This is a genomic window from Pseudomonas serbica (assembly GCF_028823535.1).
GTDB lineage: Bacteria > Pseudomonadota > Gammaproteobacteria > Pseudomonadales > Pseudomonadaceae > Aquipseudomonas > Aquipseudomonas serbica.
Genome location: NZ_JAQIYM010000021.1, coordinates 1 through 88,975, shown reverse-complemented (window position 1 = coordinate 88,975; position 88,975 = coordinate 1). Strand labels below are relative to the sequence as shown.

The window sequence follows — 88,975 nt, the reverse complement described above, 5'->3', positions numbered from 1 at the left end:
AAACCCCTATCTGCGCATGCAGGTAGGGGTTTTGTGTTTGTGGCCCCAGCAAACCATCGCAACACCCTCGCCAGCTGCGTGTGCATCAAGACTTTTTCGCAGCCAAAACGCTCAATTCAACTCCCCTCGCTTCAAGAGAACGCTACTGCTGGCCGATAACCCATAGGGTCGCAGCGATGCTCATCACGGTTTCAAGAGAAATCCCTTGCTGGCTGATGGCTAACCGCTATCATCTGCGCGCCGTAAAGGGCAGTGAAGCTGATCTTGTCCGTGCGTTCGCCTTTAGGTTCTTCTTCTTAAATTGCCTGGAAATCTTCGATGCTGTCGTATCACCAAAAGAGTTTTCTGATCGTCGATGATTTCTCGGATTTCCGCAGTTCGGTCAGGTCCATGCTGCGGGAGTTGGGAGTCAAGGATGTGGACACGGCCGACACTGGCGAACAGGCACTGAAGATGTGTTCGCAGAAATCCTACGATTTCATCCTGCAGGACTTTCACCTGGGCGATGGCAAGAAGAACGGTCAGCAGGTGCTTGAAGACCTGATGATCGACAAGCTGATCAGTCATGAAAGTGTATTCGTGATGGTCACTGCTGAAACCAGCCAGGCCATGGTGCTCAGCGCCCTGGAACACGAACCTGATGCTTACCTGACCAAACCCTTCAACCGCTCCGGCCTGGCCCAACGCCTGGAGCGACTGGTGCAGCGCAAGACGTTGCTCAAGCCGATACTGCAGGCCCTCGACCGTGGCAAGCCGGTTGAAGTGCTCAATGCCTGCATCGCCTTGTGCAAACAGGACATCCGCTATTCGCCATTGTGCTTGCGCTACCGCGCCGACGCCCTGCGCGACCTCAATCAGAATGAGGTCCTGGAGCGTCTTTACGACGGCATCATTGCTGACCGACCCTTGCCGTGGGCGTTTGCCGGGCTGGGCAAGTTGCTGTTCAAGCGCGGCCAGGTCAACCAGGCAAAAGCCCTCTACGAAAAAGCGCTGAAGGTGTTCCCGATGATGCCGGCGCTCTACGATGGCATGGCGCAGGTGCTGGTTGCTGAAGGGGATACCAGGGCCGCCCAACGCGTCCTGGAAGAGGCGATTCGCTTGTCGCCACTGGCTGTGCGCAGACAAGCACAGCTGGGCAAACTGGCCATGGTCAATGAAGATTTTGACACCGCATCCAAAGCTTACCGCCAGGCGGTTGCCCAGGGTGCCCAGTCACGTTTCAAGGATGCGGAAAGCAACCTCGGACTGGCTCACGCCTTGATCAGCAAGGGCAGTGAAAAAGGCCTGGATACCCGCACTCGTCTTGAAATCAACACGACCCTGAGTGCGGTGGCCAAGGACAACCCCTCTGATCCCGGTCTGCAAATCAGGGCGCGATTGATGAAGGCGACCAGCCTGTTGATCAACGATGCCGAAACCGCGGAAAAACTGACCGAGCAAGCGATCTTGCGGCTAGATGGCATGGAGCAGTTCATGAGCGCCGAAGCGGCGCTGTTGGTCGCCAAGCAATTGCAGATGCTGGGTCAGGCCAATGCGGGCGCTTCGATGTTGAAAAACTGTGCGGAAATCTACGGCGACGATCCCGCCGTGATGAAGGGCATCGCCAAGTTGACCGACGATCCGAACATCCTCAACTCCGGTAACGTGGCGGCCGATCTCAATCGCCAGGGCGTGCGCGTGTACAAGACCGGTGACCTGGTGCAGGCCCGGGGAATATTTCGCAAAGCCCTGGCACTGCAGCCCAAGAACATCAGCATCGCGCTGAACCTTGCACAAGCGTTGTTGCATGGCACCGACACCAATGTTCCTTCCGCGGAAATGGTGGAATGTCGGGCCTGCCTGAAAATGGTCGGCTTGATGCCGGACACTGACTCGCGTTTTGCGCGTTATAAAAAGCTCAAGAACAAGGCATTTGGCGAATGAATGACCACCAACAGGCACTGGATTTCTCGACGGTGATTGCTTCCACCGTACACGACATGAAGAACTCGCTGGCCATGCTGATGCAAGCCCATAGTCAGTGCCTGGCGAGCTTGCCGGCGTCAGCGCGCCTTACCCCCGAGCAAGGTGTGATCGAGTTCGAGTTCGCACACCTCAACGGCATGCTGGTGCAGTTGCTCGGCCTGTACAAACTGGGGGTTAACCAGATGCCCCTGCAGCCGGCCTACCACGAACTGGATGACTTCATAGAAGCGCAACTGGCTTGCCATCAGGACGTGTTTGCCAGCCGCGGTATTGCCGCCACGTTTGAAGTCGATCCCCTGAGTCCTCTGGGTTTCTTCGACCGCGAGCTGATCGCTTCGGTACTGGCCAACAGCATCAACAACGCAATTCGTCATGCCCGGCAGGCGGTGTTGATCAGCGCCAGCGACGAAGCCGGGCAACTGGTCCTGACCATCAACGACGATGGTGACGGTTATCCCCCACAGATGATCGAGCGCCAGGCGGAGTACGTGCAGGGTATCAACCACAGCACTGGCAGCACCGGCCTGGGTCTGTACTTTGCCGACCGGATTGCCGCGCTGCATCAACGTAACGGCGTAGGCGGACGTACGGAAATCAGCAATGGCGGCCCTCTCGGCGGCGGTGTCTTCAGGCTCTATCTTCCTTGATCCAGGTGCCTGCTACATTTTTGAGCATCGTGCTTGATATTCCGAACACGCGGAGCCTATTTTGTACGAGTTGCCGCTCGCGGCTCGTATAAACAAGGATTGCGTCATGACAACCGATGACCTGGGCTCACTCGCGCAGCGATTGACCGGCATTGATGAGATCGAATGCGTCACGCCGGACTTGAATGGCGTACCACGGGGCAAAGTAATGACGGCCGAGGGCTTCCTGGAAGGACGTCGTCTGCAGTTGGCACGGGGTGTGATGCTGCAATGCATCATGGGCGGATATCCGCCGGCGCGTTTTTACGGTAGCGATGACGGCGACCTCGCGCTGGTGCCTGATCCTGCGCAGATCCACCGCCTGCCCTGGAGCAATCACCCTCGGGCATTGGCCATCTGTGATGCGTACGAGTTGACGGGCGAAAGCTCCAATCTGTCGACCCGAGGCCAGCTCAAGGCAGTCATCGCGCGTTACGCAGCCATTGGCCTGGCACCGGTGGTGGCCACCGAGCTTGAGTTTTTTGTCTTCGCTCCCAATACCGATTCGACCCAGCCCTTCCAGCCCCCGACGGGCCTGGACGGTCGTCGCGAGGAGGGGCATTCGGCATTCAGTGTCAGTTCCAACAATGGTCTGCGGCCGTTCTTCCGCGAGGTCTATGAATGCATGGTGGCGCTAGGCCTGCCTCGCGACACCTTCATGCACGAGATGGGCGTCAGTCAGTTCGAAATCAACCTGCTGCACGGCGATCCCTTGCTGCTGGCCGACCAGACATTGCTGTTCAAGCATATGCTCAAGGAAGTCGCACTCAAGCACGGCCTGATCGTGGTTTGCATGGCCAAGCCATTGGCGCACACGCCAGGCAGTTCGATGCATATTCACCAGAGCATCGTCGAGATTGATACGGGGCGGAATGTCTTCAGCGACGAAACCGGTCAGCCGAGCGCGACGTTCCGTCATTTTATCGGTGGTCAGCAAGCGGCCATGGCGGATTTCACCGCGCTGTTTGCGCCGAACGTGAATTCGTATCAGCGCTTGTGCCATCCCTTTGCATCGCCGAATAATGCCTGCTGGTCCCATGACAACCGGTCGGCCGGCTTGCGCATTCCCGCCAGTTCGCCGGTTGCTCGTCGGGTCGAGAACCGCCTGCCGGGGGCTGACGCCAATCCGTATCTGGCGATTGCGGCGAGTCTGGCGTCCGGGTTGTATGGCATCGAACACCAACTGCAACCCGATGAGCCGATCCAGGGTGAGTTCCAGGTGCCGGATAAACTTTCATTACCCTGTACCTTGCATGCAGCACTGGAGCGTCTGAAACGTAGCCAGTTGGCAATGGAACTGTTCGGCAAGGAGTTCATCGAAGGCTACATCGCTTCGAAGACCATGGAATTGACCAGTTTCCAAGATGAAATCACTCCCTGGGAGCGGCGCGTCCTGGCTGCCCAGGCCTGACGAAATGTCGACACCGGGCTATCGTTTGAATAGCCCGTCACTCACTGCAAGGAGCCGCTCGTTGCGCCAAATCTGGAAGTCCTTTCGAGCGCTTTATTTCGCTTCGCTGATGATGTTGATCGGCTCGGGCCTGTTGAGTACTTACCTGGCGTTGCGCCTGGCTGCCGATCATGTCGACAGCCTGTGGGTCGGTGCGTTGATGGCGGCCAACTATTTCGGCCTGGTACTGGGTGGCAAGATCGGCCATCGGTTGATTGCCCGGGTCGGACATATACGAGCGTACTCGGCCTGTGCCGGGATCGTCGGCGCGGCGGTACTGGGCCATGGCCTGGTGAACTGGTTGCCTGCCTGGTTGTTCCTGCGGGTGATCGTCGGTCTTGGCATGATGTGCCAGTACATGGTCATCGAGAGTTGGCTCAACGAGCAGGCCGAAGCCAAGCAGCGCGGGCTGGTGTTCAGCGGCTACATGATCGCCTCCTACTTGGGGTTGGTGCTGGGCCAGTTGATCCTGGTCATGCACCCGGGCCTGGGCCTGGAACTGCTGATGCTGGTGGCGCTCTGTTTCACCCTGTGCCTGGTGCCGGTGGCCCTGACCCGACGGATTCACCCGGCGCCTTTGCATCCCGCGCCCATGGAGCCGCGGTTCTTTTTGAAACGCGTGCCGCAGTCATTGAGTACCGTCCTGGGGGCTGGGTTGATTGTCGGTTCCTTCTACGGCCTGGCGCCGCTGTACGCCTCTCAGCAAGGATTGTCCACGGAGCAGGTCGGCCTGTTCATGGGTAGCTGCATTTTTGCCGGGCTGCTGGTGCAGTGGCCATTGGGATGGTTATCCGATCGCTATGACCGGGCGCTGTTGATCCGCTGCTTTGCATTCAGCCTGGCGTTGGCCGCCTTGCCCCTGGCGATCATGGAGCAGGTGCCGCTGGAGGTTCTTTTCGTCGCCGGGTTCCTTTGCTCGTTGGTCCAGTTCTGCCTGTATCCGTTGGCAGTGGCTTTCTCCAATGACCATGTCGAGGGCGATCGGCGGGTATCGTTGACGGCAATGTTGCTGGTGACCTACGGCGTGGGTGCCAGCATCGGGCCGCTGGTGGCGGGTGTGTTGATGAAGTTGTTCGGCAGCCAGATGCTCTATGCATTCTTCAGTTTCTTTGCGTTGGTGCTGGTGTGGCGAATTCGTCCGAAAGCGGTGACCAACCTGCACCAGGTGGACGACGCTCCGCTGCATCACGTCGCCATGCCGGACAGTATGTCGAGTTCGCCTCTGGTGGCGGCCCTCGATCCGCGGGTGGATGAGCAGGTGGTACAGGACCAGATGCAGAATCCGGTTTCTCCCGAGCCGAGTGCGCAACCGGAGTCTGAGCCGGAAACGGATCAACCGCCTCAGGAACCGGATTCAGGCAGGGAGCAGAGTTTTACCGAAGCCAGGCCATAATAATTCAGGTAAAAAAAACGGGCAGTCACCACAAGGAGCTGCCCGTTTTTTTTTTGCTGGAGACGTTGTCTCAGAAGTCGTCTTTATCGAAGCGCCGCGCTTCGCGTTGCAGCTGGTAGACGAACCGCTCGACCTGACGCTGCACCAGCCCGCTCATGTTGTGGAAGCGCACGCCGGCGAAAGTGGTGGAGATCTTTTCTTCGAAGTGCAGGTAGCGCAGTTCGACCGGCGCCGTCATTTTGCCGAAGGGCAAGTCGGCGTTGAAACGGTCGTAGACCTGACCCAACTGCAGGCTGCCGGTGATGTCGCCCTCGAAGCGCAACTTGCAGCCGGTGGCGGAAATGTCCAGCAGCTTGCCGCTGATCGATGCCTTGAGCTTTTCACCGTCCAGATTAACGTTGACCAGTTGCGCCAGTTTCAAGGCAGCACGGAATGCATTGCGCCGCTGGTGATAGACGACCTCATCGGGCAGGGTGCCACGGTAGCAACGGCTGCCATTGGATTCGTCGATGCTCAGCTGGCCATTGCTTTCCCACGCGATGCGCACACCTTCATGAAAACCTTCGACCTTATAGGGTTCGCCGGCCAGCAGGAAACGTTCGCCATCGCGGGGAATCATTTCGTCCAGGGCAATCATGTTGCGTTCACGATCCAGGTCCACCAGATAACTCTGGAAGCGCTGGCTGCGCTCGTGGAACGTGATGATCAGCGGGTCATGGCTGTCTAGGAGCTGGCGCAAATTGCCGGAGATTTCCAGGGGGGTGCTGAGCACCTTGGGTGGCTGCGGCGCATCTTCCGCGTTTAAGGCATTGGACACGGTTAATCAATCTCCAGACAAATTTTGACTACGGCTAGCGGCATTTTGCCAGCATGTTTCGCGTCTTGATAGAGTGTGCTTATCGCCAGGCTCAAGCCTGACTGAGCGGGCGTGGTTTCACAAGCCTGGAGAATGATCCGCTGGCGTCATAGAGCGCGGGGTGTTCACCGCCGTTAAGGATTCTCAGCTGGGTGGCCGTGGCGGCCTGCTGTACCAGGATCGATTGTCCATTTTTGGCGTTGGCGGCGTGGCATTGGGCCAGAAGGTCGGTCAGCACATCGCTTTGCGCCAGCAATGCATCGCCGACGCTCGATTGACTGGCCAGCTGCTCCAGCCCGCTGCGGTTGGCTGGCAGGTTCAGGCGGGTGAGAATCTCGGTGCGCTTACGGCCATGCTGCTCGAGCTCGATGATCATTGCCTGCTTCTGCGCCAGAATCTCTTCCAGCAACTGCATGTCACGGCCATGCAAGGCGAGGGATTCGGTGCGCAGTAACTCCAGCAAACGTTGCGCTGGAGCAAGGTCGTCGGTGATCAGTTGCAGTAAATTAGTATCGTGCATGGCTGGCCTTGGGTTTAAGCGTCCAAAAGCCAGCGCGGGCCGAGGCCTAGCGCTGGGCTTCGAAGTTGAGCAGTTTGCTGGCTACACGGTTGCTGTCGACTTTATAGCTGCCATCGGCGATGGCTGCTTTCAACTCGGCCACTCGGGACTTGTCGACGACAGGCTGATCGCGCAGCGTATCGGTGATCTTCTGCAACTGTTGCGCCTCATTGCTCAGGTGTACCGACTCTCCGCTTTTGACGGTACTGGCCTGTTCGGCCGGGATAGCAGGCTCGGCAGGCTTGCCGGTTTCGGCAGTTTCCCTGGCGGCGCTGGTACGTGTACTGCCCGTGAGCGACGGGGAGCTGTTCAATCGGCTGAAATCGATGACCATGGTAAAAACCTCTGGGGAATTTGGACGCTTGCCATGTTTTCGGCCATTCCCTGAAAAACTTTAGGCTCATTTATCAAATGAGCGTGCGCGCGCCAGCGCTTGCCTTGCCTGGCTCACAGTTTAGGGAACCGCCGAGGTCGGCGCCACTTCTTCACTCCCGTTGAGCCCTACATGGACACTTCCACCTGGCCCGGCGCAATGACCTGAGCCTTGATGACCCGTTTGGAATTGAGGTTCTTGACTCGAATCTGTTCGCTCAGGCCACCCCCTGCCAATGCCTCGCCGGGCATTCGCACGCTGAGCGTACCACTGCGGGCGGTAATCACCACCTGGTCGCCCTTGCGTATGACTTCCGCCTGTTCGATGTGCACCAGGCTGATGACCTGATCATTGACCATTGGTCGGGTAAGTCGCTGGCCCACGGCCTGGTCCACGGATGTCAGGTAACCCTGGTTGAGCAGGCTGATATCGCGCTCACGCAGCATGACGTCTTGCGGTTCGACAATGCCGGCGCGACGCAGGGGCCGGGTGGTGGTGACAACCTCGCGAAACAGGCGTACTTGAGCGGGCACGAAGACGGTCCAGGGGGATGTTCCCTCGCAGCGAACCTTGACCGTTACGCGGCCCAAAGGCTTGGCCGGACTCTCCAGGGTGGCTGTCAATTCCTTGTCACACATCGGCATGCGCAGGCGCGGATCGAGTGGATTCACCTGGATCTCGTAGCGACCTGAGGTTTGACTGGTCGCCAGATAGTCCTCTACGGTGAATTCAAGAAAGCCCTGGGTGACGCCGATAAGCATGTCAGGCAAGGTAACCGCGTCAGCAAGGGCAGGGCTGCCAGCGTTGAACAGGCAAACGGCCGACAGCACCCCGAGCCATTGGCGGCATGGGGTGGTCAGACGGCGGAAAAATGTCGGTTCTGTGTTCATGACAAGATAAAAAGCAAGCGCCGTGCCGTTTAGTGATGGAGGCGCGTCGCAACAACACTTAGCGTTGGCGTAGGAGTCAGGCATGGCTGGTGTAATGGATTCGGTAAACCAGCGCACGCAACTGGTGGGGCAGAATCGCCTTGAGTTGCTGTTGTTCCGTCTCGACGGCCAGCAGCTGTATGGGATCAACGTGTTCAAGGTGCGAGAGGTGTTGCAATGCCCCAAGCTGACGTTGATGCCCAAGTCCAGTCCTGTCGTGTGTGGCGTGGCGAATATTCGGGGGGCAACGATTCCGATCCTTGACCTGGCGATGGCGACCGGTTCCGGTGGCTTGAAGGACAAGGGCAATCCCTTCGTGATCATCACGGAATACAACACCAAGACCCAGGGATTCCTGGTGCGCTCGGTGGAACGCATCGTCAACATGAACTGGGAGGAGATTCATCCGCCACCCAAGGGCACGGGGCGCGATCACTACCTGACGGCGGTGACTCGGGTTGATAACCAACTGGTCGAGATCATCGACGTCGAGAAGGTGCTGGCGGAAGTGGCGCCGACGCCGGAAGCGATTTCCGCCGGTGTGATCGATGTCGAGACCCAGCACAAGGCGCTTTCCTTGCGTGTGCTGACGGTCGATGACTCGTCGGTGGCGCGCAAGCAGGTGACCCGTTGCCTGCAAACGGTCGGTGTCGAGGTGGTGGCGTTGAACGACGGCCGGCAAGCGCTGGATTACCTGCGCAAACTGGTCGACGAGGGCAAGCGGCCGGAGGAGGAGTTCCTGATGATGATTTCCGACATCGAGATGCCGGAAATGGACGGATATACCCTGACGGCTGAGATCCGCAACGACCCGCGCATGCAAAAGCTTCATATCATCCTGCATACTTCGTTGTCAGGTGTGTTCAATCAGGCGATGGTCAGGAAAGTCGGTGCCGATGACTTCCTGGCCAAATTCCGCCCTGATGACCTGGCATCCCGGGTAGTCGACCGGATCAAGGCAGCAGACATCAGCTAGGGGCGTTCGGCCCCCGGCAGTCAACACGATTTTAGAGGCGGCAGCATTGTCTACGGGTAATTTGGATTTCGAACAGTTCCGGGTGTTCCTGGAAAAAGCCTGTGGCATTTTGCTCGGTGAAAACAAGCAGTACCTGGTCTCCAGCCGTCTCAACAAACTGATGGAGCAGCAGGGCATCAAGTCCCTGGGTGAGCTGGTCCAGCGCATTCAGACCCAACCGCGCAGCGGGTTGCGCGAAATGGTCGTGGATGCGATGACGACCAACGAAACCCTGTGGTTTCGTGATACCTATCCGTTTGAAGTCTTGAAGAACAAGGTGCTGCCCGAAGCGATCAAGGCCAGTCCCGGCCAGCGTCTGCGGATCTGGTCGGCGGCATGCTCGTCGGGTCAGGAACCGTATTCGCTGTCGATGTCCATCGATGAGTTCGAGCGGTTCAATCCCGGGCAGTTGAGAATGGGCGTGCAGATTGTGGCCACCGACCTGTCGGGCACCATGCTGAACAATTGCAAGACAGGCGAGTACGACAGCCTGGCCATCGGTCGCGGCCTGTCACCGGAGCGGCTGCAGCGTTATTTCGATCCCAAGGGGCCGGGACGCTGGGCTATCAAGGCGCCGATCAAGAGCCGCGTAGAGTTTCGTTCCTTCAACCTGCTGGACAGCTACGCGAGCCTTGGCAAGTTCGACATCGTGTTCTGTCGCAACGTGCTGATCTACTTCTCCGCCGAGGTGAAGAAGGACATCCTGTTGCGCATTCACAGCACTTTGAAGCCGGGCGGTTATCTGTTCCTCGGTGCTTCCGAAGCGTTGAACGGATTGCCGGATCATTACCAGATGGTCCAGTGCAGCCCGGGGATTATTTACCAGGCGAAATGATTTTATTGGTGTATGGAAAACGGGAGTCCTCAGGGGCTCCCGTTTTTTATGCCTGATGATTTCTGCCGGTAGCGCTTGCCCCTTGTGGGAGCTGGCTTGCCCGCGAAGACGTGGTGTCAGCCGACATCTAAATTGCTGACACACCGCTTTCGCTGGCAAGCCTGCTCCTACAGGGGCGGCAGTGTCCTTTCGACCGTGCCAAGCGGCAGAAAAGCGGCAGCCAGCGGAAACCGGTTGCCGCTTTTCTGTCGTTGCCGCAGGGGCCGGTGCCCGCAAAGCCCCGGTTTACGGGGTTTTCTTAATTGGCATGACGCTTGCTATGTCCATCCTACGAAAAATCAGGCACCCGAAGGTTTCCCGACATGAGCATCAGCTTCGATAAAGCGCTCGGTATTCACGAAAAGGCATTGGGCTTCCGCGCCCAGCGTGCCGAAGTCCTGGCCAACAACATTGCCAACGCCGACACCCCGAACTACAAGGCGCGGGACCTGGAGTTCTCGAAAGTGCTCGAGGCGCAGAACGACAAAGCCAAGAACAGCACCTTCGCCTTGAACATGACCAACAGCCGTCATATCGAAGCCCAGGGCCTGGGCAATGGCGACGAGTCGCTGATGTACCGCACGCCGATGCAACCGTCGATCGACCAGAACACCGTGGACGCTCAGTTGGAACAGTCGAACTACGCGGAAAACTCGGTCAATTTCCAGGCCAGCTTCACCCTGCTCAACAGCAAATTCAAAGGGCTGGTGTCAGCCCTGCGCGGAGAGTAATTCATGTCCCTGTCCAGTGTTTTCAACATTGCCGGTAGCGGCATGAGTGCCCAGACCACGCGCTTGAACACCGTGGCCTCGAACATCGCCAACGCCGAGACTGTCTCGTCGAGCATCGACCAGACTTACCGTGCACGTCATCCGGTGTTCGCCACCATGTTCCAGGGAGGCCAGGCCGGTGGCAGCGATTCGCTGTTCCAGAATCAGGACGCGGCCGGTCAAGGCGTACAGGTGCTGGGCGTGGTCGAGGACCAAAGCAACCTTGAGGCACGCTACGAGCCGAACCATCCGGCTGCCGACGCCAAGGGCTATGTGTACTACCCGAACGTCAACGTGGTGGAAGAAATGGCGGACATGATTTCTGCGAGCCGTTCATTCCAGACCAACGCCGAAATGATGAATACCGCCAAGACCATGATGCAGAAGGTCCTGACCCTCGGTCAGTGATAAGGGGCGACTCAGATGAGTGTTACCGATACCACCAGTGGCTTGAGCCTCAACGACATCCTGGCGAATTCGTCGATCAAGACCAATACCAATGCCGATAGCCTGGCATCGGCGGCGGGTAGTGCCACGGGCAAAAAGGCCTTGGGCAAGGACGCGTTCCTGCAGTTGCTGGTCACCCAACTGAAAAACCAGAACCCGCTGGAGCCTCAGGGCAACGGCGAGTTCGTGGCGCAGCTGGCGCAGTTCAGCAGCCTGGAAGGCATCACCACGCTCAACGATACCGTGTCCGGCATCGCCGGCAACTACAACTCGTCTCAGGCGTTGCAGGCTTCGTCACTGGTCGGGCGCTCAGTCATTGCGCCGGGCGACAAGTCCGTGGTCGATACCACGAAGGGTATGACCGGTTCGGTTGTGATACCGCAGTCGGTGGCTGAAGTGGCGGTGAAAATCACCGACAAGGATGGCAAGACTGTCCGCACCATCAAGCTGGATGATCAGCCAGCCGGCACCAGCAGCTTTACCTGGGATGGCAAGGACGATGCCGGTACGGTCGTCGAATCGGGGACGTATACCTTCGCGGCGAACACCACCATCGATGACAAGGGCGTGGCACTGGTCACCAACCTGCCGGCAACGGTCAACAGCGTGACCATCAGCCAGACCGGCGGTGAGTTGATGCTCAATCTGGCCGGGCTCGGCAGTGTCGCCCTGTCCAAAGTGCAAACCATTGGTATATAGAGCCGGCTAACGCGGCACAAAGGAGTGGATCATGTCTTTTAACATCGGCCTTAGCGGTCTCTATGCCGCCAACAAGCAACTGGACGTCACCGGCAACAACATCGCCAACGTTGCGACCACCGGCTTCAAATCGTCCCGCGCAGAATTCGAAGACGTGTACTCGGCGTCCAAGCTGGGCACGGGCAGCAAGGTTACGGGTAGCGGCGTGCGCCTGGCTAACGTTTCGCAACAATTTACCCAGGGCGATATCAGCGCCACCGGTAACGTGCTGGACATGGGCATCAATGGCTCGGGCTTCTTCGTATTGAACAACAGCGGCTCGCTGTCCTACACCCGTGCCGGTACGTTCAAGGTCGACAAGGAAGGCTACGTTACCAACAGCGACGGTACTGCGCGGCTGCAAGGCTACGGTGTGGATGCCAATGGCAAGATCGTCAATGGCGTATTGACCGACCTGCGCATCGACACGTCTAACCTGGCGCCGAAATCCACCACCACGGTATCGTCGACGATCAACCTGAACTCCACGGCTGCGGTGATCGATCAGACAGTGGCGGTCAACAAGTTCGACCCGAGCAAGGCGGAAACTTACACCAAGAAGTTCACCACGCCGGTTTTTGACACCCAAGGCAACCAGCACACCATGGATCAGTACATGGTCAAGACCGGGCCGAACACCTGGGATACCTACACCCTGATCGATGATCGCAACCCGGACGGTAGCGATCCGACGGACGTTGCAACACCGCCAATTGCTTCGACCATGACCTTCGACACATCGGGCAAGTTGGTATCGGTCAGCACGCCGGTGCCACCCACAGTGCCGCCGACCGTTCCAACGCCTGCGCCAGTGATCGGTAATGAGCTGAAAATTACCAACTGGACCCCGGGTACAGTCAAGGATGGTGTCTGGACATCCAATGGTGCAGCCGCAGATCCGGACGGCCTGACCATTGCCATGGGCAACACGACTCAGTTCAACGCCGACACCGCACGCTCCATTCCCGCGCAGAACGGTTACGCCACAGGTCAGATCACCAACCTGACCATCGACGGCAGCGGTGTGCTGTTGGCCAACTTCAGCAACTACCAGACCAAGCCTATTGGCCAGCTGGCATTGGCCAGCTTTACCAACGAACAAGGTCTGCAGCCTGTCGGCGGTACCAGCTGGAAAGAAACCTACGCCTCGGGCATCCCGGGTTACGACGCGCCGGAAACCGGCTCTCTGGGGACGATCCGTTCCAACTCCCTGGAAGAGTCCAACGTCAACGTGACCAATGAACTGGTTGACCTGATCAAGGCGCAGAGCAACTACCAGGCGAACGCCAAGACCATCTCTACCCAGAGCACCATCATGCAGACCATCATTCAGATGGCCTGATGCGGGCTGGTTGAAAGCGCTGTACAAGGAGCCCCTCGCCAGAGGGGCTTTTTTTTAGATCAAAAGAAAACCCCCGACAAGCCAGGGGCCTGTCGGGGGTTTGCTGTTAGCGGCTCAGCTTATTGGCAAGCTTCGCAATCCGGCTCGTCGATGGCGCAAGCCTTCGGCACTGGAGCAGGACCTGCCGGAGCGGCCAGGACCGAATCGTCACCGTGGTTGCCGCCGCTGGAAACAGCGTTCAGCTTACCGGTGTTGATGGTCGACTTCTCGGTGCTGGTCGCAGCCAGGGCACGGAGGTAGTAAGTGGTTTTCAGACCACGGTACCAGGCCATGCGGTAGGTCACGTCCAGCTTCTTGCCCGAAGCGCCGGCGATGTACAGGTTCAGCGACTGGGCCTGGTCGATCCACTTCTGACGACGGCTGGCCGCGTCGACGATCCACTTGGTGTCCACTTCGAACGCGGTCGCATAGAGCTCCTTGAGTTCTTGCGGGATGCGCTCGATCTGCTGCACCGAACCGTCGTAGTACTTCAGGTCGTTGATCATGACCGAGTCCCACAGGCCGCGAGCCTTGAGGTCGCGAACCAGGTACGGGTTGATCACGGTGAATTCGCCCGACAGGTTCGATTTCACATACAGGTTCTGGTAGGTCGGTTCGATCGACTGCGAAACGCCAGTGATGTTGGCGATGGTCGCGGTCGGTGCGATGGCCATGATGTTCGAGTTACGGATACCTTTCTGTACACGGGCGCGAACCGGTGCCCAGTCCAGGGATTCCTTCAGGTCGACATCGATGTACTTCTGGCCACGCTGCTCGATCAGGATCTGTTGCGAATCCAGCGGCAGGATGCCCTTGGACCACAGCGAGCCCTGGAACGTCTCGTAGGCGCCACGCTCGTCTGCCAGGTCGCAGGAGGCCTGGATCGCGTAGTAGCTGACCGCTTCCATCGACTTGTCGGCGAACTCGACGGCAGCGTCGGAACCGTAAGGGATGTGCTGCAGGTACAGCGCGTCCTGGAAGCCCATGATGCCCAAACCGACCGGACGGTGCTTGAAGTTGGAGTTCTTCGCTTGCGGCACCGAGTAGTAGTTGATGTCGATCACGTTATCGAGCATGCGCACGGCGGTGTTCACGGTGCGTTGCAGCTTGGCGGTGTCGAGCTTGCCGCCCACGATGTGGTTCGGCAGGTTGATCGAGCCCAGGTTGCAAACGGCGATCTCGTCCTTGTTGGTGTTCAAGGTGATCTCGGTGCACAGGTTCGAGCTGTGGACCACGCCGACGTGCTGCTGCGGGCTGCGCAGGTTGCACGGGTCCTTGAAGGTCAGCCATGGGTGGCCGGTTTCAAACAGCATGGACAGCATCTTGCGCCACAGGTCTTTGGCCTGGATGGTCTTGAACAGCTTGACCTTGCCCGGGTACTCGGTCAGGGCTTCGTAGTACTCGTAACGCTCTTCGAAGGCCTTGCCGGTCAGGTCGTGCAGGTCCGGTACTTCGGACGGCGAGAACAGGGTCCACTTGCCGTCATCGAAGACACGCTTCATGAACAGGTCAGGGATCCAGTTGGCAGTGTTCATGTCGTGGGTACGACGACGGTCATCACCGGTGTTCTTGCGCAGCTCGATGAACTCTTCGATGTCCATGTGCCAGGTTTCCAGGTAGGCACACACGGCGCCTTTGCGCTTGCCACCCTGGTTAACGGCAACGGCAGTGTCGTTCACGACTTTCAGGAACGGTACGACGCCCTGGGACTTGCCGTTGGTGCCCTTGATGTACGAACCCAGCGCACGAACCGGGGTCCAGTCGTTGCCCAGGCCGCCAGCGAATTTCGACAGCATGGCGTTGTCGTGGATCGCGTGGTAGATGCCCGACAGGTCATCCGGCACGGTGGTCAGGTAGCAGCTCGACAGCTGTGGACGCAGGGTACCGGCGTTGAACAGGGTCGGGGTCGAGGACATGTAGTCGAAGGACGACAACAGGTTGTAGAACTCGATCGCACGGTCTTCTTTCTGTTTTTCTTCGATCGCCAGGCCCATGGCCACGCGCATGAAGAAAATTTGTGGCAGTTCGAAGCGGATACCATCCTTGTGGATGAAGTAACGGTCGTACAGGGTTTGCAGACCCAGGTAGGTGAACTGCTGGTCACGCTCGTGGTTGATCGCCTTGCCGAGTTTTTCCAGGTCGAAGTCGGCCAGGACCGGGTTCAGCAATTCGAATTCGATACCCTTGGCGATGTAGGCAGGCAGGGCCTTGGCGTACAGGTCGACCATCTCGTGGTGGGTCGCGCTCTCGGCGACACCAAGGAAGCCCAGGCCTTCGGCACGCAGGGTGTCCATCAGCAGGCGGGCGGTCACGAAGGAGTAGTTCGGCTCACGCTCGACCAAGGTACGGGCAGTCATCACCAGGGCGGTGTTGACGTCGGTCAGGGCCACGCCGTCGTACAGGTTCTTCAGGGTTTCGCGCTGGATCAGGTCGCCGTCGACTTCTTCCAGGCCTTCGCACGCTTCGGTGACGATGGTGTTCAGGCGGCCCATGTCCAGCGGCGCGAGGCTGCCGTCGGCGCGGGTGATGCGGATCGACGGGTGAGCGTCGACCGCTTGCTCGGCCGGAGCGTGGGCAGCGCGTTCTTTCGAACGACCGTCACGGTAGATCACGTAGTCGCGGGCCACTTTCTGCTCGCCGGCACGCATCAGGGCCAGTTCGACCTGGTCCTGGATTTCTTCGATGTGGATAGTGCCGCCCGATGGCATGCGACGCTTGAAGGTGGCAGTGACCTGTTCGGTCAGGCGCGCCACGGTGTCGTGGATGCGCGACGAAGCGGCAGCAGTGCCGCCCTCAACTGCGAGAAACGCTTTGGTGATGGCGACGGTGATCTTGTCATCGGTATAAGGAACGACAGTGCCGTTACGCTTGATCACGCGCAGCTGACCAGGCGCGGTGGCGGACAGATCCGAATTCGAATCAGCAGCCTGCGGCAAGGTGCCCTGCGGGTTCTCGCGAGTTGTGTCGGTTTGCATGGGGGGTCTCCACATTCTCTATGTTTGTTTGGGCACCATCACGGTGCCCACCGTTCTGTCCTGAAGCACTACAACCGACGTGGGTGTCGGGCATAACAACTTCGGGACAGTAGGAAAAAGGCTGATGAGGCCGTCCGTGCCGAAGTTTGGGTGCGAGCTTTTGCTCGATACCGCATTCCTTTTCAGGTGTCAGTAATGACTGCAACACCCGTACCGTTTTCCCCCACTTTGGGTCGAAATACAGTAGCCATCCGCACGCGCGGTTTGGTCTTCGAAAAATACGTTTGGTTCAACCGGAAAGACGTATGAAAAGCGCTTGAAATTGCTGTCCGGTTTGTGTTTGGTTTTTAGCGTAAAACCCTACATGTAGGGATTTTTGAATGCGCGGGCTACAAGATAATGCGTTTTGGGGGGCGAATGCAACGTGCTGCCTGTGGATAAACTGTGCGTAAATTGTGTGTGAAAGAGGGAACCGGCGTGTAGGCCGCGACCTAGCTGGATTGAAGCTTTTTTCAGTGATTTTTAACGGCAGAAAATGACTGATCAGAATTTTAAGGGCGCGAACCCTATCACAAAAAACGCTGTTCTCCGAACGCATTTACCGGCTTGTGTTCTGCGTGGGCGACGTTTATACAATCGGCCAGCATGTATGCAATTTATCCTCCCCTATCATTACAAAAAGACGGGCGGATCCTTCCTTATGAGCGTTTCTGGCAAGTAGAGGTCACCGGTGGAGCAAGAAGCCTGGCAGGTATTGATTGTTGAGGACGATCAGCGTCTGGCCGAACTGACGCGCGATTACCTGCAAGCCAATGGCCTGCGTGTCTCGATCGAAGGCAATGGTGCCCTGGCCGCAGCCCGCATCATCAAGGAACAACCGGACCTGGTGATTCTCGACCTGATGCTGCCGGGCGAAGACGGCTTGAGCATTTGCCGCAAGGTTCGCGACCGTTATGACGGCCCGATCCTGATGCTCACCGCGCGCACCGACGACACCGACCAGATCCTCGGCCTGGACCTGGGGGCCGACGACTACGTGTGCAAGCCGGTGCGCCCGCGCTTGCTGCTGGCGCGCATCCAGGCCTTGCTGCGACGCAGTGACGCGCCGGAAGCCATCCCGGAAAAACAACGGCGCCTGCAGTTCGGCCCGCTGGTGGTGGACAACGCCTTGCGCGAAGCCTGGCTGCATGACAACGGCATCGAACTGACCAGCGCCGAGTTCGACTTGCTCTGGCTGCTGGTTGCCAACGCCGGGCGTATCCTCTCCCGGGAAGAGATCTTCACCGCGTTGCGCGGCATCGGCTATGACGGCCAGGACCGCTCCATCGACGTTCGCATCTCGCGCATCCGCCCCAAGATCGGCGATGACCCGGACCACCCGCGACTGATCAAGACCGTGCGCAGCAAAGGCTACCTGTTTGTCCCCGAGGCCTGCGTAGACCCGACCCTGTGAACTCGATCTTCCTGCGTATCTACGGCGGCATGTGTGCCGCGCTGATACTGGTGGCGGTACTCGGTGTGCTGGCCTTGCACCTGCTCAATCAGGTGCGCGGCGAGCAGTACCGCGAACGACTGGCCCACGGCACGTTTTCGCTGATGGCCGACAACCTGCAACCGATGAACCCGACCGAGCGCCGCCGGGCCCTGTTGGTGTGGGAGCGGCTGCTGGGGATTCCGCTGGCGCTGAAAACCTTTGCCCAGACCGACCTCGACCTGACCCAGCGCACCCGCGTATTGCGCGGCCAGGCCCTGGTGGAGCAGACCGGCCCGCATGCGGCCAGGGTTTATCGACTGGTCAGCGACAAAGAGCAGCTTGTTCTCACGGGTGAGGTCCAGCAGATCAGCGAACAACTCGCCCGGGCGACTATCTATCTGTTGGCGGACGAACTGGTGCGCTACCCGGTGGGCGAGCAACCGGTGCGCCTGGCGCAATTGAAGCAGGACAAGGGGTTTGGATTCGATTTGCGCCTCGTCACGGTCCAGGACGCCGACATGGACGAAGACCAGAGCCGTCGAGTGTCAGAGGGCGACACCGTGATGGCGCTGGGCAAGGAGGGCGATTCGATCCGGGTGTTCGCCGGCATGGTCGGCACGCCGTGGGTGCTGGAAATCGGCCCGCTGTACCAGATGAATCCTTATCCGCCTGAATGGCTGGTGCTGATTGCCGCCCTGGGGCTGAGCCTGATCGGCTTGATCGTGTATCTGCTGGTGCGGCAACTGGAACGCCGCTTGCGCGGGCTGGAAGCGGCAGCCACGCGGATCGCCAAGGGCAGCCTGGAAACCCGTGTGCCGGCGCGTGGTGCGGACTCGGTGGGGCGACTGGCGTCGGCGTTCAACGGCATGGCCGAGCACCTGCAACAGTTGCTGGCCATTCAGCGCGAGCTGGTACGTGCCGTGTCCCACGAATTGCGTACGCCGGTGGCACGTCTGCGGTTTGGCCTGGAAATGATCGGCTCGGCCAAGACCCCGCAAGACCTGGAAAAATACTGCGAAGGCATGGACCACGATATCGAGGACCTCGACCGTCTGGTCGACGAGATGCTGACTTACGCGCGACTGGAACAAGGCTCGCCCGCCCTGAACTTTCAGCGTATCGATCTGGATGCCTTGGTCAATCAAGTGATCGAAGAGCTGGCGCCCTTGCGCGCCGACGTCACGGTGCAGCGAGGATTGTGCCTGTCGGCCGCCGACTGCGACGACGCCTGGGTCGAGGCCGAGCCGCGCTACCTGCATCGGGCCCTGCAGAATCTGGTGAGCAATGCCATGCGCCACGCACAATCGCGGGTCACCATCAGTTATCAGGTGGGGCAGCAGCGTTGTCGGGTGGATGTCGAAGATGACGGGCCGGGGGTGCCGGAAATGGCCTGGGAGAAAATTTTCACGCCGTTCCTGCGCCTCGACGACAGCCGGACCCGAGCCTCGGGCGGCCATGGCTTGGGATTGTCGATCGTGCGGCGGATCATCCATTGGCACGACGGCCGGGCGTTGATCGGCAAGAGCAAGAGCCTGGGCGGCGCGTGTTTCAGCTTGAGCTGGCCGAGAAACCAGGAAAAGCGCTGAGCTCCCGGTCACCCGCAACGTCACAAATCCCTTGTAGGCGCTGGCTTGTCGGGTCGCCGCATCGCAGCGATGAGGTCCTGACAGACAGCAATAAACGTCAGGCCTTTATACTGACCAGACTCAACAACTGCCCATCCTTGACCCCGAACTGCGCATCCAGCTCGGTGCCGTTACGCCATTCACCCGACAGGTCAGTCAATAGCCGCAACCGCACCTCACCTGAATCGGTCCACTCCAGCACCTCGGCGTGTTCAAAGTAGAAACGTTGGCGCACGATCGGGTAGAGCGCCTTGAACAGGCTTTCTTTCACTGAAAAAGTCAGGGTGACCAGCAACGCCAGCTGATCGCGACGCCCGGCGGCCATGCGCTGCAGTTCCGGCGGGGTAAGGATTTCCCCAGCCAGGCGTTCGGCGCGCTCGACATTGAGCAGGTTTTCCATGTCCATTCCCAGCCCGCGCCAATGGGTTTTCTTCGCGACGATCGCCGCGGCCCGACCGGTGCTGTGGGTGATGGAGCCAGTGATGTGCGCAGGCCAGACAGGCGCCCGGTCATCGCCGATGGCCGGGCTGAAGTTCAGGCCTTCCAATTGTTGCAATGCGGCGCGGGCGCAGATCCGCCCGGCGAGAAATTCTGCCTGGCGCTTGGCGACCGAGCGCTGGATGCTCGCGGGTGCCTCAATGGCGCTACGCTGGAAATCATCGCTGAGCAGTCGCGACGTATCGAAGTGGGTACTCAACAGCACCGCATCGGGCAGCACCACCGGCAGTGGCCAATGGGCATCGAGGGGCGTGCAGCAGACGGGCAGGGCGGGGACGGGATTCATGTCGGGCATTTTGCCGGGTTGCCTTGATGCTGGGTAGTCCTGATGCCAGGCATCGCGGGCGATGTGTCTCGCCCGCGATGGCCGTGCGGCGGTCGATCGTTTAGCCAAAGATCTTTTTGAAGAACGCCTGCATATCCGCCCACGAGCGTTCGTCCGCAGCCTTGTCGTAGCCGATATCCGGCCCACCGTGATCGCCATGGCTTAAGCGATCGGCGTCGGGATTGCTGAAACCGTGCTTGGCGCCGTCGAGGCTGACGAACCGGTAGTCGGCGCCGGCCTTGTCCATCTCGGCCTTGAAGGCAGCGACGTTTTCCGGGGTTACCAGACTGTCCTGGGCGCCGTGTTCGACGAGGATTTTCGCCTTGACGCTACCCGGAGTCGCTGGGGTATTGGTGACCAGCGCGCCATGGAAACTCACGACCCCGGCCAGGGGCACACCCTGACGCGCCGCGTTGAGCACCACGCCACCGCCGAAGCAGTAGCCGATGGCGGCCAGCTTGTGCGGATCGGTTTGCGCCTGTTGTTTGAGCAAGTCGAGTCCCGCCTGGAAGCGCGCGCTGGCGATCGCGTTGTCCTTGAGCACGGCTTGCATGAAGGCCATCGCATCCTTGGGGTGCTCGGTGTTCTTGCCATCGCCATACATATCGATGGCCAGAGCGCTGTAACCCAGGCCGGCGAGGTCGCGGGCGCGCCGCTTGGCGTAGTCGTTCAAGCCCCAGAACTCATGCACCACCACGACGCCAGGGCGCGGGCCTTTTATCGCGTCATCGTAAGCGTAATAGCCAATCATCCGGGTGCCGTCGCTACTTTGATAAGGGATTTCCTGAGTCTTGATGGTGGCCTGGGCCAGCCCGCTGGCGGCGAGCAAGAAGAGGGCGAAGAGCATGCGCATGGTCGGATCTCCTACAAGAAAATCATCAAACAGCTCGGTGGATATGGTTCAGCTCAGGTTAAGTGCGTGTTCAGGGTGAGTTCAGGGCGGCGTGAGTACTCTTGCCTCGTAGCCAAAACAACACGAACTCACGCACGAACTCACGAGGAGTTTCACTCATGACTGGATTCAAAAAATTGCTGCTGGCATTCACCGTTTTCGGCGCGAGTACCGCAGCGTTCGCTTCCACCGACAATTTCGCCAGCCTTACTTATGGGCAGACCAGCGACAAGATCAAAAAATCACATGCCTTGAACGATAACCTCGACCGTCCGAACGCCGACGGCGTAATTGGCAAGGACAACACCTGGGGCTTGCGTCTGGGCCAGCAAAATAACCAAGGCCGTTACTACGCCACGTACGACAACGTGTCGGGATCGCACAATGGCATTAAACTGCGTCAGGAAAACCTGCTGGGCAGCTACGATCTGTTCCATCCGTTGGCTGCCAGCACCAAGCTGTTCGGCGGTGTCTCGGCCGGGTTGACCAAAATGACCCAGGAATCACCCGGCTTCAGTCGCGACAGCGACATCGGTTACGCCATAGGTGCACAGGCAGGCATTCTGCAACAGGTTTCGCAAAACACTTCGGTTGAACTGGGGTACCGTTACCTGCGCAGCAACGCCGGCACCGAAATGAGCGAGCGAAGTGGTAGCAAACAGGGTTCGCTGAGCTTGACCAGCAGCGCGCAGACCTACCTCTCAGCCAACTACGCTTTCTAAAACCGTGTGTGACAGGCTGCAGCGGATAAATCCAAGAGATTGATCCGCTGCAGCCTGTCAGTCATCGAGGTGCGTCGATCGTGCCTCTGGAGTATTTGATTTGCCTGGGAGAGCGAAATGAAACTGCTGGTCGTCGAGGATGAAGCGCTGTTGCGTCATCACCTGCAAACCCGCCTGACGGATAGCGGCCATGTGGTCGAGTCCGTGGGCAACGCCGTCGATGCGCTGTATCAGACAGAACAGTTCAACCACGACCTGGCGGTGATTGATCTTGGGTTGCCAGGCATGGGTGGACTGGATCTGATTCGTCAGTTGCGCTCGCAGGGCAAGACCTTTCCTATCCTGATCCTCACAGCACGCGGTAACTGGCAGGACAAGGTTGAAGGCCTTGCTGCCGGTGCCGACGATTATGTGGTCAAGCCCTTCCAGTTTGAAGAACTGGAGGCCCGGCTGAATGCCTTGTTGCGTCGCTCCAGCGGATTTACCCAGTCAACGATCGTCGCCGGGCCGTTGCTGCTGGACCTTAATCGCAAACAGGCGTCCCTTGATGAGCAACCACTGGCATTGACCGCCTATGAATACCGGATTCTCGAGTATCTGATGCGCCATCATCAGCAAGTGGTGCCCAAGGACCGCTTGATGGAGCAGCTCTACCCGGACGATGACGAACGCGATCCGAACGTGATCGAGGTGCTGGTCGGCCGTCTGCGCCGAAAACTCGAAGGTACGACCGGTTTCAAGCCAATCGATACGGTGCGTGGCCTGGGCTATCTGTTCACTGAGCGCTGCACTTGATCGGTTCTCTTCGCGTTCGCCTGATGCTCGCCGCCACGATCCTGGCGGTTTTGTTCATGCTGGCGTTGCTGCCGGCTATGCAGGGAGCGTTCAGCCTGGCGCTGCAGGACGCCATCGAGCAGCGACTGGCGTCGGACGTCACCACGTTGATCTCTGCCGCGCGGGTCGAGAACAACCGCTTGCAGATGCCGGACCAGTTGCCCGATGAGCGCTTCAACCTGGCTGATGGCAACTTGCTCGGTTACATCTACAGCCGCGAAGGCCAATTGGTGTGGCGCTCGAAAGACACCCTTGAGGAGAACATCAATTACAAGCCGCGTTACGACGGACGCGGTAATGAATTTGCCAGGATTCGCCAGGACAATGGCCAGGAATTCTTCGTCTATGACGTCGAGGTCAAATTGCTGGGCGGCAAAAGCGCGGCGTTCAGCTTCGTCGCGTTGCAGCCAGCGCGAGAATACGATGCCACGCTCGACGGCCTGCGGGACAACCTTTACCTGGGGTTCGGTGCAGCCTTGCTGGTGCTACTGGCATTGCTATGGGCCGGCCTGTCGTGGGGGTTGCAGGCATTGCGCCGGCTGAGCCAGGAACTGGATGAGATCGAAAGCGGCACCCGCGAAAGCCTGAGTGAACAACACCCACGGGAATTGCTGCGCCTGACCGGCTCTCTCAACCGCTTGCTGCACAGCGAGCGCGAACAGCGTAGCCGTTATCGCGATTCCCTCGACGATCTGGCTCACAGCCTGAAAACCCCCTTGGCGGTGTTGCAGGGGGTCAGCGAAGACATGGCACAACGCCCTGAGGACCGGGATCAGGCCTGGGTGTTGCAGACCCAGATCGAGCGCATGAGCCAGCAGATCAGTTACCAGTTGCAACGCGCAAGCCTGCGCAAAAGCGGCCTGGTGCGCCATCAGGTACGCCTGCAGCCCGTGTTGCAGAGCCTTTGCGATACGCTCGACAAGGTCTATCGCGACAAACGGGTACAGGTGACCTTCGATTTGCCGGAGCAGTGCCTGGCCCCTATCGAACAGGGTGCCTTGCTGGAGATGCTGGGCAATCTGCTGGAAAACGCGTATCGGCTGTGCCTGAGCGAAGTGCGCATCAGCGTGCGTACCCTCAATGGCGTCGAGATATGGGTAGAAGACGATGGCCCAGGTGTCCCGCTCGATCAGCGCACGCGGATCCTTCAGCGCGGTGAGCGTCTGGACCGCCAGCATCCGGGGCAGGGAATTGGCCTGGCGGTGGTCAAGGACATCATCGAAAGCTATGGCGCAAAACTGACCCTGGGCGACTCACCCCTTGGGGGGGCGGCTTTCCGTATTCATTTCCCGCCGGTGTGATCGGCGATAGTTGCCAGTTGAACTCAGTTTTCCCGAGCCCGATAAGCCCCGGGCGTCAGCCCGGTCCACTTCTTGAACGCCCGATGAAACGCCGATGGCTCGGAAAAGCCCAGTTGCTCGGCGATCTGTTGCAAGGGCAGGTCGTTGCGGCCCAGGTGATAAATGGCAATATCCCTGCGCAGTTGGTCCTTCAACTCCTGAAAACTGGTGTTTTCTTCTCGTAGATGCCGACGTAGCGTTTGCGGGCTGATATGCAGGTGCGCAGCCACGGCCTCCAGATCCGGCCAGGGTGAGCGGTCGCTGCTGAGCAAGCGTCGCAACTGGCTGCTCAGGCTGTGGCCGTCATCCGGGCGGGATAACAGGTCGGCAGGCGAGCGCTCAAGGAACTGCTTGAGCGTGCGTTCGTCTTGCAGCAGTGGCATGTCCAGGTAGCGGGCATGAAACAGCAGGCTGCTCTGTTGTGCCGAAAACTCGAGCGGGCACGAGAACAGCAACTCGTATTCGGCGCCATGGTCCGGTCGCGGGTAACTGAACGTGGCGTGTTCCAGTCGAATACGCTGGCCGATCAACCAACTGGGGAAGCGATGCCAGATCACCAATAGACTTTCGGTGAGGAAATGTTCCGGGTCCCAGAGCTGCGAATCGTCCAGGCTCAGTCGAATCATTTCGTCTTCGCGCGTCAGCGTCAGGCGCGGAGCGTCCGGGAATAAGCTATAAAACAATAGTCCGCGATGCAGTGCCTTATCCAGATTGCGGCAATGGATAACGGCATGACACATCATTGCGAAGCTGCCGGGCTTGCTGATACCACGGCCGAAACCCAGGTACTCGTCGTCCAGTGCCAGCCACAACGCCTGGACCAGCCGGGTGAATTGTTCTGGGGGGATGCGCGCCCGAGGCTCGTCGAGCAACTCGGGACTGATCCCCAACTGCTGCAACAGTTTCGAATAATCGTAGCCACGCCGTTGCGCGCCACCGAGGGCGGCACGGGCGAAATGACTGGCGATGGTGCGTTCGCGCATAGCAGGCAAGTCCGTCCATTGAGCGACGGATGGTAGCCGTGGTTGTTACGCAAGAACAAGGCGGATATCCGCCAGATTACCCGGCTTGATCCGATGAGTGGGCGGAAATCCGCCATTGCGCGAATGCGTTGCGATGAGTTGTAAAAACCTGCAGGCCTTGCTGGCAAAAGGCTTACAGGCTTTTCGCACAAGGTGGCACGGGCTTTGCGATAAGACCAGCAGATGCCTGCCGTCGAGCAGCTCGAAAAAACAAATCCCTCCAGTGCAGGAGGGTTCGCAATTGAGGTGAGGTAGGCAACAGTTGGATGTTGTCGCCGCGCACTCTTGAGGAACTTTGCAATGACGACTCGTCAGCCACTGTATAAATCCCTGTATTTCCAGGTGATCGTTGCAATTGTCATCGGTATCTTGCTCGGTCACTTCTATCCACAGCTCGGTGTGGCAGTAAAACCACTGGGTGACGGGTTCATCAAGCTGATCAAGATGATCATCGCCCCGATCATCTTCTGCACTGTCGTCAGCGGTATCGCCGGCATGCAGGACATGAAGTCGGTCGGCAAGACCGGCGGTTACGCATTGCTGTACTTCGAGATCGTTTCGACGATCGCGCTGCTGGTCGGCCTGGTGGTGGTCAACATCGTCCAGCCGGGTGACGGCATGCACATCGACGTGACCACCCTGGATGCCTCCAAGGTGGCACAGTATGTCGCTGCTGGCGCGGACCAAAGCGTTATCGGCTTCCTGCTCAACGTGATCCCGTCCACCATCGTCGGCGCATTCGCCACGGGCGACATCCTGCAAGTGCTGATGTTCTCGGTGATCTTCGGTTTCGCCCTGCATCGCCTGGGCGCCTACGGCAGGCCGTTGCTGGACCTCATCGATCGTTTCGCTCACGTCATGTTCAACATCATCAACATGATCATGAAGCTCGCACCGATCGGTGCCTTCGGTGCCATGGCCTTCACCATCGGTGCCTACGGTGTCGGCTCGCTGGTGCAACTGGGCCAGTTGATGGCCTGCTTCTACATTACATGCCTGCTGTTCATCCTGATCGTGCTGGGTTCGATTGCCCGCCTGCATGGCTTCAGCGTGCTGAAGATGATCCGCTACATCCGTGAAGAGCTGCTGATTGTGCTGGGTACTTCCTCTTCGGAGTCGGTGCTGCCGCGCATGCTGATCAAGATGGAGCGTCTGGGGGCGCAGAAGTCGGTGGTAGGCCTGGTGATTCCGACCGGCTACTCGTTCAACCTCGACGGTACTGCGATCTACCTGACCATGGCTGCGGTGTTCATTGCCCAGGCCACCGACACTCATATGGATATCACGCACCAGATCACCTTGCTGGTGGTGTTGCTGCTGTCTTCCAAGGGTGCTGCAGGCGTGACCGGTTCGGGCTTCATCGTACTGGCCGCCACCCTGTCCGCCGTAGGCCACCTGCCGGTTGCCGGCCTGGCGTTGATCCTGGGTATCGACCGTTTCATGTCTGAAGCCCGTGCGCTGACCAACCTGGTTGGTAACGCCGTTGCCACCATCGTCGTGGCCAAGTGGGTCAAGGAGCTGGACACTGACGTGCTGCAAGCCGAGTTGGCCTCGGGCGGCCGTGGCATTGCCGACGAGCCTAAAGACGACGTTCTGGGCCATATCGAGGGCGCAACCCCGAGTAACGCCAAGTAAGTCCTGATGTAATGAAAAACCCGCTTCGGCGGGTTTTTTCATTCTGGCCAGTTGAGCGCAACGGTCAGCAAAACTGGCGCCCAAGGTGATTGCTGCAATCCGCCTGGCTGCCTAGTCTGGGGGATCGTCCATGGAGAATACTCATGACTGGTCCATTGGCCTCCCTCAAGATCCTGGATTTTTCGACGCTGTTGCCAGGGCCGTTCGCCTCATTGTTGCTGGCCGACATGGGCGCGGAGGTGCTGCGCATCGAATCACCCACCCGCATTGACCTCCTGCGCGTGCTGCCACCCCACGATCGGGGCGTATCGGCCAGCCATGCCTACCTCCATCGCAACAAGCGCAGCCTGGCGCTGGATCTCAAGCAGCCGCAGGCCCTGGAAGTGATCAAGTCGTTGCTCGCAGACCATGACATCGTCCTGGAGCAATTCCGCCCCGGTGTCATGGAGCGATTGGGGCTGGGTTATGAAGCCTTGAAAGCGATCAATCCCCGGCTGATCTATGTCTCGATCACCGGTTACGGCCAGACTGGCCCCTACAAGGACCGCGCCGGCCATGACATCAACTACCTGGCCCTGGCCGGGCTTTCCAGCTACAGCGGTCGCGCCGACAGTGGGCCGCTGCCGCTGGGCATGCAGGTAGCAGACATCGCCGGTGGCTCGTTGCACGGGGTCATCGGCCTGCTGGCGGCCGTGATTGCACGCCAGCAAACCGGGCAGGGCCAGCATCTGGACGTGAGCATGACCGATTGCGCGTTCAGCCTGAACGCCATGGCGGGTGCCGGGTACCTGGCCTGCGGGGTCGAGCCGGGTAGGGAAGAGCAGATGCTCAATGGCGGCAGCTTCTACGACTATTACCGCTCCCGGGATGGGCGCTGGTTGTCGGTGGGCAGCCTGGAACCGGGCTTCATGAAACAGTTGTGCATGGCGCTGGGGCTGGATGAGTGGGCGAGCCTGGGCTTATCGGTGCAGCCTGCACAGCAACACCAGCTCAAGGAAGCGTTGAAGAGCGAGTTCGAAAAGCATGACTTTGCCGACCTGTGTGCGCTGTTCGCCGAGCTTGATGCCTGTGTCGAGCCCGTCTTGAGCCTGGGGGAGGCGGTGCGGCATCCGCAGTTGCAGGCGCGGGAAATGGTGACTGAAGTGCCGCGGGGGGATGGTTCGAGCCAGGCGCAGATGGCGTGCCCCTTGAAGTTCTCGCAGGGGTTGCCTGAGCCTCGGCATATTGGCGCGGCGCTGGGCCAGCATACCGATCAGGTGTTGGGGGAGTTGGGGTTCAGTGCGCAGCAGATTGAGGCACTGCGGCGTGCCAAAGTGATTCTGTAGGAGCGGGCTTGCCCGCGAATAGGCCGGCCCAGCCACCACAGTTCCCGCTACTCAATCCGCATCTCCCCACTGAATACCAGGGTATTGCGACACCGCCGACACAAATACCGCCGCCCCTGACGCACCAGGCCATGACGCTGTGCCGAAAACGGGAAATCGCTGTCGGCGCACGGGCACTTGTAGATGTAACGGGTCACGCTACGGCGTTTGACGTCGTAGGTGTGGCAGCGGTTGGGCGGCAGTTCGTAAACACCGCGCATGATCAGTTGCCACTCTTCGCCGTGAGGCTGGATGCGGTCGCCGAACAATTGATGGGCGATCAGGTGCGCGACTTCATGGGCGACGGTCTGCTTGAGAAAATCTTCGGTGTTTTCCCGGTACAACTGCGGGTTGAAACGCAGAAGGTTCTCGTGCAGATGCGCGACACCGGCTTTCTGCCCACGCAGCTTGAGGCTGACCACAGGGCGTTTGAAAGGTCGTTTAAAAAAGGATTCGGCTTGTTGAAAACAGTCTTCGACGCGGATGTTGAGTTGCTCGGGCATGCTTGATGGATCTCCAGATCAGTCGAGTATGCCGCAAGCCCGGGGCCTTGCGAATCGGCGAAGCGCCGAATGGTCTTCAGCGTTCTTTGTGCCTGGGCATTAAAAGGCCGCCTTGCGGCGGCCCTGTGTCGGCAGATCTGATTTTTTTGTGGTGAGCTGTTAATTGGTATAGACCGGCCCCACGCCGAGTCCCCAGACAATCACGGTGAACGCCATGATGGCTACCAGCACCACCAGGCCTACGGCGAGCACCGAACTTGAAAACAGGAAGCCCTCGTCAGATGGAATGTTCATGAAGGTTGGCAGTCCCACGTACAGCAGGTAAACCGTGTAGCAGATGGCTGCCGTGCCGACGACCATCCCCAGCCACAGGTGGGGGTACAGGGCCGCGAGGCCGCCGACGAACAGCGGCGTAGCGGTATAGGTTGCGAACGCGATGCAGCGTGCGAGGCTCGGATTGGCGTCATAGGTGCGGGCCATCCAGTGGATGAACGCACCCATCACCGCTACACCGCCGAGCATCGCCAGGTACGACATGACTGTCATCCATAGTGCGCTTTCCACGGTCAGCATCACCGGGGGGCGATTGCCGATGACCCAGCCCACCTGCGTGGTCCCGATAAAGGCCGAAACCGCCGGTATCGCCGCCAGGATCAGCGTATGGGTCAGGTACATGTGGCTGATACTTTCTTCCTGATCGCCACGAATCTCTTTCCATTCTTGGTCAGGGTGGGTGAAGAGCCCCACTACGTGATGGATCATGCCAGTCACTCCTCTTGTTTTTACCGTCGCCCCCCAGTGGAGCGCCCTACGGGCCAACGTGGCCAAGTAAGTAATAGGTCTGTATGTGAATGCGACCTTATGTCGCAGTATAGGAAGGTCTTAACCCTACAGGGGGTAAGGCTTAGAGCAAATTGCGCTGTAAAGCGCCGGGGTAATCGCTGTTGTATCTGTAGGGCGCGCGATCCGTCGGGGCACTACGCCCTTGAAAGGTTTTTGCGTAAAATGCCCGCCTTTCGTCACACCTCACGGATTTCGCGTCATGGGCACTCTTACGGTCAACCAGAACAAACTGCAAAAGCGCCTTCGCCGACAGGCCGGTGAGGCAGTCGCCGATTTCAACATGATTGAAGACGGTGACAAGGTCATGGTCTGCCTGTCCGGCGGCAAGGACAGCTACACCATGCTTGATGTGCTGATGCACTTGCAGAAGGTCGCGCCGATCAAGTTCGAGATCGTGGCCGTGAACATGGACCAGAAACAGCCGGGTTTCCCCGAGCATGTGCTGCCGGCTTACCTCAAGGAGCTGGGCATCGAGTACCACATCGTCGAGAAAGACACCTACTCGGTGGTCAAGGAGCTGGTTCCGGAAGGCAAGACCACCTGTTCGCTGTGCTCGCGCCTGCGTCGTGGCACGCTCTACACCTTCGCCGACGAAATCGGCGCGACCAAGATGGCCCTCGGTCACCATCGCGACGACATCGTCGAGACGTTCTTCCTGAACATGTTCTTCAACGGCTCGCTAAAGGCCATGCCGCCAAAATTGCGTGCCGATGACGGGCGCAACGTGGTGATCCGCCCGCTGGCCTACTGCAACGAGAAGGACATCCAGGCTTACTCGGACCTCAAGCAGTTCCCGATCATCCCGTGCAACCTCTGCGGCTCCCAGGAAAACCTGCAACGCCAGGTGGTCAAGGAAATGCTGCAAGACTGGGAGCGCAAGACCCCGGGCCGCACCGAAAGCATTTTCCGCAGCCTGCAGAACGTGATCCCGTCGCAACTGGCGGATCGTAACCTGTTCGATTTCACCAGCCTCAAGATCGACGAAAGCGCCGCTTCGCGCTTCGTCAATGTGGTCAACCTCTAAACAAAATTGTGGAAGCGGGCTTGCTCGCGAAGGCGTTGTGTCAGTCGACAACAATGTTGAATGACGCACCGCCTTCGCGAGCAAGCCCGCTCCCACAGGTTTTTGCTTCGTTTTAATTCTCGGGAGAGGGCATGCGCGATTACAAGTGGCTGAACGAATACTGTCTGAACCGCTTCGGTTCGGCCGCTGAACTGGAAGCCCATCTGCCCCTGCCCAAGACCCCGGCGCAATTGCGCAAGATCAGCGATGACCGCTACCTCTCGACCATGGCATTGCGCGTCTTCCGCGCCGGGCTCAAGCACAGCCTGGTGGACGCCAAGTGGCCGGCCTTCGAAGAAGTGTTCTTCAGGTTCGACCCGGAAAAAGTCGTGCTGATGAGCGCCGAGCACCTGGAACGGCTGATGCAGGACACGCGGATCATCCGCCACCTGGGCAAGCTCAAGAGCGTGCCGCGCAATGCCCAGTTCGTGCTGGACGTGGCCCATGAGCAGGGCAGCTTCGGGGCGATGATCGCCGATTGGCCGGTGACCGATATCGTCGGGCTGTGGACCTTGTTGAAAAAACGCGGCCATCAGTTGGGCGGGTTGTCGGCGCCGCGCTTCTTGCGCATGGTTGGCAAGGACACCTTTGTGCCGAGCTACGACGTAGTGGCGGCGTTGAATGCGCAGAAGATCGTCGACAAGGTGCCAACCAGCTTGCGCGACCTGGCATTGGTGCAGGATGTGTTCAACCAGTGGCATGAACAAAGTGGCGGGCGGCCCATGAGCCAGATTTCGATGATGCTGGCTTACACAGTGAATCATTAAGCCGCCCGCAGGCTGGCTACCACATCAAAGCCCCTGCGGGAGCCAGCCTGCTGGCGATTGCAATCTCTCAGGCGACGGAGATTTCGCCCTCGCCAGCCAACTTGCGGTTCAACTGATACCGCCACCGCACATACAACAGTGCCGAACAGAACACCGCCAGGCTCGCGGCCATCTCCAGCACGCCGAAGACCTGCCGGTTCGGGTCATAAGCGGCCAATGCGCCCTTGATGAAGTACAGGTTCACCACAAAGCACATCCATGAATGTCCCCGGGCATTGCCGACAATCATGCCCGGCGCCAGCAACAGCAGTGGCACCAGTTCAATCAGCAGGATCACCCACGGCCGCGCACCGTGCAGGTCGGCGACCATCAGGTAGTAAACGCAGAGCAATCCCACCAGGCCAAAAAAACACAGCAGGCTGATAACGCGCATGGCCCGAACCCGTGGTTCGAGCCATTCGATGGCGGGCAGGACCTTCGGCTTCTTGGCCACCCTCAACCCTCCAGTTTCAGTGCAGTCTTGGCCAGGCGCATGCCCAGGGCCCGGCACAGCGCCACTTCATGGGCATCCAGGCCGCTTTTGCCATCGGCACCGGCGTGATGGCTGGCGCCGTATGGCGTACCGCCGCCCTGGGTTTCCAGTAGCGCCGACTCGCTGTAGGGAAGGCCCGTGATCAACATGCCGTGGTGCAACAACGGCAGCATCATCGACAGCAGCGTGGTTTCCTGCCCGCCATGCAGGCTTGCAGTGGAGGTAAACACTCCGGCGGGTTTGCCCACAAGGGCGCCGGTCAGCCACAGGTTGCTGGTGCCGTCGAGAAAGTACTTGAGTGGCGCCGCCATGTTGCCGAAGCGGGTCGGGCTGCCCAGCGCCAGGCCGGCGCAGTTCTTCAGGTCATCGAGGCTGGCGTAGAGCGCGCCTTCCTCCGGGATATCCGGCGACACGGCTTCGCATTCGGTGGAAATCGCCGGTACCGTGCGCAGGCGGGCTTCAAGGCCGGCCTGTTCGACGCCACGGGCAATTTGCCGGGCCATTTCATTGGTCGAGCCGCTGCGGCTGTAATAGAGCACCAGAATGTACGGCGCACTCACGGCAACAGCTCCAGGACCTGCTCTGGCGGACGGCCGATGATGGCCTTGTCACCGACTTCGAGGATCGGTCGCTCCATCAGTTTCGGGTGGGCGGCGATGGCAGCGATCAACTGCGCCTCGCTCAGGCTGCTGTCGGCCAGGTTCAGGGCCTTGTATTCGTCTTCGCCGGTGCGCAGCAGTTGGCGGGCACTGATCCCGAGTTTGCCCAGCAGGCTCTGGAGTTGCGCGGCGTCCAGCGGCGTTTCCAGGTAGCGGACCACCGTCGGGGTCAGGCCGCGGGCTTCTATGAGTTCGAGCGCACCGCGGGATTTCGAGCAGCGCGGGTTGTGATAAAGCGTCAGATCGGTCATGAGCGGGTCGCATCTTGCGTAAGGTGGCGGCTATTCTAACTGGGCAGCGCGTAATCCTGAACCTTGGCAGGCGATGGGGCGCACGCGCATTCAATTCTGGACAAGGAACATGACATGACAAGGCGACTGGCAGCGGCATTGACGATTATCGGGGCGTTGATGCTGGGGGGCTGCGGTAACGACTACGGGATCGATCAGAACGGACAGAAGGTCGCCGCCGAGCGTCTGGACGGCAAGTGGCTGGTAATCAACTACTGGGCCGAATGGTGCGGGCCGTGCCGTACCGAGATTCCGGAGTTGAACACACTGGCCGAGCAACTCAAGGACAAGAAGATCGGCGTGTTCGGGGTCAACTTCGACAATGTGCAGGGCGAAGAGCTGAAAAGTGCCAGCGAGAAACTCGGCATCAAGTTCACCGTGCTGGCGCAGGACCCTTCCGAGTTGTTCGATCTGCCGCGCAGTGAGGCGTTGCCGGTGACCTACATCGTCGATAACAAGGGCAAGGTGCGGGAACAATTGATGGGCGAGCAGACGGCGGCGGGGGTGGTGGCCAAGCTCGAAGCTTTGCAGGCGACTAACTGATGATCGTTCCCGCGATCTGCGTGGGAACGATCATCCAGGCGGGATCAACCCTCTTCCAGCCACCAGCGTAGCGGCTTGCCTTCAGCAGGCCAGAAACGCATCTGGTCGATCGACGAGACGTCCCAGCGCTGCACGCCTTCCAGTGCCTGGAGGAAGCGTTTCTCCTGCTCCATCAGGGCCGGCGCACAGAGTTTGCGGGTGCTGCCGATCTTGCCGAAGCTCAGCTTGTGGCCTTCCAGGGTGTACGGCGCGAACCAGTGGTTGCAGCCGCCGTTGCCGTAGGCGCGACCGTCTTCACCCAGGGTGATGGTCAGGTGGCTGTAATCCATCAACGGACGTTCGCCGATCCATTCCAGGATGTAGCTGCGGTTTTGTTCAAGTTGCACCGGTTCGGCGGCGCAGCCCAGCAGGCTTGCACCCACCATCGCGGTCAGAGCGAGGCGTTTCATCACGCAGACTCCTGGCATTTTGGGCACAGGTGCTTGTCACCCACGGTGGTCCAGCCCAGCTCGGCAATCCGCGCGGTGGCGGCAGGCTTTTCGGCCTTGTTGCCCAGCTTGGCGTCAACAGCGAACTCGAAACTCAGCTCTTTGGCGCAGCTGTCGCAGTTCACCTGCCAGGTATGGATCGCCAGTTCGCCGAACACTGGGCCACTGGCCACTGCGACCCATTGGCCCGGCGGATTGATCAGGTGGCGAACCGTTTCGACGGTCAGGCGCATGGACAAGTCCTTGGCGCCCTTGAGGGTCACGACCAGCACGTCGTTGTTACGAATCGAGCCGCCGTTGCCGGTGACCTGATAACGCCCCGGCACCAGGGCGCGGCATTCGGTGAGGGTGTGTTGCGGGTTCATCAGGGTGTAGCGGAAATCGTGTTCGACCATGGGTCCTCCAAATATGCGCGATATGCTAGCACGGGCATACGCGCAGCATGGTGCGGGCATATGACCTTCGATCAGGTTCAACCACTCTCGACCTGATTCTCCGGGGCCCCGGCCGCCCAGGCCGCGATGTTCTGCAAGGTGGTCGCGGCAATCGCGCCCAGGGCTTCACGGGTCAGGAAAGCCTGGTGCGCCGTGACGATCACGTTGGGGAAGGTCAGCAACCGTGCCAATACGTCGTCCTGCAACGGCAGATCGGAGCGGTCCTCGAAAAACAATTGGGCTTCTTCTTCGTACACATCCAGTCCCAAATAACCGAGTTGACCGCTCTTCAAAGCATCGATCAGCGCAGGGGTGTCGACCAGGCCGCCGCGGCCGGTATTGATCAACATGGAGCCTGGCTGCATGTGCGCCAGGGATTGGCGGTTGATCAAATGCTTGCTCTGCTCGTTGAGCGGACAGTGCAGGCTGATGATCTGCGACTCGGCAAGGAGCTGTGGCAAGTCCAGGTAGCGGGCGCCAAGGGCTTCGACCTGCGGGTTGGGGAACGGATCGTAGGCCAGCAGTTGGCAGCCGAACCCATTCATGATTTTCGCGAAGGTCGCGCCGATCTGCCCGGTGCCGACCACGCCGACGGTCTTGCCCACCAGGTCGAACCCCGTCAGCCCGTGCAGGCTGAAATCCCCTTCGCGGGTGCGGTTGTAGGCGCGGTGCAAGCGGCGGTTGAGTGCCAGGATCAGGGCGACGGCATGCTCGGCCACGGCGTGGGGCGAATAGGCCGGGACGCGCACGATCGCCAGCCCCAGGTGCTTCGCCGCCGCGAGGTCGACATGGTTGTAGCCCGCCGAGCGCAGGGCGATCAAGCGTGTGCCGCCTGCGGCCAGGCGTTCGAGTACCGGGGCGCCGAGGTCGTCATTGATGAAGGCGCAGACCACCTCGTGATGCTCGGCCAATGCGACGGTATCGAGGCTCAGGCGTGCCGACTGAAAGTGCAATTCGATACCGGGCGGCAGATTGGCGGCGAGAAAGCTGTCGCGGTCGTAGGTCTGGCTGCTGAATAGAATCGTGCGCATGGGTTCTCCCTGAATGTCCTGGCGTTTCGCACCTACATTATTCGCCCATGCATCGTCGGGCGCCTTGCGCTGCATCAGGCGTTGATGCGCGCCTGGGCGGCCAGGCGATTGATCGCCCGGTCGAGATCCTCAAGCGCGCCGAAGGCCTTCGGGTCTTTCTGCTTGAGCAGGGTTTCACTGCGTTGGCAGGCGGCGCGCAGTTGCGGCACGCCGCAATATCGGGTCGCGCCGTGCAGGCGATGGACCCGCTCGATCAGGGCGTTGTGGTCATTGCTTTGCTGGGCCTGGCGGATGGCTTCGCGGTCGGCTTCCAGCGACGCCAGCAGCATTGCCAGCATGTCGGCTGCCAGGTCGGCCTTGCCAGCTGCCAGGCGCAAGCCTTCTTCGTGATCGAGCACCTGCAACTCGTAGGTGCTGCCGTGGCTGTCGCCTGCGCGCTCCGGCGATTGGTTACGCAGTGCCAGCCCGCTCCATTTGAGGACCACTTGCGCCAGTTGCCGCTCGCTGATCGGCTTGGTCAGGTAATCGTCCATGCCGCTTTGCAGCAACGCGCGTTTTTCGTTGGCCATGGCATGCGCGGTGAGGGCCACGATCGGCAGAGGCGTGCAATGCCGCTCGCTTTCCCATTGGCGGATCGCTTCGGTGCTTTGGCGCCCGTCCATGCCGGGCATCTGCACGTCCATCAGCACCAGGTCGAACGTCTCGTTCTGCACCGCCTTGATCGCCGCGTAACCGCTTTCCACGGCGAGTACCTTGGCGCCCATGTCTTCGAGCAGGGTTTGCACCAGCAGCAAATTGGCCGGGTTGTCGTCGACGCACAGCACCTTCGGCGCGCGGCTGGACACCGGCTCGTTGGATTCGCTGCGCAACTGCCGCGGGTTGACCAGGTCGGACAGTGCGCGCCGCAGCTTACGGGTACAGGCCGGTTTGGCCTGGAGCTGGCTGTGGGGGTTGGGCACCGACAGGTGGAACAGCGTCTGTTCCGTGGTGGGGCACAACACCAGCACTTTGCAGCCCAGGTGCTCGAGGTCCCAGATGTGCTGGTTGAGACGTTCCGGAGGCATGTCGTTGCTGGTGATCCCCAGCACCGCAAGCTCGATCGCCTGATCGGTCTGGTGTGCGCCAGTGACGCCGTTGGTCAGGCTCTCCAGGGTATTGAACGGGGTGACGTCCAGGCCGCAGTCTTCCAGTTGATGCTGCAACGCCTGGCGCGCCAGCTCATGGTTTTCCAGCACTGCAACCCGCCGCCCGAGCAGCGGCGCGCTCGGCAAATCTTCGGCATCGTCGCGAGTCTTGGGCAGGTTCAGGCTGATCCAGAATTCCGATCCTTCGCCCGGCGTGCTATCGACGCCAATTTCGCCACCCATTTGTTCGATCAGACGCTTGGAGATCACCAACCCCAGGCCGGTGCCGCCGGGTTGCCGCGACAGTGAGTTATCGGCCTGGCTGAAAGCCTGGAACAGCGCGCGTACATCCTGGTTCGACAGGCCGATGCCGGTGTCCTGGACGCTGATGCGCAATTGCACGCTGTCTTCGTGCTCTTCCTCGAGCATGGCCCGGGCGACGATGGTCCCCTCGCGGGTGAACTTGATCGCGTTGCTGACCAGGTTGGTCAGGATCTGCTTGAGCCGCAACGGATCACCCACCAGCGACAGGGGCGTGTCGCGATAGACCAGGCTGATCAGCTCCAGCTGTTTGGCGTGGGCGGCGGGGGCGAGGATGGTCAACGTGTCCTGCAGCAGGTCTCGCAGATTGAACGGAATATGGTCGAGCACCAGCTTGCCGGCCTCGATCTTCGAAAAGTCGAGGATCTCGTTGATGATCCCCAGCAGGCTGTCGGCGGATTTTTCGATGGTGCCCAGGTAATCGAGCTGGCGCGGGGTCAGTTCACTTTTTTGCAGCAGGTGGGTGAAGCCAAGGATGCCGTTGAGCGGCGTGCGAATTTCATGGCTCATATTGGCCAGGAACTCGGACTTGATCCGGCTCGCCTCCAGCGCTTCCATGCGTGCAAGGTCAAGTTCGATATTCTGGATCTCGATGGTCTCGAGATTCTGGCGCACGTCCTCGGTGGCCTGGTCGATGCTGTGTTGCAGTTCTTCCTGGGCATTCTGCAGGGTGCCGGCCATGCGGTTGATGCCGGAGGCCAATTCATCCAGCTCCTGGCTGCCCAGAGGCGGCAGGCGGGTTTCCAGGTGACCGTCCTTGAGTTGCGCCACGGCTTGTTTGATCTGGGTCAGCGGCCGATTGATCGTGCGGCCCATACGCAAGGCCAGCAGTGCTGCGCCTCCGAGGCCTGCGCCGATCATCAGCAGGCTGGCGAACAGGCTGCGGTAGCCGCGCAGCAACATGCCGGTGTGGGACAGCTCGAGTTCGACCCAGCCCAGCAGGCGGTCGGCTTCGTCAGGGATCACGTCGCCCGCCAGGTTGCGGTGTTTGCCGAATACCGGCAGCAGATAACGCGTTGCTTCGCTGCCACTGCGGCGCAGCATTCGAGAGTCACCGCCCATTGGCGCCTGGGTCAGCATGATCGGCCCGGCGTGGGCCAGGGGCGTGCGATCTGGCGCAAGGAACGTCACGGCGCGCACGTCCGGTTGTTCCAGGGACTGGGTGGCGATACGTTCCAGCAGCTCGTTGTTGTTATGCCCCATGGCGGGCGCCACCAGCGGCGCCAGTTGCTCGGCGATCATTTCGCCACGCTGCAGGAGTTGGGTTTGCAGGTCCGATTGCTGCATCCAGGTGAAATAACCGCCCAGGACCAATGCCATGAGGCTGGTCGGCAGCAACGTCAGCAGCAGCACGCGGCCTTTGATTCCCAGTTTCGTCAGCACGCCTCTCTCCTGCAACCGGCTATTTATCGGGCTGCGCATGCGTCCGGCACGCGCCACTTGCGCAGTGTAGCGATTTGCAAGCGGGCGATCCTCGATAATTCATGTCGTCACTCGTCGGTTGCTCGTGCGCTTTTGTGCCCTGCGCAAACCCTCGGGTTGCCCCGGACGAAGCAATCTTGAATAATTAACGACTGAGAATTATTTGCAGATGCTAATGACGACCATCAACGCAGGCCATCCCCGAATCCTCTCCATCGAAGACGACCTCGTACTCGGTGCCTATGTTCATGAACATCTGGGCCGCAGCGGTTTCCAGGTGACTTGGTGCCAGAACGGCCAGGAAGGCCTGGACATTGCACGCAAGCAAGCCTTCGATGTGGTGTTGATGGACATCCTGTTGCCGGGGCTGGACGGGCTGGCGGTGCTGACGCAACTGCGCCGCAGCCATTCCACCCCGGTGCTGCTGATGTCGGCCCTCGGCGCCGAGGCCGACCGCATCAGCGGCTTCCGCCTGGGGGCCGATGATTACCTGCCCAAACCCTTCAGCATGGCCGAGTTGCGCGTGCGCATCGAAGCCATCCTGCGCCGGGTGGCACTCGATCGCCGACCGACGCCGGTGGCGATGGTAGCCGAGGTGGACAGTCTGCGTTTCGACGACGAACACTGCGACGTTTTTTATCGCCAGCAGCCTGCCGGCCTGACCCGCAGTGAGTATCGCCTGCTAGAGACCCTGAGCCGCAGCGTCGATGAAGTGTTGAGCAAGGCCTTCCTTTATCAGCAGGTGCTGCAGCGCGGTTATGCCGCCCACGATCGCAGCCTGGACATGCACATCAGCCAGATTCGCCGCAAACTCAAGGCCATTGGCTATACCGAGCGGGAGGTGCGCACGGTCTGGGGCAAGGGCTACAGCCTGAGTGCCGTCGATGAAATGTAACTTGCCGGGCCGGCATTCGCTGTTCTGGAAACTGGCCTGCCTGCTGGTGGCGTTCTGCCTGTTGATGATCTGGTTGAGCTGGTCCTGGGGCCGCTACATGGAACAGCGCAATCAGTTCCTGTCGGACGTGGCCCGAGGCACCCTGACGCGTTATGCCGCCGAGGCGGAGCAGGCGTGGCAACAGCGCCGGACCGATGGGGTCGATGAGTGGCTGCAGACCATGCATCACCGGGAAAAGAGTTGGGTCGGAGTCATCGGCGGGGATCTGCAGTCCTTGAGCAGCTTTGCGCTGACCGACGATGAAATAGAACACCTGACGTTTCTGCGCGGCCTGGACTGGCCCATCCACAAGAAAGGCCGGCCGTGGATGCGGGTGCCGTTTCCCGGCGACCCTTCCGTCGGCAGCCTGGTGATCGAACTGCCGCAACGATTCGTGCCCGGACGCTACCGGGTATTCTGGCGGGTGATCACCAACGGGGTCATTCCCGGGTTGTTCACCTTGCTGTTGTGCGTCGGCCTGTACCGCTTGCTGGTGGTGCCGCTCAATCACCTGCGTGAACAGGCCAACGCCTGGCGTGCCGATCAACTCAATGTGCGATTGTCGCGCCGCACCACCAATCGCGCTGACGAACTGGGGGAGTTGGGCAGGGCGTTCGATCACATGTCCGAACGCCTGCAAAGCACCGTGGCGCTGCAGCAGCAACTGTTGCGCGACCTGTCCCATGAATTGCGCACGCCGTTGAGCCGCCTGCGGGTGGCCAGTGAAAGCGAGCAGGGCCTTGAGCAATTGCGCGAGCGCATCGGCCGCGAGGTCGATGGCATGCAGCGGCTGGTGGAAGACACGCTGCAACTGGCCTGGCTCGACACGGAACGCACGCGATTGCCCGACGAAGCGATCCAGGTCCAGGCCTTGTGGGAAATGCTCACGGAAAACGCCTGCTACGAAAGTTGCTGGCCGGACGGGCAGTTGCAATGTTCGGTGGACGCCTCCTGCTGGGTGCGCGGGCACCTCAATACCCTGGCCCAAGCCCTGGAAAACATGCTGCGCAATGCGATCCGACATTCGCCCAAGGGTGGCGTGGTCACGCTAGGCGGGCGACGCGATGGCGATTACTGGCACCTGTGGATGGACGATCAGGGTGGCGGGGTGGCGGAAGCGGATCTGGAGCGCATCTTCCTGCCCTTTACCCGGCTCGACGGTTCGCGCCCGGGGAATGGTGGGTTCGGTTTGGGCTTGAGCATCGCCAGGAATGCGGTGCAACGACAGGGCGGCAAGCTCTGGGCGCAGAACACCGGCAGCGGGTTGCGGATGAACATGCGCTTGGTGGCGGACGATGGAACTCTCAGCGATGACGCCCTCGCCAGCACACTATCCCATCCACAATCGCTCTGATTCGCAAGGAGGCGCAAGCGGCTTCATGTACTGTCTTGTGAACCCGCCTTATTCCCACAAGCCATAAGCACCGCACTTTGCGTGATATGGCCTTCGCAGGTTTGCCGGTATGATAGGCGCCCCCGCAGTCTGGATTGCGAATACGCCATGACCTTGCAGTACCCAACCATCGCCGATTGCGTCGGCAACACTCCGCTGGTCCGTTTGCAGCGCCTGCCCGGCGCCACCAGCAATACCCTTTTGCTCAAGCTCGAGGGGAACAACCCGGCGGGTTCGGTCAAGGACCGTCCGGCGCTGTCGATGATCACCCGCGCCGAGTTGCGCGGACAGATCCACGCCGGTGATACGTTGATCGAAGCGACTTCTGGTAATACCGGGATTGCGCTGGCGATGGCTGCCGCGATCAAGGGTTACAAGATGATCCTGATCATGCCGGACAACTCCAGCGCCGAACGCAAGGCAGCGATGACCGCCTATGGCGCCGAGTTGATCCTGGTCAGCCAGGAAGAGGGCATGGAAGGTGCCCGTGACCTCGCCCAGCGCATGGAGGCCGAAGGCCGTGGCAAGGTGCTTGACCAGTTCGCCAACGGTGACAACCCCGAGGCGCACTACACCACCACCGGTCCGGAAATCTGGCGCCAGACCCAGGGCACCATCACCCATTTCGTCAGCTCCATGGGAACCACCGGCACGATCATGGGCGTCTCGCGCTACTTGAAAGAGCAGAGCGACAACGTGCAGATCATCGGCCTGCAACCGATGGAAGGCTCGGCCATTCCCGGCATCCGCCGCTGGCCGCAGGAATACCTGCCGAAGATCTACCAGGCCGAGCGCGTCGACCGCATCGTCGACATGGCGCAAAGCGAAGCCGAAGACGTCACCCGGCGTCTGGCCCGCGAGGAAGGCATCTTCTGTGGCGTGTCCTCGGGCGGGGCGGTGGCAGCGATGCTGCGCCTGTCCAAAGAAGTTGAAAACGCGGTGATCGTCGCGATCATCTGCGACCGTGGCGACCGATACCTGTCGACCGGCATTTTCGACGCGCCCAACTGATGGCCAAGCACGAGAGAGGCCTGCGCTTCCAACCCACCGGTGGCAGCAAGGCCCCGCAAGTCCCGACCGGCAAAAAGCAGCGCCTGAACATCGAGCGCCTGGCCAATGACGGTCGTGGTATCGCGTTTTTCGAAGGTCGCACCTGGTTCGTCATCGGCGCACTGGCCGGTGAGGAGGTCGAGGCGCGGGTGCTCGGCGCCCACGGCAAAGTGGTCGAGGCGCGTACCGAGCGAGTATTCAAGGCCAGCGAACTGCGCCGCCCCGCACCTTGCGCCCACGCCGGCCGTTGCGGCGGCTGCAGCGTGCAACACTTGCCCCACAACGAACAACTCGCCCTGAAACAGCGCATGCTCGCCGAGCAATTGTCCAAGGTCGCAGGTGTCGAGCCCGAAGAGTGGGCTGCACCATTAAGCGGTCCGGAATTCGCTTACCGCCGTCGCGCCCGAGTGGCCGTGCGCTGGGACATGAAGGCGAAAAAACTCGAAGTCGGTTTTCGCGCCGCCGGCAGCCAGGACATTGTCGGCATCGATGATTGCCCGGTACTGGTACAGCCCTTGCAACCGATCATGGCCCGCTTGCCGCAAATGCTGCGGCGCTTGAGCAAGCCGCAAGCCCTGGGTCACGTGGAGTTGTTCAGCGGTTCATCGCTGGCGGTATTGCTGCGTCACATGGCGCCGTTGTCCGAAAGCGACATGACCATCCTCAAGGAGTTCTGCGCGTTCCATGAAGCCCAGTTGTGGTTGCACGGTGAAGGCGAGCCGCGTCCGGTCGAGGCTGACCAGTCCTTGGGTTATCGTCTTGAGCAGTGGGATCTGAACCTGGCGTACCGGCCTGGAGATTTCATCCAGGTCAATGCCGGAGTCAACGAAGCGATGGTCGCCCAGGCGCTCGACTGGTTGAAACCAAAAGCCGATGAGCGTGTTCTCGATCTATTCTGTGGGTTGGGTAACTTTGCCTTGCCGTTGGCCAAAGCCGTTCGCGAAGTCGTGGCGGTGGAGGGGGTGCAGGTGATGGTCGATCGCGCCGCCGCGAATGCGATCAGCAACAATCTGCATAACGCTAAATTTTTTCAGGCCGATTTATCCCAGCCTTTGACCGATGCCGAATGGGCCGGCGAAGGCTTTTGTGCGGTACTCTTGGACCCACCGCGTGACGGCGCTTTCGAGGTCGTGCGCAAGCTCAAGTCCCTGGGGGCCGAGCGATTGGTGTATGTGTCGTGCAACCCTGCAACCCTGGCGCGCGACACGGTCGAATTGATCAAGCAGGGCTACCGGTTAAAACGTGCCGGGATTCTCGATATGTTTCCTCAGACGGCACATGTCGAGGCCATGGCGTTATTTGAAGCGAGCTAGGATGCTCGTCTGGTCCGACTGGCCCGCCCGTGCAGCCGCGTACCAGCCCGACGTGGGCTCATGGGCAACGAAGGTCAGCGATTTGACGCATTGAATCTGCGTCGTAGGGAAGGTAAGCAAGATGGTACAGGTGAGAGCACACCAGCCGATCAACACCGACGGCAGTATCAATCTCGAGGCTTGGCTCGATCATGCGGTCAGTGTCGATCTGGCACTGGATCGCGAAGCCTTGAAGGAAGCCTGCGAGTTCGCTCGCGAGGCCGAACAACAAGCCAATGCGGCTAAGAATCTATGGACCGAAGGCAACTCGAGTTTCCGCACCGGCCTTGAGATCGCCGAGATCCTCGCCGACCTCAAGCTCGACCAGGATTCGCTGGTGGCCGCGGTGTTGTACCGGGGCGTGCGCGAAGGCCAGATCCCGTTGCCCACCGTCAGCCAGCGCTTCGGCCCGGTGGTCGCCAAACTGATCGACGGCGTGCAGCGCATGGCGGCGATCAGCGACAGCCTGAGCCCGCGCAAATCCATGGTAATGGGCACCCAGGGCCAGGTGGAAAACCTGCGCAAGATGCTCGTGGCCATGGTCGACGACGTGCGCGTGGCCCTGATCAAGCTGGCCGAACGTACCTGCGCGATCCGTGCGGTGAAGACCGCGGACGACGAGAAGCGCAACCGCGTGGCCCGCGAGGTCTTCGACATCTACGCGCCCCTGGCCCACCGCCTGGGTATCGGTCACATCAAGTGGGAGCTGGAGGACTTGTCCTTCCGCTACCTCGAGCCCGACCAGTACAAGCAGATCGCCAAGCTGTTGCATGAGCGGCGACTGGATCGCGAACGCTTCATCAGCGACGTGATGAGCCAGCTGAAGAACGAATTGCAGGCCACCGGCGTCGATGCCGACATCAGTGGCCGGGCCAAGCACATCTATTCGATCTGGCGCAAAATGCAGCGCAAGGGCCTGGAGTTCAGCCAGATCTACGACGTGCGCGCCGTGCGGGTGCTGGTGCCGGAAATGCGCGACTGCTACACCGCGCTCGGCATTGTCCACACCTTGTGGCGACACATCCCGAAAGAGTTCGACGACTACATCGCCAACCCGAAAGAGAACGGCTACCGCTCATTGCATACCGCGGTGATCGGGCCTGAGGGCAAGGTGCTGGAGGTGCAGATCCGCACCCACGCCATGCATGAAGAGGCCGAGCTGGGCGTGTGCGCGCACTGGCGCTACAAGGGTACCGACGTCAAGTCCGGCTCCAATCACTACGAAGAGAAAATCTCCTGGCTGCGTCAGGTGCTCGAATGGCACGAAGAGCTGGGTGACATTGGCGGGCTGGCCGAACAGTTGCGGGTCGATATCGAACCTGACCGGGTCTACATCTTTACCCCGGACGGTCACGCCATCGATTTGCCCAAGGGCGCGACGCCGCTGGACTTTGCCTACCGCGTCCACACCGAGATCGGCCACAACTGCCGCGGCGCCAAGATCAACGGGCGCATCGTGCCGCTCAACTACAGCCTGCAGACCGGTGAACAGGTCGAGATCATCACCAGCAAGCACGGCACGCCGAGCCGCGACTGGCTGAACCCTAACCTGGGCTACATCACCACCTCGCGGGCGCGGGCGAAGATCGTCCACTGGTTCAAGCTGCAGGCGCGCGACCAGAACGTCGCCGCCGGCAAGACCCTGCTCGAGCGCGAACTCAACCGCCTCGGTCTGCCGCAGGTTGATTTCGAGAAGCTGGCCGACAAGGCCAACATGAAAACCGCCGAAGACATGTTTGCCGCCTTGGGTGCGGGTGACCTGCGCCTGGCGCAACTGGTCAACCTGGCGCAGCAACTGGTCGAGCCGGAACGCGGAAACGAACAGCTGGAACTGATTCCACGCAAGGCCACCGGCTACAAGCCAGGCAAGCGTGGCGACATTCAGATTCAGGGCGTGGGCAACCTGATGACCCAGATGGCGGGTTGCTGCCAGCCACTGCCGGGGGATGCGATCGTGGGCTACATCACCCAGGGCCGCGGCGTGAGCATCCACCGCCAGGACTGTGCCTCGGTGCTGCAGTTGGGCGGGCGCGAGCCAGAGCGGATCATTCAGGTCAGCTGGGGCCCGGTACCGGTGCTCACCTATCCGGTGGACATCGTCATCCGTGCCTACGACCGTTCCGGATTGCTGCGTGACGTCTCGCAGGTGCTGCTCAACGAGCGGATCAACGTGCTGGCGGTCAATACTCGCTCGAACAAGGAGGACAACACCGCGCTGATGTCCCTGACCATCGAGATTCCGGGGCTGGACGCGCTTGGGCGGTTGCTTGGGCGGATTTCCCAGCTGCCGAACATCATCGAAACCCGGCGTAATCGCACACCGTGAAATCAGCACCGATCCAATGTGGGAGCGGGCTTGCTCGCGAAGAATGCTTGTCAGTCGACATCAATGTTGTCTGGCAAACCGCTTTCGCGAGCAAGCCCGCGCCCACAGGGAAGTCCTGTGATGAGAGGGATTGATGTTCAGCCTTGAAGATCTGTTGCACCTGATGAATCGCCTGCGCGACCCGCAGTACGGTTGCCCATGGGACATCAAGCAAACCTACGCGACCATCGTCCCGCACACCCTCGAGGAAGCCTATGAAGTCGCCGATGCCATCGAGCGCGGTGACTTCGATCACCTGCAGGGTGAGTTGGGCGACCTGCTGTTCCAGGTGGTTTACTACAGCCAGCTGGCCCGGGAAGAGGGGCGCTTCGAGTTCGCGGGCGTGGTCGACGGCATCACGCGCAAGTTGATTCGCCGTCATCCGCACGTATTCCCCACGGGCGACCTGTACGCGCCAATGGATGTCCCGCGCTTGAGTGAGGAACAGGTCAAGCAGCGCTGGGAAGAGATCAAGGCCGAGGAGCGCGCGGAAAACTCCAGCGCACCGCAACAGCTGTCCTTGCTCGATGATGTCCCGGCAGCATTGCCGGCGTTGTCGCGCTCGGCAAAATTGCAGAAGCGCGCAGCGCAGGTCGGTTTCGACTGGCCCGATGCCTTGCCGGTGCTTGATAAAGTCCGTGAAGAACTCGATGAAGTCCTTGAGGCCATGGCGGAAAACGATCCAGAGGCCGTGGCCGACGAGATCGGCGATCTGCTGTTTTCCGTGGTCAATCTGGCCAGGCATCTCAAGGTCGACCCGGAAACCGCGCTGCGTGGCGCCAACGGCAAGTTCGAACGACGCTTCCGTTTTATCGAACAGGCATTGCGCGACACCCACCGTCCCATGGAAGATTGCACCCTCGAAGAGTTGGACGCCCTGTGGGGTGAAGCCAAACGCCAGGAAAAGAATGTGCCCAGCTGCGGTTGAGCAGTTGCCTAAGTGAGTAATAAGCACCATGAGCATTTCCCTTCGCGACCAGTTGCTCAAAGCAGGGCTGGTCAACCAGAAGCAGGCCAAGCAGGTCAGCAAAGACAAACAGAAGCAGCAGCGCCTGGCCCACAAGGGTCAGATCGAACTCGATGACTCCCAGCAGCGTGCGGCCCAGGAAGCCATGGCCGAGAAGGTCAAGCGCGATCAGGAGCTCAACCGTCTGCAGCAGGAGAAGGCCGAGGCGAAAGCTCGCGCTGCCCAGGTCAAGCAATTGATCGAAGCCACGCGCCTGCCGAAGCTGACGACCGAGGACTACTACAACTTCGTCGACGACAAGAAGGTCAAGCGCCTCTCGGTCAACACCCTGATGCGCAACAAGCTGAGCAACGGTTCGCTGGCCATCGTGCATCACGCCGGAGGCTATGAAGTGATCCCCCGGGAAGCGGCCCTGAAGATCCAGGAGCGCGATCCGCAGCGTATCGTGCAGCTGAATGTACAGACCGAAGAAGTCGCTGCCGAGGACGATCCGTACGCGGCCTATCAGATCCCTGACGATCTGATGTGGTAAGCGGTCTACGGCTGCAATAACGAAAAACCCCGCTCATGGCGGGGTTTGTCGTTTTCAATGCGGTCATTGCTCAGGCGGAGCGTAATTCTCGTTGCTGCTCCAGGATTTCCAGTTCGGCCTTGTAGCTGTGGGCGTCAGTCTCGGAGTGGAACATCCCGACCAGCAAGTCTTGTTGGTACACATCCCAGATCCGGATGCCGGCGGCTACGCCTTCATGGGACATGTGTGAATCGTCGCGTTCAGTTACTTTTACAGTCATCTGCTAGCTCCAATCTCTGTTTATCTGCAGCAAGGCATGTGCAGGACTCTGTTATAGGGTTTGGTAGCTTGCTAAGTAAACGACTGTGTTTGGAAAGGGATTCTTGCAAAAACGGCAACTGTCCTGCAGCCCACGGAAACCGCGACATTCAGTCGCAGGTCCTGAAGTTTCATGACAAAAGCTTCATCTTCATGCCCAAGGCCTGTGGGCAAAACGCTGACCCTGTGGGAGCGGCGGTTCGACGATTCGACTTGCTCATGAAGACGGAGTCTCAGGTTCCATCAATGTTGAATGTGCAGCCGCCTTCGCGAGCAAGCCCGCTCCCACATGGCGCGCAGTGTTGGTCCATTCACTGAAGGCAAAAAAAAAACGCCCCGAACCAGTCGGGGCGTTTTCATGTGCGGCTCAGCAGCGGGGAATTACTTGCCTTCCCAGCGCTTCAGTACCAGCGTGGCGTTGGTGCCGCCGAAGCCGAAGCTGTTGCTCATCACGGTGTTGATGGTGGCGTTTTCGCGGGTCTTGGTCAGCACCGGCAGGTCGGCCACTTCAGGGTCCAGTTCGTCGATGTTGGCGGAGCCGGCAATGAAGTTGCCTTCCATCATCAGCATGCAATAGATCGCTTCGTGAACGCCGGCGGCGCCCAGGGAGTGACCCGACAGGCTCTTGGTGGAGCTGATGGCCGGAGCCTTGTCGCCGAACACTTCACGCACGCCTTTCATTTCCGCGACGTCGCCGACCGGAGTCGAAGTGCCGTGGGTATTCAAGTAGTCGATAGGGGTGTCGACGGTGGACAGCGCCTGCTGCATGCAGCGGATCGCGCCTTCGCCACTTGGGGCAACCATGTCGTAGCCGTCGGACGTCGCGCCATAACCAACGATTTCCGCGTAGATCTTCGCACCGCGGGCCAGGGCGTGTTCCAGCTCTTCAACCACGACCATGCCGCCGCCGCCAGCGATGACGAAACCGTCACGGTCGGCGTCGTAGGCGCGGGAAGCTTGTTCCGGGGTGTCGTTACGCTTGCTGGACAGTGCGCCCATGGCGTCGAACAGGAACGACTGGCTCCAGTGCTCTTCTTCACCGCCGCCGGCGAAGACGATGTCCTGCTTGCCCATCTGGATCTGTTCCATGGCGGTACCGATGCAGTGAGCACTGGTGGCGCAGGCAGAAGCGATGGAGTAGTTCAGGCCCTTGATCTTGAACGGCGTGGCCAGGCAGGCGGAAACGGTGCTGCTCATGGTCCGCGTTACACGGTATGGGCCAACGCGCTTGACGCCTTTTTCGCGCAGGATGTCCAGCGCTTCCATCTGGTTCAGCGTCGATGCACCACCGGAACCGGCGATCAGGCCGGTACGCGGGTTGGAAACCTGCTCTTCGGTCAGGCCGGAGTCAGCGATGGCGTCTTTCATGGCCAGGTAGGCGTATGCCGCCGCGTGGCCGACGAAGCGATAGATCTTGCGATCGATCAGTTCTTCAAGGTTGAGGTCAATGGAGCCGGAAACCTGGCTACGCAGACCCATTTCGGCATATTCCGGGTTGAACCGGATGCCAGGGCGGCTTGCACGCAGGTTAGCGGAGACGGTCTCTTTGTCATTGCCCAGGCACGAAACAATGCCCAGACCAGTGATAACGACGCGGCGCATGCGGATAACCCTTAGAAGTTGTCAGTGGAGGTGAACACGCCGACCCGGAGGCCTTCGGCGGTGTAGATTTCGCGACCGTCGACAGTCACCGAACCGTCGGCGATGGCCAGGTTCAGCTTGCCTTTGAGGACACGCTTGATATGAATGTTATAGGTGACTTTCTTGGCAGTCGGCAGGACCTGGCCGAAGAATTTCACTTCGCCAGAACCCAGCGCACGACCGCGGCCCGGCAGACCTTGCCAGCCCAGGAAGAAGCCGACCAGTTGCCACATGGCGTCGAGGCCCAGGCAGCCCGGCATCACCGGATCGCCTTCGAAGTGACAGGCGAAGAACCACAGGTCCGGAGTGATATCCAGCTCGGCGACCAACTCACCTTTGCCGTACTTGCCACCTTCTTCGCTGATCAGGGTGATGCGATCGACCATCAGCATGTTCGGGGCGGGCAGTTGCGCGTTACCTGGGCCGAACAGCTCACCGCGACTGCAGCGCAGCAGGTCTTCCCGGGTAAAGGCGTTTTGTTTGGTCATGCGAGCTCCTCAATAGTCCCATGCGGCAGGTGGGGCAAATCTTCCCGGCCGATCGAAGCGTTCATGCCTCGAACCGGCAGCCTACTCATAGACTATTGCGTTGTAGTGAAAGTCACAGCACCAAGGACATGAATGTACACTTGTGCACTGAAATTTTTAATCAAGCCCAATTTCGGACTTGTACGGGTGCCTAAGACTGCCGCACTTTCGCCTTTCACGCCAGTCGCAGATGCTCGAAAGGCCTGTACTACTGCACCCATCGCTGCAGAATTTGCTGTAGATCGGTTCGTTTGAAGGGCTTGGCCAGGTAATCGTTCATTCCTGCCGACAGGCAGGCTTCCCGATCACCCTGCAAGGCGTTGGCGGTCAGGGCGATGATCGGCAAGTCGGTGCAACCGGGCAGTTCACGGATCTGGCGAGTGGCTTCATAGCCGTCGATGACCGGCAGTCGGCAGTCCATCAGTATCGCTTCGAAAATCAGGCTCTCGGCACTGCGCACAGCCTGTGCGCCATCGGCGGCGACGCTGACAGTAAAGCCCAGGCTGCGCAGCATGGCTTCGATCACCGTCTGGTTGACCGGGTTGTCCTCGACCAGCAGCACATTGCGCCCTTCGCCGTCACCTTTGTGGGTCGATACGCGCGGTACTCGCGCTGGCAAGGCCTGTTGATACAACGCCAGCGGAATTTCCAGGGTGAACACCGAGCCACGGCCTTCCTCGCTCTGGGCGCGCAAGGTGCCCCCCATGCGTTCGGCGAGCGTTCGCGCAATCGGCAGGCCCAGGCCCGTACCGCCATAGCGTCTTGAAATGGAACTGTCGGCCTGCTGAAACGCGTCGAACATCAATTCCAGGCTTTGCGAGGGAATTCCAATTCCGCTGTCGCGTACCGTGCAGGTGAACCACAGCAGTTCGTGATCCAGGGACTGCCACTGCGATTCGATGGAGACCCGGCCCTGCTCGGTAAACTTCAGAGCATTGCCAACCAGATTGACCAGTATTTGCCGGATGCGCGTCGGGTCGCCTTGAACCTGCAGCGCGCGCATGTCCGCCGGAATCTGCAACTGCAGGTCGAGCCCGCGTTGTACGGCGCTGTGCTGGAATGACTGGGCACAGCTGGCGATCAGATCCGCGAGATTGAAGGGAATGTGTTCCAGTTCCAGTTCCGAGCGTTCGATCCGCGAAAAATCCAGAATGTCATTGATGACCTTGAGCAGATGCTCGGTGGATTCCGAGGCCAGCGCGGCATATTCGACCTGTTCCTCGGTCATCTGGGTGGTTTCCAGCAGCTGCAGCATGCCCAGCACGCCATTCATCGGTGTGCGCAGTTCGTGGCTCATCATGGCAAGGAAATCTGACTTGGCGTTGTTGGCCTTTTCCGCTTCCTCGCGGGTCTGGATCAACTGCGCCATGGCCTGATGCTGCTCATGACTGGCCTGTTCCAACCCCTTGGCGAGGTTGTTGATGTGTTGCGACAGGGCACCCAGTTCGGTGTCGTCGACGATGGGCAGGGGCGTTTTGTAGTCGCCGGCCTGGATCGCCTTCACCGCATCACCGATATCCCGGATGGGTTGCGACAGGCTCGAGGCCAGGCGCCGGGCAACCAGGAAGGTAAACAGCAGGGCGAACAGCGCCAGGATGCCAGCCTTGAGCAGGATTTCCTGCTGGCGCTGGTTGAACGCGTCATTGGACAGGCCGACGATCACCCGGCCCAGATAATCCTCGGCGGGCGCCGTGGGGGGCACTTTGCCGTCCTGGAAAAAATCATTGTGCAGCGCGATTCGCTGCAGGCGTACGGGGGCCTGGAACACTTCGACCTGGTGCGGCTGGTGGTAGCTTGCCGAGGGTTGTTCGACGTACACCAGAATCCGGTTGGCGCTGTCCTGCACTTCCAGGAACCGCACGTTGGGCGTGGCCAACGTGGCCTTGAGCAGGCTTTCGAGGACCTCGTTATTGCCCGAAATCACCCCGTATTCGGTGGCCGGCGCCAGTTGGTTGGCAATCAACTGGCCGGTGTGGTTGAGCTCCTGGCGCAAGTCCTGGATCCGCACGAAGGTAAAGAAGCTGATTAACAGCAACGTCAGCAGCAGGGCAGGGCCGAGGCTGATGATCTGGGTGCGGGTACTGATGTCCCAGCGGCGACGGAAGGTCATGGGTGGCGTTCTCCTTCTGCCAGCAGCGTCGCGACAGTCGCATCGTTCACCGGTTCCAGACCCAGGGAGCGAGACACCTGAAGGTTGCTTGTGACTTTAAAGCGGCGTGGGTACTGCGTGCGCGGCCAGGTGGCGGGCGGTTGGTCGAGTAGTTCATCGAGAATTGCCAGCCAGTCGTCCTGATCACTGTAGGTGCTGGCCAGGCTCCCGGCCTTGACGAACCCTGCATTGGGGCCGATCAGGGCCCGTTGGCGCGCGTAGCTGCTGAGCAACAGGTTTTTCGCGGTTTTCGGGTTGTACAGATCGGGATCGTCGAGGCCCAGCAATACATCACTATTCTCCAGCAACGCCTGCAAAGGACGACTGTCCTGAGTGTTGTCCCAACGCTCGGTGACCACTTCAAGACCCAAGGGATGGGCGGCCTGGCGCAGTTCCTTCAACAGGAATTCGCTATGGCGGTCGTACAGCACGCCAACCCGTTTGACCTCGGGCAGCAGCACGCGGGTGAGGCGCAATTGCCGGTCCAGCGGCGGATCGCTCCAGAGCAGGCAGAGGTGCGCGGGCAGGGCTTGGCCCAGGTGTTGCCGTGCCTGCAGTCGGCTGATGCGCAGCACCAGCGTCGCCGGGCCGTGGATGTCCTGCAGGCGCCAGTCGAGACTGGGCAGGTCGAGCAGGATCAAGCGGGTGTCTGCCTCCAGCTTGCCCGGTGGCGGCAGGCTGGCCAGTGGTTGAAAGTGCACGTTGTCGGCCGGTCGCAATTGCCGCAGGGCCCGGGCAAAGGATTGCATGCCGGGGCTGTCGTCGACCCCGATCAGGAGAATGTCCGCGGCGTCGGCCGACAGGCTGTTTAGCCAGCCACCGAATACCAGGCAGACAATGGCCAGCAGTTGGGCCAGGGTTGGCGGCTTGCGCGACGGACGATGCGGCATCTTAAAGCGCCAGCTCCGCGCTGAAATACATCACCCGACGCTCGTCATAATTGTTGTCGATAAAGGTGGTGGGCTGTTTGTCGAGGCGCTGCTGGAGCACGCCAGCCAGCTCCAGATGGGCCTTGCCCAGGCGGATGCGCTTGGCGATGCGAGTGTCGACGCGTTCGAAGCGATAGCCGTTGAGCGCGTCGTCACCATAATAGAAGAGTGCACTGTTCCAGCCGTGGCCCCAGTCGCGCAGCCAGGCAGCTGAGCCGCTGTTGCGTGCGGTCTGTTGTGCATCCTGCGGATTGCTCGCGTCAGCATCGACGTAGGCATAAGTCAGGCGCAACCGGTCGGCGCTGCCGATTTTCCAGTCGAGCTGAGTCTCCGCGCCGGTGTAGCGTGCGGTGTTGGCGTTGCTGGCGATGTACTGATTGTTGCGCAGCGGCTCACTGATCATCCCGGTGATCTCGTCGTAGAACAGCTTTACATCGACAGCCAACCCCGACTCGGCAAAAAAACCGTTGTAGCCCAGTTCCCGGGAACGCATGCGTTCCTGGTCGAGGTCGCCGGGGCCGCGGGTCTTGACGAAATAGCGAGCACTGGACTGGCCATAGGCGCCGGGTTGCAGGCGCGTGACCTGATAGCTCCAGTTGACGCTGTTTTCGAACATGTCCGGTGAGCGGATAGCTTCCGAGTACACCGCACGCAAGCCGTGGCGCGGATTGATCAGATAGTTGATCGCCATCCGCGGGGTCAATGAGCTGCCGCTCAACTGCGTGTCTTCGAACATGGCGCCGCCCTGCACAAGCCAGTGTTCGCTGGCGCGCCATTCGAGCTGGCCGAATGCTCGCCAGGTGGTGTCATCGAGGGTGCCATTGAAGTAGGTCTCGGAGTCTGCCCGGTCGTAACGATAGTTCAAGCCGCTGACCAGCCGCAGGTTATCGGACAGGCTCAGGGTGTCCTGCAGTTCAAGGTCGTAGCGCGACTCCCGGGTGCTTTGGTCTATATCACCGCAAACCGTTTGCCGGGCGCCGTTGCGCCACTGGTCGAGGACTTGATTGGCCAGTGCGCGTTGGGCCGGATCGCCGTCCGGTGCACCGGTGCCCAGAAAGCTCTCGATATTGCGCGCCAGGCGTTCGGTGTAGTTCGGGTTGAGTCGCCACAGCTCGGTGAGTTCGGGACTGAACGAAAGCTCGGCATCGCATGCACGCCAGGTTTGCTGACGGTCCCAATGCTGGGCCGAACCCTGGATATAAAGACTGTGCCGGGTATTAATGTCGAAGTTCCAGCGCAGCGAACCGGCGTAGTCCTTGGCGGTGACGTCGGAATTGTCCCCTTCGCGGGTAATCCCCGAGAACACCGGTTGGTAGGTATAGGGTCGCTGATTGGTGCCATCCTTGGCGCTCACTTGCCAATCGATGCCTTGCCGTTCGTCGAGGGTCTGGCTGACGGCAAGGTTGAAGCGCTTCAGGCGTCGACTGTCATGGTAGTCGCCGCCGTTGCGATCGGAGTCAAAGCCATCGTCTTGCTGACCGGACAGCGACAGACGCAAATCGCCATCCTCCCAACCCACGCCCTGGCTCGCATAGAAGTCGTCGATGCCACGCTGGCCGCGGGTGACCTTGATTCGAGTTCCATGGCTGTCGACCGGGTTGCGCGTGATGATGTTGACCACCGCCATCAACGCATTGGCGCCATAACTGACCGTGTTCGGGCCGCGGAAAACTTCGATGCGTTCGATGTCCTCCATGGCCACCGGAATATCGCTCCAGTCCACCGTGGCCAGCCCTGCGCGGTATACCGAGCGGCCGTCAATCAATACCTGCATGCGCCGCGCATCGGTGGCGCGGGTGCCGTGGTAGTTCACCGTAGCCTGATTGCCGCTGATATGGCCGACCATCATGCCCGGTACCAGGCGTAGTACTTCGCTGATATCCCGGGCGCCGCTGGCCTTGATCAGCGCGCTGTCGAGTACCGTCATGCTCCCCGGCACGGCGGCCGGCGACTGCTTCAGTCGCGTGGCCGTGAGTACCTGCGGCAACGGTTCGCCGTCTAGAAACAAGTCGTCGGCCAGCGCTGGCGAGCTGAGTACCAGCGCCAGTACCAAGGGCGTACGGGGAGAAGGCGAACCGAGGGACACATCACATCCTTGTCAACGATCGATGGCGCGCATGTTAACCGAGCCCGTTGACTTTTCCAGTCACGATGTAAGCATTTTCCTATGTATTTCCGGACTTCTTCCTACGCATGCCGGTAATTGACGCGGGGACTGGCCGACACGTGGGCGCGCCGTATAATGCCGGCATCGCCACTGGTATGGATTAACGGATTGCATATGACTGAACAGCGCCCGATCGCAGTCTTGGGAGGCGGAAGTTTTGGTACCGCCGTGGCTAACTTGCTGGCAGAAAATGGACATCAAGTCCTGCAATGGATGCGTGACCCCGAGCAGGCCGAGGCCATCCGGGTCAACCGCGAGAACCCGCGATACCTCAAAGGCATCAAGATCCTGCCCGGTGTGACGCCGGTCACCGATCTGCAGGCCACCCTGGAGGCCTGCGACCTGAGTTTCGTCGCGCTACCCTCCAGCGCGTTGCGCTCGGTGCTGGCCCCGCACGCCGAACGGTTGAGCGGCAAAATGCTGGTGAGCCTGACCAAGGGCATCGAGGCCCACACGTTCAAGCTGATGAGTCAGATTCTCGAAGAGATCGCGCCACTGGCTCGCATCGGCGTGTTGTCCGGGCCGAACCTGGCCCGTGAAATCGCCGAGCACGCGTTGACCGCCACCGTGGTCGCCAGTGAAGACGAAGAACTCTGCCAGCACGTCCAGGAGGTGTTGCATGGCCGCACCTTCCGCGTGTATGCCAGCGCCGACCGTTTTGGCGTGGAGCTGGGCGGGGCGTTGAAAAACGTCTACGCGATCATCGCCGGCATGGCGGTGGCGATGGGCATGGGCGAAAACACCAAGAGCATGCTGATTACCCGGGCACTGGCGGAAATGACGCGCTTTGCCGTGAATCAGGGCGCCAACCCGATGACATTCCTCGGTCTGGCGGGCGTGGGTGACCTGATCGTCACCTGCTCGTCGCCAAAAAGCCGCAACTATCAGGTCGGATTCGCCCTTGGCCAGGGCTTGAGCCTCGAAGAGGCGGTCAATCGACTGGGCGAAGTTGCCGAAGGCGTGAACACCCTCAAGGTGCTCAAGGCCAAGTCCCAGGAGGTTGGCGTGTACATGCCGTTAGTCGCCGGGCTGCACGCGATCCTGTTCGAAGGGCGCACGCTTGAGCAGGTGATCGAGCTGTTGATGCGCGGCGAGCCGAAGACCGACGTCGACTTTATTTCCACCAGTGGCTTCAACTGAAACATTACTTCACCGGAACGGAGCGAGACATGAGTGATCAAAAAGTAGAAGCCAGATACGAGTCCATTCTGCTTCGGGTGCTGTGGATGGTGGTATTCCTGCTGGTTTGGCAGGTGGCGCAGTTCCTGCTCGGCGCTGTGGTACTGGTGCAGTTGATCTATCGTTTGATTTATGGCGCCCCGAGCGCCAGCCTGATGAACTTCGGCGACAGTCTGAGCCAGTTCCTGGCCCAGATCGGTCGTTTCGGCAGTTTTCACAGCGACCAGAAACCCTGGCCGTTCGCCGATTGGCCGACGCCGCGTACGCCGGAAGGTGAAGCGCCGCACGCCGTGGCGCCTGCGCCACACCCGGCCCGGGATGAGGAACCCAAACTATGAAACTCTGGGTATTGCGTCATGGGGAAGCCGTGCCACACGGCTCCCGTCCCCACGATTCGGAGCGGGAACTGACGGAGCACGGGCGCGAGGAAGTGCTGCGCAGCGCTGCCAACCTGATCGGGCAGCCGCTGACTGCCATCTACGCCAGCCCGTACCGGCGAGCACAGGAAACCGCGCAGCTGGTGCGCGACGCGTTGGGGTTCGAGCCGGAAATCCGCACTGTGGAATGGCTGACCCCGGACACCGAGCCGGACAAGGTGGCCGAACAGATGGTCGCGGTCAGCGACGTGCTGCTGGTCAGTCACAACCCTTTGGTGGGGAATCTGCTGAGTTACCTGCAACACGGTGCCGGGCATCCGCCGGAGCGGGTCGACACTGCCGGTCTGGCGCAGCTCGATGGTGCTGAGTTGTTGGTCGGCTCCATGAAACTCAACAGTATCAAGCAACCATAAACGCCAAAAGATCGCAGCTCCCTGCAGGCTGCGATCTTTTGCTGTTGATTCTCGAAAAAAGTTAACCAAGCACTTGCTTGGTTAACTACGCTTGCTCCAAAGCACAAAAAACAAAGGAGCGAGTCCCATGCCTGCTGCTTCGCGTTTGCCCCTGGACATCTTCTACGAGCGCGAGGCACGTCATCCCCGCCAGCGTTTTCTTGTCCAGCCAGTGGGCGGTGGGCAGGTCGAGACCCTGACCTGGGAAGACGTCGGTCACCAGGCCCGATGCGCGGCCCATTGGCTGCGATCGCGGGAACTGCCGCAAGGCAGTCATATCGCCCTGATCTCGAAAAACTGCGCGCACTGGATCATTGCCGACCTGGCGATCTGGATGGCCGGGCATGTCTCGGTGCCGCTGTACCCCAACCTCACTGCCGAATCGGTGGGCCAGGTGCTCGAACACTCGGAAGCGGCGCTGGTGTTCATCGGCAAACTTGACGACTGGCCAGGCATGTCCCGAGGGGTTAGTCCCGATCTGCCGACCATCAGCCTGCCGCTGCATCCCCCCGGCACCTTCGATTACAGCTGGGCCGACCTGCAACGCAGCTCACCGATCCAGGACGACCCCAGGCCCACCGCCGATCAACTGGCGACCATCATCTACACCTCCGGCACCACCGGCATGCCCAAGGGCGTGATGCACAGCTTCGCCAATCTGGCGTTCGCCACCACGCGCGGCACGCAACTGTTCGGCCTGAATGAGTCGGATCGGTTGTTGTCGTATTTGCCGTTGTGCCACGTTGCTGAGCGGATGTTCGTCGAACTGGCATCGATCTATACCGGGCAAACTGTGTTTTTTGCCGAAAGCCTCGATACCTTCCTCACTGATCTAAAACGTGCCCGGCCCACTGCACTGTTCGGCGTGCCGCGCATCTGGACCAAATTCCAGATGGGGGTGTACAGCAAGATTCCGGCAAAGCGCCTCGACTTCCTGCTCGGTCTGCCGATCATCGGCAAGCGGGTCGGGCATAGAGTCCTCGCGGGGTTGGGGCTCGATGCCTTGCGCGTTGCCCTGTCCGGTGCCGCGCCGGTGCCGCTGAGTTTACTGCTGTGGTACCGCAAGCTTGGGCTGGACGTGCTGGAGGTCTACGGCATGACGGAAAGTTGCGGCTACTCGCACATTTGTCTGCCGGGACATTACAAACAGGGCTGGATTGGCAGGCCATGCCCGGAGGTCGAGGTGCGCATCGACGAATCGGGCGAGGTCATGGTGCGCAGCGGCGCGACCATGCTCGGGTATTTCAAGGAGCCGCAGAAAACCGCCGATACCATCACTGAGGATGGCTTCCTGCGCACCGGCGACAAGGGCGAGGAAGATGCCGAAGGCAACCTGCGCCTGACCGGGCGCCTGAAGGAAATCTTCAAGACCAGCAAAGGCAAATACGTGGCCCCGGCGCCCATCGAAAACCGCCTGGCGGTGCATTCGCGTATCGAGCAAGTGTGCGTGGTCGGTGATGGCTTGAGTGCGCCGCTGGGCTTGTGCGTACTCTCGGCTGTCGGGCAGCAGGAGGCACGGGCCGGATTGCATTCAAGCCTGGAAAAACTTCTGGAAGAGGTCAACAACGCCCTGGACAAGCACGAGCGCTTGCGGCGACTGGTGGTGGTCAAGGACAGCTGGGCAGTGGAAAACGGCTTTCTCACGCCGACCCTGAAGATCAAGCGCAACGTGATCGAAGCCGCTTACGGCGCCCGCTTCGAAGAATGGAGCGAACACAGTGAAGCGGTGCTGTGGCAGGATTGAGCCACGAACAAAATCAACAAGGAAACTCTGCTATGAGTCTGTGGCGTACCGCTCCGAACATCGAACAGTTGAACGCACTTCAGAAAAACACCATCGGCGAAGTGCTGGACATTCGTTTTGAAGCCTTCGATGAAGAGTCCCTCACCGCGAGCATGGTCGTCGATCATCGCACTCACCAGCCTTACGGTTTACTGCATGGCGGCGCCTCGGTGGTGCTGGCTGAATCGGTCGGCTCGATGGCCAGCTATTTGTGCATCGATACCAGCAAATTCTATTGCGTGGGCCTGGAAATCAACGCCAACCATTTGCGCGGCCTGCGCAGCGGGCGGGTGACGGCGGTGGCCAAGGCCATTCATATCGGGCGTACGACCCATGTCTGGGATATCCGTTTGACCAGTGACGAAGGCAAAGCCAGTTGTGTGTCGCGGCTAACCATGGCGGTAGTGCCGCTGGGTGAGAATCCGCCAGCAAGGTAATGGTGGACGATGGCTTTGACCGGACTGTCATCCTTCCTGTCAGTTACGGTCATTGCTGTAGGACGCGCTCTTGCGGACAATCGGGCTTTGTCTTCGTTGATGGATCGAACGGTATGTCGCAACAGATATTTTTCGCCCACGCCAATGGTTTTCCTTCGGGGACCTACGGCAAGTTGTTTGCGGCGCTGGCACCCGAATATCAGGTGACGCATCTGGAGCAGCACGCTCACGACCCGCGGTACCCGGCGGATGACAACTGGTACAACCTGGTGGATGAACTGATCCACCACCTGCAGCAACAACCGGAGCCGGTGTGGGGCGTTGGTCATTCCTTCGGCGGCGTACTGCACCTGCACGCGGCGTTGCGTTGCCCCGAGTTGTATCGCGGGGTGGTGATGCTCGATTCCCCGGTGCTGACCCGTACCGACCAATGGGTCATCCGTGCCGCCAAGCGATTCGGTTTCATTGACCGCCTGACCCCGGCCGGTCGCACCCTGGGGCGGCGGGAAGAGTTCGCCGACCTTGACAGCGCGCGCCGTTATTTCGCCGGTAAAACCCTGTTTCGCAGCTTCGATCCGGAGTGCTTCGACGCCTATCTGCAATATGGATTGCACCAAGTGGGCGATAAGCTGCGCCTGCGTTTCGATCCGGCCACGGAAATCAGCATCTACCGTGGCGTGCCGCACACCAGCCCCGGCAGGACGCGGCAATTGAAAGTGCCGCTGGCGGTGGTTCGCGGGCAAAAGAGCAAGGTGGTGATGCGCCATCACACCAGTTCCGTCGGGCGTATGCCAAAGGGCGAGGCGCTGAGCATGCCTGGCGGTCACATGTTTCCCCTGGAACGCCCGCAGGACACGGCCACGCTGCTGAAAAAACTGTTCAACCGCTGGGGCGCTCGCCAACAGCAGGATTGCGCATGAGCCATGTCGTTGAAGAAGTTCGCCTGAACCTGCCGCACATCGAACTGGCGGCGCACCTGTTTGGCCCCGAAGACGGTTTGCCGGTGATTGCCCTGCATGGCTGGCTGGACAACGCCAACAGCTTTGCCCGCCTGGCACCGAAACTCAAAGGCCTGCGCATTATCGCCCTGGACATGGCCGGTCACGGGCATTCGGGGCACCGCCCGCCGGGCGCCGGTTACGCCATGTGGGACTATGCCCACGATGTGCTGCAAGTGGCAGAACAGCTTGGGCTGAAGCGGTTTGCGTTGCTGGGGCATTCGATGGGGGCCATCGCATCGCTGATCATTGCCGGCTCGTTACCGGAGCGGGTCACCCACCTGGCGTTGATTGATGGCGTCATTCCGCCCACGGACAAAGGCGAAAACGCTGCCGAACGCATGGGCATGGCCCTGCAGGCGCAGCTGGATCTGCGGGAAAAGCGCAAGCCGGTCTACAGCACCCTCGACCGCGCCATCGAAGCGCGCATGAAAGGCCTGGTGGCGGTCAGTCGCGAAGCCGCCGAGCTGCTGGCCCAGCGTGGCCTGATGCCGGTGCCGGGCGGCTACACCTGGCGCACCGACAGTCGCCTCACGCTGCCGTCGCCGTTGCGCCTGACCACCGAGCAGGCCATGGCCTTCGTCCAGCGGATCGCCTGCCCGGCGAAGCTGGTGGTCGCCGCCGATGGCATGCTCGCCAAGCACCCCGAGTTGCTGGAGCGTCTACCCTTGAGCATTGAACAGCTGCCAGGCGGCCATCATTTGCACCTGAATGATGAAGCCGGCGCCGATCTTGTCGCAGACTGTTTCAATCGGTTCTTCGTCATTCCTTGACTTGCGCCGGGCAACTGTCGAGGCTGGGCGGGTTGAAAAGGGAGACAACCATGATAGACCTCTACACCGCTGCGCCCCCGATTGGCCACAAGGTCGTGCTGATCCGATGAGTCTATCCATGCGCTCACTCAGTTTGCTGATGCTCTGTTGTTTCAGTCCTCTATCGTTAGCCGCCGATCTGCCGGGCAGTCAGGACCTGCCGATCGTGCCGCGCATGACCGATGCGCAGATCGTCGATTATCGCCCCGCGGCAGAGCTGGAGCGGATCTACCCGCTCGGCTCGATCCGCAAGATCAGCGGCCAGTTGCGCTTTGACGGCCAGGTCAGTGCCCGTGGGAATGTCACCTCGGTGACCTATGAGTTGCCGGCCGAGCATTCAGCCACCGAGGCGTTCACCGCGGCGCGCGAAGCGCTGCAGCAGCAGGATGCGCAGTTGCTGTTCTGGTGCCAGGCTCGAGATTGCGGCGAAAGCAGCCTATGGGCCAACGAAGTGTTCGGTAACGCCAAGCTCTATGGCGCCGATAATGAGCAGGCGTACCTGCTGCTGCGCCTGGCCGCGCCTCGGGACAACACGCTGGTGGCGCTTTACAGCATCACCCGTGGCAACCGTAAAGCCTATCTGCACGTCGAACAGTTCGACGCCGTCGCTCCGTTGGGGGATTTGCTGCCCACCTCCGCGACCTTGCTGCGCGAGCTCAAGAGTACCGGCGAGCTCGACTTCCCCAAGTTGACCGAAGCGCCCGATGACACCTGGCTGCGCCTGATCTCCCGGGGACTGAACCTGGACACCACCTTGCGGGTCAGTGTCTCGGGGCCCAATGCCGAAGCATGGCGTCAGTCGCTGATCGAGCAGGGCGTTCGGGCGGCACGGATGGAAACCGGTGCTGTCGACGGCTCCGGTTTGCATATCAAACTGCTGCGCTAGGGTTATCCGGCGAACGCGCGCGGCGTGTTCGCCTACTCTTTTTGCTGAAATGATTTTATCGAGACTGTGATGATCAATAACGATCGGCTGTTGGTGCAGATCCTGCTCCTGGTGCTGTTTGGCGCGAGCTTCTGGGTGATGGCGCCGTTCTGGTCGGCCCTGTTCTGGGGCGCAGTGCTGGCCTTCGCCAGTTGGCCACTGATGCGCCTGCTGACCCGCTGGCTCAATGGCCGCGAATCCCTGGCGGCCGCCTTGCTCACCGTGGGCTGGATGGTGCTGGTGGCGGCGCCCCTGGTATGGCTGGGGTTCAACCTGGCGGACCATGTGCGCGATGCCACGGCGTTCATCAAGGATGTGCAGGTCGATGGTCTGCCTGAAGCGCCGCAATGGCTGGGCAGCATTCCCTTGGTGGGCGAACGGCTGGTGGTGATCTGGAACAGCATCGATCAGCAGGGCGCGGCGATGATGGTGTCGCTCAAGCCTTATCTGGGCCAGGTCGGTAACTGGTTGCTGGCGCGCAGCGCGCAGATTGGCAGCGGCATTCTCGAGCTGACCCTGAGCATTGTCTTCGTGTTCTTTTTCTATCGGGACGGCCCGCGGTTGGCGGCCTTTGTCCATGGTTTGCTGGAGCGCCTGATCGGCCACCGTGCCGGGTATTACATCGAGCTGGTAGCGGGCACGGTGCAACGGGTGGTGAACGGCGTGATCGGCACCGCTGCGGCACAGGCCGTGCTGGCGCTGATCGGCTTCCTGATTGCCGGCGTTCCCGGTGCGCTGGTGCTGGGTATCGTGACCTTCATGCTCAGCCTGATACCCATGGGACCGCCGCTGGTATGGATTCCAGCGACTGCCTGGCTGGTCTGGAAGGGTGATTACGCAATGGCGGTGTTCCTTGGCATCTGGGGCATGTTCATCATCAGTGGCGTGGACAACGTGCTCAAGCCTTACCTGATCAGCCGGGGCGGGAACTTGCCGCTGGTGATCGTGTTGCTTGGTGTGTTTGGCGGCTTGATCGCGTTCGGCTTCATTGGCCTGTTTATCGGCCCGACCCTGCTGGCCGTGGCTTACAGCCTGTTGACCGACTGGAGCAAGAGTCACGCTCGGGTCGACGATCGTCGCTGAATCAATCTTGCCTGGGCAGGTGGATGATCGCGGTCAGTCCACCACCGGGCGTCTCCTCCAGGCTGAGCTGCCCGCCCAGCCGTTGCGCCGCCTCGCGAGCAATGGTCATGCCCAGGCCGACGCCGCCGGAGTTGCGATTGCGTGATCCTTCCAGGCGAAAGAACGGTTCGAAGACCGCTTCACGTTTATCCGCCGCGATACCCGGTCCATGGTCGATGATCCGGATCACCAGGTGTTCGCGGTGATCCTGCAGGGTGATCCGCGCCTGCCCGGCGTAACGCAAGGCGTTATCCAGCAGGTTATTGATGCAGGAACGCAACGCCATCGGTTGTACTTGCAGCGGCGCACAATGACCGCTGGCCTGAACATCGGCACCCCGGTCCTGGGCGTTTTCGCTCAGGGACTCGACCAGCGCCTGCACATCCATCCACTGTGAGGCCTCGCTGGTGCGCTGTTCGTGCAGGTAGCCGAGCGTCGCATCGAGCATGCTGATCATGTCGTCCAGATCCTGGCGCATCTGGCCTTGCAGCTTGTCGTCGTCGATCTGTTCCAGCCGCAGTTTGAGCCGCGACAGGGGGGTGCGCAGGTCGTGGGATACAGCGCCGAGCATGCGCGAGCGCTGCTTGACCTGCTCGATGATGCGCCGCTGCATCTTGTTGAAGGTGTGCGCCGCTTGCCGCGCTTCCCGTGGGCCGGATTCCTCCAGAGGCTCACTGTCGAGGTTTTCACTCAGGCGCTCGGCCGCATCGCTCAGGCGCTGAATCGGCCGACTGAGCAATTTGGCGCCGTACCAGGCGGCAATGATCAGCGAGATCAATTGAAAGGTCAGCGGCACCAGGGGGCCGCCGAACCATGGGCGAGGCGGACGCTCGGCGAGGCGTGGGTCCGTGGCTGAGTGTTGACCGTTCACGTTGCCCGATAACGCCGGCGGTGGAGGGGGAGGCGGCGGGCCGTAAGAGTGAAACCAGGCAAATGCCAGCAGGTGCGCCAGGATAATCGCGATCAGCAGCACGCCAAACAGGCGACCGAACAACGTATCGAAGCGCGCCCGCATCAGCCGATGTCTCGGGCGTCGAACAGGTATCCCTCGCCGCGCACGGTCTTGATCAGTTGCGGGGCCTTGGGGTCGTCACCGAGTTTCTGGCGCAGGCGCGACACCAGCAGGTCAATACTGCGATCGAAGGCTTCGATCGAGCGGCCACGGGCGGCATCGAGCAACTGCTCGCGACTCAGGACCCGACGCGGACGCTCGATGAACACCCAGAGCAGGCGAAATTCAGCGTTGGACAGCGGCACCACCAAGCCATCGGCTGCAACCAATTGGCGCAGCACACTGTTCAGGCGCCAGTTGTCGAAGCGAATGTTTGCGCGCTGTTCGGTGCGGTCATCACGCACCCGGCGCAGGATGGTCTGGATGCGCGCGACCAGTTCGCGGGGTTCGAACGGCTTGGCCATGTAGTCGTCGGCGCCCAGCTCAAGGCCGATGATCCGGTCGGTGGGTTCGCAGCGGGCCGTGAGCATCAGGATCGGAATATCCGATTCAGCACGCAGCCAGCGACACAGCGAAAGGCCATCTTCGCCCGGCAGCATCAGGTCGAGTACCACCACGTCGAAATGCTCCGCCTGCATCGCCAGGCGCATGGCGGCGCCATCGGTGACACCGCTGGCGTGGATGTTGAAACGGGCCAGGTAGTCGATCATCAGCTCGCGGATCGGCACGTCATCGTCGACGATCAGGGCGCGAATGCTCCAGCGTCTATCGTCGCCGGGCGCTTTTTGATCGTCGTTCACGGGGGCTGGAATGTTGTGCATGCGTGGGTTCATCTGCCAGGTTGGCTGCCAACCACAAAGATAGGCTGCGAGGTTGTGGTTCCAGCATAGGCGTCCAGCCCGGAGGCGGGAAGTGCTGTGGTAGGGACGAATTGCGGTTGCAGAGGGTAGCGGGCAAGGATGTTGAAGGCGTGTCGTGACTGTACCGAACTCGACACAATTGCCGCAGAGGCTAGTCTTGCCTGAGCGTTCTCGACGATTTACCGATCATCGGGTCCCGCAGGGCCGTTGGTTCCGCTACAATGCGCGCCGATTTCGACTTGCCTGAGAGCCCACTCATGTCCGCCTGCCAGACTCCTATCATCGTCGCCCTGGATTTCCCTACCCGTGACGCCGCACTGAAGCTGGCCGATCAGTTGGACCCGAAATTGTGCCGGGTCAAAGTCGGTAAAGAGCTGTTTACCAGCTGCGCTTCGGAAATCGTCGGCACCCTGCGTGACAAGGGTTTCGAAGTGTTCCTCGACCTCAAGTTCCACGACATCCCCAACACCACGGCCATGGCGGTGAAGGCGGCTGCGGAAATGGGCGTGTGGATGGTCAACGTTCACTGCTCCGGTGGCCTGCGCATGATGGCTGCCTGCCGTGAAGTGCTGGACCAGCGCAGCGGGCCAAAACCGCTGCTGATCGGCGTGACGGTGTTGACCAGCATGGAGCGTGAAGACCTGGCCGGTATTGGTCTGGACATCGAGCCGCAGGAGCAGGTCCTGCGCCTGGCTGCACTGGCGGAAAAAGCCGGAATGGATGGCCTGGTGTGCTCGGCCCTGGAAGCCCAGGCGTTGAAAGCCGCGCACCCGTCGCTGCAGCTGGTGACCCCGGGTATTCGTCCCGCGGGCAGCGCCCAGGACGATCAACGCCGCATCCTGACCCCGCGCCAGGCACTGGACGCCGGTTCCGACTACCTGGTAATCGGCCGTCCGATCAGCCAGGCGGCGGATCCGGCCAAGGCGTTGGCTTCGGTGGTGGCTGAGCTGGCCTGATTACTGATAGGAGCCGGCTTGCCAGCGATCGTGTCACCGCGGTTCACCTGAATGACCGCGGTGCCTGCATCGCTGGCAAGCCAGCGCCTACAGACAGCGTCAGACTTTCAGAACCAACTTGCCGAAATTCTCCCCGCTGAACAACTTCATCAGCGTCTCCGGGAACGTCTCCAGTCCTTCCACAATATCTTCCTTGCTCTTGAGCTGCCCCTTGGCCATCCAGCCGGCCATTTCCTGCCCGGCGGCGGCGAACTGGGCGGCGTAGTCCATCACCACAAAACCTTCCATGCGTGCGCGGTTGACCAGCAGCGACAGGTAGTTGGCCGGGCCTTTCACCGCTTCCTTGTTGTTGTACTGGCTGATGGCGCCACAGATCACCACCCGGGCTTTCATGTTCAGGCGACTCAATACCGCGTCGAGGATATCGCCGCCGACATTATCGAAATACACATCGACGCCTTTCGGGCATTCGCGCTTGAGGCCGGCAACCACATCCTCATTCTTGTAGTCGATCACGCCGTCAAAACCCAGTTCATCGATGAGGAACCGGCACTTGTCCGCGCCCCCGGCGATGCCGACTACCCGGCACCCCTTGATCTTGGCAATCTGCCCGGCAATGCTGCCTACCGCCCCCGCAGCGCCCGACAGGACGACGGTATCGCCAGCCTTGGGGGCGCCCACGTCGAGCAGCGCGAAGTAGGCGGTCATGCCGGTCATGCCCAGCGCGGACAAATAACGCGGCAGGGGTGCCAGTTTCGGATCGACCTTATAGAACCCGCGCGGCTCGCCGAGGAAATAATCCTGCACGCCTAGGGCGCCATTGACGTAGTCGCCCACCGCAAACCCGGGGTTGTTCGAGGCCACGACCTTGCCCACGCCCAACGCACGCATCACTTCGCCAAGACCGACCGGCGGGATGTAGGACTTGCCTTCGTTCATCCAGCCGCGCATGGCGGGGTCCAGGGACAGGTATTCGTTCTTGACCAGGATCTGGCCTGCAGCCGGCTCGCCCAGCGGTACTTCCTGATAGGTGAAGGTTTCCCGGGTCGCGGCACCCACTGGGCGTTTGGCGAGGAGAAATTGGCGATTGGTCTGGGACGTCATGGCAGGCACTCAGGATGAATGAAACCTTGTTGATAGACCCTCAGGGTCGATGCCGCAAGTTCGGCTGATCCGGCGAATACAGCCCGATCCAGCGCAGTGATAGTTGGTACGGTAGTTCCATCACTGCAACGCATGGGGGTTCAACCGGCCTTTTGATAGTGCTGCCTGGCTGCGGGGGCTGTGGCTATGCTGGGAAAACGTAATCCGACCCCAACTTCTCTTCGAGGACAGAACAATGAGCATGACGTTTTCCGGCCAGGTGGCAGTAGTGACAGGCGCGGCAGCCGGTATCGGCCGGGCCACTGCCCAGGCATTTGCCGCCGAAGGCTTGAAGGTGGTGGTTGCCGACATGGACACGGCGGGGGGCGAAGGCACGGTAGCGCTGATCCGTACGGCAGGCGGCGAAGCGACGTTCGTGCGTTGCAACGTTACGCTGGAAAGCGATGTAAAAAATCTGATGGATGAAGTGGTCAATACCTACGGCCGTCTCGACTATGCCTTCAACAATGCCGGGATCGAGATCGAGAAGGGCAAGCTGGCCGAAGGTACGGTCGAGGAGTTTGACGCGATCATGGGCGTCAATGTCAAAGGTGTCTGGTTGTGCATGAAGTACCAGCTGCCTTTGTTGCTGGCCCAGGGTGGCGGTGCAATCGTCAACACGGCTTCCGTGGCCGGTCTCGGGGCTGCACCGAAGATGAGCATCTACGCGGCTTCCAAGCATGCGGTCATCGGCCTGACCAAATCGGCGGCGATCGAATACGCCAAGAAAAAAATTCGCGTCAACGCGGTGTGCCCGGCGGTGATCGACACCGACATGTTCCGCCGTGCCTACGAAGCAGACCCGAAGAAGGGCGAGTTCGCCAATGCCATGCACCCGGTGGGTCGCATCGGCAAGGTCGAGGAAATCGCCAGCGCGGTGCTGTACTTGTGCAGTGATGGCGCGGCGTTCACCACGGGGCACTCACTGGCCGTGGATGGCGGGGTGACGGCGTTTTGATAGCGGATCGACCTCCAGCGTTCTGAAAACGACGTGGACGTAGCTTTTTGCCATTATTCCGACGCCAGAGACTTGTGTTGCTACAAACCCGTTGCGAATCTGCCGCTACTGATAATGGCGGGGGACTGAGTGCAATGATATCGGCCGTGCAAGGACGTTTTGCCAACCTCGGTATGGCAAAAAAACTGGGTGTCGGGTTTGTGCTGGTGCTATTGCTGACGGCCCTGGTGGCGGCCATCGGGGTATGGTCGCTGCAGACCATCAGCCAGCGCTTCGACGGACTCAAGCAGATGTCTTCGCTCAACAGCGGCTTGCTCAAGGTACGGCTGCTGGAACAGGAGTATGCCTTGCACGGCAGCCCGAAAACCGCCGATGCCTTGCACGCAGGGGTTGATGGCCTGGTCGACCTGGCAAACCAGCTCAAGGCGGCGTCGGCGGCCAACGTGCCGGTCATGAATGACGTCGAGCAGTCCCTGGGGGCTTACCGCAAGGCGTTTGACGAGTTTGTCTCGCTCAGCCAGGCCAAGGACCTGGCGCTGGAAATGGCCAGTTGGTCGGTGTCCAGCGTGGCCAACAACCTCGACGTCCTGCAAGCCGGGCTCGCCGATGACGGTGCTTATACGCTGAAGGATTCCGAAGGCAAGGACGGAGCACAATTCATCGAACAAGCCAGTCAGGTCAGCCAGGTGTCGCGCTTGATGCTGCAAGCGATGAACGAAGCACGTGTGCGCCTGGACCAGAGCCGCAAGGGTGACGACAGCGCACAGGGCAAGATCGAGCAGGCCAGCCAGGCGCTGACCCAGGCCGAACAACTCAAGACCACGGTCAAGGATGAGGGCTACCAGACGGTCCTCAATGAAGTCACCGGCCATATCGCCAGTTTCAACGACAAACTCGCCGAGTACACCGGCCTGCTGGAACAGGAAAAAACCGTTTACCAGCAATTGCACCAACGCGCTGCCCAGGTGGTGGAGCGGGTGGATCAAGCCTACGTCGCCGAAGACCAGTCGATGCAAGCGGAGCTGAAAAAGAACTCGTTGCTGATACTCGGCTCCTCCGCGCTGGCCCTGCTGGTCGGCCTGATTGCGGCGTGGGTCATTACCCGCTTGATCGTGGCGCCGTTGCGCAGTGTGATTCGTGTGGCGCAGCAGATCGCTGCGGGAGACCTGAGCGCGAAGGTTGAAGTGACCCGTCGTGACGAGATTGGCCAGTTGATGCAGGCCATGCAGCAGATGGGTGAAGGACTGAGCCAGATCGTCAGCGGTTTGCAGGCCGGTATCGAGCAGTTGGCCACTTCCGCGCAATCCTTGTCCGCCGTGACCGAACAGACCAACCTCGAAGTGAGCAGCCAGAAGGAAGAAACCGAGCAGGTGGCGACGGCCATGAACCAGATGACCGCCACCGTGCACGACGTCGCGCGTAATGCCGAGGAAGCCGCCCAGGCAGCGCAAACGGCGGACGGCAAGGTGGAAAGTGGGCAACAGGTGGTGCGCCAGAGCATGGTGCGGATCGAACAACTGGCGGATTCCGCCACGTCGGCCAGTTCAAGCATCGAAAGCCTGAGTGCGGAAATCCACAACATCGGCACGGTGCTCGGCGTGATCAAGAGCGTGGCGGAGCAGACCAACCTGTTGGCACTCAACGCGGCCATCGAGGCGGCACGGGCCGGCGAGCAGGGCAGGGGGTTCGCGGTGGTAGCCGATGAAGTGCGGGCCCTGGCCAAGCGGACCCAGCAATCAACCGAGGAGATCGAGCGACTGGTCAGCGCCTTGCGCTCGGCGGCCCAGGCGTCCGTGCAGCAGATCCAGAGCAGCGGCGAGTTGGTGAAGCTGGCCGTCAGCGATGCACTGCAGACTGAGAGTGCGCTGGGGAGCATTGCGGCGGCGGTGTCCTTGATTCAGCAGATGAACCAGCAGATCGCGGCGGCTGCCGAAGAGCAGAGTTCGGTGGCCGAGGAAATCAATCGCAGTGTTACCAGTATTCGTGCGAGTGCGGACCAGTCTTCGCTGGCGATGCAGGGCAATGCGGCGTCCAGTATCGAGCTGGCGCAGTTGGGGGTCGAGTTGAAGGGGATGGTGGGGCATTTCAGGCTTTGAGCCGTGTCCGAAACAAATCGGTGTACGCTGGCTCTTCTGTAGGCGCTGGCTTGTCGGGTCACCGCATCGCAGCGAAGACGGCCTCAAGTTCGATGCATAACTGGAGGGCGCCTTCGCCGGCAAGCCGGCTCCTGCAAGCGGGGATCAGTCGTAAATCACTTTCTTCTTCCAGTCCGCATCCGCCTCGACGTCCTTGAGGCCTTCGGTCAATTGGTTGACGTCACCTTCCACCGGAGCAATACGGTCCATGACCTGGTCGTTGGCGCGGGCCAGGAGCTTTTCCAGATATTGCAGTTGTTCGGCGTAGACCTGGGGGTCCTGCTGCTTGCGCAGGTACTGCACGCCGCGCTCGAATGCCAGCCGTGCCTGGCCCGGCTGGTTCTGCTGCAGGGAGTGCTGGCCGAGGTTGTTGAAAAACTCGATGTGCAGCAGCACAAGGATGTGGCGCACTTCACGGATCCAGCCCTTGGCTTCGTTGGGAGGCAAGAAGCCATCCTGTGCCGCGCGGGTGATTTGGCCGTGCAGGGCTTCTAGAAGAAAACGCACGTCCTTGGCCTTGGCCTCAGTCTGGATCGGTGCCGGCGGGTTGTTGACCGGTATCGATTCGCCCTGGGCAGCCAGGGCCTCCAGTTCGGTGATCCGGGCCTTGAGGTTGGCGCTGGTTTTTTCCAGGTTCAACAAGCGTTGGCAAACGTTCAGCTCCAGGCGGGTCAGCAGCAGTTTTAGCGCTGGCGTCATCAACTGGCCGGGAAACGTCTCGGTGATCTCACCACAACGACGCAGGCGGTCATTGAGTTCAACCTTGGTACGGGCCCTTTCCAGCTTATTGTTTTCCACCACATGGTTGATGTAGCCAATGGCAATCAAGAGTGCAATCCCGGCTACGACGAGCAGGGTGATCATGAGTGGTGTCACCGGTAAGACCTCTTTATAGGGTTTGCATTCGAGTGAAGTGGCCAGGCCTGGTTTTTATCGGCCGCCGCCCGCTTATATAAATGCTGGCACTCTGGAGCATATTGCCATCACTCATGGCGTCGACTATAACGTCTTGGTGAGTGTCAGAATATAGGCGCCAGACCCCAGGCGACGGAAAAGCCGAAAGGGGGCTGAAAAGCAGACCGAAGTCATTGATTTAAATAAATTTATAACAGGGGGTTGACGACCTCTCAATCCATCCATAGAATGCGCGCCACTTGCAGCGTAAAGCACACAGCGAAACGAAGCAGGCAGTGAATGTTGTAGTGTGTCCCCTTCGTCTAGTGGCCTAGGACACCGCCCTTTCACGGCGGTAACAGGGGTTCGAGTCCCCTAGGGGACGCCAATGCGGGAATAGCTCAGTTGGTAGAGCACGACCTTGCCAAGGTCGGGGTCGCGAGTTCGAGTCTCGTTTCCCGCTCCATTTTTAAACAGTCTTGCTCTCGGGCAGGGCTGAGTGAAACCAGAGCCAAGTCTTCGGATGCGGATCTGGGCACCGAAACACACACCATGTGTTCCGGGCAGCGTGTCCCCTTCGTCTAGTGGCCTAGGACACCGCCCTTTCACGGCGGTAACAGGGGTTCGAGTCCCCTAGGGGACGCCATTTGCGGGAATAGCTCAGTTGGTAGAGCACGACCTTGCCAAGGTCGGGGTCGCGAGTTCGAGTCTCGTTTCCCGCTCCATATTTGACGAAAACGCCGCTCAACGAGTGGCGTTTTTGTTTGTAACAGATGTTAGAGTCCCTCAGGGGATGCTTTTTGCGGGAATAGCTCAGTTGGTAGAGCACGACCTTGCCAAGGTCGGGGTCGCGAGTTCGAGTCTCGTTTCCCGCTCCATATTTAACAAAAACGCCGCTCATTGAGCGGCGTTTTTGTTTGCGCGCGATTTATGCTCCTCGCAAAAAAAGCCCGCCAGTCAGTCTGCACGGGCCTTCTATGTGCGCGTCGTATCACATCGACAGGATCAACCGCCCCGCGAACAGGATCAGGATCACCCCCATGCTGCGTTCGAACCAGTGCCCCAGGCGCAGGAACAGCAACCTCACCCTGCTGCTGGAAAAGAACAAGGCGACGACTACAAACCACAGGGCATTCACCAGGCACATCCAGACACCGTATAGCGCCTGAATTTTCAGCGGTGTGGTGGTGCTGATGATCGTGGTGAAGATTGCCAGGAAAAACAGCGTGGCCTTGGGGTTGGTGGCATTGGTCAGAAAGCCTGTGGTAAAAGCCTTGAGCAGTGTTTGCTCGACGAGTGGCCTGTCCGTCGGTTCTTCGCCTTCCAGGACGGATTTCGGCCGGCTGCGCACCAGGCTCACGCCCAGGTAAAAAATGTAGGCACCCCCCACGACCTTGGCCGCCGTCAACAGCCAGGGAGTGGTATGCATCAGCGCACCGACGCCGAGCAGGGTGTAGAGCACGTGCACGGAAATCCCCGCACCAATGCCCAGTGCCGTGCAGATGCCAACCACTCGGCCGAAGCGCACGCTTTGGCGGATGGTGACCGCGAAGTCCGGGCCGGGGGCGACCACGGCCAGAAAGTGAATCGTTGCCAGTGCCAAAAACTCGCCCAGGTAATTGGAAAGCATCTCAACTCCAGAAAGTCAGGGGGGAAGCATTGCCGCGGTAGCCGACAAAGAATGAAAGGCTCAAGCGAGGATCGACCGAGCCCGGTGTTACCGAGTGCATGCGACGTGAGTTGAACATGATGAAATCCCCTGGCCCGGGAAGAATCTCCAGGCTCGGCTTGCCCAGCAGGGACGGATCGATGCCGTAGCTATCGCCACGCATGTCATCAAACTGCTCGGGGGTGATGTCGTGGTTCCATACCTGCAGCGCGCCGCCCTCGGCGGGCATGTTCAGGTAGAGGTTGCAGGCGAACTGCGCTGCCAGGCTCCTGGCCTGGAAACTGTCCGGGGCGTCCTTGGCGAAAATGTCGTGATGGGCGAGAAAGCACACGTCGGGTTCGACTACCCGCGACAACCCGACATACATCTTGCGGCCGTAGAGGCTTTCCAGGTGCGCGCCGGCTGGCCAGGACTCGTCGAGGATGCAGCGCAGGGTGTCGACCGGGGACGCGTAGGGTGCACAACGATTGCGCAACTGCGCGATGTTGCGGGTGGCGCGCTCGAAGTAATCCTCGATCAGCAGTGGCCGATTTTCCGTTTCGTAGAACGCCATGCCGATGCGACCGATGCTCGGCGCGTTGATATAGCCTTCAAATCCCGGCGCGAGGATCTTTTCGCCAATCTCGATTGCCAGCGCCGGAGGCAGCCAGCTCTTGATCCGGATGGCGAGTACTTCTTCGTTGGCCAGTTTTTTTATGCACGCCTCATCGAGACGCTCGACATCAAGCATCATGGTTCAGGTCCCTCTTTCGGAGAGTCAGCCAAGCTTGCGGATGCAGGCCTGGCTGGCGATGGCGATGACGGGAGCGCCATCGCCCAAAGGCTCAGTCCACGTGGTAGTGGACGGACAACGTGCCTTTCTTGTGCGAAAGGGACGAGATCGTGACCGTGCCCAGATCCTTCAGGCTACGTACATGGGTGCCACCACAGCCATAGGCGGGCAGTTCACCGAAACCGATTTCCCGGGCGCCTTCGCGCAGCGAGGTCAGGCGCGGCAGATCGTGGGCGATCCACTGTTCAAGGCCGTATTGAATGGTCTCGGCGTCTACGTCCTGGGCCGATTCTGCCGGTTTGAATTGCACGCGCCCTTCGCCGGGCCAGTGATGCGCCTTGATCGGCATCCAGCCCATGGCCTGGACGAAATGGCCAATCAGGTGGCCGGCCGAATGCATGCGCGTATTGAACTGACGGCGTTGCGCGTCGACCTGGATTCGGGTCATGCCAGGGTTGACCGGCTTATCGACGAAATGGACGATCCGCTCAGGATCCTGGAGTACGCGAAGTACCTGGCTGTCGCCGATCCAGCCAGTATCACAAGGTTGTCCGCCGCCTTGAGGGTGAAACAAGGTTGCACGCAGCACCACGGCGAATTCGTTCTCGTGGGGTGCGCAGTCCAGGACTTCCACATTGGCCTTGAGGTCATCACTATGGAAAAAGAGGCGAAGCGTCATATTCCATGCTCGTATTCAAATTTCTATTTTTTATTATATGAAGCGTGGATTAGCGTGATAATCCGTTCAAACATCAAAGGACTGTTGCGTTGTGAGCATAAATCTTCCACTGCCGTTGCTGGGTGAAATGGCAATTTTCGTCAAGGTCGTCGAAACCGGCAGCTTCTCCGAAGCCGCTCGCCAGTTGGGCTCTTCACCCTCGGCTGTGAGTCGCAGCATCTCGCGACTGGAGAAGGCCCTGGCCACCCGTTTGCTGCAGCGGACCACGCGCAAGTTACGTTTGAGCGACGGTGGCGAGGAGGTCTTCAAGCGCTGCCAGGAGATGGTCAACGCCGCCCGATCCGTCATGGAAATCAGTGGCCAGTTCACTGATGAGCCCGAGGGAGTGGTGCGCATCAGCGTCCCGAAGGCAGTGGGCCGAATCGTGATTCACCCGCATATACCGGAGTTCTTGCGCCGTTATCCCAAGGTGGATGTGGAGCTGTTGCTCGAGGATCGTCAGGTGGACCTGATCGACGATCACGTTGACCTGGCGATTCGCATCACCGATCGGCCGCCAGCGGGGTTGGTGGGGCGACAGTTGCTGAGCATCGACCATCTGCTCTGCGCCACACCCCAATATCTGGCCGAGCACGGCACGCCGACTCACCCCCATGACTTGCTCAACCACAGTTGCATTTACCTGGGCGAAACCCCGAGCGATGCGCGCTGGAAGTTCAAGAAAGGCAGCAAAACCGTAACGGTCGGTGTGCGTGGACGATATGCCGCCAATCACACGGGTGTACGTTTTGGCGCGGTGTTGCAGCACATCGGCATAGGCAGCCTGCCGTATTTCACGGCGCGTCGTGCCTTGGAGAAGGGCTTGATGGTGCAAGTGCTGCCGGACTGGACGTTTCTCGCGTCCTACCACGGAGGCGCCTGGTTGCTGTACTCGCCAACCCGATACCTGCCGCCCAAGCTACGGGTGTTGATCGATTACCTGGTGGAGTGTCTGGAGAAGGAGCCGACGTTGGGCAAGCCAGGAAAATCTGGCGGTCTGAGTACGCCTGTATCGGAGTATGAGCTGCCCGAGAGTGAAGGCTTGTTTTGAGGGTATGAAAAAGGCCCGCCTGTTCAACCATGCGGGCCTTTTTCATTATGCAATCCGGATCAGTGCTTGCTGTCCTGGTTCGACAATGCCAGCAGCTGTTTTTCCTGGTTCCAGTCGAAGGGTTCGTCATTCTGTTCGGCTTCGTAGCGACGCTCTTCCAGTGCCTGGTACAGGTCGATTTCTTCATCGGACAGGTAGTGCAGGCAGTCACCGGCGAAATACCACAGCAGATCCCGTGGAATCAGGTGGGCGATTTGCGGATAACGGGAAATGACTTGCGTCAGGATGTCCTGGCCCAGGTATTGGCTTTCGATCGGATCGATCGGCAGTGATGCCAGCAGTTCGTCGAAGCGCTCCAGGAACAAGGCATGGCTTTCTTCGGGAACCTGCTCGGCCTCACCTACGGCGACCAGGATGCTGCGCAGGTGGTCGAGCAAAACGAGATGATCGGCAACGATGTTGGACACGAGATAAGTCCTCAAGAGCAAAACGGGCGCGGGAGTATAAAGCTCCCGCGCGCATTTTCCCATGATGGAGAGCTGGATGGATCAGCGCACGTTACCAGCGGTCAGCGCTATTTCCTCTTTATCGAAATCATCGACATCGATCACCTTTCGCCGCGACGCCTGGGCCTCACGCAGCATGTGGGCTTCTCCCGGTTGCAACACGCCGGCCTCCAAGGCGGCATCGATGACATTTTCCCCGGCGACCGGTTTGACCTGGCCGCTCTTGAGCGCCACCTGCAGTTTCTTACGCAAGGGTTGCGCAGCGTTCAGCAGATTGCAGGTGTGCTGCAGGACACCAACAGGGTCTTCGAGCGATTGCGGGCGGTAGCAACCCAACAGCACTTCTTCCAGGGCCGGATCGCCCTTGGCGCGGCCGATCACCGCAGCAACTTCGGCGCCGAGTTTGTCCGATGGCCCTTTGTGGCGACGGCCGAACGGGAACACGATCACCCGCAACAGGCAACCCAGCACCTTGTTCGGAAAGTTGTTGAGCAGTTCGTCCATGGCTCGCTCGCCGTGCCCGAGGCTTTCCTCCATGGCCCAGGTAAACAGCGGTTTCATGTACTCCGGCGAGTCGAGGTCGTTGTAGCGCTTGAGCGCGGCACTGGCCAGGTACATGTTGCTCAGCACATCGCCCAGCCGTGCCGACAGGCGTTCGCGCCGTTTCAGTTCGCCGCCGAGCAGCATCATGCTGAGGTCGGCGAGCAGGGCGAATGCGGCAGCCTGACGGTTCAGCGCGCGGAAATAACCCTGGCTGAGCTTGTCGCCCGGCACGTGCTCCAGGTGCCCGAAACCCAGGTTCAACACCAGCGTAGTGGCGGCGTTGCCCACGGCAAAGCCGATGTGCTTGAGCAGCAGGTCATCGAACTCGGTGAGCGCCTGGTCCTTGTCCTCCCGAGTGGCCAGGGCCATTTCCTTGAGCACGAAGGGGTGGCAGCGAATCGCGCCCTGGCCGAAGATCATCAGGTTGCGTGAAAGAATGTTCGCGCCTTCCACGGTAATGAAGATCGGCGCGCCACACCATTTGCGAGCAAGGTAGTTGTTCGGCCCTTCGATGATCGCCTTGCCACCATGTACATCCATCGCCTGGCTGATGCACTCGCGGCCGCGCTCGGTGAGGTGATACTTGAGAATCGCCGACAGCACCGACGGTTTCTCACCGAGGTCCACCGCGTTGGCGGTCAGCATCCGCGCAGCGTCCATCATCCAGGCGTTGCCGCCGATGCGCGCCATGGCTTCCTGGATGCCTTCGAAAGCGGCAATCGGGACGTTGAACTGCTCGCGAACCTGCGCATATTGGCCTGTCACCAGGCTGGTGAACTTGGCCATGCCCGTGCCCACCGCCGGCAAGGAGATCGAACGCCCCACCGACAGGCAATTCATCAGCATCATCCAGCCTTTGCCGAGCATTTCCTGGCCGCCGATCAGGAATTCCAGCGGCACGAACACATCCTTGCCGGAGTTCGGGCCGTTCATGAAGGACGCACCCAGGGGCAGATGGCGACGGCCGATTTCCACGCCGGGGAGATCGGTTGGAATCAGCGCCAGGCTGATACCCAGGTCCTCTTCCTCACCCAGCAAGTGATCCGGGTCGTATGCCTTGAACGCCAGGCCGAGCAGGGTGGCTACCGGGCCCAGGGTGATGTAGCGCTTTTCCCAGTTCAGGCGCAGGCCGAGGGTCTCCTTGCCTTCCCATTCGCCTTTGCAGATCACGCCGGTGTCGGGCATGCCGCCGGCGTCCGAACCGGCCAGGGGACCGGTCAGGGCAAAACACGGAATTTCGTCGCCACGGGCCAGACGTGGCAGGTAATGGTTGCGCTGTTCGTCAGTGCCGTAATGCAGCAACAGTTCGGCCGGACCGAGGGAGTTCGGGACCATCACGGTAGAGGCGAGGTCACCGCTGTGACTCGCCAGTTTCATTGCCACTTGCGAGTGGGCATAGGCGGAGAAACCCTTGCCGCCAAACTCCTTGGGAATGATCAGGGCAAAGAAGCCCTGGTCCTTGATGTAAGCCCAGGCTTCGGCGGGCAAGTCCATGGTTTGACCGAGCTGCCAATCACTGACCATGGCGCAGAGTTCTTCGGTCGGGCCGTCGATGAAGGCCTGTTCTTCTTCGTTCAACTGCACCTTGGGATAGGACAGCAGTTTGTTCCAGTCCGGGCGACCGCTGAACAGCTCGCCGTCCCACCACACGGTGCCGGCTTCGATAGCATCGCGTTCGGTTTCCGACATCGGCGGCAGGGTTTTCTGGAACCAGTTGAACATCGGTGCGCTGAAGAATTTACGGCGCAGATCAGGCAAAAGCAGGGGCGCCGCCACGGCGGCGGTCAGCACCCAGAAAATCAGCAGCAGCCAACCCGGTGCGCGACTGAACGCGCCCATTGCCAGCAGATAGACAGCCACGATGCCCAAGGCAGGCAGCGGCGCGATGCGACGGTGGGCCAAATAAGCTATCCCGACAACCAGAACCAGTATCCACAACAGCAGCATATTTAATCCTCCGTGAACCCAGGGCGTACCAACCCACAGAGCTTAGACGGCATCCGTAAAACCGGGTGGTCAGAGCGAGGGGATCGGAATCGTGGGAAACCCTGGATGATTGTGTAGGCCTCAAGCGCGACAGACCGTGAAAAATCGTTCATTGAGCGGGCGGCAAAGCGCCCATGTTTGGCCGATACGTCGTTATCTCTGTGCTGAACCTCTCGTTAGACTGGACGCTTGCCCTGGACATTACCAGCATGGAGATTGCCCGCATGCACGAGTACCTGAGCCCCGGCCGCTTCATCGATAGTGACCACCCGTCGGTGGTGGAGTTCGCGGAAAAACACCGCGGTACCAGTCGTGACCCGCTCGAACAGGCGATCCAACTCTATTACGCCGTGCGCGAGGCGGTGCGCTACAACCCCTATACCTTCAGCCGCGATCCGCAGACCCTGTGCGGCAGTTATGCACTGGCGGCCGGGGAAAGTTATTGCGTGCCCAAAGCCACGCTGCTGGCCGGTGCCGCGCGGCATTGCGCGATACCTGCGCGAATCGGTCTGGCGGATGTGCGCAATCATCTGTCGACCCCGCGTCTACTCGAATTGCTCAAGAGCGACGTATTCGCCATGCACGGCTACACCGAGCTTTATCTGAACGGTCGTTGGGTCAAAGCCACTCCGGCGTTCAACCAGGGCTTGTGCGACCTGTTCAATGTGGCGCCGCTGGAATTCGACGGGATAAACGACAGCGTTTTCCATCCCTTCAATCGCGACGGCGAGAAATTGATGGAGTACATGATCGATCACGGCCAGTTTACCGACGTGCCTGAAAGGTTCTTCTTTGCACACCTTGAAAAGTGTTATCCGCACTTGTTCGGCGACCAACTGCCGGCGCTGCTGGGGGACATGCAGAGCGATTTGAGTCGCGCCTGATCCGGCGTATGCTGCCTGCGCATTCATCCATAAAGAGGCGGTCATGCTGAAGATCTGGGGTCGGAAAAACTCGTCGAATGTCAGGAAACCATTGTGGGCTGCCGAGGAACTGGGCCTGGCCTATGAGGCCATCGATGCGGGCGGGTCCTTTGGTGTCGTCGATACACCTGAGTACCGTGCCATGAACCCCAATGGTCGCGTGCCGGTAATTGAAGATGATGGATTCGTGTTGTGGGAATCCAACGCCATCGTGCGTTATCTGATGGCCAGGCATGCGCCGAATACACCGTGGTATCCGGCTGATTTGCAAGCGCGGGCCAGCGCCGAGAAATGGATGGACTGGACCACGTCCGGTTTTGCCGGGCCATTCCGTACGGTGTTTTGGGGCGTTTTGCGCACCCCGGCCGATCAACAGGACTGGTCCGCGATCAAGGCGGCGATCAAGGAGTGCGAAGCGCTGCTGGCGATGGCTGACCAGGCGCTGGCGACTCAGCCCTACCTGTCCGGTGACGAGATCGGCATGGGCGACATTCCCCTGGGCAGTTTCATTTATGCCTGGTTCGAGATGCCGATCGAGCGTTCGCCGCATCCCCATCTGCAGGCCTGGTACGCGCGGTTGAAACAGCGCCCGGCGTATCGCAAGGCAGTCATGACCGCGTTGACTTAATACTCACTATCGACACACTTGACTGTACTTGTGGGCTGGCGACAAGCACCATTGCGTCCATGCGCCGCGGTTGTTTTGCTTGCCGCCCGCCCATATCTGTTCCTTTCTTCCCTTCTTGGTGCGTAATCCGATATGAGTTCCGCTCTGTCCATCCGGCAGCTAACCAAAACCTACGGCAACGGTTTCCAGGCCTTGAGTGGTATCGATCTGGATGTCGCCGAAGGTGACTTCTTCGCCTTGCTCGGCCCCAACGGCGCCGGCAAATCCACGACCATTGGCATTCTGTCGACCCTGGTGAACAAGACCAGCGGCACAGTGAATATCTTCGGTCACGACCTGGACAAGAACCCGGCGGCGCTCAAGCGCTGCATCGGCGTCGTTCCCCAGGAGTTCAACTTCAACCAGTTCGAAAAGACCTTCGACATCGTCGTGACCCAGGCCGGTTACTACGGCATCCCGGCGAAAGTCGCCAAGGCGCGCGCCGAACAGTACCTGACCCAGCTCGGGCTGTGGGACAAGCGCGATGTGCCCTCGCGTTCGCTGTCGGGCGGCATGAAGCGTCGATTGATGATCGCCCGGGCACTGGTTCACGAACCGCGCCTGCTGATCCTCGACGAACCGACTGCGGGCGTGGACATCGAACTGCGTCGTTCGATGTGGACTTTCCTCACCGAGCTGAACAAGAAAGGCATCACGATCATCCTCACCACGCATTATCTGGAGGAGGCCGAGCAGTTGTGCCGCAACATCGGCATCATCGACCACGGGGTTATCGTCGAGAACACCAGCATGAAACAGTTGCTCGGCCAACTGCATGTCGAGACCTTCCTGCTGGATTTGAAGAACAATCTGAGCGCGCCGCCGCAGCTGCTGGGTTATCCATCACGCTTGCTCGATGGTCACACCCTGGAAGTCCAGGTGGATAAAAGCATGGGCATCACCGCGCTGTTCACTCAGCTGGCGCAGCAGAACATCGAAGTGCTGAGCCTGCGCAACAAAACCAATCGCCTCGAGGAGTTGTTCGTGTCCCTGGTGGAGAAAAATCTGTCGAAGGTGGCGGTATGAGTTCCGAGCTGCAACCCAACCTCGTTGCCCTCAACACCATCGTTTACCGTGAGGTCCGGCGCTTTACCCGGATCTGGCCGCAGACGCTGCTGCCGCCAGCGATCACCATGGTTCTGTACTTCGTGATCTTCGGCAACCTGATCGGTCGCCAGATCGGCGACATGGGTGGCTTCACTTACATGGAGTACATCGTGCCGGGCCTGATCATGATGTCGGTGATCACCAACTCCTACGGCAACGTGGTATCGAGTTTCTTCGGCAGCAAGTTCCAGCGCTCCATCGAAGAGTTGATGGTGTCGCCGGTGTCGCCGCACACCATTCTGATCGGCTACACCCTGGGTGGCGTGCTGCGCGGCCTGATGGTCGGGATCATCGTGACGCTGCTGTCGTTGTTCTTCACCGATTTGCAGGTGCATCACCTGGGTGTGACCATTCTGGTGGTGGTGCTGACGGCCACGATCTTCTCGCTGCTGGGCTTCATCAACGCCGTGTTTGCGCGCAACTTCGATGACATCTCGATCATCCCGACCTTTGTGCTGACGCCTTTGACCTACCTGGGCGGGGTGTTCTACTCGATCTCGTTGCTGCCGCCGTTCTGGCAGACCGTGTCCCTGGCCAACCCGGTCCTGCACATGGTCAATGCCTTCCGTTACGGCATTCTCGGGGTGTCGGATATTCGGATCAGCATTGCGATCACCTTCATGCTGGTGGCGACCGTGGTCCTGTACCTCGGGTGCGCGCGGTTGCTGGTGAGTGGGCGGGGGATGCGTACCTGATCATTGCTCGCGGATGTACCCGATCTACTGACCACCTATGGTTTCGTTCCCCTGTGAGCTGCCGCATTTCAAATCAAAACGGCGCCTGAAGGCGCCGTTTTGCATTGTCACAGCCGACTTTGCTTGCGCCGCCGCCATTGTCGCGCCACCCACCAGCGCCAATACATCATGACTATGAAATAGGCCAGCGCCCCCAGCACCAACCCTGTCACCACCGACCCCAGCAAAAACGGCTGCCACAGGGTCGAGAGCTCGCCGCTGATCCATTCCCAGGTCAGCTCGTCCGGCAGATGCCGTGCAGGAACGTCCATCAGCCAGGCACCGGTCTGGTAGGTGCAGAAGAACACGGCCGGCATGGTGATCGGGTTGGTCAGCCAGACCAGGCTAACCGCAATCGGCATGTTGCCACGCACGATGATCGCGAAAATCGCCGCCACCAGCATCTGCAATGGAATCGGCAGGAATGCCGCGAACAGGCCGACCGCCATGGCCCGGGCCACGGAATGGCGATTGAGGTGCCAGAGGTTCGGGTCATGCAGCAGGGTGCCGAGAAAGCGTAAGGACTTGTGTTCCCTGATGCTGGTCGGGTCTGGCATGTAGCGTTTGAATAATCGCCGGGGCATAAGGCTTCTCGGTCGGTCAGGTCGGCAAGTATGTCTGGATTCCATGAAGCGCCCATTCAGACTTTGTGACAATTGTTAACGACGGACGTGCCCTGCGCGGGCTATGCCTAGGGACGGGACTCTCAAGGACGAGCTTATGCGCACAGGGATGATGGCGCTGGCGTTGGGTCTGCTGGCCCTGCGTTTTTTGCCGGTGTTACCGCCGGTCTGGTTGTGGTTATCGATGCCGGTGGCCGGCTTGATGTTGCTGCCGTTCAGGACGTATCCGGCGGCGTTTTTCCTGTTCGGCCTGAGTTGGGCCTGCGCCCATGCACAGTGGGCCCTGGATGATCGGCTGGCGCCGGGCCTCGACGGGGAAACGCGCTGGCTCGAAGGACGGGTCACCGGGTTGCCGCAGAACGCCGAGGGTGTGGTGCGTTTTGAACTGAGCGACAGCCAGTCACGCCGCAGCGACCTGCCGCGACATTTGCGCCTGGCCTGGTACGACGGCCCGCCGGTCAACAGCGGCGAACGCTGGCGGCTGGCGGTCAAGCTGAAGCGACCTGTGGGATTGCTCAATCCCCATGCCTTCGACTATGAGGCCTGGCTGTTGGCGCAACGTATCGGTGCGACCGGAACCGTCAAGGCCGGGGAGCGACTCGCGCCAGCCCGGTGGGCCTTGCGCGACGGTGTCCGCCAGCGGCTACAGGCCGTGGACGCTCAAGGTCGAACAGGCGTACTGACGGCCTTGGTGCTAGGTGACGGCGCGGGACTCAGTCGCGAGGAATGGCAGGTGTTGCAAGACACCGGCACCGTTCATCTGCTGGTGATTTCCGGGCAACACGTCGGCTTGTTGGCGGGACTGGTCTATCTGTTGATCGCCGGGCTTGCCCGTTATGGATTGTGGCCGGCGCGTCTGCCATGGTTGCCCTGGGCCTGTGGCCTGGCTTTTCTGGCGGCCCTTGGCTATGGGCTGTTGGCCGGCTTCGAAGTGCCGGTTCGCCGAGCTTGCCTGATGATTGGCCTGGTGCTGCTGTGGCGCGTGCGTTTTCGTCACCTGGGTGCCTGGTGGCCTCTGTTGCTGGCACTCGATGGCGTCTTGCTGATGGACCCGTTGGCGAGCCTGCAACCAGGTTTCTGGTTGTCTTTCGCAGCGGTGGCGGTGTTGATCTTCACGTTCGGTGGCCGCCTGGGGCCCTGGCCATGGTGGCAAACCTGGACCCGTGCCCAGTGGCTGATCGCTATTGGCCTTGGCCCGTTTCTGCTGGTCCTGGGGTTGCCGATCAGCCTCAGCGGGCCGCTGGTCAATCTGCTGGCGGTGCCCTGGATCAGCCTGGTGGTGCTGCCCCCGGCCTTGCTCGGGACTCTGTTGTTGCCGGTGCCCTACGTCGGCGAGTGGTTGCTGTGGCTGGCGGGCGGTTTGATCGATTGGCTGTTCACCGGGCTGGCCGTGGTCGCGGGCAAGGCTCCCGCGTGGGTGCCCGCAGCGATCCCCCTGTGGGTTTGGGGCATCGGTACTTTCGGCGCCTTTCTGTTGCTGCTGCCGCGAGGCGTACCCATGCGTCCGCTAGGCTGGCCGTTGCTGCTGCTCCTGGTGTTCCCCCCGCGACCGATGCTGCCCGAGGGTATTGCCGAGGTCTGGCAGCTGGATGTTGGCCAAGGGTTGGCGATCATGGTGCGCACTCGCCATCACACGCTGCTGTATGACGCGGGTCCGCGTTTTCGTGATCTCGACGAGGGGGCACGGGTCGTCCTTCCAGCACTACGGAAACTGGGCGTGAAGGAACTCGACCTGATGTTGATCAGCCATGCCCATGCCGATCATGCCGGTGGCGCCCGTGCAGTCGCCGATGGGTTGCCGGTGAAGCGGGTGCTCAGCGGAGAACCTGCCGACCTGCCTGCCGGGTTGCAGGCCGAGGGCTGCGAGAGTGGCCGACAATGGATGTGGGATGGGGTCAGTTTCCAACTATGGCATTGGCCACAGGCCAGGGACAGCAACCAGAATTCCTGCGTGTTGCAGATCGAGGCCAATGGCGAGCGCTTGCTGCTCAGCGGTGACATCGACAGCAGTGCCGAGCGCGCGCTGCTCGACAGTCCACTGGCCGTGCCCACCGATTGGTTGCAGGCACCGCATCACGGTAGTCGCAGTTCGTCTTCGATGGCGCTGCTCAACGTCCTGCAGCCCAGGGCGGCGCTGATCTCCCGTGGGCAGGGCAACTCGTTCGGCCATCCACACTCCGTTGTGATTGAGCGCTATCGAAATCGCGGGACGGCGATCTATGACAGTGCGCTGCAAGGTGCCGTTCATCTGCAACTGGGGCGTTTCGAAGCGCCGCGCTCGATGCGTCAGGAACGGCGCTTCTGGCGCGATCCGCCACCCTCGAGCAAATAGCCGGAAGTGATCAAAGGGCGACCGGATGCGACATCACGGTCTTCGGTGCGCCCACCCCCTATGTTAGAGTGGCGCACTTTTTCGAGGGGACTGTCACTGTGTGGGAATTGGTCAAATCCGGCGGCTGGATGATGCTGCCGATCATCCTGAGTTCCATCGCGGCAATGGCAATCGTTGCCGAACGTCTGTGGACCCTGCGAGCCAGTCGCGTGACCCCTGAGCATTTGCTCGGGCAGGTCTGGGTCTGGATCAAGGACAAGCAACTGAACAAGGAAAAGCTCAAGGAGCTGCGCGCCAATTCGCCGTTGGGCGAGATCCTGGCCGCAGGCCTGGCCAACTCCCGGCATGGTCGCGAGATCATGAAGGAGTGTATCGAAGAGGCCGCCGCGCGGGTCATCCATGAGCTGGAGCGCTACATCAATGCCCTTGGCACCATCGCCGCCATGGCCCCTTTGCTGGGGCTGCTGGGTACGGTGCTGGGCATGATCGATATTTTCAGTGCGTTCATGGGCACGGGCATGGCCACCAACGCCGCCGTGCTGGCCGGGGGTATCTCCAAGGCACTGATCACCACGGCCGCCGGCTTGATGGTCGGTATCCCGTCGGTATTCTTCCACCGTTTCCTGCAACGCCGGATCGATGAGCTGGTGGTGGGCATGGAGCAGGAAGCGATCAAGCTGGTCGAAGTCGTGCAGGGTGATCGTGACGTGGACCTGGCGGGAGGCAAAGCGTGAAATTCCGCCGCAAGCAACGGGAGAATGTGGACATCAACCTCGCGTCGCTGATCGACGTGGTGTTTATCCTGCTGCTGTTTTTTGTCGTGACCACGACGTTCACTCGTGAAACCCAATTGCGCGTCGATCTGCCCGAAGCGGTCAGCGGCGCGCCTTCCGATGACCAGACCCGGCAGCTGGATATCGCGATCAGCGCCGACGGGGTGTTCTCGGTGAACAACCAGGTATTGCCCAAAAGCGACCTGGCAACGTTGATGGATGCCCTGCAGAAACAATCCAATGGCGACACCAGCCGGCCGCTGTCCATCAGCGCCGACGGAAAATCCCAGCATCAGTCGGTCATCACCGCCATGGACGCCGCCGGCAAGCTCGGCTTCAGCCATTTGCGCATGACCACAGTCGAGGCGGCGCCGCCCGCGCCCTGATGGCCATGTCCGATCGCCTGCTCGCCGCGTGGTACCGGGGGCATCCGGCCCTGAAACTGCTGCAGCCGCTGGAGTGGCTGTACCGGCGCGTGGTCAACAACAAGCGCAAGCGCTTTCTGGCGGGCGAGGGTGAGATCTATCAGCCACCGGTCCCGCTGATCGTGGTGGGCAACATCACCGTCGGCGGCACCGGCAAGACCCCGCTGATCCTGTGGATGATCCAGCACTGTCAACGCAGCGGCTTGCGGGTTGGCGTGGTCAGCCGCGGTTACGGCGCGAAGCCTGCGCAATTGCCGTGGCGGGTCGAGGCGGATCAAAGCGCCGACATCGCTGGCGATGAGCCACTGTTGATCGTGCAGCGTACCGGGGTGCCATTGATGATCGATCCGGATCGCAGTCGCGCGGTCAAAGCCTTGCTGGCCAGTGAACCGCTGGACCTGATCCTGTCCGATGACGGCATGCAGCATTACCGTCTGGCTCGGGATCTGGAACTGGTGCTGATCGACGCTGCCCGTGGCTTGGGTAACCGGCGTTGCTTGCCGGCCGGGCCATTGCGTGAGCCGGTCGAGCGTCTGCAAAGTGTCGACGCGGTGCTCTACAACGGTGCCACGGCCGACAGCGACGACGGCTTTGCCTTCCAGTTGCAACCGACAGCACTGGTCAACCTGCAAAGCGGCGAACGGCGCCCGCTCGATCACTTTCCCGCGGGCCAGGCGCTGCATGCCGTGGCCGGGATCGGTAACCCGCAGCGTTTCTTCAAGACCCTTGAAACGTTACACTGGCAGCCGGTCCCGCATGCGTTCGCCGACCACGCCGAATACAGCGTGCAGGCCTTGAATTTCAATCCGCCATTGCCATTGGTGATGACTGAAAAGGACGCGGTGAAGTGCCGTGCCTTCGCCGCCGCCGACTGGTGGTACCTGGCGGTCGACGCTGTGCCGTCGCCAGCCTTCACGGCCTGGTTCGATACACAGTTGATGCGCCTGTTGCCGGCTCGTCTTTTGCCTTAACTCCGTTTCTATCCAGGGAATGTTCATGGACACCAAATTGCTCGACATCCTCGCTTGCCCGGTCTGCAAAGGTCCGCTCAAGCTCAGCGCCGACAAGACCGAGCTGATCAGCAAGGGCGCTGGCCTTGCGTACCCGATTCGCGACGGCATCCCGGTCATGCTCGAAACCGAAGCCCGCACCCTGACCACCGACGAGCGTCTGGATAAATGACTACAGCCTTTACCGTTGTTATTCCTGCGCGTTATGCCTCGACCCGTCTGCCGGGCAAGCCACTGCTGTTGATCGCCGGCAAGCCGATGATCCAGCACGTGTGGGAACAGGCGTGCAAAAGCAGCGCCGAGCGTGTGGTCGTGGCCACGGACGATGCGCGCATCGCCCAGGCCTGCGAAGGCTTTGGTGCGCAAGTGGTGATGACCCGCGTAGATCACAACTCCGGCACCGATCGCCTGGCAGAAGTCGCGGCGAAGCTGGGCCTGGCGCCTGATGCCATCGTGGTCAACGTCCAGGGTGACGAGCCGCTGATCCCGCCGAGTGTCATCGATCAGGTGGCCGTCAACCTGGCGGCCCACCCTGAAGCGCGCATGGCCACGCTGGCCGAGCCGATCGAAGACGTCGAGAGCCTGTTCAACACCAACGTGGTCAAGGTTGTCAGCGACCTCAATGGCCTGGCACTGACCTTCAGTCGCGCTACTTTGCCATGGGCACGTGACACCTTCGCCAAGAGCCTCGAGCAAATGCCGCAAGGTGTGCCGTATCGCCGCCACATCGGCATTTATGCCTACCGCGCCGGTTTCCTCCATGACTTCGTCAGCTGGGGCCCGTGCTGGCTGGAAAACACCGAGTGCCTGGAACAGCTGCGAGCCTTGTGGCACGGAGTGCGGATTCACGTCGCCGATGCGCTGATCGCGCCGCCGGCCGGTGTCGATACCCTTGAAGACCTTGAGCGCGTTCGTCGCCTGCTGGAGGCCTGATGCGGGTTCTGTTTGTCTGCCTGGGCAATATCTGCCGTTCACCCACGGCCGAGGGCGTACTGCGGTATAAATTGCGCGAAGCGGGGTTGGCCGATCAAGTCGAAGTGGCCTCCGCCGGTACCGGCGACTGGCACGTGGGCAGTGCCCCGGACAAGCGCAGCCAGGCAGCGGCGAAAAAGCGTGGTTATGATTTGTCCGCCCAGCGCGCCCAGCAGGTCACCCGTGCCGACTTCGCCGAGTACGACCTGATCCTGGCGATGGACAACAGCAACTTGCGCCACCTCATGGATCTGCAACCGGCCAACGCCAGAGCGGAGCTGGACCTGTTCCTGCGTCGCTACCCCTTGTATATCGATGAGGTTCCGGACCCCTATAACGACAGTGAATACGGCTTTGAAATGGTGCTGGACCTGATCGAGCGCGCCAGTGACCTGCTGGTGATCGAACTGAAGGAACGGTTATGAGTTTGCAACTGCGATCAGGGGTCTCGCTCAAGCCGTTCAACAGCTTTGGCGTGGATGTCCAGGCCCGACTGTTTGCCGAGGCCCACAGCGATGCCGATGTGCGTGAGGCCCTGGCCTATGCGCGGGAGCATCAGGTGCCCTTGCTGGTGATCGGCGGTGGCAGCAATTTGCTGCTGACAGCCGACGTTGAATCGCTGGTGCTGCGCATGGCCACCCGTGGTATACGCGTGATCAGCGACGATGGCAGCAAAGTCGTGATTGAAGCCGAAGCGGGCGAGCCATGGCACCCGTTCGTGCAACACACCTTGGTGCAGGGCTTGTCGGGCCTGGAAAACCTCAGCCTGATTCCCGGCACCGTGGGCGCCGCGCCCATGCAGAACATCGGCGCCTATGGCGTGGAGATCAAGGACGTGTTCGCCGGCCTGACCGCCCTTGATCGCCACAGTGGCGAGTTGCGCGACTTCAGCCTGCAGGAGTGCAACTTCGCTTACCGCGATAGCCTGTTCAAGCAGGAGCCTGGGCGCTGGCTGATCCTGCGCGTGCGTTTCATCCTCGATCGCACGGCACACCTGCACCTGGAATACGGACCTGTGCGTCAGCGCCTGACCGAGCAGGGTATCGACCATCCGACGGCCACGGACGTCAGCCAAGCCATCTGCAGCATTCGCAACGAGAAACTCCCGGACCCGGCGGTACTCGGCAATGCTGGCAGCTTTTTCAAAAATCCCCTGGTGCCAGCGGCGCTGGTCGCACAGCTCAAGGGCGAATACCCGGACCTGGTGGCGTACGCGCAACCCGATGGGCAGATGAAGCTGGCAGCTGGCTGGTTGATCGAGCGGGCAGGGTGGAAAGGGTTTCGTGATGCCGATGCCGGCGTGCACAAAATGCAAGCCTTGGTGCTGGTCAACTATGGCAGTGCGACCGGTTTACAGCTGCTGAGCCTGGCACAGCGCATCCAGAAAGACATTTCAGAGCGTTTCCATGTCGATCTGGAAATGGAGCCCAACCGATATTGAAGCTAAGCTTTCATGACGGATTGCCAAAGCCCTGCATAACTCAAGTTGTGCAGGGCTTTTTTGTTAATGCAGGCTTAACCTGCCCTGCTGACGATGCAAGCATTTGTTCCACCAAAGGCCCGGTGCAGACGTGTCCGTTCGCACAAGAGAGCCCATTAGCCTGAGTCGATCTGCGTCATCCACCCAAGATCCAGCGGCAGATTGCTCGACCCCATCACCCAAGCACTATGCGGGCGTGCCCATGATTACCCTTAAACTCAACGGTCAAGACCATT

Annotated in this window: 85 protein-coding genes, 5 tRNA genes and 1 pseudogene; 58 read left to right on the top strand and 33 right to left on the bottom strand. The window is 60.5% G+C overall.

Annotation, left to right across the window (positions count from 1 at the left end; translation table 11 throughout):
• The first annotated feature begins 318 nt into the window (after positions 1-318).
• From NQL71_RS27510 to NQL71_RS27495, 4 genes are all read left to right on the top strand, one after another.
• Entirely contained in the window at positions 319-1,923 is a 1,605-nt protein-coding gene (locus NQL71_RS27510; protein WP_046817761.1) for a tetratricopeptide repeat-containing response regulator, read from the top strand.
• Entirely contained in the window at positions 1,920-2,612 is a 693-nt protein-coding gene (locus tag NQL71_RS27505; protein ID WP_046817760.1) for a sensor histidine kinase, read from the top strand. The genes NQL71_RS27510 and NQL71_RS27505 overlap by 4 nt, the downstream gene beginning before the upstream one ends.
• Positions 2,613-2,820: 208 nt before the next feature.
• Positions 2,821-4,062, top strand: coding sequence for a glutamine synthetase family protein (locus NQL71_RS27500; protein WP_274643668.1), 1,242 nt, complete (start codon positions 2,821-2,823; stop codon positions 4,060-4,062).
• A 61-nt stretch (positions 4,063-4,123) separates the two neighbouring features.
• A complete protein-coding gene (locus tag NQL71_RS27495) occupies positions 4,124-5,494 on the top strand; it encodes an MFS transporter (protein WP_077185605.1) in 1,371 nt (456 codons plus the stop codon).
• A gap of 70 nt (positions 5,495-5,564) precedes the next feature.
• Here the strand turns inward: NQL71_RS27495 and NQL71_RS27490 are convergent, their stop codons facing one another.
• The 4 genes from NQL71_RS27490 to flgA form a co-directional block, all read right to left on the bottom strand.
• The gene (locus tag NQL71_RS27490) at positions 5,565-6,311 is read right to left on the bottom strand and encodes a flagellar brake protein (protein ID WP_046817757.1); all 747 of its coding nucleotides are present in this window, start codon (positions 6,309-6,311) and stop codon (positions 5,565-5,567) included.
• A gap of 91 nt (positions 6,312-6,402) precedes the next feature.
• Positions 6,403-6,870, bottom strand: coding sequence for a flagella synthesis protein FlgN (locus tag NQL71_RS27485; RefSeq protein WP_274643667.1), 468 nt, complete (start codon positions 6,868-6,870; stop codon positions 6,403-6,405).
• Between the two features lie 46 nt (positions 6,871-6,916).
• Complete coding sequence (gene flgM, locus NQL71_RS27480; protein ID WP_046817755.1) at positions 6,917-7,243, bottom strand: flagellar biosynthesis anti-sigma factor FlgM; 327 nt, start codon at positions 7,241-7,243, stop codon at positions 6,917-6,919.
• Positions 7,244-7,410: 167 nt separating this feature from the next.
• Positions 7,411-8,172, bottom strand: coding sequence for a flagellar basal body P-ring formation chaperone FlgA (flgA, locus tag NQL71_RS27475; RefSeq protein ID WP_046817754.1), 762 nt, complete (start codon positions 8,170-8,172; stop codon positions 7,411-7,413).
• 82 nt (positions 8,173-8,254) lie between these two features.
• On the opposite strand from flgA, the gene NQL71_RS27470 reads away from it, so the two are divergent.
• From NQL71_RS27470 to flgE, 6 genes are all read left to right on the top strand, one after another.
• Positions 8,255-9,187 carry a chemotaxis protein CheV gene (locus NQL71_RS27470; RefSeq protein ID WP_046817753.1) on the top strand — a complete coding sequence of 311 codons (933 nt, stop codon included), beginning with the start codon at positions 8,255-8,257 and terminating at the stop codon, positions 9,185-9,187.
• A gap of 46 nt (positions 9,188-9,233) precedes the next feature.
• A complete protein-coding gene (gene cheR / locus NQL71_RS27465; RefSeq protein ID WP_046817752.1) occupies positions 9,234-10,061 on the top strand; it encodes a protein-glutamate O-methyltransferase CheR in 828 nt (275 codons plus the stop codon).
• Between the two features lie 362 nt (positions 10,062-10,423).
• Complete coding sequence (gene flgB, locus NQL71_RS27460; protein ID WP_274643666.1) at positions 10,424-10,831, top strand: flagellar basal body rod protein FlgB; 408 nt, start codon at positions 10,424-10,426, stop codon at positions 10,829-10,831.
• 3 nt (positions 10,832-10,834) lie between these two features.
• Complete coding sequence (flgC, locus tag NQL71_RS27455; RefSeq protein ID WP_042607186.1) at positions 10,835-11,278, top strand: flagellar basal body rod protein FlgC; 444 nt, start codon at positions 10,835-10,837, stop codon at positions 11,276-11,278.
• A gap of 15 nt (positions 11,279-11,293) precedes the next feature.
• The gene (gene flgD / locus NQL71_RS27450) at positions 11,294-12,016 is read left to right on the top strand and encodes a flagellar hook assembly protein FlgD (protein WP_046817751.1); all 723 of its coding nucleotides are present in this window, start codon (positions 11,294-11,296) and stop codon (positions 12,014-12,016) included.
• 31 nt (positions 12,017-12,047) lie between these two features.
• Positions 12,048-13,397, top strand: a complete 1,350-nt coding sequence (gene flgE / locus NQL71_RS27445; protein ID WP_046817750.1) for a flagellar hook protein FlgE — start codon at positions 12,048-12,050, stop codon at positions 13,395-13,397.
• 119 nt (positions 13,398-13,516) lie between these two features.
• Here the strand turns inward: flgE and NQL71_RS27440 are convergent, their stop codons facing one another.
• Positions 13,517-16,411, bottom strand: a complete 2,895-nt coding sequence (locus NQL71_RS27440) for a ribonucleoside-diphosphate reductase subunit alpha (protein ID WP_077185607.1) — start codon at positions 16,409-16,411, stop codon at positions 13,517-13,519.
• A 730-nt stretch (positions 16,412-17,141) separates the two neighbouring features.
• Here NQL71_RS27440 and NQL71_RS27435 point away from each other — a divergent pair.
• On the top strand, positions 17,142-17,864 hold the full coding sequence (locus NQL71_RS27435; protein WP_046817748.1) for a winged helix-turn-helix domain-containing protein: 723 nt from the start codon (positions 17,142-17,144) through the stop codon (positions 17,862-17,864).
• On the top strand, positions 17,861-19,471 hold the full coding sequence (locus tag NQL71_RS27430; protein WP_046817747.1) for an ATP-binding protein: 1,611 nt from the start codon (positions 17,861-17,863) through the stop codon (positions 19,469-19,471). Before NQL71_RS27435 ends, NQL71_RS27430 begins: the two co-directional genes overlap by 4 nt.
• Before the next feature lie 97 nt (positions 19,472-19,568).
• Here NQL71_RS27430 and NQL71_RS27425 read toward each other — a convergent pair whose 3' ends face one another.
• Together NQL71_RS27425 and NQL71_RS27420 are read right to left on the bottom strand one after the other, a co-directional pair.
• The gene (locus tag NQL71_RS27425) at positions 19,569-20,294 is read right to left on the bottom strand and encodes a 4'-phosphopantetheinyl transferase family protein (protein ID WP_201343614.1); all 726 of its coding nucleotides are present in this window, start codon (positions 20,292-20,294) and stop codon (positions 19,569-19,571) included.
• 100 nt (positions 20,295-20,394) lie between these two features.
• Entirely contained in the window at positions 20,395-21,186 is a 792-nt protein-coding gene (locus NQL71_RS27420; protein ID WP_046817745.1) for a dienelactone hydrolase family protein, read from the bottom strand.
• A gap of 158 nt (positions 21,187-21,344) precedes the next feature.
• On the opposite strand from NQL71_RS27420, the gene NQL71_RS27415 reads away from it, so the two are divergent.
• The 3 genes from NQL71_RS27415 (at position 21,345) to NQL71_RS27405 (ending at position 24,082) form a co-directional block, all read left to right on the top strand.
• Complete coding sequence (locus tag NQL71_RS27415) at positions 21,345-21,947, top strand: hypothetical protein (protein WP_077185608.1); 603 nt, start codon at positions 21,345-21,347, stop codon at positions 21,945-21,947.
• A 117-nt stretch (positions 21,948-22,064) separates the two neighbouring features.
• Positions 22,065-22,742, top strand: a complete 678-nt coding sequence (locus tag NQL71_RS27410; protein ID WP_046817743.1) for a response regulator transcription factor — start codon at positions 22,065-22,067, stop codon at positions 22,740-22,742.
• Positions 22,739-24,082: an ATP-binding protein gene (locus NQL71_RS27405; RefSeq protein ID WP_274643665.1), complete on the top strand. Its 1,344-nt coding sequence runs from the start codon at positions 22,739-22,741 to the stop codon at positions 24,080-24,082. The genes NQL71_RS27410 and NQL71_RS27405 overlap by 4 nt, the downstream gene beginning before the upstream one ends.
• Positions 24,083-24,105: 23 nt before the next feature.
• Here NQL71_RS27405 and NQL71_RS27400 read toward each other — a convergent pair whose 3' ends face one another.
• The gene (locus tag NQL71_RS27400) at positions 24,106-25,104 is read right to left on the bottom strand and encodes an AraC family transcriptional regulator (RefSeq protein ID WP_046817741.1); all 999 of its coding nucleotides are present in this window, start codon (positions 25,102-25,104) and stop codon (positions 24,106-24,108) included.
• A 339-nt stretch (positions 25,105-25,443) separates the two neighbouring features.
• Between NQL71_RS27400 and NQL71_RS27395 the strand changes: the two genes are divergently transcribed.
• The gene (locus tag NQL71_RS27395) at positions 25,444-26,778 is read left to right on the top strand and encodes a dicarboxylate/amino acid:cation symporter (RefSeq protein WP_046817740.1); all 1,335 of its coding nucleotides are present in this window, start codon (positions 25,444-25,446) and stop codon (positions 26,776-26,778) included.
• Positions 26,779-26,921: 143 nt separating this feature from the next.
• On the top strand, positions 26,922-28,103 hold the full coding sequence (locus NQL71_RS27390; protein ID WP_274643664.1) for a CaiB/BaiF CoA transferase family protein: 1,182 nt from the start codon (positions 26,922-26,924) through the stop codon (positions 28,101-28,103).
• A 47-nt stretch (positions 28,104-28,150) separates the two neighbouring features.
• Here the strand turns inward: NQL71_RS27390 and NQL71_RS27385 are convergent, their stop codons facing one another.
• Both NQL71_RS27385 and NQL71_RS27380 read right to left on the bottom strand, forming a co-directional pair.
• Positions 28,151-28,645, bottom strand: coding sequence for a SprT family zinc-dependent metalloprotease (locus NQL71_RS27385; protein WP_046817738.1), 495 nt, complete (start codon positions 28,643-28,645; stop codon positions 28,151-28,153).
• 159 nt (positions 28,646-28,804) lie between these two features.
• Positions 28,805-29,407: a Yip1 family protein gene (locus NQL71_RS27380; RefSeq protein WP_046817737.1), complete on the bottom strand. Its 603-nt coding sequence runs from the start codon at positions 29,405-29,407 to the stop codon at positions 28,805-28,807.
• A gap of 280 nt (positions 29,408-29,687) precedes the next feature.
• On the opposite strand from NQL71_RS27380, the gene ttcA reads away from it, so the two are divergent.
• Together ttcA and NQL71_RS27370 are read left to right on the top strand one after the other, a co-directional pair.
• Positions 29,688-30,512 (top strand): tRNA 2-thiocytidine(32) synthetase TtcA, encoded by an 825-nt coding sequence (ttcA, locus tag NQL71_RS27375; RefSeq protein WP_046817736.1) that lies wholly within the window; start codon positions 29,688-29,690, stop codon positions 30,510-30,512.
• A gap of 131 nt (positions 30,513-30,643) precedes the next feature.
• On the top strand, positions 30,644-31,318 hold the full coding sequence (locus tag NQL71_RS27370) for a DNA-3-methyladenine glycosylase I (protein WP_046817735.1): 675 nt from the start codon (positions 30,644-30,646) through the stop codon (positions 31,316-31,318).
• A 67-nt stretch (positions 31,319-31,385) separates the two neighbouring features.
• Here NQL71_RS27370 and NQL71_RS27365 read toward each other — a convergent pair whose 3' ends face one another.
• The 3 genes from NQL71_RS27365 to arsC are packed head-to-tail and all read right to left on the bottom strand — an operon-like array spanning position 31,386 to position 32,760.
• On the bottom strand, positions 31,386-31,811 hold the full coding sequence (locus NQL71_RS27365; protein WP_046817734.1) for a DUF2069 domain-containing protein: 426 nt from the start codon (positions 31,809-31,811) through the stop codon (positions 31,386-31,388).
• A gap of 2 nt (positions 31,812-31,813) precedes the next feature.
• Positions 31,814-32,410, bottom strand: coding sequence for an NAD(P)H:quinone oxidoreductase (gene wrbA, locus NQL71_RS27360; protein WP_046817733.1), 597 nt, complete (start codon positions 32,408-32,410; stop codon positions 31,814-31,816).
• Positions 32,407-32,760: an arsenate reductase (glutaredoxin) gene (arsC, locus tag NQL71_RS27355; protein WP_166620083.1), complete on the bottom strand. Its 354-nt coding sequence runs from the start codon at positions 32,758-32,760 to the stop codon at positions 32,407-32,409. Before arsC ends, wrbA begins: the two co-directional genes overlap by 4 nt.
• Before the next feature lie 114 nt (positions 32,761-32,874).
• On the opposite strand from arsC, the gene NQL71_RS27350 reads away from it, so the two are divergent.
• A complete protein-coding gene (locus tag NQL71_RS27350) occupies positions 32,875-33,342 on the top strand; it encodes a TlpA disulfide reductase family protein (RefSeq protein ID WP_274643663.1) in 468 nt (155 codons plus the stop codon).
• 44 nt (positions 33,343-33,386) lie between these two features.
• Here NQL71_RS27350 and NQL71_RS27345 read toward each other — a convergent pair whose 3' ends face one another.
• From NQL71_RS27345 to NQL71_RS27330, 4 genes are all read right to left on the bottom strand, one after another.
• Positions 33,387-33,791 (bottom strand): META domain-containing protein, encoded by a 405-nt coding sequence (locus tag NQL71_RS27345; protein WP_046817730.1) that lies wholly within the window; start codon positions 33,789-33,791, stop codon positions 33,387-33,389.
• Positions 33,791-34,225 (bottom strand): hypothetical protein, encoded by a 435-nt coding sequence (locus NQL71_RS27340; RefSeq protein WP_046817729.1) that lies wholly within the window; start codon positions 34,223-34,225, stop codon positions 33,791-33,793. The genes NQL71_RS27345 and NQL71_RS27340 overlap by 1 nt, the downstream gene beginning before the upstream one ends.
• Positions 34,226-34,302: 77 nt before the next feature.
• Positions 34,303-35,295, bottom strand: coding sequence for a 2-hydroxyacid dehydrogenase (locus NQL71_RS27335; protein ID WP_274643662.1), 993 nt, complete (start codon positions 35,293-35,295; stop codon positions 34,303-34,305).
• Between the two features lie 74 nt (positions 35,296-35,369).
• Entirely contained in the window at positions 35,370-38,123 is a 2,754-nt protein-coding gene (locus NQL71_RS27330) for a response regulator (RefSeq protein WP_046817728.1), read from the bottom strand.
• A gap of 214 nt (positions 38,124-38,337) precedes the next feature.
• Between NQL71_RS27330 and NQL71_RS27325 the strand changes: the two genes are divergently transcribed.
• From NQL71_RS27325 to NQL71_RS27295, 7 genes are all read left to right on the top strand, one after another.
• Positions 38,338-39,057, top strand: a complete 720-nt coding sequence (locus tag NQL71_RS27325) for a response regulator transcription factor (protein WP_046817727.1) — start codon at positions 38,338-38,340, stop codon at positions 39,055-39,057.
• Positions 39,047-40,450: a sensor histidine kinase gene (locus NQL71_RS27320; RefSeq protein WP_274643661.1), complete on the top strand. Its 1,404-nt coding sequence runs from the start codon at positions 39,047-39,049 to the stop codon at positions 40,448-40,450. Before NQL71_RS27325 ends, NQL71_RS27320 begins: the two co-directional genes overlap by 11 nt.
• A 147-nt stretch (positions 40,451-40,597) precedes the next feature.
• Positions 40,598-41,500 (top strand): cysteine synthase CysM, encoded by a 903-nt coding sequence (gene cysM, locus NQL71_RS27315; RefSeq protein ID WP_248687716.1) that lies wholly within the window; start codon positions 40,598-40,600, stop codon positions 41,498-41,500.
• On the top strand, positions 41,500-42,852 hold the full coding sequence (rlmD, locus tag NQL71_RS27310; RefSeq protein ID WP_248687717.1) for a 23S rRNA (uracil(1939)-C(5))-methyltransferase RlmD: 1,353 nt from the start codon (positions 41,500-41,502) through the stop codon (positions 42,850-42,852). Before cysM ends, rlmD begins: the two co-directional genes overlap by 1 nt.
• A gap of 121 nt (positions 42,853-42,973) precedes the next feature.
• Positions 42,974-45,217, top strand: a complete 2,244-nt coding sequence (gene relA, locus NQL71_RS27305) for a GTP diphosphokinase (RefSeq protein ID WP_046817723.1) — start codon at positions 42,974-42,976, stop codon at positions 45,215-45,217.
• A gap of 133 nt (positions 45,218-45,350) precedes the next feature.
• A complete protein-coding gene (mazG, locus tag NQL71_RS27300) occupies positions 45,351-46,184 on the top strand; it encodes a nucleoside triphosphate pyrophosphohydrolase (protein ID WP_077185617.1) in 834 nt (277 codons plus the stop codon).
• A gap of 28 nt (positions 46,185-46,212) precedes the next feature.
• Positions 46,213-46,755 (top strand): DUF2058 domain-containing protein, encoded by a 543-nt coding sequence (locus NQL71_RS27295; protein ID WP_046817721.1) that lies wholly within the window; start codon positions 46,213-46,215, stop codon positions 46,753-46,755.
• Positions 46,756-46,825: 70 nt separating this feature from the next.
• Here NQL71_RS27295 and NQL71_RS27290 read toward each other — a convergent pair whose 3' ends face one another.
• The 6 genes from NQL71_RS27290 to NQL71_RS27265 form a co-directional block, all read right to left on the bottom strand.
• Complete coding sequence (locus NQL71_RS27290) at positions 46,826-47,014, bottom strand: hypothetical protein (RefSeq protein WP_046817720.1); 189 nt, start codon at positions 47,012-47,014, stop codon at positions 46,826-46,828.
• Between the two features lie 419 nt (positions 47,015-47,433).
• Complete coding sequence (gene fabB, locus NQL71_RS27285; protein ID WP_007957797.1) at positions 47,434-48,654, bottom strand: beta-ketoacyl-ACP synthase I; 1,221 nt, start codon at positions 48,652-48,654, stop codon at positions 47,434-47,436.
• 11 nt (positions 48,655-48,665) lie between these two features.
• The gene (gene fabA, locus NQL71_RS27280; protein WP_003179264.1) at positions 48,666-49,181 is read right to left on the bottom strand and encodes a 3-hydroxyacyl-[acyl-carrier-protein] dehydratase FabA; all 516 of its coding nucleotides are present in this window, start codon (positions 49,179-49,181) and stop codon (positions 48,666-48,668) included.
• Positions 49,182-49,428: 247 nt separating this feature from the next.
• Positions 49,429-51,330, bottom strand: coding sequence for an ATP-binding protein (locus NQL71_RS27275; protein ID WP_046817719.1), 1,902 nt, complete (start codon positions 51,328-51,330; stop codon positions 49,429-49,431).
• Positions 51,327-52,259: an ABC transporter substrate-binding protein gene (locus NQL71_RS27270; protein WP_274643660.1), complete on the bottom strand. Its 933-nt coding sequence runs from the start codon at positions 52,257-52,259 to the stop codon at positions 51,327-51,329. Before NQL71_RS27270 ends, NQL71_RS27275 begins: the two co-directional genes overlap by 4 nt.
• A gap of 1 nt (position 52,260) precedes the next feature.
• On the bottom strand, positions 52,261-54,384 hold the full coding sequence (locus NQL71_RS27265) for a TonB-dependent receptor plug domain-containing protein (RefSeq protein WP_274643659.1): 2,124 nt from the start codon (positions 54,382-54,384) through the stop codon (positions 52,261-52,263).
• A gap of 195 nt (positions 54,385-54,579) precedes the next feature.
• Between NQL71_RS27265 and NQL71_RS27260 the strand changes: the two genes are divergently transcribed.
• From NQL71_RS27260 to NQL71_RS27220, 9 genes are all read left to right on the top strand, one after another.
• The gene (locus tag NQL71_RS27260; RefSeq protein ID WP_046817716.1) at positions 54,580-55,605 is read left to right on the top strand and encodes an NAD(P)H-dependent glycerol-3-phosphate dehydrogenase; all 1,026 of its coding nucleotides are present in this window, start codon (positions 54,580-54,582) and stop codon (positions 55,603-55,605) included.
• 29 nt (positions 55,606-55,634) lie between these two features.
• Complete coding sequence (locus NQL71_RS27255) at positions 55,635-55,982, top strand: DUF4389 domain-containing protein (protein WP_046817715.1); 348 nt, start codon at positions 55,635-55,637, stop codon at positions 55,980-55,982.
• Positions 55,979-56,434, top strand: a complete 456-nt coding sequence (sixA, locus tag NQL71_RS27250) for a phosphohistidine phosphatase SixA (RefSeq protein ID WP_046817714.1) — start codon at positions 55,979-55,981, stop codon at positions 56,432-56,434. Before NQL71_RS27255 ends, sixA begins: the two co-directional genes overlap by 4 nt.
• Positions 56,435-56,561: 127 nt before the next feature.
• Positions 56,562-58,217, top strand: coding sequence for an AMP-binding protein (locus NQL71_RS27245; RefSeq protein WP_274643658.1), 1,656 nt, complete (start codon positions 56,562-56,564; stop codon positions 58,215-58,217).
• Between the two features lie 32 nt (positions 58,218-58,249).
• On the top strand, positions 58,250-58,693 hold the full coding sequence (locus NQL71_RS27240) for a hotdog fold thioesterase (protein ID WP_046817712.1): 444 nt from the start codon (positions 58,250-58,252) through the stop codon (positions 58,691-58,693).
• A gap of 113 nt (positions 58,694-58,806) precedes the next feature.
• Entirely contained in the window at positions 58,807-59,613 is an 807-nt protein-coding gene (locus NQL71_RS27235; RefSeq protein ID WP_046817711.1) for an alpha/beta fold hydrolase, read from the top strand.
• On the top strand, positions 59,610-60,464 hold the full coding sequence (locus NQL71_RS27230; RefSeq protein WP_046817710.1) for an alpha/beta hydrolase: 855 nt from the start codon (positions 59,610-59,612) through the stop codon (positions 60,462-60,464). Before NQL71_RS27235 ends, NQL71_RS27230 begins: the two co-directional genes overlap by 4 nt.
• A gap of 118 nt (positions 60,465-60,582) precedes the next feature.
• Positions 60,583-61,389 (top strand): DUF4892 domain-containing protein, encoded by an 807-nt coding sequence (locus NQL71_RS27225; protein WP_077185620.1) that lies wholly within the window; start codon positions 60,583-60,585, stop codon positions 61,387-61,389.
• Positions 61,390-61,458: 69 nt separating this feature from the next.
• The gene (locus tag NQL71_RS27220) at positions 61,459-62,511 is read left to right on the top strand and encodes an AI-2E family transporter (protein WP_166620076.1); all 1,053 of its coding nucleotides are present in this window, start codon (positions 61,459-61,461) and stop codon (positions 62,509-62,511) included.
• A gap of 1 nt (position 62,512) precedes the next feature.
• Here the strand turns inward: NQL71_RS27220 and NQL71_RS27215 are convergent, their stop codons facing one another.
• Positions 62,513-63,565, bottom strand: coding sequence for a sensor histidine kinase (locus NQL71_RS27215; protein WP_046817707.1), 1,053 nt, complete (start codon positions 63,563-63,565; stop codon positions 62,513-62,515).
• Entirely contained in the window at positions 63,565-64,323 is a 759-nt protein-coding gene (locus NQL71_RS27210) for a response regulator (RefSeq protein WP_046817706.1), read from the bottom strand. Before NQL71_RS27210 ends, NQL71_RS27215 begins: the two co-directional genes overlap by 1 nt.
• 296 nt (positions 64,324-64,619) lie before the next feature.
• Here NQL71_RS27210 and pyrF point away from each other — a divergent pair, with 296 nt between their 5' ends.
• On the top strand, positions 64,620-65,318 hold the full coding sequence (pyrF, locus tag NQL71_RS27205) for an orotidine-5'-phosphate decarboxylase (protein WP_162488913.1): 699 nt from the start codon (positions 64,620-64,622) through the stop codon (positions 65,316-65,318).
• Between the two features lie 99 nt (positions 65,319-65,417).
• Here the strand turns inward: pyrF and NQL71_RS27200 are convergent, their stop codons facing one another.
• The gene (locus NQL71_RS27200; protein ID WP_077185624.1) at positions 65,418-66,422 is read right to left on the bottom strand and encodes an NADP-dependent oxidoreductase; all 1,005 of its coding nucleotides are present in this window, start codon (positions 66,420-66,422) and stop codon (positions 65,418-65,420) included.
• A 235-nt stretch (positions 66,423-66,657) separates the two neighbouring features.
• On the opposite strand from NQL71_RS27200, the gene NQL71_RS27195 reads away from it, so the two are divergent.
• The 3 genes and pseudogenes from NQL71_RS27195 to NQL71_RS36895 all read left to right on the top strand — a co-directional run bounded on the left by NQL71_RS27195 (position 66,658) and on the right by NQL71_RS36895 (position 69,515).
• Positions 66,658-67,419: an SDR family oxidoreductase gene (locus tag NQL71_RS27195; protein ID WP_046817703.1), complete on the top strand. Its 762-nt coding sequence runs from the start codon at positions 66,658-66,660 to the stop codon at positions 67,417-67,419.
• 134 nt (positions 67,420-67,553) lie between these two features.
• Positions 67,554-68,609 (top strand): annotated as a pseudogene (locus tag NQL71_RS36900) (methyl-accepting chemotaxis protein); the annotation flags it as partial.
• Between the two features lie 24 nt (positions 68,610-68,633).
• Positions 68,634-69,515 (top strand): methyl-accepting chemotaxis protein, encoded by an 882-nt coding sequence (locus NQL71_RS36895; RefSeq protein ID WP_414478833.1) that lies wholly within the window; start codon positions 68,634-68,636, stop codon positions 69,513-69,515.
• Between the two features lie 144 nt (positions 69,516-69,659).
• On the opposite strand, the gene NQL71_RS27185 is transcribed toward NQL71_RS36895, so the two are convergent.
• Positions 69,660-70,418: a hypothetical protein gene (locus tag NQL71_RS27185; protein ID WP_248686258.1), complete on the bottom strand. Its 759-nt coding sequence runs from the start codon at positions 70,416-70,418 to the stop codon at positions 69,660-69,662.
• Between the two features lie 342 nt (positions 70,419-70,760).
• Here NQL71_RS27185 and NQL71_RS27180 point away from each other — a divergent pair.
• The 5 genes from NQL71_RS27180 to NQL71_RS27160 all read left to right on the top strand — a co-directional run bounded on the left by NQL71_RS27180 (position 70,761) and on the right by NQL71_RS27160 (position 71,326).
• Positions 70,761-70,836, top strand: a tRNA-Glu gene (locus NQL71_RS27180).
• Positions 70,837-70,838: 2 nt separating this feature from the next.
• Positions 70,839-70,914 (top strand) — tRNA-Gly (locus NQL71_RS27175).
• Positions 70,915-71,018: 104 nt separating this feature from the next.
• Positions 71,019-71,094 (top strand) — tRNA-Glu (locus tag NQL71_RS27170).
• A 3-nt stretch (positions 71,095-71,097) separates the two neighbouring features.
• Positions 71,098-71,173: transfer RNA gene (locus tag NQL71_RS27165), tRNA-Gly, on the top strand.
• 77 nt (positions 71,174-71,250) lie between these two features.
• Positions 71,251-71,326: transfer RNA gene (locus NQL71_RS27160), tRNA-Gly, on the top strand.
• A 113-nt stretch (positions 71,327-71,439) separates the two neighbouring features.
• Here NQL71_RS27160 and NQL71_RS27155 read toward each other — a convergent pair.
• The 3 genes from NQL71_RS27155 to NQL71_RS27145 all read right to left on the bottom strand — a co-directional run bounded on the left by NQL71_RS27155 (position 71,440) and on the right by NQL71_RS27145 (position 73,568).
• A complete protein-coding gene (locus tag NQL71_RS27155; RefSeq protein ID WP_077185628.1) occupies positions 71,440-72,078 on the bottom strand; it encodes a LysE family translocator in 639 nt (212 codons plus the stop codon).
• 1 nt (position 72,079) lies between these two features.
• Positions 72,080-72,850, bottom strand: a complete 771-nt coding sequence (locus NQL71_RS27150; RefSeq protein WP_166621462.1) for a 2OG-Fe(II) oxygenase — start codon at positions 72,848-72,850, stop codon at positions 72,080-72,082.
• 91 nt (positions 72,851-72,941) lie between these two features.
• Positions 72,942-73,568 carry an alanyl-tRNA editing protein gene (locus NQL71_RS27145; protein ID WP_077185629.1) on the bottom strand — a complete coding sequence of 209 codons (627 nt, stop codon included), beginning with the start codon at positions 73,566-73,568 and terminating at the stop codon, positions 72,942-72,944.
• Positions 73,569-73,659: 91 nt separating this feature from the next.
• Here NQL71_RS27145 and NQL71_RS27140 point away from each other — a divergent pair, with 91 nt between their 5' ends.
• Positions 73,660-74,658, top strand: coding sequence for a LysR family transcriptional regulator (locus NQL71_RS27140; RefSeq protein ID WP_046817697.1), 999 nt, complete (start codon positions 73,660-73,662; stop codon positions 74,656-74,658).
• A 59-nt stretch (positions 74,659-74,717) separates the two neighbouring features.
• Here NQL71_RS27140 and NQL71_RS27135 read toward each other — a convergent pair whose 3' ends face one another.
• Complete coding sequence (locus NQL71_RS27135; protein ID WP_046817696.1) at positions 74,718-75,125, bottom strand: PA2817 family protein; 408 nt, start codon at positions 75,123-75,125, stop codon at positions 74,718-74,720.
• Between the two features lie 81 nt (positions 75,126-75,206).
• Positions 75,207-77,654 (bottom strand): acyl-CoA dehydrogenase, encoded by a 2,448-nt coding sequence (locus NQL71_RS27130; RefSeq protein WP_274643657.1) that lies wholly within the window; start codon positions 77,652-77,654, stop codon positions 75,207-75,209.
• Positions 77,655-77,917: 263 nt separating this feature from the next.
• On the opposite strand from NQL71_RS27130, the gene NQL71_RS27125 reads away from it, so the two are divergent.
• The 4 genes from NQL71_RS27125 (at position 77,918) to NQL71_RS27110 (ending at position 81,085) form a co-directional block, all read left to right on the top strand.
• Positions 77,918-78,577 carry a transglutaminase-like domain-containing protein gene (locus NQL71_RS27125; protein ID WP_077185632.1) on the top strand — a complete coding sequence of 220 codons (660 nt, stop codon included), beginning with the start codon at positions 77,918-77,920 and terminating at the stop codon, positions 78,575-78,577.
• Positions 78,578-78,620: 43 nt separating this feature from the next.
• A complete protein-coding gene (locus tag NQL71_RS27120; protein WP_077185633.1) occupies positions 78,621-79,244 on the top strand; it encodes a glutathione S-transferase family protein in 624 nt (207 codons plus the stop codon).
• Positions 79,245-79,376: 132 nt separating this feature from the next.
• Positions 79,377-80,309: an ABC transporter ATP-binding protein gene (locus NQL71_RS27115; protein ID WP_046817692.1), complete on the top strand. Its 933-nt coding sequence runs from the start codon at positions 79,377-79,379 to the stop codon at positions 80,307-80,309.
• On the top strand, positions 80,306-81,085 hold the full coding sequence (locus NQL71_RS27110) for an ABC transporter permease (RefSeq protein WP_034149978.1): 780 nt from the start codon (positions 80,306-80,308) through the stop codon (positions 81,083-81,085). The genes NQL71_RS27115 and NQL71_RS27110 overlap by 4 nt, the downstream gene beginning before the upstream one ends.
• Before the next feature lie 107 nt (positions 81,086-81,192).
• Here NQL71_RS27110 and NQL71_RS27105 read toward each other — a convergent pair whose 3' ends face one another.
• Positions 81,193-81,708, bottom strand: a complete 516-nt coding sequence (locus tag NQL71_RS27105; protein ID WP_046817691.1) for a DUF2062 domain-containing protein — start codon at positions 81,706-81,708, stop codon at positions 81,193-81,195.
• A gap of 136 nt (positions 81,709-81,844) precedes the next feature.
• On the opposite strand from NQL71_RS27105, the gene NQL71_RS27100 reads away from it, so the two are divergent.
• The 8 genes from NQL71_RS27100 (at position 81,845) to murB (ending at position 88,700) form a co-directional block, all read left to right on the top strand.
• Positions 81,845-84,079: a DNA internalization-related competence protein ComEC/Rec2 gene (locus NQL71_RS27100; protein WP_274643656.1), complete on the top strand. Its 2,235-nt coding sequence runs from the start codon at positions 81,845-81,847 to the stop codon at positions 84,077-84,079.
• A gap of 98 nt (positions 84,080-84,177) precedes the next feature.
• Positions 84,178-84,813 carry a flagellar polar localization protein PocA gene (gene pocA / locus NQL71_RS27095; RefSeq protein WP_046817689.1) on the top strand — a complete coding sequence of 212 codons (636 nt, stop codon included), beginning with the start codon at positions 84,178-84,180 and terminating at the stop codon, positions 84,811-84,813.
• Positions 84,810-85,238, top strand: coding sequence for a flagellar polar localization protein PocB (gene pocB, locus NQL71_RS27090; RefSeq protein WP_046817688.1), 429 nt, complete (start codon positions 84,810-84,812; stop codon positions 85,236-85,238). The genes pocA and pocB overlap by 4 nt, the downstream gene beginning before the upstream one ends.
• On the top strand, positions 85,238-86,248 hold the full coding sequence (gene lpxK, locus NQL71_RS27085) for a tetraacyldisaccharide 4'-kinase (protein WP_166621457.1): 1,011 nt from the start codon (positions 85,238-85,240) through the stop codon (positions 86,246-86,248). The genes pocB and lpxK overlap by 1 nt, the downstream gene beginning before the upstream one ends.
• 25 nt (positions 86,249-86,273) lie before the next feature.
• On the top strand, positions 86,274-86,459 hold the full coding sequence (locus NQL71_RS27080; RefSeq protein WP_007945752.1) for a Trm112 family protein: 186 nt from the start codon (positions 86,274-86,276) through the stop codon (positions 86,457-86,459).
• The gene (gene kdsB, locus NQL71_RS27075; protein WP_046817686.1) at positions 86,456-87,220 is read left to right on the top strand and encodes a 3-deoxy-manno-octulosonate cytidylyltransferase; all 765 of its coding nucleotides are present in this window, start codon (positions 86,456-86,458) and stop codon (positions 87,218-87,220) included. Before NQL71_RS27080 ends, kdsB begins: the two co-directional genes overlap by 4 nt.
• Positions 87,220-87,684: a low molecular weight protein-tyrosine-phosphatase gene (locus NQL71_RS27070; protein ID WP_046817685.1), complete on the top strand. Its 465-nt coding sequence runs from the start codon at positions 87,220-87,222 to the stop codon at positions 87,682-87,684. Before kdsB ends, NQL71_RS27070 begins: the two co-directional genes overlap by 1 nt.
• Positions 87,681-88,700 (top strand): UDP-N-acetylmuramate dehydrogenase, encoded by a 1,020-nt coding sequence (murB, locus tag NQL71_RS27065; RefSeq protein ID WP_274643655.1) that lies wholly within the window; start codon positions 87,681-87,683, stop codon positions 88,698-88,700. Before NQL71_RS27070 ends, murB begins: the two co-directional genes overlap by 4 nt.
• The last annotated feature ends 275 nt before the right edge of the window (positions 88,701-88,975 follow it).

What these genes read in the sequence shown, in the direction of transcription:
- NQL71_RS27220 (WP_166620076.1), top strand. Translation starts at nt 61,459, where the DNA reads ATGATCAATAACGATCGGCTGTTGGTGCAGATCCTGCTCCTGGTGCTG.
- NQL71_RS27105 (WP_046817691.1), bottom strand. Translation starts at nt 81,708, where the DNA reads ATGCCCCGGCGATTATTCAAACGCTACATGCCAGACCCGACCAGCATC.
- NQL71_RS27195 (WP_046817703.1), top strand. Translation starts at nt 66,658, where the DNA reads ATGAGCATGACGTTTTCCGGCCAGGTGGCAGTAGTGACAGGCGCGGCA.
- NQL71_RS27340 (WP_046817729.1), bottom strand. Translation starts at nt 34,225, where the DNA reads ATGGTCGAACACGATTTCCGCTACACCCTGATGAACCCGCAACACACC.
- flgA (WP_046817754.1), bottom strand. Translation starts at nt 8,172, where the DNA reads ATGAACACAGAACCGACATTTTTCCGCCGTCTGACCACCCCATGCCGC.
- murB (WP_274643655.1), top strand. Translation starts at nt 87,681, where the DNA reads ATGAGTTTGCAACTGCGATCAGGGGTCTCGCTCAAGCCGTTCAACAGC.
- NQL71_RS27080 (WP_007945752.1), top strand. Translation starts at nt 86,274, where the DNA reads ATGGACACCAAATTGCTCGACATCCTCGCTTGCCCGGTCTGCAAAGGT.
- NQL71_RS27425 (WP_201343614.1), bottom strand. Translation starts at nt 20,294, where the DNA reads ATGAATCCCGTCCCCGCCCTGCCCGTCTGCTGCACGCCCCTCGATGCC.
- rlmD (WP_248687717.1), top strand. Translation starts at nt 41,500, where the DNA reads ATGGCCAAGCACGAGAGAGGCCTGCGCTTCCAACCCACCGGTGGCAGC.
- mazG (WP_077185617.1), top strand. Translation starts at nt 45,351, where the DNA reads ATGTTCAGCCTTGAAGATCTGTTGCACCTGATGAATCGCCTGCGCGAC.
- NQL71_RS27145 (WP_077185629.1), bottom strand. Translation starts at nt 73,568, where the DNA reads ATGACGCTTCGCCTCTTTTTCCATAGTGATGACCTCAAGGCCAATGTG.
- flgC (WP_042607186.1), top strand. Translation starts at nt 10,835, where the DNA reads ATGTCCCTGTCCAGTGTTTTCAACATTGCCGGTAGCGGCATGAGTGCC.
- NQL71_RS27400 (WP_046817741.1), bottom strand. Translation starts at nt 25,104, where the DNA reads ATGCGCGAACGCACCATCGCCAGTCATTTCGCCCGTGCCGCCCTCGGT.
- NQL71_RS27210 (WP_046817706.1), bottom strand. Translation starts at nt 64,323, where the DNA reads ATGCACAACATTCCAGCCCCCGTGAACGACGATCAAAAAGCGCCCGGC.
- NQL71_RS27370 (WP_046817735.1), top strand. Translation starts at nt 30,644, where the DNA reads ATGCGCGATTACAAGTGGCTGAACGAATACTGTCTGAACCGCTTCGGT.
- NQL71_RS27385 (WP_046817738.1), bottom strand. Translation starts at nt 28,645, where the DNA reads ATGCCCGAGCAACTCAACATCCGCGTCGAAGACTGTTTTCAACAAGCC.
- NQL71_RS27510 (WP_046817761.1), top strand. Translation starts at nt 319, where the DNA reads ATGCTGTCGTATCACCAAAAGAGTTTTCTGATCGTCGATGATTTCTCG.
- NQL71_RS27225 (WP_077185620.1), top strand. Translation starts at nt 60,583, where the DNA reads ATGCGCTCACTCAGTTTGCTGATGCTCTGTTGTTTCAGTCCTCTATCG.
- NQL71_RS27335 (WP_274643662.1), bottom strand. Translation starts at nt 35,295, where the DNA reads ATGCGCACGATTCTATTCAGCAGCCAGACCTACGACCGCGACAGCTTT.
- NQL71_RS27235 (WP_046817711.1), top strand. Translation starts at nt 58,807, where the DNA reads ATGTCGCAACAGATATTTTTCGCCCACGCCAATGGTTTTCCTTCGGGG.
- NQL71_RS27350 (WP_274643663.1), top strand. Translation starts at nt 32,875, where the DNA reads ATGACAAGGCGACTGGCAGCGGCATTGACGATTATCGGGGCGTTGATG.
- NQL71_RS27500 (WP_274643668.1), top strand. Translation starts at nt 2,821, where the DNA reads ATGACGGCCGAGGGCTTCCTGGAAGGACGTCGTCTGCAGTTGGCACGG.
- fabB (WP_007957797.1), bottom strand. Translation starts at nt 48,654, where the DNA reads ATGCGCCGCGTCGTTATCACTGGTCTGGGCATTGTTTCGTGCCTGGGC.
- NQL71_RS27215 (WP_046817707.1), bottom strand. Translation starts at nt 63,565, where the DNA reads ATGCGGGCGCGCTTCGATACGTTGTTCGGTCGCCTGTTTGGCGTGCTG.
- NQL71_RS27270 (WP_274643660.1), bottom strand. Translation starts at nt 52,259, where the DNA reads ATGCCGCATCGTCCGTCGCGCAAGCCGCCAACCCTGGCCCAACTGCTG.
- NQL71_RS27415 (WP_077185608.1), top strand. Translation starts at nt 21,345, where the DNA reads ATGACTGGATTCAAAAAATTGCTGCTGGCATTCACCGTTTTCGGCGCG.
- NQL71_RS27150 (WP_166621462.1), bottom strand. Translation starts at nt 72,850, where the DNA reads ATGATGCTTGATGTCGAGCGTCTCGATGAGGCGTGCATAAAAAAACTG.
- flgB (WP_274643666.1), top strand. Translation starts at nt 10,424, where the DNA reads ATGAGCATCAGCTTCGATAAAGCGCTCGGTATTCACGAAAAGGCATTG.
- ttcA (WP_046817736.1), top strand. Translation starts at nt 29,688, where the DNA reads ATGGGCACTCTTACGGTCAACCAGAACAAACTGCAAAAGCGCCTTCGC.
- sixA (WP_046817714.1), top strand. Translation starts at nt 55,979, where the DNA reads ATGAAACTCTGGGTATTGCGTCATGGGGAAGCCGTGCCACACGGCTCC.
- NQL71_RS27275 (WP_046817719.1), bottom strand. Translation starts at nt 51,330, where the DNA reads ATGACCTTCCGTCGCCGCTGGGACATCAGTACCCGCACCCAGATCATC.
- flgE (WP_046817750.1), top strand. Translation starts at nt 12,048, where the DNA reads ATGTCTTTTAACATCGGCCTTAGCGGTCTCTATGCCGCCAACAAGCAA.
- NQL71_RS27395 (WP_046817740.1), top strand. Translation starts at nt 25,444, where the DNA reads ATGACGACTCGTCAGCCACTGTATAAATCCCTGTATTTCCAGGTGATC.
- kdsB (WP_046817686.1), top strand. Translation starts at nt 86,456, where the DNA reads ATGACTACAGCCTTTACCGTTGTTATTCCTGCGCGTTATGCCTCGACC.
- NQL71_RS27230 (WP_046817710.1), top strand. Translation starts at nt 59,610, where the DNA reads ATGAGCCATGTCGTTGAAGAAGTTCGCCTGAACCTGCCGCACATCGAA.
- NQL71_RS36895 (WP_414478833.1), top strand. Translation starts at nt 68,634, where the DNA reads ATGCAGGCCATGCAGCAGATGGGTGAAGGACTGAGCCAGATCGTCAGC.
- NQL71_RS27485 (WP_274643667.1), bottom strand. Translation starts at nt 6,870, where the DNA reads ATGCACGATACTAATTTACTGCAACTGATCACCGACGACCTTGCTCCA.
- cysM (WP_248687716.1), top strand. Translation starts at nt 40,598, where the DNA reads ATGACCTTGCAGTACCCAACCATCGCCGATTGCGTCGGCAACACTCCG.
- NQL71_RS27320 (WP_274643661.1), top strand. Translation starts at nt 39,047, where the DNA reads ATGAAATGTAACTTGCCGGGCCGGCATTCGCTGTTCTGGAAACTGGCC.
- NQL71_RS27100 (WP_274643656.1), top strand. Translation starts at nt 81,845, where the DNA reads ATGCGCACAGGGATGATGGCGCTGGCGTTGGGTCTGCTGGCCCTGCGT.
- NQL71_RS27200 (WP_077185624.1), bottom strand. Translation starts at nt 66,422, where the DNA reads ATGACGTCCCAGACCAATCGCCAATTTCTCCTCGCCAAACGCCCAGTG.
- NQL71_RS27115 (WP_046817692.1), top strand. Translation starts at nt 79,377, where the DNA reads ATGAGTTCCGCTCTGTCCATCCGGCAGCTAACCAAAACCTACGGCAAC.
- NQL71_RS27325 (WP_046817727.1), top strand. Translation starts at nt 38,338, where the DNA reads ATGACGACCATCAACGCAGGCCATCCCCGAATCCTCTCCATCGAAGAC.
- NQL71_RS27130 (WP_274643657.1), bottom strand. Translation starts at nt 77,654, where the DNA reads ATGCTGCTGTTGTGGATACTGGTTCTGGTTGTCGGGATAGCTTATTTG.
- NQL71_RS27440 (WP_077185607.1), bottom strand. Translation starts at nt 16,411, where the DNA reads ATGCAAACCGACACAACTCGCGAGAACCCGCAGGGCACCTTGCCGCAG.
- NQL71_RS27260 (WP_046817716.1), top strand. Translation starts at nt 54,580, where the DNA reads ATGACTGAACAGCGCCCGATCGCAGTCTTGGGAGGCGGAAGTTTTGGT.
- NQL71_RS27295 (WP_046817721.1), top strand. Translation starts at nt 46,213, where the DNA reads ATGAGCATTTCCCTTCGCGACCAGTTGCTCAAAGCAGGGCTGGTCAAC.
- flgD (WP_046817751.1), top strand. Translation starts at nt 11,294, where the DNA reads ATGAGTGTTACCGATACCACCAGTGGCTTGAGCCTCAACGACATCCTG.
- NQL71_RS27255 (WP_046817715.1), top strand. Translation starts at nt 55,635, where the DNA reads ATGAGTGATCAAAAAGTAGAAGCCAGATACGAGTCCATTCTGCTTCGG.
- NQL71_RS27120 (WP_077185633.1), top strand. Translation starts at nt 78,621, where the DNA reads ATGCTGAAGATCTGGGGTCGGAAAAACTCGTCGAATGTCAGGAAACCA.
- pyrF (WP_162488913.1), top strand. Translation starts at nt 64,620, where the DNA reads ATGTCCGCCTGCCAGACTCCTATCATCGTCGCCCTGGATTTCCCTACC.
- NQL71_RS27380 (WP_046817737.1), bottom strand. Translation starts at nt 29,407, where the DNA reads ATGATCCATCACGTAGTGGGGCTCTTCACCCACCCTGACCAAGAATGG.
- NQL71_RS27070 (WP_046817685.1), top strand. Translation starts at nt 87,220, where the DNA reads ATGCGGGTTCTGTTTGTCTGCCTGGGCAATATCTGCCGTTCACCCACG.
- NQL71_RS27125 (WP_077185632.1), top strand. Translation starts at nt 77,918, where the DNA reads ATGCACGAGTACCTGAGCCCCGGCCGCTTCATCGATAGTGACCACCCG.
- NQL71_RS27110 (WP_034149978.1), top strand. Translation starts at nt 80,306, where the DNA reads ATGAGTTCCGAGCTGCAACCCAACCTCGTTGCCCTCAACACCATCGTT.
- NQL71_RS27240 (WP_046817712.1), top strand. Translation starts at nt 58,250, where the DNA reads ATGAGTCTGTGGCGTACCGCTCCGAACATCGAACAGTTGAACGCACTT.
- relA (WP_046817723.1), top strand. Translation starts at nt 42,974, where the DNA reads ATGGTACAGGTGAGAGCACACCAGCCGATCAACACCGACGGCAGTATC.
- NQL71_RS27505 (WP_046817760.1), top strand. Translation starts at nt 1,920, where the DNA reads ATGAATGACCACCAACAGGCACTGGATTTCTCGACGGTGATTGCTTCC.
- NQL71_RS27245 (WP_274643658.1), top strand. Translation starts at nt 56,562, where the DNA reads ATGCCTGCTGCTTCGCGTTTGCCCCTGGACATCTTCTACGAGCGCGAG.
- NQL71_RS27290 (WP_046817720.1), bottom strand. Translation starts at nt 47,014, where the DNA reads ATGACTGTAAAAGTAACTGAACGCGACGATTCACACATGTCCCATGAA.
- NQL71_RS27410 (WP_046817743.1), top strand. Translation starts at nt 22,065, where the DNA reads ATGAAACTGCTGGTCGTCGAGGATGAAGCGCTGTTGCGTCATCACCTG.
- NQL71_RS27470 (WP_046817753.1), top strand. Translation starts at nt 8,255, where the DNA reads ATGGCTGGTGTAATGGATTCGGTAAACCAGCGCACGCAACTGGTGGGG.
- arsC (WP_166620083.1), bottom strand. Translation starts at nt 32,760, where the DNA reads ATGACCGATCTGACGCTTTATCACAACCCGCGCTGCTCGAAATCCCGC.
- fabA (WP_003179264.1), bottom strand. Translation starts at nt 49,181, where the DNA reads ATGACCAAACAAAACGCCTTTACCCGGGAAGACCTGCTGCGCTGCAGT.
- NQL71_RS27420 (WP_046817745.1), bottom strand. Translation starts at nt 21,186, where the DNA reads ATGCGCATGCTCTTCGCCCTCTTCTTGCTCGCCGCCAGCGGGCTGGCC.
- NQL71_RS27155 (WP_077185628.1), bottom strand. Translation starts at nt 72,078, where the DNA reads ATGCTTTCCAATTACCTGGGCGAGTTTTTGGCACTGGCAACGATTCAC.
- NQL71_RS27390 (WP_274643664.1), top strand. Translation starts at nt 26,922, where the DNA reads ATGACTGGTCCATTGGCCTCCCTCAAGATCCTGGATTTTTCGACGCTG.
- lpxK (WP_166621457.1), top strand. Translation starts at nt 85,238, where the DNA reads ATGGCCATGTCCGATCGCCTGCTCGCCGCGTGGTACCGGGGGCATCCG.
- NQL71_RS27185 (WP_248686258.1), bottom strand. Translation starts at nt 70,418, where the DNA reads ATGATCACCCTGCTCGTCGTAGCCGGGATTGCACTCTTGATTGCCATT.
- NQL71_RS27345 (WP_046817730.1), bottom strand. Translation starts at nt 33,791, where the DNA reads ATGAAACGCCTCGCTCTGACCGCGATGGTGGGTGCAAGCCTGCTGGGC.
- flgM (WP_046817755.1), bottom strand. Translation starts at nt 7,243, where the DNA reads ATGGTCATCGATTTCAGCCGATTGAACAGCTCCCCGTCGCTCACGGGC.